The following is a 111,814-nucleotide window of genomic DNA, read 5'->3' as shown; positions in this document are numbered from 1 at the left end:
AACCAGGTCCTCAAGAGTGACCAGGCCCGCGGCCTCCTGGTTCGCCGGTCTGGTCTCCAGACGGACGACGTGCGGATGGTCGGGTCGCAGTTCCGCCGAGTCCTCGGCCAGCACGATGCGCTCGTCCGGTCCGACGAGCCCGAGCAGGGCGCTGAGCAGCGTCGTCTTCCCGAACCTGGGACAATGACGCCTCTACTGAGGCACACTCAGCCCATGAAGAGCACCCAGACGGGGGACACCCGGACGCGCGCGGTCATCTACTGCCGCATCAGCCAGGACCGCACCGGCGCCGGCCTCGGCGTCGACCGCCAGCGCGAGGACTGCGAGGCCCTCGCCGAACGGAACGGCTGGGACGTCGTCGAGACCTACGTCGACAACGACGTGTCCGCGTACTCCGGGAAGCTCCGCAAGGACTACCGGCGGATGCTCGCCGACCTCGACGACGGCAACGCGACCGTCGTCATCGTCTGGCACACCGACCGGCTGCACCGCTCCCCCACCGAGCTGGAGGAGTACATCAACCTGTCCGAGCGCCGCGGCATCGCGACCCACACCGTGCAGGCCGGGACGATCGACCTCGCCACGCCGTCCGGCCGGATGACTGCGCGGATCCTCGGCGCCGTCGCCCGCCAGGAGTCCGAGCACAAGGGCCACCGCGTGGCCCGGGCCCGCCAGCAGAAGGCGATGGCCGGGGAGTGGGCTGGCGGCATCCGTCCGTTCGGCTGGGGCGTGCCCACGGGCGAGGTGAAGAAGCGTGTGGACCGGAAGACCGGCGAGGAGACCGAGGTGCCGGAGCTGGACATGACCAAGGTCGTGCCCGAGGAAGCCGAGGCGCTGCGGTACTGGACGGACGAGATCCTCGCCGGGGCGTCCGTGCGGTCGCTGGTGAAGTGGTGCGCCGACAAAGGCATCCTCACCACCCGCGGCAACCCGGTCACCCACCAGGACATGCGGGACATGCTCATCCGGCCGCGCAACGCCGGCATCGCCGTCTACAAGGGCGAGGAGGTCGGCAAGGGCCAGTGGGAGCCGATCGTCGACGAGGCGAAGTACCGCGCGGTCGTAGCGATCCTCAAGGACCCCGCCCGCCGGACGACGCCCGGGGCGACGCCGAAATGGCTGGGATCGATGCTGTACCGGTGCGGCCGCGGCGACTGCCCGCACTTCGTGTACGTCACCCAGTCCGGTGGCCGCCGGTTCCCGTCGTACCGGTGCCAGACCGGGCATGGCGGCGGCCGGCGCGCCGAGGTCGTCGACCAGTACGTCGAGGACACGATCGTGGAGCGGCTGTCCCGGCCGGACGCGCACGAGCTGCTGGAGCCCGCCCCGGAGGGCGTGAACGTGGCCGCGCTCCAGGCGGAGGGCGAGCAGATCCGCGCGCGGATGCGGGACCTCGGCGGCCTGTTCGGTGCGGGCCAGCTCGAGCTGGGGGCGTTCACCGAGGGCATGGACACCGCGCGCGGGCAGTTGGAGGGCGTCACGCGGCAGCTGGCGCGCGCTGCGACTGCGGATCCGCTGGCCGGCCTGGTGGGGGCGCCGGACGTGCGGGAGGCGTGGAAGGCGTTGGGGCTGGACCGGCAGCGGGCGGTACTGAGGGCCCTGGTGGAGGTGACGCTGAAGACGCCACGGCCCGGCCGGATGCCGGACGGCGGGTACTTCGACTACGACGCCGTGGCGTTCGATTGGAAACGCGGCGGCGTTAAATGATGCGAAGCAATGATGCATTGGCGCGCCTCATTCGGTGTCGCTATCACGCGGCTCTACCAATCGCACCACGGCGCGAACAAACATGTCCTGCGCCGTTGCACCCCAAACCGCCGTCCCCCTAAGCGCGGTGAGGAAGTAGTTCGAGACCTCGCCCCCCTCGACTACCTTCTTCGCCAACTTTACAACTTCGCGCGCTTCCAACGTCTCCGACCGGTATCGCCGTCGCCCGTCGACTTCGGGTCCCACCTGCACTGGTCGATAGAAATGGACACCCTTCATCTCTCCGTTCGCCTCCAGCAGTGCCTGCGCTGCCGATACGCACGCGGACCTGTCGATTTCGTCGACGATCCGTCGCGGGATCTTTGCGGCATCCAGAACCCGACCGCTGGCACGCAAAGCCGAATAGAAGGACAGCTGAATCGTCTCAAGGGATTTTCGTAGCTCCTCGACATCTTGGTCATACGTATAGGCCGTGATCGCCAGAGCGAGGAGCTGAGCCCTCGCGATGTCCGAGCCTCGCGCTTCCAGCGTCATCAGCTGCTGCCGCGCCACTTCGACTTCCCTATCGTTTTGTGCGCGCTCCGCTGCAATTTCGTCTTTGAGTCGGTCCAGGTCTGTCCTTCCCGACAGGAAGAACCCGATGTCGCGACCAAGCACATCCGCTAGCGCTACGACCTCGACGAACTGAGCAGGGCGGTCGGCACCCTCGGTCTTGGCGACTGTCGTCTGCACCCAGTTGAAGCCGTATGCCTTCATGGCATCGGCCACACCCTGCTGCGAGAGTCCCCGCGCGACCCTCGCCAGCCTGAGCCGACGCCCTAGTTTCCGCCGTAGCCGGGCCGCCTGGGACACCTCAGCGTCACCGTTGGCTTGCGTTGACTCGCGCTTATCCGTCATGAGGATGAAGAGTACCGGGAAGTTGAGCCCTGACAAGGTTGACAGCCGCTGGGTGGCGGTGCATGCTCCATGAGCATCACCGATCACCGGTGTCGCATCCTTGAGAAGGTTGACCATGGAGCACTACCTCACCACCGCTGAGGTCGCAGCCCGCTACCGCACAGTGCCCGGCACGGTCCGGTACTGGCGGCACGTGGGCTACGGCCCCAAGGGCACCAAGGTCGGACGCCGCTTCCTGTACCCGGCGTCTGCCATCCAGAAGTTCGACGAAGAGCTGCTCGCCAAGACGGCGAGCCACGGCGCCGCTCCGGAGGTCCAGTCCGGAGCGTCCGCCACTGGAAACGACGAAGCGGCCGGGGTCCAGCCGGCCGCCTCTGTCGAGCACTCCGCACCTACCGCTAAGTAAGAAACGAGACGCTCATGCAGCACATCGTACCGACGTCAACGGAGACGTCGACCCGACCTGACCAGCGCGACGGCGCCCGCCTTGACCTGGCGCGCGTCATCGAGGCCCTCCCGGACGCGGTCGCCACCGCCATGCAGGCGGTGCTCCCCGACCAGTACACGCCCGAGCTGGCCGCGCAGATCGCCGAAGACGCGGCGGCCCAGCTGGCCCACAAGCAGCCCTCACCCGGCCACTTCCCCTGGTGCCGACCGGGAGCATGCATCGCCCACACCGCCGACGACGGCGACTCCTGGACCGAGCACATCGGTGCCGAGCATCACGTCGTGTTCCCCAGCAGTGCTGAGCGTCCGCTGCACCTCGTCGCACAGCTCGGCTACGACCCGAACTGCGACGACGCGCCCACCGTGCACCTGTCCGAGGACAGCGGGAACGTTTCATTCCTCGACACCGCCAGCACCGCGCTGGCCGCCGATCGAGCCGGACAGCTCGCGGCCACGCTGCGGGAGTTGCACGGCCAGATGAGCAGGACAAGCTCCGTCTTCCGCGACGACGGCCCCCTCACCGCCCAGTTGCGCGGGGCCGAGTGGATGGCCCGGTGGAGCTGCCCGCCCTGGTGCATCTCGGAACACGGCGACCGGTTCGGGATGGACTGGCACTCCACCGCTCCCGTCGAGACCACGCTGCGGGACATCGACGCCAGCACGCCGGAGTCCGAGAACGCGCGCATCCCGTTCCTGGCCGCGCGCATCGTTCTCTCGAACGACAAGGCGCAGGCCTACGGCCGCGAGACCCGCGTCTGGCTCGACTACGGCACCACCACCGGCGAGCTCACGGCGGCCAAGGCCCGCGAGGTGCTCACCGCGATGCGCGGCTTCGTCATCGAGCTGGAGGCCGTCGTCGACCAGGCCGAGGAGATCGCCATGGACGACTTCGACGGCGACTCGGAGATCGCCCGCTTGGACCGGGAGGCCGGGGACCGGGACATCGCCCGTCGCACGGCCGAGCTGGAGGCCAAGGCGGACGCCATCCTCGCGGTGGCCCGCGCATGAGCACCGCGACCAACGCGCTGGCGGCCGGGGGGAGCGCCTCCGGCCGCCAGGCCCGCGCCGACCGTCCGGTCCGCTTCGAGGACCCCGAGCGGAACGCCGCCTACTGGCGGCGCATCGACCGCATCGTGGCCGCCGCCCCGCCCCTCAGCGATGAGCAGCGCGCCATCATCCGCACCGCCTTCACCCAGCCCGAGGCACGGAGGGCAGCATGAACGACCGCCGACCCGGCGAATGGCCCGCCGGCCTCAGCCCCACGCCCGTCGCGACCGCCCCGGACGACACCCCGCCGCCCCCGCAGGGACCGCCCGTCGAGGTGCCGGTACCCGAGGTCCGCCTCGTCGTCACCGTCGACCTCACCGGCCGGTACGACACCCACGCCCAGGTCAGCCACGACCTCTACGAGCAGACCCGGTACTCCACCGACTGCCACACCGCGGTCGTCCGCCTCGGCGAAGACGCCCTCCGCGTCGGCATGAGCCTCGGCAGCGCGATCGCCTCCCGGTTCTTCCTCGCCGCCCGCGAGGTCGAGATTCACGTCCCGGCCGGGACCCGGTGGGCCTACATCGCCACCGAGGCACAGCAGCACATGCGGCGCTACGCCGCCGACCACGCGCGGACGCTCAACCGGACACGAACCCCCGGCTGACCGGGGAGCGCACCGCGGCCCCGGACCACTCCCCCTGGCCCGGGGCCGCGCGCGCACTCACGAACCCCACAGGCCCCGCTCGTAGAAGAGAGCACGTTCGTGAACAGCACCACCACCCTCCCGCTGTTCAGGGAGGACACCGAGAAGGACGAGGCGCCGATCCAGCGGCAGCCCGCCCGCCTCGGCATGGCCGCCGCCGCGGCCCGCGTCGTCGCCTACCGCGACACGCAGTTCGAGGACGGCGAGCCGCGCGCGCTCCTCGTCGTCGACTGCCCGTTCTGCGACCACCAGCATGTCCACGCCGCCGGGCTCGCCGCCGCGCCGCGCACCTGCCCCCGCAGGTCCCGCTGCGTCGGCCGCCCGACCGGCACGTACTACTTCCCGGCGGTGCAGCGTGACCGATGAGACGGAGCCGACCGCCCACCTGACCACCCCGGTGGCAGGCGGCGCGTGGCTCGCGGAGCACCAGTTCGCGGTGTTCCCTGTCGACCACCCCGAGCTGAACCGGTGCTCGGGCATCGGCAAGGGCCACGACCCGACGACCTGCAGCCAGCGGGGCAAGCACCCCTCCGTCCCGTTCACGCGCGAGCACACCACGGACCCCGCGGCCATCCGCCGGCTGCTCGACGCGCGCCCGCAGAACGTCGGCGTCTTCGTCGGCGCGTGCACGGGCCCCGACGGCGAGCAGCTGCTCGTCATCGACAGCGACCGGCTCGGCGCCATCGAGGACGTCGCGAAGGCCCGGGGCGAGACGTGGCCGACCACGATGCGGGTGCGCACCGCCAAGGGCTACCACGACTACCTCTGGGCGCCCGCCGACCTGAAGCTGGGCAACAAGCTCGGCGCCCTGGACGGCCAGTTCGACGGCGACGTCCGCGCCGGGAACGCCTACGTGATCGGCCCCGGCTCCCTGCACCAGTCCGGCGTCATCTACACCCTGGAGGACCCGGGGCAGCCGCCGGAGCAGGCGCCCGCCTGGCTCCTCGACGCCCTCACCGCGCGGCCAGCGCCCGCGGCCGCGCCGGTCGGCACGGTCACCATCGCTGCGGATCGCCTCGACGCCTACACCCGCAAGGTGGTGCAGCAGGAGTGCGACGCGATCGCTCGCGCGCTGGACGGCGACCAGAACAACACGATCAACACGGCCGCGTTCAACCTCGGCACCCTCGTGGGCGCCGGGGCGCTGACCGAGAGCGAAGCCCGCGAGCACCTGCTCGCCGCGGCCCGGGCGGGCAACCACCCGGAGGGGCGGGCGCTGCCGACGATCGCGTCCGGGCTCGGCGCCGGCATGGCGCAGCCCCGGCACCCCTGGCCCCCGGCGGGCCGTGACGACGTCTCCCGCCTGCTTCCGCACCAGCCCGCGGGGACGACTTCTGTCATTTCTGTCAGGCAGTCTCTAGGGGCTGAGGATGGGTGGGAGGAGCCGCTCTCCATCGACCGGCCCACCCTCGCCCCGTTCCCTGTCGACCTGCTCGGGCCGAACCTGGCGGCCATCGTGAAGGCGGTCACGGCGCAGGTGCAGGTGGCCCCGGACATCCCCGCGATGATCGCCCTGGCGGCCGTCTCCGTGGCCGTCGGCGGGCGCGCGCAGGTCCGGGTCCGGCCGGGCTGGTCCGAGGCCCCTGCCCTGTGGACGGCCACCGTCGCCGGTGCAGGCGAGCGCAAGAGCGCCGCCGAGGCGCCGTTCAGCGACACGCTGCGCGGCCTGGAACGGGAACTCCAGGCGAAGGCCGTCCCGGAGATCGAGGACGCCGAGCAGATGCTGAAGATCGCCCAGGCGCGCCTCGACGACGCTGAGAAGGCCGCCATCAAGGCGAAGCCCGACATGCGGGCGCTCCGCATGGACGAGGCCAAGCTGGCCAAGCAGGAGCTGCGGGAAATGGGTCCCGTGCCCGCGCTGCCCCGACTGCTGTTCGGCGACATCACCCCGGCCGCGATGCCCGTGAAGGCCGCGCAGCAGGGCGGCCGCATGGGCGTCATCCACTCCGAGGGCACCCTGATCAAGCAGATGGGCGGCCTGTACAACAGCGGCACCTCGGACACCGGGTTCGCCCTGGACGCCTACGACGGCAAGGCCATGCCGGTGGACCGCATCGGCCGGGACTCCATCGAGATGGAGAGCGCACACCTGACGATCGGCCTGCTCGTCCAGCCGATCATCCTCGAACAGCTCGGCCGCAAGAAGGACGACGAGATGCTGCACAACGGCTTCGTGCAGCGATTCTTGTACGGCTTCCCGGCGTCCCGTCTCGGCTACCAGGACCCCCGCGGCTCCGTCCCGATCCCCGCCGAGGTCATGGACGACCTTCGGTACCGGCTCGGGCGACTCGTCCACGGCCTGTGGAAAACCGCCATGGTCCGCGCGGTGACCTTCACCGACGAGGCCAGCGAGGAGATGTACGTCTTCCAGGAGCAGATGCAGGAGCGGCTCCGGCGCGGCGGCGACCTCCACCCGATGGCCTCCTGGGCGAGCAAGCTGCCTGGCAAGCTCGCCCGGATCGCCGCGCTCATCACCCTCTACGAGGACCCGGACGCCACCCAGGTGCAGGCGGCACAACTCCGTGCCGCCCTGGCGATGGCCCCGTACTTCGTCACCCACGCGCGGCTCTGCCTCGACCTGATGGGCACCAACCGGGACGCCAAGCTCATGCCGGCCCGGGACGTCCTGGAGTGGCTGCGCCGCCGCAAGGAGGACAAGCGGCGCGAGCCCTTCACCGTCCGCGACGCGCAACGCGGCGTAGACGGCAACTCGTGGGGCCCGGACGGCGTGACCTCCGAGACGGTCCAGGACGCCATCCACGTGCTGGTCGACAAGGGCTGGGTCGTCCCCCTGCCGCCTCCCGAAAGGCCGGAGGGACAGCGCGGCCGGGCCCCCAGCCCCCGCTTCGCTCCCCACCCCCTCGTCTGGGATTCCTCCTGGAAGAAGAAAGAAGTAGAAGAAACACGCCTTAGGAGTGCCTGACAGAAATGACAGAAACCCTGCGGCACCCCGCGGCCGCCACTGGCACGCTCTTCGACCCGCGCAGCGATGAACACGCGCGCGCACTGACCGACCTCTACCGGGCCTACCTCCTCGAGGAGGCCGAACGCACCCGCGAGCACGCGCCCGGCATCCCCGTCGCGGTCTGGCTGCAGACCGCGCTCCTGTCGGTCGACGGCGTCTTCGTCGCGTTCTGCTCGGTCGACCTGAAGCGCCGCTCCGTGGAACTGGTCTACGTCGCCCCGGAGCACCGCGGCCGCGGCCTGGCGAGCGTCCTACTCGCCGACCTGGCCCGGACGTGCCCCACCCAGCTCACTGTGAAGGCGCCGCTCTCCCCCGACGGCGAGGCCCTCGCCGCCAGCGTCGGGCTGCCCGTCGTCCACCCGGACGCGGAGCAGGTAGAGCAGGGCCTGACCGCCCAGCGGGAGATGAAGCGGGCGCTCGACCGGCAGTGCCGGCACCGCCGGGGCAACCCGGCCGCCGTCTGCCGTCGGTGTCTGCGCGCGCTGCTCACCCGTTCCGCCGAGGCCCACGTCAGGGGCTACGTCGCGCTGGTCAACAACTACTGGAGGTCCCCTCGATGACCACGAACGAGATCCTGATGCTGGCCGTCGGGCTGTCGCTCGGCGCCCAGTCCATGCACCTGCTGCACGCCTACTGGGACAACCAGGCCGCCCGCCGCAGCGCTGCCCAGGCCGAGGCCACGCTGAAGCGACTGGCCGGCGACCGCTACCTGAGCAGCTTCCGCCTGTACCGCCTCGGCGTGCCGCCCTCCGTCCCGGCGCCGGGCGACCCGCACCCGGCCGAGCTGCTCGAAGCGTCCGTGCGGGACTTCGAGCTGAAGCTGTGGGACGCCGCCGACCGCGTCGAGGACGCCGCCCGCCGGGACGGCCTGCTGTGACCGAGTGCGAGGTGTGCGGGACGGAAACGAGCGGTCGGTACCTGTGCGGCCGTCATGCCGAGCGGCTCGCCGAGCGGCTGGCCGAACTGCCCAAGGTGTACGACGAGGTCGCCGAGTGCCTGGTGCCCCGCCGGTCCGGGCCCGCCGAGTTCGTCACGGCGACCCCGGCCGGCCCGCGCTCCCCGCTCGACGAGGACGTCCTCGACACGGTGAACACCGCGCGGGCCGCCGAGGTGACCCACCTGTGGCGGGTGGACGTGCAGCGCGTCCGCTGGCCGCACCACGGGGCGCCCGCCCCGGCCGGCCTCGCCGCGGACTGCCGGTGGCTCGCGATGGAACTGGAGTGGATCGTCGAGCACTACCCGGCGGCCGGTGAGCTGGCGCGGGAGGTGCGGGAGCTGGAGTTGGCCGCGCGGTCGATCGTCGGCGATCCGGCGCCCCGCCCGCAGCGTCTGGGGACCTGCGTGGCGGTCGACGGCGAGGGCGTGGTGTGCGGGGCCGTGATCTCCCGGCTTCCCGGGCAGTCCCGGGTGGCGTGCCGGTGGTGTGGCTACCGGTACGAGTCGGAGCAGGACTGGCTGACGCTGCTGCACTTCCAGCCCACGGCGGCCGCATGACTATCACGGGGGGCCGTGATAGTCTCCTGTCTGTGACCGAAGAACCCTGGCGGGTTCGGTTCAGGCGCGAGGAAGAGCTGGTGGAACAGCTCCAGTCGCAGCTGACCGAAGCGCTCAAACGGCGCGGCAAGGCACTCGCCGACGGCAAAGCCGAACTCGGCAGCGCCTACAAGGTCGCGAAGGACGTCGGACGGAGCTACACCTCCATCAACGACGCGATCAAGAAGTACCGCACAACCGAATAGAAGCGGGGCCGGCCGTCAGCTCCCGGGTGGTGGAACACCCGAGGCGCGCGCGACGACCGACCCCTACCGCACCGGAGCGCTGACACGCACCGGCACTTGATCACGAACGAGATCGGACCTCGTTATGACCCAGCAGAACCCTAGCCTGCACTCGCGCAGGCTGATCGCCGCGGGCATCATCCGCCGCAGCCCGGGCCGCACCCTCACCGTGCGCGTCACCGCGGCCGGCGTCACCGGCGCCATCGCCAAGAACGGCGGTGCCCGATGAGCAACATCCGCGAGCCGCTCTACGGCGCCGCCGCGGCCGCCGTCCGCAACCAGCTCCGCGAACCGACCGACCTCGAGGTCGCCGTGGGCGTCGCGCAGCGACTCCTCGACAGCGACCAGGTACTGTCGCTCCGCGAAGGTCTGCGCCTGCTGCTCCGCGCCCTCGGCGCCGAGCCGGACACCACCGCGGCCGCCGACGAGCCGCCCGCGGTCACGGCCAAGCCCACCGGCCCCGGCTGCGGCGCCCCGGCGAGCGTCTGCGTCGAGGGCTACAGCCCGCGCGACGGCCGCGCTCACGGGAGCCTCGACCACGCCGTCTACGCCTGCACGGTGCACGCCACCGATGCTCGCACCGACTGGCTGCACGGCTTCACCACCTACACCTGCGCGGGCACGCCCGTGGACCGCCGGTGCGGCGAGCGCTTCGACCACACAACGCTCGGCGGTGGCCAGTGAGCACCGAGCCCCGCACCGTCACCCTCACCACGCTGGACCACGGCAACGTGACCATCCCCGAGCCCTCCTGGTGCCGCGGCCACGACGACCACCATCCCCGCACCTACCGCACCGACCTCACCCACAACACCCCCGACGTCCCCCTGACCGCCCGCGGCCGCAGCATCGGAGACGCCGGCATCTCGCAGGCGCCCTGCGCCGAGCGCAGCACCCGCGACGTCCAGGCGCACGTCGTCCTCTCCTTCGAAAGTGTCGGCGGCTTCGACCCGGCCGGCCTGTACGACTTCGCCGCCGAGCTCGACACGCACGCCGACCGGCTGCGCGACCTCGCCGACGAACTCACCCGGCTGCGAGGCGAAGGGCAGTGAGCAACGACTACCTGAAGTGGGGTGCCCTGGCCGCCGCGCTCGTCGCGACGGCCTCGGCCGAGTACGACCTCGCCCGCGCGGTCGGCTTCAACCAGTGGGTGGCGGCGGCCGTGCCCGGCGCCCTGGACATCTACACCGTCCGGGCCCTGCACGCGCACCGTGACGTGTTCGCCGCCGTCGCCGCGCTCATCGCCGTGAACGCGGCGAGCCATCTCGTCACCACCGGGCTGCTGCCGGTCGACGTGTGGCTGGTCGTCGCCGTCGCCGCGATCGCCCCGCTCGTTTTGTGGAGGGTTCACCGCCTCGCCGACACCCCCGAACCCGAGGCCGCCGAGGTACGCGACGAGTACGCCCTCGAACCGGAAGCGGAACCCGTACCCGCCGTACCCGCACCCGCGCGTCCGGCCCCCGCAGCTGTACCCGCCGGAGTCCGGCTGCTGCCGATCGTCGCCCGGCCGGCGCCCACCGGGACGGCCCTCGTACCCGCAGCCGAGTACGCCCGGGTACGCCCCCAGGTACACGCCGAGTACGTACCCGAGACCCGCGTGGGCGCTGTACCCGACTGGACCGTCGACGGCGACTACGCGGCGCCCACCGAGGAGCCGCTGCCGCTCACCGAGTACGGCCTCGGCTTGGCCGCCGAGGCGTTCAAGGAGCAGTTGCTGGCCGGGGATCTGCCGTCGATCCGGGCCATCAAGGACCGGCTGTCCGTCGGCCAGCCCAAGGCCAAGGAGATCCAGGACGCGTTCCGCACCGCCCTCCAGGCGCGCGCTGCGGGGGTGACGGCATGAGCGACGCCCTGGCGAAAGCAGAAGCCGCAGCCCGCGAGGCCGCCCAGAACACGGTGAACGTCGAACAGATCGTCGCCGCCGTCCTCGCAGCTCAGCAGGCACGGCAGCAGCCCGCCCCGCAGCACCAGTGCGAGCACCAGCACAAGCCGCGGCGGTCGGCCGGCGAGTGGCTGGGCATCTCCTGCGCCGTGTGCGTTGGCGGCGTCGGCATCGCCTTCGCGTCGCTGGCGCTGGCCATCCTCGGCGGCACCGCCGCGATCGTCGTCCTGGTCCTCCGGTCCATGTGGATCGACTTCCAGAAGCGCCGCTGACGGCTGCCCGATCCGCCCGAGTGTGACGGGCGGTGAGGGGAGCCGGACAGCCCGGCCCGCCACGAGGAGGAACCAGTGGACCGCACTGAGCAGCTGGAACAGGCCCGCGAGGCCGTAGAAGAGGCCCAGCGCCTCGCCCGCGAAGCGCACCGGCACGTCGCATCCAACCCGATGGCATCCACCACCCTCGCCGCCGCGTCGGCCGCGTGGGCGGACGTCGCCCGCACCCACGCCGCCATCGCCGCCCTGCTCCCCGACACCACCACGGAGGCCTGACGATGCCCGCCACCAACCACGACGACCTGACCTGGAGCGAGATCGCCCAAGTCGTCCGCATCGGCGCCAAGGTCCAGCGCCGCAAGGCCCGCGGCAAGGGCGGCATCGCCCGCCTGGAGAAGCAGGCCGACGAGATCGTCGCCAAGGCGCAGGCCCGCGAGAACGCCCGCCGCAAGAAGTAGGTACGCCCCGGGGCGGCCGTACCCGGCCAGGTACACCGGCCGCCCCGGGCCCCCGATCACCCACCTGAGCAACCGGAGAGACCAGCATGACCGACCTTCACGCCCCCGCCCACCCCGGCGCCTCGGGTACGCCTGTACCTGCTGTACCTGAGCAGCCGGGTACGGCGGGTACGCCGGGTACGCCCGCCCGCGACGCCGTACCCGCCGAGAAGACCGGCGAGCCGAAGCGGAACCGCCGCCGGGTACGCATCGACCACCTTCGCCACGTCGTCGTCGAGGTCCGCGAGCACGCCGGGTACAGGACCGTCGTCCGGCACGCCGCCTACACCGCCGGCGGCGCCCGCCTCCTCACCCGCCGCGCCTGGGACTCCCGCACCACCGCCCGCCACGAGCGGATGATGCGCGCCGCCGAAGCCGCCGGAAACGAAGAGCTGGTCCGCCAGTGGGAACAGCGGGCCTACGCCTACCGGTTCGCCCGCCACCGCCGCCGCGTCGAACTCCTCCAGATGGCCATCAACGCGCCCAAGGCCATCGGCTACGCCACAGCGACCGGCGTCGGCACTCTGCTGATCCTCGGCTTCCTGATCACCCTGGGCACCGGGGACACCAGCGACCTCCTCACCCCCATCGAGGCCGTCGTCGACTTCGTCGGGTGGGTATCCTTCCTCGCCTCGGTCATCTGGGAACCGGCCCTGTACTCCCTGCCGCTCATCGCCCTCGGCGCCGCCTGGACCGTCGGCCGGCGCCAGCACACCGCCCCTGCCTGGGCCCTGCCCGCCGACGCCGAAGACCGCGACGTCGTCCCCGACGAGGGCGCCATCATCAAGGCCCTCAGCAACCTGGGCATCGCCCCGCTGAACAAGGCCATCAAGGACGGCTGGCAGCCCCGCTGGGTGTCCCCCACCACCCGGTCCGGGCCCGGCTGGCACACCCAGCTGCAGCTCCCCATGGGCGTCACCGTCGAGATGGTCAACGGGAAGAAGAAGGTGCTCGCGCACAACCTGCTGCGCAAGCCCGTGGAGGTGTGGCCGACCGAGCCGCCGAAGCTGCCCGGCACCCTCGACCTGTGGGTGGCCGACCAGGGCTCCCTGTCCGGGCCGACCCCGCCGTGGCCGCTGCTCACCGAAGGCACCGTCGACTACTTCAAGGGCGTACCGGTCGCCGTGTCCCAGCGCGGCGAACCCATCATGGGCAAGCTCATGGCCGCCAACTGGATGGTCGGCGGCATCATGGGCTCCGGGAAGTCGTCCCTGGTCATCGCGCTGCTGCTCGGCGCGATCCTCGACCCGCTCGTGGACGTCGAGGCCTACGTCATGGCCTACAACGTCGACTACGACCCCCTGAAGCCCCGGCTGCGGGCCCTGGTCAAGGGCGACGAGGACGAGCAGATCGAGGCCGCCGTGCACGCGCTGCGCCGCCTGCGCGACGAGGTCACCGAGCGGGGCAAACTCCTCGAAGAGCTGGGCGGCGACAACACCAAGCTGACCAGGGAGCTGGCCCAGAAGGACCCGCGGATGCGGCCCAAGGTCGTCGTCTTCGACGAGTGCCACGAGCTGTTCATGCACAAGGAGCACGGCAAGGAGGCCGCCGAGCTGGCCGTGAAGGTGATGAAGAAGGCCCGGAAGACGGGCATCACCCTCGTGTGGGTCACCGTGTCGCCCACGGCCGACAGCATCCCGCGAGACGTCACCCGCAACACCAGCCACCGTGTGGCGTTCGCCGTCGGCGACCACGTCGCCAACGACGGCCTGCTCGGCTCCGGCAAGCACAAGGCCGGCGTCACCGCCACCACCCTCATCCCCGGCGAGGACGTCGGCACCGCCGTCACCGTCGGCTTCACCAACAAGCCGTTCGAGGTCATCCGCTCCCACTACGTCGCCCGGGAGGCGGAGAAGGGCGTGGACGAGGTCACGCCGGTCGTCAAGCGTGCGCTGAAGGCCTACAAGGTCGGCGACGTCTGGGAGGTGCCCGAGACGGCGGCCGCCGACGTGCTCACCGACGTGGCCGCTGTCCTCGGTGACGAGCCGCGCATGCTCACCCAGGAGGTCCTGCACCGGCTCGCCGAGCGGAACCCGTCGGCCTACCTGGAGTGGGGACCGACCGACCTGAAGGCGGCCCTGGAGCCCTACGGCGCCGAGCAGTACAAGAGCGGCGGGAAGTCCATGGTGTCCCGCACCCGCATCCAGGAGGCCATCCTCGACCGCCTCGCCGAGGCCGACGAAGACGAGGGAGACCCCGAGATCTGAGGGAGTTCTCCCCACCCGCCTCCCTCCCCTGCCTCCCTCGGCGCGACCTGCGGAAACGCCCGTTGAGGGAGGCGGGGGAGGCCGCCCGAGGCAGCGCTGGAAAACGGGAAACAGGCCCGTTTGGCTCCCCTCCGCTGCCTCCCTCCCTGGCGGCATCATGGAGGGCATGGAGTCGCAGATGATCCGCCCCGGCCACCTCACCGCCCACCAGACCGCGCGGCTCCTCGGTGTGAGCCTGGCCGGCGTCCGCCAGCTCGTCCGCCGCGGCCAGCTCGCCCGCTCCGGCGGCACCGATCGGCAGCCCTGGTACGCCGCCGCCGACGTCGCTGCCCTGGCCGCCGTCCGCCGCACACGGGCCGCCGCTTGACCGCAGGTCAGCGACCTGTCACGATCTCGGTGAACAGCTGTGCCTCGAAACAGGCACCCACAGACGCACGACGAAGCCCCGACCGCATGGGTTCCCGGTCGGGGCTTCGTCGTGTCACAGCACCATCACCCTGGCTTCACAGCGCCCCCACATGACCGATGATGGCCCCGCCAGCATCAGCCATCCCTGGGGGGACCATGCACGCCCGCACCACGACCGCCGCCGCTCTCGCCGTCCTCGCCCTCACGCTCACCGCGTGCAGCAGCGACGACGACAGCGATCAGGCGGCCGCGCCGAGCAGTCCGGCTGCCGCCGCGCCCGCCAGCGCCGCACCCGCAGGCGCACGGCATTACGAGACAGCGCAGGACATCGCCGACGCGCTGAAGGCCGCCGGCCTCACCGTCTCGCAGCCCAAGGAACAGAAGGACGCCTCGTACATCACCGAGGTCGGCGGCACGCCGTACAGCCTCACGATCACCGACGGGGACGGCCCTGCGTCTGGCGAGGCCGGCATCAATCTCTTCCCCAACCCCGAGGCCCTCGCCGCGTGGATCCCGTTGTCGAAGCAGTTCGGCGGCATCGCGGTCACCGACGACAAGTGGGCGGTCAGCCTGCCCACCCGCGACGAGGCCGCCCGCACTGACAGCGAGCGCCTCGCGCCGAAGATCGCCAAGGCCCTGGACGGCACCGTGCAGCAGTAGCCGCCATGGACACCCGAGGCCCTGCCCGCCGGCGGGGCCTCCGTCATGCCGGGAGGACCGCGTGGCCACCGACCGCAGCGAGCTGGTCTCCTACGAGTTCCGCCAGATCCGCGCGCGCATCCTCGCCGAGTCCGACGTGTGCATCGTCTGCGGCCACGGCCACGCCACCGCCGTCGACCACATCCAGCCCGTCAGCAAGGGCGGCGCCCGCCTGGACCCCGACAACCTGGCGCCCATCCACGGCAACCGCGGCTGTCCCGTCTGCCTCCGCAAGTGCAACAACGAGAAGGGCGACAAGCCCCTGGCCGCCGTCGTCCAGCTCCACACCAGCGTCGACTGGTTCGCCGGACCGTAGCCGCCTGCCACTACCCACGGTGAAGGCGCGGCGAGCCGCGGCGCCACCGGCAGCGGCACCGCGTCCAGGCCCCGCCGCGGCTCGGCGCCGTCGGCCGGCGGACGCACGCCTGCCACGCTGGCGACAGAGCACTGCCCCCTCCGGCCGCACGCGAGCACACACAGTGCCGAGCATCGTCGCAGGTCAGAGCGGTGATCGTCCCGGCTCGGCGGCGGCCGGCCGTCCGTTCTTTGGACAGGGGTCGATCCCAACCCCGCGCCCCCCTGCCATTTTTCTCCCCCCGGCGTGATCACGGCCGGACGATCATGGAAGGGGGTGCCGTGGCGAGGCAGCCGAAGCGCCAGGCCGGCCCGGTCGAGACCACGGTGCGTGACGACGTGGAGCAGCTCGGGGACCTGGTCGGCGTGGAGCCGTCCCTGTCCGAGATGGCCTACGCCCTGGCCCGGGAGATCGACGCCGGCGGCGGGGAGGACGGCAAGCAGCTCCCCTCGTTGAACCGCGAGCTCCGGCAGACGCTCGCCCAGCTGCTGGAGGGGCGGGCTGCTGACGATGACGACGACCTCGGAGACCTGGGCTCCCCCGACTGAGTTCGCGGAGGATCTGCGGGAGCGGTACGGGTTGGAGTGCCCGCCGCGTTGGGGGACGCCGCGGCACCCGGACCGGCCGTCGCTGGGGCCGAAGCTGTGGAAGGTCATGGCCAAGCTCGGCGCGCCGCCGATGCCGTGGCAGCGGTACGTCTCCGACGTCGCCCTGGAGATCGATCCGGCTACGGGCCGGTTCGCGCACCGCGAGGTGGGCCTGTCGGTGTCCCGGCAGCAGGGCAAGACGGAGCTGTGTCTGGGGGCGCAGGTTCACCGCGGCCTGGCGTGGCCGCGGCAGAACATCGTGTACGCGGCGCAGACCCGGGGCATGGCGCGGCAGCGCTGGGAGGACGAGTTCTGGGAGAAGATCGCGGGCTCGGAGCTGGCGCGCATGGCGCGCATCCGGAAGTCGAACGGCAACGAGGCCATCCTGTGGGGCAAGACCCGCTCGAAGATGGGCATCACGGCGAACACGGAGAAGGCCGGCCACGGGCCGCCGCTGGACCTCGGGTTCATCGACGAGGCGTTCGCTCACGAGGACGACCGGCTGGAGCAGGCGTTCTCTCCGGCGATGCTGACGCGGGCCATGGCACAGCTGTGGTGGGCGTCGGCGGGCGGCACGACCAAGAGCGTGTGGCTGAACAAGAAGCGGGAGAACGGGCGCGCGCTGATCGAAGCGCTATGGGAGGCGCTCGCCGAGGACCCGGCGGCCGTGCGTCCGCGCGCTGCCTACTTCGAGTGGTACGCGCCGGAGGACATGCCGCGCGACGACCCGGCGACGTGGCGGGCGACGCTGCCCGCGCTCGGGCACACGGTGACTGAGGAGATCATCCAGGCGGAGCTGGAGAAGATGGACCCGGCCGAGTTCGACCGGGCCTACCTGAACCGCACCCGCAAGCCCACCCCGCCGACCGATCCGAACGTGCCCAAGGACAAGTGGGCGGGCCTGGCCGACGCCGGCAGCAAGCCGGTGGCGGACAGCGTGGCGCTCGCTGTCGACGTGTCGCAGGACCGGGCGCACGCCTCCATCGCCGCGGCCTCGCTGCGCGCGGACGGCAAGGTGCACGTGGAGGTCGTGGCCCGCCGACCAGGCACGGCCTGGGTGGTGCCCGCCGTGGCCAAGCTGCACAAGCTGTGGAAGCCCGTCGCGGTGGCGGTCGCCTCGTCGGGTGCGCCGGCCGGGTCGCTCATCGACGACCTGGCGGCCGCGGGCATCGAGTCACCGAAGGACCGGGCCCACCCGCAGCGCGGCGACCTCGCGGTGATGCGCGCGGGGGACATCACGGAGGCGTGCGGGCAGCTGGCCGACGCCATGAACCAGGGCACGGTCCGGCACATCGACCAGGTGCCGCTCACGGCCGCCGTGAACGGGGCGCGGACGCGGCGCAACGGGGACGCCTGGCAGCTGGACCGCACGGCGTCGCTGGTCGACATCAGCCCGCTGTGCGCGACGACGTTCGCCCGCTGGGCGCTGCTCATTCGGGGGCCTCAGGTCCTTGAGGACTACGACGCGCTGGATTCGGTGCTGTGAGGAGGGAGCTGTGGTGAGTCCGACTCTCGGCCCCGACGGGGTGTTTTACCCGGGCGGCCCGCCGCCGTCGGTGGGTGGCTGGCGGCGGATGGGCCGGGCGCTGGTGTCCGGCTTCCGGCGGCTGGGTGCGGTGTCGAAGCGGGCCATCACCTCGCTGCCGTGGATCTCCGGGGGCCCTCGCCCGGGCGCCGTGTCGTCGGCGCAGGCGATCCGACTGATCCCGCTGTTCGCGTGCGTGCGGATCCTCGCCGACTCGATCGCGTCGCTGCCGGTGCAGACGTACCGGAAGAACGGCGCGTCGCGGGAGCTGCTGACGTTCGTACCCTCACTGCTGTTCGCGCCGGCCGCGCGGGACAACCTGTTCGAGTGGCTCCACAAGGCGGTCGTGTCCCTCGCGCTGCGAGGCAACGCCTACGGGCTGATCACCCAGCGGGACGACTTCGGGTTCCCCACGATGATCGAGTGGCTCAACCCGGACGAGGTGTGGGTGGACGAGCTGCGCCCGACGCTGCCGGTCTTCTACTGGCAGGGTCAGGAGGTACCGCGCGAGCAGATCGTCCACATCCCGTGGGTGGTGCTGCCCGGCTGCGTGACTGGGCTGTCGCCGGTGCAGGCGTTCGCCCGCACGATCGGCGTCGGTCTCAGCGCGACGGAGTACGGGCTGTCCTGGTTCGACAACGGCGGCACCCCGCCGGCCACGATGAAGAACTCGGCGAAGGCGATCAACCCGGACGAGGCTGAGGAGATCAGCGACCGTCTGGCCGCCAGGGTGCGCGCGCGTAAGCCGCTGGTGTTCGGCTCGGACTGGGACTTCACCGCGCTACAGGTGAACCCGGAGGAGTCCCAGTTCATCGAGACGATGCGGCTCAACGCCTCCCAGATCGCGGCGATCTACGGGGTGCCGCCGGAGATGGTCGGCGGGGACTCCGGCGGGTCGATGACCTACGCGAACGTGGAGCAGAACGCGATCAACTTCGTCGGGTTCACGTTGCGGCCGTGGCTGTCCCGGCTGGAGGCGAAGCTGTCCGCGCTCATGCCGGGCAAGGAGTTCGTCCGCTTCAATGCCGACGCGATGATCCGCGTCGACCTCCTGAGCCGCTATCAGGCGCACCAGCTGGCGCTGAACGACGGCTGGCGCAACCGCGACGAGATCCGCGCCCTCGAGGACCTGCCTCCGCTGCCGGACGGCCAGGGCCAGGTGTACCTGCCCGTGTCGATGCTCGGCGGCCCCACCAACGACCCGGCCCCCGCGCCGGGCGATCCCAACCCCATTCAGTGAGGAGGCCGACCGTGGCCGACCTGGAGAGGCGCTACACGCCGGTGCCCGTCGAGCTGCGGGCGCCCAAGGAGCAGCAGCGCAAGACCATCAGCGGCTACGCCGCCGTGTTCAACCGCGAGTCGTCCAACCTCGGCGGCTTCGTCGAGGTCGTCGACCCGCGGGCGTTCAACAAGTCCCGCGGCGACGGCTGGCCGGACGTCATCGCCCGCTACAACCACGACGACAACATGCTGCTGGGCACGGTCGCGGGTGGCACGCTGCGCCTGTCGATCGACGACCAGGGCCTGCTGTACGACGTCGACCCGCCGCAGGCCCGCGCCGACATCCTCGAGCTGGTGGCCCGCGGCGACGTCCGCAAGTCGTCGTTCGCGTTCCGCACCGTGGAGGACGACTGGGGGATGACCGACCAGGGGTTTCCGATGCGGACGCTGCTGCGTGCGCAGCTGGTCGACGTCGCTCCGGTCAACATCCCCGCCTACCCGGACTCGTCGGCCGGCCTGCGCTCGCTGGCGCAGCACGTGGGCGCCGACCTCGAAGAGGTCCGGTCGCTGGCCAGTCAGGACGAGCTGCGGAAGCTGTTCCGCCGCAGCGACGGGCCGGGCCCGGCCAAGCCGCAGACGCTGGGTGCCGCCGCGCGGATGGCGCTGCTGGCCCGGCGCGAGTCCCCGCACCTCTGAACCCCTTGGGGCAGGCCGACAGCCACCCCACCTAGCAGCACGACGGCCTGCCTGGTGCGGGCCTTTCGCATGTCGAGGCAGGCCGACAGCCACCTCGGACCACATCCCTGATTCACAGTGAGGAGATCGGACCATGTCCGAGGTAGTGAAGTCCCTGCAGGAGCGTCGGCTGCGCGTCTGGGAGCAGGCCAAGGCGCTGGCCGACGCGGCCGCCGAGGAGAACCGCACGTTCTCCGGCGAGGAAGAGTCCTCGTGGCAGTCCCTGAACGCGGAGCTGGACGCGCTGGACAAGCGCATCAAGGCCGTCATCGACGGCGAGCAGCGCGCGAAGGACGCCGAGGACGCCATGTCCAAGCTGCGCGGCGAGCCCCGCGGCAAGGGCGGTCCGGACACCCAGCCGAACAGCGAGGAGCTGCGGAAGTTCCTGCGCGGTGAGGGCGGTCGCACGTTCGACGTCGTCCCGGCCGGGCCGGTGTCCTTCCGTGACCTGTCCAAGCTGTCCTCGGGTGCGGGCGGCGCGACCGTCCCCACGGACTTCTACGGGCAGCTGGTGGCGCACCTGATCGAGACCAGCGCCATCATGCAGGCCGGTGCCACCGTCCTGAACACGGCCAGCGGCGAGACACTCCAGGTGCCGAAGACCACCGCGCACTCCTCGGCGGCGATCGTCACTGAGGCCTCCGCGATCGGCGAGTCCGACCCGGCGTTCGGCCAGGTCTCCCTCGGCGCCTACAAGTACGGGACCGTCATCCAGGTCTCCCGCGAGCTCCTCACGGACGCGGGCGTCGACCTGGAGGGCTACCTGTCCATGCAGGCGGGCCGCGCGCTGGGCAACGCCTTCGGTGCGCACGCCATCACCGGCGACGGATCCGGGAAGCCGCGCGGCATCGTCACCGACGCGACCGCCGGTGCCACCGGCCCGACCGGCGAGTCCGGCGGGTTCGGATCGCAGTCCGCCGCGGGTGAGGGCGCGGACCTGCTGATCGAGCTGTTCCACTCGGTCATCTCCCCGTACCGCATGTCCAGTTCCTGCCGCTGGATCATGAACGACGGCACGGCGGGCACGATCCGGAAGATCAAGACCACTGAGGGTCAGTACATCTGGCAGCCGTCGGTCGTCGCCGGGACCCCGGACACGATCCTCGGCAAGCCGGTGCTCACGGACCCGAACGTCGCGGACATCGGGCTGTCCGCCGAGTCCGTGATCTTCGGTGACATCTCGCAGTACTTCATCCGCATGGCGGGCGGGATCCGCTTCGAGCGGTCGGACGAGTTCGCGTTCAACGCGGACCTCGTCACCTTCCGGGCGCTGATGCGCGCGGACGCGGCGCTGGTCGACCTGACCGGCGCCGTGAAGACCTACACCGGCGGGGCTTCCTGACCGGACCACCAGCGAGCGGCAGGCCCGTGACAACCAGGGCCTGCCGCTCGCGACCGATGGGAGGATCCCGTGTCCCTGTACGACCAGACCCTCGTCAAGGTGTCGCTCGCGCCGGCTGCGCTGACCGACGGCACCGTCAACGGCACCGCTGTGGACCGCGCCGTGAACGGCGGCATGCAGGAGGCCATGCTCGTCGTCACCACAGGCGTGGTCACCGACGGCTCCCACGCGGTGGCCATCCAGGACTCCGCCGACGGCAGCACCGGCTGGGCCGCGGTTGACGCTGGCCAGCTGACCGGCGCCGCACCGACCGTGGACAGCGCCGACGACGGAGCCGTGTTCGAGATCGGTGTCCGCTCCACCCGCCGCTACCTGCGCGCCGTCGTCGTCACCACCGGGTCGACCACCGGCGGCATCGTCGGCGCCTACCTCGTCCTCAACTCGCCCCGCTACGCGCCGGTATCCCGCGCCTGAGGAGGACCCTGTGCAGATCCGCATGCTCGTCACCATGTCCGGCACCCGCAACGGCAGCAGGTGGCCGGCCCGCGGCGAAACCACCGTCCTTCCCGACGGCGAGGCCTCCCGCCTCGTCGCCGCCGGCCTCGCCGAGGAGGTCGCCGAACCCGCCCCGCCGGTGGAGACGGCAACACCTCCGCCCGCCGAAGTGACCGCCCCGCCCGCGGCCAAGCCGCCGTCCCGGCGCCGCGGCCGCCCCGGTAAGGGCGAGAGCCCCAAGGAGTAGGGCTGTGGCCAACGAGTACGCCGAGCTGTCCGTCCTCAAGGCGATGTTCGAGGTCGAGACGGACGACACCACCCGGGACGCGCTGCTGTCCAAGGCCCTCACCGCCGCGTCGCGCAGCATCGACCGCGCCTGCGGCCGCCGCTTCTACCTGGACGAGACGGCCACGGCCCGCACCTACAACCCGGCGGGCAAGGTGGTGTTCGACGTGTTCGGGGCCCGGCTCCTCATCGACGACGCGGGCGCCGCCCCGATGCTGGTGGAGACCGGGTCGGGCGGCTCGTTCACCCCGTTCACCGGCTACGAGACGGGACCGGACAACGCTCTCGCGCGCGGCCGGGCCATCACGTCCCTGCTGTCTACGTCCTCGAGCTGGGGGCACGGCACCGGACGGGTGCGGGTCACCGCGCAGTGGGGCTGGCCCGCAGTGCCCGAGGAGATCGAGCAGGCCACCCTCATCCAGGCGTCCCGCCTGTACAAGCGCAAGGACTCCCCCGAGGGCGTCATGGGCTCCTCGGAGTGGGGCGTCGTCCGCCTGTCCCGCCGGGACCCGGACGTGTGGGCGCTGATCGAGCACTTCATCCTCCCCGGCTTCGGATAGGAGACGCCATGCAGATCTCCGCTGTCCGTGACGCGATCGCGGACGCCGCCCGCACGGTGGTCCTCCCGGCCGGGATCGGAAAGCTGGTGTGCACCGGCTACGTCCCCGACGCGGTGACCACGCCGTGCTTCTTCGTCGGCGAGGTGGAGGTGTCCTTCGACAAGGCGATGGGCCGCCGCCTGGACGAACTGCTCTTCACGTGCCGAGTGCTGGCCGGCCGCCAGGACGACCGCGCGTCACAGCGCATCGTCGATGCCCTGCTGTCCGGGTCCGGCCCGGCCTCGCTGAAGCAGGCGATCGAGCAGGCGCGCGGCGCCCCGGGCGAGATGGCCCTCGGCGGCCTGGCCGACGACCTCCACCTCCAGCGCGTCCAGGGCTACAGGTGGTTCGAGCACGGCACTTCCACCTACGTCGGCGCCGAACTGGTGATCAAGGTCATCGGAGACGGGAGCACCTGATGAAGATCCGGATCCTGGTGAGCCAGCCGCCCGGCGCCGTGCTGCACGGCCGGCCGTGGCCCACCGAGGGCACCGTGGTCGACGACCTGCCTACCACGGTGGCCGCACATCTGGTCGCCTCGGGCGTCGCCGAGGAAGTCCCCGACGCCCCGCCCGCACGGCGGCGCAAGAGCAGGAAGGAGCACGACGATGGCTAAGAGTGTCCTGCTCAACGTGCGCGCGTTCGCGGTCGGCTTGGATCTGACCAGCGCCTCCAACAAGATCGAGCTGACCACCTCGGTGGAGGAGAAGCCCACCACGAACTACGGCAGCGACGGATACACCGAGGTCGTCGGCGGGCTGGCCTCAGCCGAGATCGCGGGCGAGGGCCAGTGGGAGGCGGGCGACGAGACCCTGGTGGACGACGCCATCTGGGCCCAGCTCGGCGGGGCCGGCCCCTGGTCGGTGAGCGGCAACAACAGTGCCGCGGTCGGCGCGCTGGCGTACTTCACCCGGGCGATGCGGGCGGACTACACGCTGCTGGGCGAGGTCGGCGAGGTCGCGCCGTGGACGTCCACCGCGAAGAGCAGCTGGCCGCTGGTGCGCGGTCAGTTCGCCCACCCGCCCGGCACCGCCCGCACCGCCGACGGCAACGGCACCGGCCTCGAGCTCGGTGCCGTCGCAGCCGGGAAGCGGCTGTACGCGGCGCTGCACGTGCTGTCGGTGGCGGGCACCACGCCGTCCCTGACCGTCCGCGTGGAGTCCAGCGCGGACGACACGTTCGCCGCCCCGACCACCCGCGCGACCTTCGACGCGGCAGCCGAACCGGGCGGGCAGATCGTGCGCACCGACGGCACCGCCATCACCGACACCTGGTGGCGCCTCGCCTGGGACATCACCGGCACCACACCGTCGGTCCTGTTCGCCGCTGCCCTCGGCATCGGCTGACCACCCCATCCCTCAGCCCGGTCCCCGCCTGCGGGCCCGGGCATCTCGTTACGCCTGAAAGGGAGGCCGGCCATGCCGAAGATGGTGCTGACCGCCGAGTACCTGTCCATCAACTCCAACGACCTGTCCGAGTACACCCGGAAGGCCGAGGTGACGGTCGAGGTCGAGGAGAAGGACGTCACGAACTACAAGAGCCTGGGCTGGAAGGAAGTCATCGGCGGGCTCAAGTCCGGGACGCTGGCCTGCGAGTTCCTCCAGGACTTCGCCGCCACGAAGCTGGACGCGATCATGTGGCCGCTGCTGGGCACGGTCGTACCCTTCGAGGTGCGCGCCGACCAGGCCGCCGTGGGCCCGTCCAACCCCTCGTACTCCGGCAACGTCCTGATCGCGGGCTGGTCCCCCGTCACCGGCTCCGTCGGCGACGAGGCGACCGTCTCGCAGGACTTCACGACGTCGGGGGCCGTGACCCGGGCGACGGCCTGATGCCCCGCGCGTCTACGGCGTCGCTCCACCTGGAGCTGACCTCGTCGAACCTGCGCAATGTCAGCAACGCGCTCAAGGCCGAGGAGGACGGCAAGGAGCTGCGTAAGGAGCTGACGAAGAACATGCGCGAGGCCCTCAAGCCGGGGGCCGCGCGCGCCAAGTCCTCGATCATGTCGATGGCGTCCACGACGCCCCATGCCGGCCCCGCGCTGAAGACCGCGATCGCCCGGAAGATACGGCCGGAGGTCCGCATCACCGGCAAGTTCCCCGGCGCCAAGATCAAGGCATTCAAGACGAAGAACCTACGCGGCTTCCCCAACGCCCCGAAGCGCACCAACCGCTCCTCTGGCTGGCGGCACCCGGTCTACGGCAACCGCGAGGTGTGGGTGCAGCAGACCGGCAAGGTCAAGTGGTTCGACCGTGCCTTCGAGGGCGAGCAGGCGCACTACAAGCGGCAGGTCCAGTTCGCCCTGGCGGACATGGTCAACCGCATCGCATCCCGATCCGACTGACCCTGAAAGGCGGGCCTCGTGAAGGTCACGTACAGCCCCGAAGACGGCGACGAGCAGGTCTTCGACTACAACCCCAACCGGCTGATGTCCGCCGAGCGGGAGGCCCTGGAGAAGCGCACCGGCAAGTCCTTCCAGGAGTTCTCTCTGGGCGTCATCCGGGGCAACGCCCTGTGCCGGCGGGCGCTGCTGCACGTCCTGCTCAAGCGGCAGCACCCCACCATCGCGTTCGACGACGTCGACTTCTGCTGGGACGAACTCACAGTCGAGATGACCAAGGGCGAGACCACGCTCATGGTGGAGCGGCTGCGGGAGAAGAAGGGCAACGACGACATGATCGAGGCCCTCCTCGACCAGTACGACAGCGCGCCGGAGGACGAGGGAAAAGCCCGGCTGCCGATCGCCGTCTGAAACACCTCGGCAACGCGGCCCACCTCCTCGGTATCGGCCCGCGCGACTGGGACGAGATGACGGTCGAAGAGGCCGATCACTACCTGGCCTGGCTGGACAAGTACCTCGCGCAGATAGAGAAGGCCGCCAAGAAGCGGCGATGACGCCCGCGCTGAAGGGGGATCGCCGTGTCAGACACCAGTCTCGTCTTCGCTCTGTCGGCCCGGGACGACACCGGCCGGGGTATGCGGTCGGCCCGTCAGACGGTCGACAGCGAGACCGAGGGCATGGCAGACGACGTCGCCGCCAACGGCTCCAAGATGGGCACCGCGCTGGCGGCGGCCGGTGCCGCGGCAGGCGCCCTGGCCGGGGCCGCGATCATGTCCACGCTGTCACAGGCGATGGACGTGTCCGAGGCGACCACCCGCCTCGAGGCCCAGCTGGCGAACACCACCGCCGACGTCGGCGCGGCCACGGACGCCATGACGGACGTGTTCACCGGCGGGTGGGGGGAGTCCGCCACCGAGGTCGGCGACGCGATCAAGTCCGTGACGCTGAACATGGACGAGTTCACCGGCCAGCAAGACCGGCTGGAGGACATGACCAAGAAGACCATGGCCCTGGCCAAGGCCTTCGACCAGGATCTGGAGAAGGCCACCGCGGCGGCCGGCCAGATGGTCAAGACCGGCATGGCCGACAGCTTCGAAGAGGCCATGGACCTCATCGCTGCCGGCCTCAGCAGCGTCGCCAACAAGAGCGACGACCTGCTGGACACCTTCAACGAGTACGGCACCCTATTCCGCCGCATGGGCCTGGACGGCCAGACGGCCCTAGGACTCATCAGCCAGGGCCTCAAGGCGGGCGCCAAGGACTCCGACGCCATCGCCGACGCCATCGGCATCTTCAGCGAGATGGCCCTGGCAGGCGGCGACCAGGTCAACGACGCCTTCAAGTCCATCGGGCTGAGCGGCGCGGACATCGGCCGGCGCATGCGGGCGGGCGGCGAAGAAGCCACCTCCGCGCTGCAGGACACCATGGACGCCCTGCGCGGCACCGACGACGCCACCACCCGCCTGACCGCTGCTCAGACCCTCTTCGGTGACCTCGCCAACACCCAGGCGGACGCCCTGTACGCCCTGGACCCGGCGAGCGCGGCCGCCGCCGGGGGCTTCGACGACGTCGCCGGAGCCGCCGACAAGGTGGTGAAGAAACTCGAGGACTCCCCAGCGATGAAGCTGGAGGCCTTCAAGCGCACGGTGCAGCAGAACGTCATCGACTTCCTGGGCAGCAAGGTCCTCCCGGCCGTCGTCGACTTCAAAGACAAGTTCGGCGCGGCCGCCCGCGAGGCCTGGGCCGCGGCCGGAGACGGCGGCGCCGCCGGCGTGGACCGCGTCCTCAACTTCGTGGTCCTCCTCGGGCAGCGCATCGGCGAGAAGATCGTCACCGACCTGGTGCCCAAGGCCGCGGAAGGCCTGGCCCACTTCGGGCAGAGGCTCGCCGAGTACGCCATGCAGGACCCGGCGAGCCTGTTCAAGGTCGTACTGATCGCGGGCGCGCTCATCCTCGCGCTCACCCAGCTCCCGATCCTCCTGATCGCGACCCTGGGAACGGTCGCGGGTCTGATCATCGGCGGCTTCGTCGCCGAGCTGATCAAGAAGGGGATGGAGAAGTGGCCCGAGTGGTGGGCGTCCTTCAAAGGCTGGGTCGGGGCCCTACCCGGGGACATCGCCGGGATCTTCAGCGTGGTCGGTCTCGCCATCGGCGCGTGGTTCCTCGGGCTGTGGTCCGAGTACGTCGCCGACCCGGTCGGCCGCCAATGGTCCGCGTTCATCGGCACTGTGCAGGCCCTGCCCGGCAGGGCAGGTGATGCCCTGTCCGGCCTGGCTGTCACCATCACCGCCAAGGCCTGGGGAGCCTTCCAGTCCATGCGGGACGCTGCGGTCGAGCGGTCCCTGTCGCTGATCGCGTGGGTGCGGGGTGTGCCCGGTGACCTGGCGGGCGCCATCACCAGCGGAACCTGGCGCATGTACAACGCCGGCCTGGACTTCGTGTACGGCATCTGGGACGGCATCAGCGCCGCGGGCGGCTGGCTGTGGTCCAAGGTCGCGAACTTCACCTCGGACTACATCGTCGACCCGGTGAAGGACTTCCTGCACATCGGCTCCCCGTCCAAGCTGGCCGCCGACGAGATCGGCCACTGGATCCCCGCCGGTATCGCCATGGGCGCCGAGGACAACGCGGGCGTCGTCGACGACGCGATGCGCGGCCTGGTCGACCCCGCCGCCTACCGGCCCGCCCCCGGCTCCATGCCGGGTCCGTCATCGGCGGCCACGCTCGGCGCCAACCAGGCGCAGGTCCGCATCGTGATGGAGCTGGTCGGCGGGTCCCGGGCGTTCCGCGAGTTCTTCCAGGAGTCCGTCCGCCTCACCGCGGGCGGAGACGTCGTCAAGTTCGCGGAAGGGTGATCATGCCTCAGCTGCCCCCGCCCGTCTGGGCTGAGCTGTACTACGACGGGGCCTGGAACGACGTCACCGAGGACGTGCGCGTGACGACGGCCCCGGTGACTGTCACCCGGGGCCTGTCCTCGGAGTCGTCGTCCGAGGCCGACCCGACGTCGTGCACCTGCGTCCTGGACTCGCGGGATGACCTCTACGCGCCCCGGAATCCCATGAGCCGGCTGTGGGGGAAGATCGGCCGCAACACCCCCTTCCGGTGGGGGTACGAGGTGGGATCGCCGTGGGTGGATCTGCCGGGCGCGGCCGAGAACGGGCTGACCACGCCCGGCCTCACGGCCTTCGCGGTGGGTGACCTGGACGTGCGCCTGGACCTCGCACTCGACGCGTGGGCAGGCGCCAGCCAGGACCTTGCCGGGCGCTACCTGCCCACCGGCGAGAACCGGGCGTGGGCCGTGGCCGTGGCCTCGACCGGGCAGCTCGGCCTGTACTGGACCCCGATCGGCATCCTGGAGAGCAGGCTCGCCGTGTACTCGACCGTGCCGGTCGGCGCGTACCACGGGCAGCGCCTCGCGATTCGGATCACGCTCGACGTGGACAACGGGTCGGGCGGCTACGAGGTGCGGTTCTACACGGGTCGGACCGTGGACGACACCGAGTGGGAGCTGCTGGGCGATCCGATCGTGGGCGAGGAGACCACGGCCGTGTTCGATGGGATCGCCGACATCGAGCTGGGCCGGATCCTGTCCATCGACGGCGCCGCCATGACCGGGCGTCTGTACGCGTTCCGCCTCCTGGACGGCATCGGCGGCACGCTGGTGGCGTCCATGGACACGTCCGACGCCGCCCCCGGCGACAGCGCGTTCACGTCCGGCGGCCTCGTCTGGACGGCTGTCAACGGCGCCAGCCTGTCGAACCGGCACGTGCGCATGGCGGGGGAGATCCCGTCCTGGCCGCCCACCCGGGACCTGTCCGGCAACGACAACATCGTGTCGATCGCGCCGACGGGGGTCACGCGGCGGATGGACGCCGGGAACAAGCCCCAGGACAGCGCCTTGCGTCGGTTCATCCAGGCGGGCGGTGCGCTGGAGTGCTGGCCGCTCACGGACGGTGTGGACTCGAAGGCGCCCCGCAGCATGCTCGGCGGCCGGGACATGAAGGTCCTGGCCAGGGAGGGCATCGACTTCCCTCCCTCGTGGGAGGCCGGGACGCTCGCCGACTGGATCGAACCCGTCATCGCGATGAAGCCGACCGCATCGGTCAGCCTCATCGGGACCACACCCCGGGTGGCGAACACCGGCGACAGCTGGAGTGTGGACCTTTTTGTGACCGGCGGCGGGGCCTCCGGGTCGTGGGCCGTCAACATCTACGACACGGGCGCGGGTACGGACGCCGACAACCAGAACATCCTCAACCTCCTCTTCACGAGCGAGGAAGAGCGGCTCTTCCTCACCCGCACCTCGCACAGCACCGAGGACTCGTCCGCCGCGTTCTACGGCAACTACTACAACATCAACGTCTACGACGATCGGCCGCACTACCTGCGGCTGACCGTGGACACAGGCGTCGCCTCCCCCTGGTGGTACCTGTACGTCGACGGGGCGTACTCGGCGTCTGGCGCGTTGGACGTCGCCATGAGACCCGTGAGCAAGATCGAATTTAGCGGGTCGGCAAGCACCGACGGCACCGACCAGGCGGCCGGCTACATCACCTACTGGGACGACCGGGCGCCGACACCGGCCGCCATGTGGAACGCCTACCTCGGCTTTCAGGGCGAGGCCGCCGGCGCCCGCATCGAGCGGCTGGCCAGCGAGGCCGGATACACGGCAACGGTGTCAGGGCAGGCTGCCCTCCAGCAGCCGATGGGCATTCAGGACCGGGCGAAGCTGCTGGCCCTGCTCAACGAGTGCAACCGCACGGACTTCGGGTATCTGCTGGACGCCCGGGACCGGCTGGAGGTGATCCAGTGGGGCGGCTCCACCCTGTGGAACCAGCCGCCCGCGCTGGTGCTGGACTACAGCAGTGGGGTGATCGCGGCCCCGTTCCGGCCGGTCGACGACGACAAGCTGACCGAGAACGACGTCCAGGTGAAACGCTCCTACGGGGCGGTGCCGGCACGGCAGATCCTCGAGGATGGGGCCCTGTCGGTGCAGGACCCGCCGGACGGGGTGGGCCGCTACGACAACGAGTACACGTACTCGCTGGCCACGGACGCGCAGGCCGACCAGGTCGCGGCGATGCGCCTGCACCTGGGCACCTACGACGGCGTCCGCTACACGCGGCTGACCTTGAACCTGGCCAACTCGAGGGTGTTCGCAATGATCGACGACATCCTCCGTATCGACGTCGGCGACAAGATCCGGCTCACGAACCTGCCCGCCGATCACGGGCCGGACGCGGTGGACGTCCTCGTCCACGGCTACGAGGAGGAAGCCGGACCGGACGCCTGGACACTCACCTTCAACTGCAGGCCCGCCGAACCGTGGACCGCGGGGGTGACGGACAGTGTGGGCAGCCGCGCGGACACCGGCGGCAGCGAGCTGGCGTCCGCCGTCGACGCCGACGACACCACCCTGTCGGTCACGGCCGCCGACGGCCCGCTGTGGACGACGTCCCCGGCCGACTTCCCGTTCGACGTGCGGGTGAGCGGTGAGGTGATGACCGTGACCGGCATCAGCGGAACGACCAGCCCGCAGACGTTCACCGTCGGCCGGGCCGTCAACGGCGTCGCCAAGGCCCATCCGGCGGGCACCGACGTCCGGCTGACCACCCCGAACTACGTGGCCCTGTAGGAGGCGACGATGACCGAATGGCTCGCCGGGATGCGCATCACCGCGGACCGCCTCGCCGACGACCTGCCCGGAGACTGGCAGGACGTCACCTTCAACCAGTGGACGCAGGGCGACCAGTCCTACGCGCCACTGCGTGCCCAGCGGCACGGCCGCCGCGCCCGCCTCGACGGCCACGCCCGGCCCAGCGCCAGCTTCACCGGCAGCCAGATCGCCTTCACCGTCCCGGCAGAGCTGACACCCACCTACCAGATCTACGTCGACGTGCCCCGCATCACGGCCGGCAGCCCCAGCCTGATCGGTGCGTTCGTCGCCCCCAACGGGGAGGTCACGGTGTACACCAGCACCTCGATCGGCACGTCCGACCGGTACTGGTTCGGCGCCGTCGAATGGGCCCTCGACTGACCTGGCCCGCCGCCCCACCACTCGCCCCGCACCGTTCTGGTCCGGGGCTTTCCTCATGTCTGGAGGCCTCATGGCCAAGTCGGGTCCTCAGAAGTACCCGGGCGCGTCCACCGCCTACTGGTACCAGTCCCGGTACGGCGGCGACTCGATGGAGTCGAACGTGATCGTCTGGCACACCACCGAGGGCACCAGCCTCCCGTCCTACGGTGGCGGAGCGAGCGCCCCGAACTTCACCGCGAAGCCGGACTTCGCGAAGAAGAAGCTGGTCTGGTACCAGCACTTCGACTTCGACACCTCGGCTCGCGCCCTCGTCAACAAGGCCGGCGGCGTGGAGACGAACACCTTGAACGTCTGCCAGGTGGAGATCGTCGGCACCTGTGACCCGTCCACCCACAAGAAGTGGGGCAGCACCCCGCACCTGTACACGCCGGACCTGCCGGACTGGGCCATCCGTGACCTGGGCGAGTTCGCGAAGTGGGCGCACGACCACCACGGCGTCCCACTCACCTCGGGCGTGACCTTCAAGGCGTACCCGTCCAGCTACGGCGCGAGCAGCGTCCGCATGTCCGCCTCGAAGTGGAACAGCTTCCGCGGGCACTGCGGACACCAGCACGTACCCGAGAACGACCACGGCGACCCGGGAGCCTTCCCGATGGCCGCGATCCTCGCCCACGCCAAGGGCGACACCACCACCACTCAGGAGGACGACATGCCCACAGCAGCCGACGTCTGGAAGGCCGACGTCATCCCCGCCTCTGCCCCGCCCTACGCCAACAGCGACTACGACAAGAACAAGGTCTGGACGGCGCAGTACGCCCTCGGCTCCGCCGTGCTCACCGGCCGGAAGACGGAGGCGAAGGTCGACGCGCTCACCAAGCAGGTCGCCGCACAGACGGCCGCCATCAGCAAGCTGGCACAGCTCGTCGGCTCCGGCGTCGACACCGAGCAGGTCGTGGCCGCGGTGGAGAAGGCCATCGCCGACGCCGTCGTCCAGGTCGACGTCGACATCACCGGACAGGAGAACTGACCCATGCCCGAGCTGCACTTCGACGGCGAGACCGTCGTGAAGACCGCGTCGACCTTCGGCCGCGACCTCCTCGAGCGCGTCCTCGCCACGTTCCTCCAGGCGTTCATCGGCGGCATCGTCATCACCCAGCCCCTGGACGGATCCATGTGGTACGCCGCCGGAGCGGGCGGGGTCGGCGCCGTCCTCGCCCTCGCCAAGGGCCTCGTCGCCCGCTGGCGCGACATCACCAACTCGGCATCCCTGGCCAAGGGGGTCTAGTGACCACGCCCGACCAGGGCGTGTACATCAGCACCGCCCAGATGTACCAGGAGGTGAGGGACCTGGCTCAGACGGTCGGCCGGATCGAGTCCAAGGTGGACAGCTTCCTCGACGAGGCCAAGGACATCCGTTCCGACGTCCAGGACCACGAGCTCAGGATCCGCACCCTCGAACGGGCCCGCTGGCCCATGCCCACGATCGGCGTCCTCGCCGGCGTCGCTGGTGCAGCCACCGGCGCCCTCGCCCTCTTCGCCCGATGACCACGGCCCCGCTCTCCGTCACCGCGACGGAGAGCGGGGCCGCTTTCGTGCGTCCAGGGGTCAGCCGATCGCGGGCATCGCGCCAGACCGCCAGTCGTTCACCCGCTTGCGGACCCCGCTCACCATCGGCAGGTCGTCGACCTCGTCGGGGGCGAACCAGCGGACCTCGGTGGACTCGTCGGACACGGCCAGCTGCCCGCCGACCGGACGGGCCAGGAAGCAGATGGAGAACTCCTGCCGGACCTCCCCGTCGTCGTAGGCGAAGACGTGCCTGGGGTTCGAGTACGTGCCGACGATCCCGACCACCTCGACGTCCAGGCCCGTCTCCTCACGGGTCTCCCGGACCGCGCACCCGGGCAGCGTCTCGCCGATCTCCATCCGGCCGCCGGGCAGCGCCCACATGCCGTTGTCCACCCGGCGCTGCAGCAAGATGCGGCCAGCATCGTCGGTCACGATCGTCGAGGCTGCGGGCACCAGGCTGTTGGCCGCCGGGGCGTGCGGATCGTCCTCGTAGTCACGCCTGCCCATCGGAGCCCTCCCACACTGGTGTGCCGCGCGTCCACAGCTCTTCGACGTGGGCGGCGAACCGGTCGAACATGCCGTCGTCCTGGTGCCGCCGCAAGTGCAGCGTCGGCGCGTCGTGGCCAACGCTGTGCGTCAGCAGCGGCGTCACGATCATGTCGTCGTCGAACCGGAAGACGCTCAGGTAGGCGTGGCCGCTGGAGAAGCGGGCGTCAACGTCGTGACCCCGCAGCTTGTCCAGCTCGGCGAGCGTGACCCGGATGCGCGTGGAGAGGGACAGTGCCACGTCCTCCTCGCGCTCCCGTGCCCTCGTCAGGTCGCTGTCCGGGTCGCCGACGAGGAACCGGACCCGGCAGCCGGCAGACGCCTTGCGTCGCAGCGCCGTCCCGAATCGGGCCTGTTCGAGCCACAGGAAGTAGTTGGTGTACCCGGCGAACGTCAGCTCTCGCTGAGCCTTCGTGATCAGTGACCGCCACAGGGATGCCGGGCACGCCGACCGGTACGGGAAGACCTCGGCGACCTCGCGGTCCGGTCCCGCCTTGACGAGTTTCTTTGTAGCCGCTGGCCACAGCACCGCTTCGTCCTCCCCGAGCGCCTCGCTGGCGGCCCACCGGTGTTTGGCGTGCGGCACGCGTCCCGTCTGCGAGATCCACCGGTCGACCGTCTTGGTGTCGACACCACACCGCTCGGCTAACTTGCTGTTGCTCATCTGGGCTTGAGCCATGGCCCGGCGAAGTGGCTCGTTCATCGGTACCCCCTGGGACGTTCGGCACGCTTTACACGCTATTCCCAATCGGTCCCGAACGGCCCCTGAACGCAGTAGGAATGACCCCAGCGAGCGATCAGCGTGAGGGCAGTAAGGACCCCGGCGACCGCGCGAACGGCCCCGGGGCGTGGACGACACCCAAGGAGTGCCGACGTGCCACACGCTACCGCCCCGGTGGACCTCCAGACGATGCGCGAGACAGCCACTCTGCTGCTCGCCCCTGACGCCGAACCGCCGTCCCCGGAAGAGCTGAAGAAGCTACACCAAATGCTCGAGGGCATGGCCCACGTGGCCATCCCCGAGATCGAGGTGGCCAGTGGCCGCCTCCCCAAGGACGACATCCCCCGTGCCTGCGCTCTAGCCTGCGTCGGAGAGGCCCGCATGCGCCTCCGGCTCCCGCCCGGCGAGACGTTCGAGCGCCAGTTGTCCCTCACGACGAAGCTCGCCCGCTCGGTTCGCGCACTGGCCGACCACTGCCAGACCCTGGGCTGCGCCTCGTGAGCCTCAACGACTGGCCCGTGCCGCCGCCCTTCATGTGGGCGTGCGAGCAGTGCTCGGAGCTGCTGTGGCTGTTCGCGCCGGCGTACACCGCCGACGGGAGCGACCCAGGCCGGGACCACGCGGCGCGCCTCCAGGTGACCCTGAGCCGTCACGTGGCGGACGAACACCAGGCGGAAGTGCCCAAGCCTCACACCGACGACTGCCCGCTGTGCGAGAGCTACTCCCGTCGCGCTGATGTCCGTGACGAGAAGCTGTGGGCCGAACACCGCGCGCGGGGCCTGTTCCTTCCGCCCGTCGCCGCACGGCTGCTGTAGGCCCCCCAGATTCCCCGCCCCCGTCCGGAGGGCGGGGCCACGCCTCCAACCGGAGGCGACGTCCGCAACAGGAGGAAGACGTGACCATCGCGTTAGAGAACCCCGTGGGCACCACCGACCCCGCCGCCCTCGTCGACCCCAAGGTGACCGACCGGCTCGCCCGCCGCATCACCACCGACCACCCGGAGATCAGCGAGGCGACCGCGCGCCGCATCGTCGGCCAGGCCGCCGCGTTCATCGCCGCCTCCGGCCGCTTCCCGGGCCAGTCCCTCTCGCCGAGCCAGCTCGTCGACTACGGCTGGCACGCGTTCATCCTGCACACCGTCGACTACGCCCGGTTCTGCGAGCGGACCGTCGGCGGCTTCGTCCACCACATCCCCACCGACGACGGCGGGGAGACGCCGGGTGCGGCGCGCGCCACCCGCGAGCGAACTCTCGCCGCCATCACGGCCGCCGGGTACGCGGTCGATGAGGAGCTGTGGCCGGACATGGCCGACTGCACCCAGTGCCATGCCGGGTGCAGCGACAGCCCGAACAGCGGCAAGGGGAAGTAGCACACCGCACCACGCCCCTCGTGCAAGACTCCAGCCGTCCGGCGTCACAGCCGGGCGGCTGGCCCTATGAGCGGAGCACCACGTGACAGACACGGCGATCGCCTGGGACACCTACTCACGGCAGCGCCCCGAGCGCCGGCCGACAAACGCTCGCGGCGAGACGACCTGGTTCAACTGGACCCAGTACGCCGACCACGGTCCGGGCGCCGAACTCCTCGAGGCCCCAGCGGGCGGCCGCATCCTGGACCTCGGATGCGGGAAGGGCGGCAATGCCGCGCACCTGGCGGCGCTCGGCCACTGCGCGGTCGGCGTTGACGTCTCCCCCAAGCAGCTGGCAGCGGCCCGCGAGCGCTGGGGGCAGACGGCCGGCCTGGAGCTGCACCAGGCGGACGCCGTCAGCTTCTTGCGGGAGGACCAGGAAGGGTTCGCCGCGGTGTACTCGGTGTACGGCGCCGTCTGGTTCACCGACCCCGCGCTGCTGCTGCCCGCGATCCGTGAGCGGCTGCGCCCGGGCGGCTGGTTGGCGTTCTCACAGCGGCCTCCAGTGGAGGGCTGCTACGGCTGCCAGGCCTCGTACATCCCTCGCGGCGCCGACGAGGACCCGCTCGTCGTGAAGCGGTGGGACTACGAGCCGGACGGGTGGGAGCGGCTGCTGAAGGAGCACGGCTTCACCGACGTGACCGCCGAGGTGCTGGCCGCGCCCCCGGGGAAGCGGACGACGGGCACCCTCATCGTCCAGGCGCGGGCCTGAGCGGCCTCCCCACGCGGCCCCGGACTGCGACCTGAACCGCTGTCCGGGGCCGCTTTCTGTGCTCACCTTGGATTCGAAGGCGATCACGCGCGGCGCCGAATCGGGCCACATAACCGCAGGTCAGAGGCGTGGGTGCGCGACAGCTCGCACCCCTCGGAACATGATCACCTTAGAGGCGTTACAGCCACCTATTGGGGTTGCCGCTGCCCGTGCCGCCGCTGACGAGGAAGGACAGCCGGGCGCGCACCAGAGCGCGCAGCACGCGGTCGCCGCCGGGCGGCACGGTGCCCGCCGCCGTCAGCTCGTCGAGCGTGAAGGCGCGCGGCCGTACCACCCGCAGCGACAGGCAGGTGCAGTCGACGGCGACCGGTGGCAGCACCGCGTGCAGCCGGGTGCCGTCGGGCAGCCTGGCGTCCACCCAGGGCCGGGCGTCGTCGAGTCTGCGCCCGGCGACGGTGGCGAGGCGCTGCGCGAGCCGCCGTACCGCCCCCGCGTCCGGGAAGGCGACCGGCGCCAACTCCAGGCCACCGCCCCGGTCCACCCACACCCGGTCGGGGGCGGAAACCAGTACGTCCGTCACCGACGGGTCGGCGAGCAGCGGCTCGAGGGGTCCACTGCCGACGAGTTCCGACCTGAGCTGTTCGGCGGCACCGAGGATCTCGGCGTCCCCGAGCACCCGCCCCTGCTCCCGCAGGGCCTGCGCCACACGCGCGGGCGTCGGCTCCGCTCCGCTCTCGGCCAACCGGCGCCGCACGCCGTCGAGCATCCCGGGCGCGGCGAGCGTATCTGGCACGGCGAGCGTCCCCGGCGCGGCGCCCGGGCCTCTCTGCGAAGCCGTCGCCGAGGACCGCACGGAACCTCTCCCCTGCGCCTGCACCTGCGCCCGTCCGGAAGCGGCCTCCGGAAATCCAGCAGATGCCGACCCCACCGATGGCCCAGGGATGCGACGCGCAGGGCCTCCCGCAGGCGATCGTCCGGACTGCCGGAAGGCCCAGCCCGGCGCCACCCGCGCCGTCAGTCCCTCGCGCACCACCGGCGCCGTCAGCCCCTCGGGCGTCACGGGACCGCTGCCACCCGCCGCCTTCCCCGGAGCCGGTCCCGCGGGCATCCCCGACGTCCCGCCCGGCTCCCCCGCGACCATCATGTCCACCTCGACCCGCCTTCCACCGCTCGCGACCGCTCCAGCCATGTCCCTCACGGGGCGCTCCCGCCCCGCACCTCCGACTCCGCCAGCGCCCGTTCCCAGAACCCCCGGCAGAAGCGCGCCAGCGGGCCGCGGGAGGGCGTGCCCGGTGGCCGTCTGCTCTCCGTGGCGCGCAACAGCCCGGGCTCGACCGGCACTTCACCGGCCAGGGGCAGGCCGAGCAGCCGGGCCACCTCGCGGTCGTCGAGTCCGGAGGCGTACGGCCCGCGTACCGCCACCCGGAGGTCGCGCAGGACCATGCCGACCGCGGCCGCCACCCGGCCCGCCGCCGCGACGGCCCGCAGTTCGGCGGGAACGACGAGGATCCCGACGTCGAGCTGCGCGAGGACCTCGGCGACGCCGTCGTCGATCCGGCGTGGCAGGTCCACGACGACCGTGCCGCCCCTTCGCCGGGCCGCCGCGAGCACCGCACGTACGGCCTGCGGCGGTACCGCGACGCAGTCCCCCCGGTCCCAGCTGAGCACCCGCAGCGCATGCAGCTCGGGCAGCGACTCCTCCAGGGCGCCGCCGCCGACCCGCCCGCGCGAGGCCGCGAACGCCGGCCATCTCAGCCCATCGGCCGTCTCGCCGCCGAGGAGGACGTCGAGGCCGCCGCCCATCGGATCGGCGTCCACCAGCAGACTGCGCAGCCCTTCCCGCGCGGAGGTGACGGCGAGCGCGCAGGACAGCGTGGACGCTCCGGCCCCGCCCCGGCCACCGATGACTCCGACGGTGAGGGCGGGACGGCCGACCCCCTCGGCGACGTCGGCGATGCGGTCGACCAGCCACTGCTCACCGTCGGGCAGCATCAGGACATGGTCGGCGCCGATCTCGACCGCCCTCTGCCAGACCCCCGAGTCGTCCTGGTCGCGGCCCACGAGGACCACTCCGCGTCTGCGCACGGCTCCGCGGACGCGCCGCGCCGCGTCGTCCCCGACCAGGACCAGTGGCGCGGCCTCCCAGCCGGTCGGCCGTGCGGACGCCGAGGGTGTCATGGTCGTTGAGGACGTCGTCGCCGTAGTAAGCCCCGGAGGCGTCGGAGGGGGCATCACGGGTACCGAGTGGTGCACCTCCGGCGTGGCGCCCGCGGCCGCGCACAGGCGCAGCAGGTCGTCGAGGAGGTCCGGGTCCTCGGTGACGATCAAGGGTCCGCCCTGCCGCCCTCCGGCGGCGGGCGGCGGGTCGTGCGTGATGGTTCCGGTCATGGCTCGTTTCCCCCTTCGGCGCGACTCCCGCGGTCGCGCCGGTGGTCTCGTGGTCTCGTGGTGTCTCGTCGTCTCTCGCGCAGCCCCGCGGCCCCGCGATTCGCGGCCGTGTGAGCAACCGGAAACCGGTCCCGCACGAGCGGCCGACATCACGCGTCCGGCAAACAGATCCGGCCGGAGAACTCGGCGCGGTCCGAACGCATGGGAATCACGGTGCAGCGTTCCGGGAAATCGTGTGGATCTTGGTCAAAAACTGTGGACAACTCGATGGTTGTGAATATCGACTCACTCGAACCGGTGAGCCGCGTTCGACCCCGCTCCGTCCCGCGTACGACTTCCGCAGAGCAGCCCGGCAACTACACTGCGTAGCCGATCATATTCATGACAAGACACGGGCCCCGCGCCGTCACGGCACAGGGCCCAGATCATGGGAAGAGTGAAGAAACCCACCCGGACATGCGACGACCCCCGCCGGGGGGGAGAGCGGGGGTCGTCTCCACGGCCGACTCGGGGGGGGAGGAGTCGGACCGGGTTAGCACGGTCGCGAACGATCCGTGACTTCCATGGTGTACCCGAGAGCCTTCTCAGGCAAACCCACGCGCCCCAGCTTACGCCGAATGGGCTGCGCCTATGCTCAGGCTTGTGGAAAACCACTCCTTGCCCCGCTCCGCGCCCCACTCCATGCCCCGCACGGCGGCCTTCTTTGACCTGGACAAGACGGTCATTGCGAAGTCGAGCACGCTGACGTTCAGCAAGTCGTTCTACCAAGGCGGGCTGATCAACCGCAGGGCCGTGTTGCGTACCGCATATGCCCAGTTCGTCTTCCTCGCCGGCGGGGCCGACCACGACCAGATGGAGCGGATGCGCGAGTACCTCTCCGCACTGTGCCGCGGGTGGAACGTCCAGTTGGTCAAGGAGCTGGTCGCCGAGACCCTGCACGACCTGATCGACCCGATCATCTACGACGAGGCGGCCTCCCTGATCGAGGAGCACCACACCGCCGGCCGCGACGTCGTGATCGTGTCCACGTCGGGCGCCGAGGTCGTCGAGCCGATCGGTGAGCTGCTCGGCGCGGACCGGGTGGTGGCGACCCGCATGATCGTGGGTGACGACGGCTGCTTCACCGGAGAGGTGGAGTACTACGCGTACGGCCCGACCAAGGCGGAGGCGATCCGGGAGCTGGCCGGGTCCGAGGGGTACGACCTGTCCCGCTGCTACGCCTACAGCGACTCGGCGACCGACCTGCCGATGCTCGAGGCCGTCGGCCATCCGCACGCGGTCAATCCGGATCGGGCGCTGCGCCGGGAGGCTCTCGCGCGCGAGTGGCCGATTCTCGATTTCCATCGTCCGGTGCGGCTCAAGCAGCGGCTCGGGGGCTTCTCCGTGCCACCGCGGCCCGCGCTCGTCGCCGCCGCCGCGATAGGCGCCGCGGCAGCCACCGCGGGTCTCGTCTGGTACGCGAGCCGACGCCGGTCCACGGCGGCCTGACCGGCCCGACGGTCGGACCGGCCGACCGGCCCAGACAGACCAGGCAGGCCGGGCAGGTTGGGCGACCCGGTCAGCCCTTTCACCCGTGTATGAGCGCAAAAGTAAAGAAGTGCGGCGAGCACTTCCGCTTGCTCGGGCCCGGTAGTACAAAGGACTCAACGGCCCGCGAGACCAAGGACATCCGAAAGGATCCCCTTAAACACGCATTCGGCCCCACGGACCGAGCATGGACACCGGGCACCCACGCGACGTCGACCCGTCGATTACGGGCCAGCCGCACCAGGTGACGGGCGAAGTTCCCGACCTGATGGGCACAAACCGAGGACGCTTGGTAACCCGGTGGTCATGCCAGCGGCGGTACGAGCACTCGTACCGCCGCATTTCTGTTCCGTCCGCCGGAACAGCACACCGTTCGCCTTTCGCCTTGTGCCGCCCCGTTCGCCTTACGCCGCCCCGCGCTGGAGTGCCTCGCACACCGCCGTCGACTCGCGGGCGCCCAGCGCGACCGCCTTGCCGCAGTGGGCGATCCAGGCGGCCATGCCCTCCGGGGTTCCGGAGACGTAGCCGTCGAGCGCCGCCAGGTAGGCCGCGCGGCCCAGTTCGGCGTGGCCGACCTCGGCCGGACAGACCGACTTGGGGTCCAGGCCGCTGCCGACCAGGACGATGCGCTCGGCCGCGCGCGCGACCAGTCCGTTGTGGGAGGTGAACGGGCGCAGCGCCAGGAGTTCCCCGTGCACCACGGCGGCCGTCACCAACGCCGGCGCGGAACCGCCGGCCGTGACCAGCTCGGCCAGGCCGTCCAGACGGCCGTGCGCCTCCTCGGCGTCGGGCAGCGGCAGCTCGACAAGCGGTTCGTCCACCGGCTCGCCCTGCCGGCGGGGCCGCCCCACCTCGTCGGCCTTGGTGGCCGCCGCCACCAGGTGCAGCCGGGCCAGCACCCGCAGCGGCGACTGGCGCCAGATGGACAGCAGCTGTCCCGCCTCGGCGGTGAGGCGGAGCGCGGCGCCCACCGCGCGTGCCTCGTCGTCGCCGCTGAAGTCGCTGCGCCGGCGCACCTCCTCCAGGGCCCAGTCCGCCCCGGACAGCGCCGCCGAGCCCCGGGCGCCGCGCAGTGCCGCCTCGGAGGTGATCTCGTTGCTGCGACGCCGCATGATCCGGTGGCCGTAGACGCGGTCCACGGCCTTGCGTACGGACTCCACGGACTCGGCCACGCCGGGCAGGGCGCCCAGGGCCGCGAGCGGATCGGCGTTCGCGCCTGTCGTACTCATGGGTAAGACCCTACGCAACCCGGCGCCGCGCCCCACGAATGAGTGGTCTTCTTCACCCGTCGCCGGCCTCGTGTGCCACTTACAGCTATCGAGCCGCTACCGTTGGTGAACATGAAAATTGCTTTCGTCGGGAAGGGCGGCAGCGGCAAGACGACCCTGTCCTCCCTGTTCGTCCGCCATCTCGCCGCCACCGGCGCACCCGTCGTCGCGATCGACGCCGACATCAACCAGCACCTGGGGGCCGCGCTGGGCCTCGACGACGCGGAGGCGGCCGGGCTGCCCGCGCTCGGCGAGCACCTTCCGCTGATCAAGGAGCATCTGCGCGGCACCAACCCGCGTATCGCCTCCGCCGAGAAGATGATCAAAACGACGCCGCCCGGCGAGGGCTCGCGCCTGCTGCGGGTGCGCGGGGACAACCCGGTCTACGACGCCTGCGCCCGGCCGGTGGAACTCGACGGCGGGGCCGTCCGTTTGATGGTCACCGGGCCCTTCACGGACGCCGACCTGGGGGTCGCCTGCTACCACTCCAAGACGGGAGCGGTGGAGCTGTGCCTGAACCACCTGGTGGACGGCCGTGACGAGTACGTCGTGGTGGACATGACCGCCGGCTCGGACTCGTTCGCCTCCGGCATGTTCACCCGCTTCGACATCACGTTCCTCGTCGCCGAGCCGACCCGGAAGGGGGTCTCCGTCTACCGCCAGTACAAGGAGTACGCCCGCGACTTCGGCGTCACCCTGAAAGTCGTCGGCAACAAGGTGCAGGGCCAGGACGACCTCGACTTCCTGCGCGACCAGGTCGGGGAGGACCTGCTGGTCACCGTCGGGCACTCGGACTGGGTGCGCGCCATGGAGAAGGGCCGCCCGCCCCGGTTCGAGCTCCTGGAGGAGGCCAACGGCCGGGCGCTGCGCGCGCTGCACACGGCCGTCGACGCGACGTACGAGCTGCGGGACTGGGCGCGTTACACACAGCAGATGGTCCACTTCCACCTGAAGAACGCCCAGAGCTGGGGCAACGAGCGCACCGGTGTCGACCTGGCGGCGCAGGTCGACCCCGGTTTCGTGCTCGGCGAGGAGGTCGCCGCCCCCGCGTGACCGTCCTCCTGCCCCCTTGGAGGGCGGGCGCCCGCTACTGCTTGGCGGCCGGCGCCCCGGGCACTCCCTTCGGCGCCGGTGCGGGTGCGGCCGACAGGAAGGACGCCCAGCTCTTCTTGGGGGCCTCCCCGACGCCGAGGGTGCGCAGCTTCTTCAGGACCTTCGGGTCCTGGGCGTCCAGCCAGTCCGCGAGCTGCCGGAAGGAGACACAGCGCACCTCCTCCTTGGTGCACACCGTCTCGACGACCTCCTCGACGGCGCGCATGTAGGTGCCGCCGTTCCAGGACTCGAAGTGGTTGCCGATGATCAGGGGCGCCCGGTTGCCGTCGTAGGCCCGCTCGAAGCCCTTGAGTAGGCTGTCGCGCATCTGGTCACCCCAGAGTTCGCGCTTGGCGGGGTCGCCCTGGGTGGCGGAGCCCGACTGGTTCACCATGTAGTTGTAGTCCATGGTGAGCTGCTCGTAGGAGTGGCCGGGGAACGGCACGAGCTGCATCGACAGGTCCCACAGGCCCTCCTTCTTCGACGGCCAGACCTGGTTGTTCACCCCGCTGCTGTCGTAGCGGAAGCCCATCTGGCTCGCGGCCTTCATGAAGTTCTTCTGGCCCTCCAGGCACGGGGTGCGGGCGCCGATCAGCTCCTTTTCGTAGTCGAAGGGCAAAGGCGCCGCGTTCTTCATCCCGGTGTTGGTCTTCCAGGTCTTCACGAACTGCTTGGCCTGGCTGATCTCCTCCTTCCACTCCTCGACGGACCACTCGCCGACCCCGCCGCCGGCGCCGCAGAAGTGCCCGTTGAAGTGGGTGCCGATCTCGTTGCCCTCCTGCCATGCCAGCCGCAGCTGTTTGACGGTGTCGGTGATGCCCTGCTCGTCGTTGAAGCCGATGTCGGAGCGGCCCGGGGAGTGCTGGGGCGGGTTGTACAGGTCCCGTTTCTCGTCCGGCAGCATGTACACGCCGCTCAGGAAGTACGTCATCGTGGCGTTGTTCTCCTTGGCCACTTCGCGGAAGTGGGAGAACAACTTCTGACTGTCCTCGCCCGCGCCGTCCCACGAGAACACCACGAACTGCGGGGGCTTCTGGCCGGGCTTGAGGCGTTCGGGCCGGGGCAGGTGCGGCTGGGCCCCGGTGTACGCGGTGGAACCGTCACCGATCAGCCGGACCGCGTTCTTCGGCGCCGGTGCCGCTTTCCCTTTTTCCTTCTCCGAGCCTTGCGTGCCTTCCCCGGAACCGGTGCCGTTGTCGATCGCGCAACCGGCGAGCGACGCGGCGCAGACCGCGGCGACCACGGCGCGCGCGGCCATCCTGTGGGAGGCCATCCTGCGGGTGGCGGCCATGTCCGCCCACCTTCTTCCTTCTCTCGGGCCAACGCCGACGAGGCGATGTCGGGTGCTGAGCCGGGCCGTGCCGTCAGCGCCGTCAAGGTGACACGGAAATGAGAAGGAATTAGTACGACAAGCCGATGAAATAACTGATTCACTCGAATACGCGGGGCGTTACTCCATTCGCGCTAAAAACCTATGCCTCTTCTTTACTCTGAATTACTCTCTATTTACTCGCTGTAATCGAACGACCCTCAGGAGTCGGGACCATGTCAGCCTGCGTCCCCGCCCGCGCCGATTCGGCCCGGACCAAGCACGTCCACCCACCCCACAGCCCACCGCCCAGCGGCCCCCGGCGCCTCCGCGTCGCGGGCGCCGACGTCTCGGCCGCGATCGCGGTCTTCCTGATCGCCCTGCCCCTCTCCCTGGGCATCGCCCTCGCCACCGGCGCCCCCCTCCAGGCCGGCCTGGTCGCCGCCGCGGTGGGCGGGATCGTCGCCGGACGGATCGGCGGCTGCCCGCTCCAGGTCAGCGGCCCCGCCGCCGGGCTCACCGTGGTCACCGCCGACCTCATCCAGCACTACGGATGGCGTACGACCTGCGCCATCACCGTTCTCGCCGGGCTCGCCCAACTGGGCCTCGGCTGCCTGCGCGTGGCGCGCTCCGCGCTCGCCGTGAGCCCCGCCATCGTGCACGGCATGCTCGCCGGCATCGGTGTCACCATCGCCGTCGCACAGCTCCACATCGTCCTCGGCGGCACTCCCCAGAGCTCCGTGCCGGACAACCTGGTCGCGCTGCCCGCCCAGTTGGCGAACCTCCACCCCGCCGACCTGGCCGTGAGCGTGCTGACCCTGACCCTGCTGCTGCTCTGGCCCCGCATCCCCGGCCGCGCCGGGGAACTGCTGGGCAAGCTGCCCGCCGCCCTGATCGCCGTCTCCGGTGCCACGGCGGTCGCCTCCCTCACCGGGCTTCGCCTGCCCAAGGTCGACCTGCCGTCCTGGAACAGCCACGCCCTGGCCACACTGCCCGACGGTCCGGTGCTCGGCCTCGTCGCCGCCGTCCTCACCACCACGCTGGTGTGCAGCGTGCAGTCCCTGCTCGGCGCGGTCGCCGTGGACAAACTGGTCGCCGCCCGGCCTGCTCCGACCGGTCACGTCAAGCGCTCCAACCTCGACCGCGAACTGCTCGGTCAGGGTGCCGCCAACATCGTCTCCGGGTCGCTCGGCGGGCTGCCCATCGCCGGTGTGGCCGTGCGCAGTTCCGCGAATGTGGCGGCGGGCGCCGTCAGCCGGAACTCCACGATGCTGCACGGCGTTCTCGTAGTGATCGCCGCACTGCTGATGGTCCCGACCCTGGAGCTCATCCCACTCGCCTCGCTCGCCGCCCTGGTCATGGCCGTCGGCCTCAAGATGGTCTCGCTGAACCACATTCGCACGGTGACCCGCCACCGTGAGGTGCTGGTCTACGCGGTCACCACCTGCGGTGTGGTCTTCCTCGGCGTCCTGGAGGGCGTCGCGCTCGGCATCGCCGTCGCCGTCGGCGTCGCCCTGCACCGCCTCACCCGCACCCGGATCACCCACGACGACGCGGAAGGAGTCCACCACGTACAGGTGCGCGGCCAGTTGACGTTCCTCGCCGTGCCGCGGCTCAGCCGGGTCCTGCACCAGGTGCCCCACGGAGCGGACGCCGTCGTGGAGTTGGACGGATCGTTCATGGACCACGCGGCGTACGAGACCCTGCAGGACTGGCAGAAGACGCACACCGCTCAGGGCGGCGCCGTCGACATCACCGGGCGCCGACCCGGCACCCGCATCTCCGAACCGGCCGAGGTCGACGGCTGCCGCTGCCGCCCCTGGACACCGTGGCGCAACCACCAGTGCGAACGTCCCCCGGCGGCACCTCCACCCGGCACGGCCCGGCAGGCCACCACCGGCGGACCCCACAGCGGGGCCCCCGGCAAGACGACCGTCCCGGCCACCGGCCCGAGCGCACCCGGCGCCCCCGACGGATCCGCTGGACCCACCGGATCGACCAGGCCCACCAGACCCACCGGATCCGCCGGATCCGCCGGATCCACCGGTCTCACCGAGCCCGCCCGCGTCACGAGACCCACCGGGCACGAACTCGCCCGCGGCATCAGCGCGTTCCACCGCAACACCGCCCCGCTGATGCGCCGTGAGCTGGCCCGGCTGGCGCGGGAGGGACAGCAGCCCTCCCAGCTGTTCCTGACCTGCGCCGACTCCCGGGTGGTCACGTCGATGATCACCTCCAGTGGTCCCGGCGACCTCTTCGTGGTGCGCAACGTCGGCAACTTCGTGCCGCTGCCCGGCGAGGAGAGCGGCGACGACTCGGTGGCCGCCGCGATCGAGTACGCGGTGGACGTGCTGAAGGTGCGGTCCATCACCGTGTGCGGGCACTCCGGGTGCGGGGCCATGCAGGCCCTGCTCGGGGCGGGGCCGGGGGATATGCGGACTCCCCTCCAGCGGTGGCTGCGGCACGGGCTGCCGAGCCTGGAACGCGTACCCGCGAACGCGAACGCGGGCGAGGACCTGGAGGCGGACGACGTGGTCCGCGCCCGTCCCCGGCCCCGGCTGGCCGGACGCGGGCCCGCAGACGCGGCCGAGCGGCTGTGTCTGGCCAACGTGGTCCAGCAGCTGGAGCACCTGCGCGCCCACGAGTCGGTGGCCCGGGCGCTGGACGCCGGCGACCTGGAACTGCACGGCATGTACTTCCACGTCGGCGAGGCCCAGTCGTACCTGCTGTCCGAGGACGCGGACGGCGGCGTGTTCGAACTGGTGCGGGAGACGAACCTGACCGGCTAGCCGTCCGACCTCCTGACCTTCCGGGTCGGTCCCGGGGAGCCGAGGCGCGGGCCGGTGTGAGCGGCGTTACACACGCTGAACCCCGCGCCGTCGGCGTCCGTGGGTACAGGTGACCACGGACCACGAAGGAGAGGCAGCAGGCAGGCGGCGACCAGAACAGGTCTAAACCATTTGCCCGTCGACCCTTGTCATCGGCCCCCCGGGTCTGATGAGCTGTGGCCTGGGACACAACGGACAACCCTGAGAAAGGGAGATGTCGTGAGCAACGAATCCTTGGCCAACCTGCTCAAGGAAGAACGCAGGTTCGCACCCCCCGCCGACCTGGCGGCGAACGCCAACGTCACGGCGGAGGCGTACGAACAGGCCAAGGCTGACAGGCTCGGCTTCTGGGCCGAGCAGGCCCGTCGGCTGACCTGGGCGAAGGAGCCGACCGAGACCCTCGACTGGTCGAACCCGCCGTTCGCCAAGTGGTTCAAGGACGGCACGCTGAACGTCGCCTACAACTGCGTGGACCGGCACGTGGAGGCCGGCAACGGCGACCGCGTCGCCATCCACTTCGAGGGCGAGTCCGGCGACAGCCGCGCCATCACCTACGCGCAGCTCAAGGACGAGGTCTCCAAGGCCGCCAACGCCCTGCTGGAGCTCGGCGTGCAGAAGGGCGACCGGGTCGCGATCTACATGCCGATGATCCCCGAGACGGCGATCGCGATGCTGGCCTGCGCCCGCATCGGCGCCGCGCACTCGGTCGTCTTCGGCGGCTTCTCCTCGGACGCCCTCGCCACCCGCATCCAGGACGCCGACGCCCGCGTCGTCATCACCGCCGACGGCGGATACCGGCGCGGCAAGCCGTCCGCCCTCAAGCCGGCCGTCGACGAGGCCGTCGAGCGCGCCGGGATCGTCGAGCACGTGCTCGTCGTCCGCCGCACCGGCCAGGACGTCGCCTGGGACGACTCCCGCGACAAGTGGTGGCACGAGACCGTCGACCGGCAGTCCGCCGAGCACACGCCCGAGGCGTTCGACGCCGAGCACCCGCTGTTCATCCTGTACACGTCCGGCACGACGGGTAAGCCCAAGGGCATCCTGCACACCTCCGGCGGTTACCTCACACAGACGGCGTACACGCACTGGGCCGTCTTCGACCTCAAGCCGGAGACCGACGTCTTCTGGTGCACGGCCGACGTCGGCTGGGTCACCGGGCACTCGTACATCGTCTACGGCCCGCTCGCCAACGGCGCCACGCAGGTCATGTACGAGGGCACCCCGGACACCCCGCACCAGGGCCGGTTCTGGGAGATCGTGCAGAAGTACGGCGTGACGATCCTCTACACGGCGCCCACCGCGATCCGGACGTTCATGAAGTGGGGCGACGACATCCCCGCGAAGTTCGACCTGTCGTCCCTGCGTGTCCTCGGCTCGGTCGGCGAGCCGATCAACCCCGAGGCGTGGATCTGGTACCGCAAGAACATCGGCGCGGACGCCACCCCGGTCGTCGACACCTGGTGGCAGACCGAGACCGGCGCGATGATGATCACGCCGCTGCCGGGCGTCACGGAGGCCAAGCCGGGCTCCGCCCAGCGCCCGCTGCCCGGCATCTCCGCCACCGTCGTCGACGACGAGGCCAACGAGGTGCCGAACGGCGGGGGCGGTTACCTGGTGCTCACCGAGCCGTGGCCGTCGATGCTGCGCACCATCTGGGGCGACGACCAGCGGTTCATCGACACGTACTGGTCGCGCTTCGAGGGCAAGTACTTCGCGGGCGACGGCGCCAAGAGGGACGACGACGGCGACATCTGGCTCCTCGGCCGGGTCGACGACGTGATGCTCGTCTCCGGCCACAACATCTCCACCACCGAGGTCGAATCGGCCCTCGTCTCCCACCCGTCGGTCGCCGAGGCGGCCGTGGTCGGCGCGGCGGACGAGACCACCGGGCAGGCCATCGTCGCCTTCGTGATCCTGCGCGGTGCGGCGGCGGAGAGCGACGACCTGGTCGCCGAGCTGCGCAACCACGTCGGTGCCACGCTCGGCCCGATCGCCAAGCCCAAGCGGATCCTGCCGGTGGCGGAGCTGCCGAAGACCCGCTCCGGCAAGATCATGCGGCGCCTGCTGCGCGACGTCGCGGAGAACCGGCAGCTCGGGGACGTCACGACCCTGACGGACTCGACGGTCATGGACCTCATCCAGTCCAAGCTCCCGGCGGCGCCGAGCGAGGACTGAGTCACGGACACCGAGGGCACCCGGCGTCGCGCACGTGCCGGGTGCCCTCGCCCTGTGGGAGAGCCGGGGCCCGGGTAAGCTGGGGAGAAAGCAAGAGACTCATCAAGATCCTCATGGTGCGCCGGGAAGTCTGGTCGGCACGTGTTCCGTGCTGCCCACCGACCGGAGGTTCTCCTCGTGACCGCGCCCCGCACCCCCCGCAAAGCCTTCGGACGGCTGTCCCTCCCGGAGCGCACCTACCTCGCGGACGCGCTGCGCACCGAAACCGTCGGCGGCGTCCTGCTGCTGGTCGCCGCGATCGCCGCCCTGGTGTGGGCGAACATACCGGCGCTGCGCGACAGCTACGAGAGCGTCAGCCACTTCCACTTCGGCCCCGAGACCCTCGGCCTGAACCTGTCGGTGGCGCACTGGGCCGCCGACGGACTCCTCGCGATCTTCTTCTTCGTCGCCGGCATCGAACTCAAACGCGAACTCGTCGCCGGTGACCTGAAGGACCCCAAGGCCGCCGCGCTCCCGGTGGTGGCGGCACTGTGCGGCATGGCCGTACCGGCGGTCGTCTACACCGTCACCGCCGCCGTCGGCGGCGGCTCACTGGCCGGCTGGGCCGTGCCGACCGCCACGGACATCGCCTTCGCGCTCGCCGTGCTCGCCGTCATCGGCACGTCGCTGCCGAGCGCCCTGCGCGCCTTCCTGCTGACACTCGCCGTCGTCGACGACCTGTTCGCCATCCTGATCATCGCGGTCTTCTTCACCGATTCCCTGAACTTCGCCGCGCTGGGCGGCGCGGTCGTCGGCTTGGTCGTGTTCTGGCTGCTGCTGCGCAAGGGCGTACGCGGCTGGTACGTGTACGTCCCGCTCGGTTTGGTGATCTGGGGCCTGATGTACAACAGCGGTATCCACGCCACCATCGCCGGTGTCGCGATGGGCCTGATGCTGCGCTGCCACACGCGCGAGGGCGAGGACCACTCCCCCGGCGAGCACGTCGAGCACCTCGTACGCCCGCTGTCGGCGGGCCTGGCCGTGCCGCTGTTCGCGCTGTTCAGCGCGGGGGTGGCCGTCTCGGGCGGGGCGCTGGCCGACGTGTTCACCAAGCCGGAGACGCTCGGTGTCGTGCTCGGGCTCGTCGTCGGCAAGACGCTGGGCATCTTCGGCGGCACCTGGCTGACCTCGCGCTTCACCAGGGCGTCGCTCAGCGACGACCTCGCATGGGCCGACGTGTTCGCGGTGGCGACCCTGGCAGGCATCGGGTTCACCGTCTCGCTGCTCATCGACGAGCTGGCCTTCGAGGGCGACACGCTGCTGACCGACGAGGTCAAGGCCGCCGTCCTGACCGGCTCGCTCATCGCTGCGGCCCTGGCGACGGTGCTGCTGAAGATACGGAACGCGAAGTACCGGGGGATGGTCGCGGAGGAGGAGCGCGACGACGACCTCAGCGGTGTCCCGGACATCTACGAGGAGGACGACCCCGCGTACCACCTGCGCGTGGCCGCCGTCTACGAGAAGAAGGCCGCCGAGCACCGCCGGATCGCCGAGGAGATGGAGTCGGCACGGCTTGCCGAGGTGGCGGGCGGGGCAGGCGATGAGGACGACCGTCCGGCATGATCTGACGAGACGGTACAAAAGACGGAACCGTACTCAGACGAGCCAGCAGAAGAGGGAGACCGCGATGAGCGCACCCGACGGCAGCCCGGTCGGCACCGAACGCAGCATCGGCCAGCTGTTCGCCTCGGCGACCACCGAAATGTCGGCGCTCGTGCACGACGAGATCGCGCTGGCGAAGGCCCAGCTGAAGCAGGACGTCAAGCGCGGGGCGACGAGCGGCGGCGCGTTCTCCGCCGCGGGCCTGCTCCTGCTCTTCTCACTGCCGATGCTGAGCTTCGCGCTGGCCTACGGCATCCGGACCTGGAGCCACTGGAACCTCGCGGTCTGCTTCCTGCTCTCCTTCGCGGCCAACGTCCTGATCGCGGGCCTTCTCGCGCTGATCGGCATCGTCTTCGCGAAGAAGGCCAAGAAGGGCCGCGGTCCGCAGAAGGTCGCCGCCTCGGTGAAGCAGTCGGCGGGCGTGCTCCAGAACGCCAAGCCGCACCCGCGCCCGGAACTGCCCGCGGACCGGTCCCCCGAAGCGATCGAGGCTGTGGCACGCTCGTCCTCATGACGGGCTCCACCACCCCTTCGGGGCAATCCTCCTCGGCGCAGCACCCCACGTCGGTCGTACGCCTCGGTATCCCGGGCGGACCCGAGGTGACCCACCGGGACGTCGCGGCCAACGGCGCCCGCTTCCACATCGCCGAGCTGGGCGACGGGCCGCTGGTACTGCTGCTGCACGGCTTCCCGCAGTTCTGGTGGACCTGGCGGCACCAGCTGGTGGCGCTCGCCGACGCCGGTTTCCGCGCGGTCGCCATGGACCTGCGCGGCGTCGGCGGCAGCGACCGCACCCCGCGCGGCTACGACCCGGCGGGCCTCGCCCTCGACATCACCGGCGTGGTCCGCTCCCTCGGCGAGCCGGATGCCGCGCTGGTCGGTCACGACCTCGGCGGCTACCTGGCCTGGACGGCCGCCGCGATGCGGCCCAAGCTCGTACGACGGCTCGCGGTGTCGTCCATGCCGCACCCCCGGCGCTGGCGCTCGGCCATGCTCGGGGACGTCCGCCAGAGCCGGGCGGGCTCCTACATCTGGGGCTTCCAGCGCCCCTGGGTGCCGGAGCGTCAACTCACCGCGGACGACGGCGCGCTGGTCGGCCGGCTGCTCCACGACTGGTCCGGGCCGCGGCTCCTTGACGACGAGGCGGTGGCGGCGTACCGCCGCGCCATGTGCATCCCCTCCACGGCGCACTGCTCGGTCGAGCCGTACCGCTGGCTGGTGCGCTCCCTGGCCCGTCCGGACGGCATCCAGTTCTACCGCCGCATGAAGCGGCCGGTGCGCGTACCGACCCTGCATCTGCACGGGTCCCTGGACCCCGTGATGCGGACGCGGAGCGCCGCCGGATCGGGGCAGTACGTCGAAGCGCCGTACCGCTGGCGGCTGTTCGACGGACTCGGGCACTTCCCGCACGAAGAGGATCCGGTCGCCTTCTCGACCGAACTGATCAACTGGCTGAAGGATCCCGAACCCGATCGGTGACCGTTTGATGAGCGATCGGTCACCGAACGGACGCGCCCGGTATCCGAACCGGAATGCTTGTCCTATGAACGGCCACTTGCCCGGCGCATAGGCCAATTGGGGGCCTCAGAAGCGGTTATCGACCTTGGGGCGGGGGCACACGTCCGGGTATGGGCTGGACGCACGACTACAGTGACGTAGCACGCGACGGCCGCTCCACGAGCGGCGTGAGCAGCACCCACCGACGCGGCGGCACCCCGCAACTCGCGGGTGCGGACCTACGGGTGGGCATTCCGCGCATTCTGCGCCGCCGGGCCCGCTGGGTATCCGTACGCCTGCGCCATCCACGGACCTGAGAGACCGCGCCGCCGCCCCGACGCCTCCCGTACGCGGGCCTAGAGCGCGCAGCTGTCGCTGTCCACCTGCTGGCCGGCGGTGCGGCCCTTGCTGATGTCGTCGCGGATCTCGTCCGCGGTGAGCGCGTAGCCGGTGTCGGGGTCGTCCAGGGACTTGGCGAAGACCACGCCGTACACCTCGCCCTCCGGCGTCAGCAGCGGGCCGCCGGAGTTGCCCTGACGGACGGTCGCGTACAGGGAGTAGACGTCACGGCGGACGGTGTCGCGGTGGTAGATGTCCGGCCCGTTGGCCGTGATGCGCCCGCGCACCCGGGCGGCACGGACGTCGTACGCCCCGTTCTCCGGGAAGCCCGCGACGATCGCGCCGTCGTTGCGCTGTGCGTCCTCGTCCTCGTCCGTGAACCGCAGCGCGGGCGCGCCCAGTTCCGGCACGTCCAGTACGGCGATGTCGCGCCGCCAGTCGTAGAGGACGACCGTCGCGTCGTACTTCCGGCCCTCGCCGCCTATCTGCACCGTGGGCTCGTCGACGCCGCCCACGACATGGGCGTTGGTCATGACGCGGCGGTCGGCGAAGACGAAACCGGTGCCCTCGAGGACCTTGCCGCAGTCGGGGGCGGTGCCCATGACCTTGACGATGGAGCGCTTGGCGCTGACGGCGACCGGGCTGTTCACCAGCGCCGGGTCGGGTGGCGGCGTGTCGGGGATCGTCTCGTTGGAGAACGGGCTGAAGACCTGCGGGAAACCGTTCTTGTCGAGGACCGAGGTGAAGTTGTCGAACCAGTTGTCGGCCCCCGCGGGCAGTACCTCCTGCACTCCCGCCAGCACCGTGGACTGCCGCACCTCCTTGCCGACCGTCGGCATCGTGGTCCGCGCGAGGGCGGAGCCGAGCAGCCAGGCGACGAGGAGCATGGCGACGACGTTGACCAGGGCACCGCCGGTGGCGTCCAGGGCGCGGGCCGGGGACCACGTGATGTAGCGGCGCAGCTTGTTGCCCAGATGGGTCGTCAGGGCCTGGCCGACGGAGGCGCACACGATGACGACGACGACCGCGACGACCGCGGCGGTCGTGCTCACCTCCGCGTCGTCCGTCAGCGCGTCCCAGATCACCGGCAGCAGGTAGACGGCGACGAGTCCGCCGCCGAGGAAGCCGATCACCGACAGGATGCCGACGACGAAGCCCTGGCGGAAACCGACGATCGCGAACCAGACGGCGGCCAGCAGCAACAAGATGTCCAGCACGTTCACTGATTCAGGCCTCGCCTTGTCGTCTGCGGTACGCAGGCCACCCTGTCATGCGCGCCAGTCCAGCGGGACCTGCTTCTCCCGGTCCCAGGGCCGCTCCCAGCCCGCGAAGTGCAGCAACCGGTCGATGATGCCGGCGGTGAAGCCCCACACGAGCGCCGATTCGACCAGGAATGCCGGGCCTCGGTGACCGCTGGGATGAACGGTGGTCACCCTGTTGGCGGGGTCCGTGAGATCCGCCACGGGGACCTTGAAGACGCGCGCGGTCTCGGCCGGATCGACGACACCGACCGGGGTGGGCTCGCGCCACCAGGCCAGCACCGGCGTGACGACGAAGCCGCTCACCGGGATGTAGAGCTTGGGCAGGACCCCGAAGAGCTGGACGCCGGCCGGGTCGAGCCCGGTCTCCTCCTCGGCCTCGCGCAGGGCGGCCCGCAGCGGCCCGTCACCGCGCGGATCACCGTCCTCGGGGTCGAGGGCGCCGCCCGGGAAGGCGGGCTGGCCCGGGTGCGAACGCAGGGAGCCGGCCCGCTCCATGAGCAGCAGCTCGGGGCCGCGTCCGGCCTCCGCCCCGCCCGGTCCGTCTTCGCGCGTGCCGTCGCCGAAGAGGATCAGGACGGCGGACTGGCGGCCGGCGCCGTCCGCCGGCGGCAGGAAGCGGCTCAGCTGGGTGGGCCGGACCGTCTCGACCGCCCGCACCACCGGGTCCAGCCAGCCGGGCAGACCCTCCTTGCTGAGCATCGCGTCCCGAGCGTGGTCCCGCGTGGGGCCCTGCGTGTCGCTCGCCCGTGTCATCTCCACCCCCGTCCTGCAGACTCCAACGCCCGACGCCCCCGAGATCGTTCCGTCACCCGGCCCCCAGCGGCGGCGCCGGCTTCCCGCCCGCGTCCAGGTACGCCTGCGGGGGCTTCAGCCGCTGCCCCGGGAAGCCGCCCTTCTCGTACTTGAGCAGCTTCTTCGCCTTCTCCGGGTCCGTCTCGCCCTCGCCGTACGCCGGGCACAGCGGGGCGATGGGGCAGGCGCCGCAGGCGGGCTTACGGGCGTGGCAGATGCGGCGGCCGTGCCAGATCACGTGGTGGGAGAGGTCGGTCCAGTCGCTCTTCGGGAAGAGCGCGCCGACGGCGGCCTCGATCTTGTCCGGGTCGGTCTCCTCGGTCCACCGCCAGCGGCGCACCAGGCGCTGGAAGTGCGTGTCCACGGTGATGCCGGGGCGGCCGAAGGCGTTGCCGAGCACGACGAAAGCGGTCTTGCGGCCCACGCCGGGCAGCTTGACCAGGTCTTCGAGGCGCCCGGGTACCTCGCCGCCGAAGTCCTCCGTGAGCGCCTTGGACAGCCCTATGACCGACTTGGTCTTGGCCCGGAAGAAGCCGGTCGGGCGCAGGATCTCCTCGACCTCCTCGGGGACGGCGGCGGCCAGGTCCTCGGGGGTGGGGTACTTGGCGAAGAGGGCGGGCGTCGTCTGGTTGACCCGCAGGTCGGTGGTCTGGGCGGACAGCACCGTGGCCACGACCAGCTGGAACGGGTTCTCGAAGTCCAGCTCCGGGTGGGCGTACGGATAGACCTCGGCGAGCTCGCGGTTGATACGGCGGGCGCGGCGGACCAGCGCGGTGCGCGACTCGCCGCTCGGCGACGCCGGGGCGACGGTCTTCGCCGGGGCGACGCCCTTGACGGCGGCGGCGGCCTTCTTCGGAGCGACGGCGGGCTTCTTGGCGGGCGCCTGCCGCTTCAGGGGCGCGGCCTTCCTGGCGGCGGACTTCTTGCTCGCGGCGGACTTCTTCACGGCACCCTTCTCCGCAGTCACCCTCTTGGCAGGCACTGCCTTCCTTGTCGCTTTCGCCGTTTTCCTACCGCCATCGGGGCCCTGTTCGCCCACAGCGGAATCGCGACGTACACTCACCCGCGCAGCCCCCTAGGCCTGTGCTCTCACCGGCGATTTGGACACCCGGCCAGCCTACGGCCCGACACCGACATCCGCCCCGGACCTCGAAGATCGGCGTCCAATTGGACCCCTGCCGCGTACCCCGGGACATCGGTGCGGCATCCTTGTGACAGATCACACTGTTTGGACTGTCCGGCAAAATGGGCACCACGGACCCCTGGTACACCGGGGGAACAAGATCCTCTGAGCCGGTCGACAAGGAGAGAACTCGTGGACGACGTTCTGCGGCGCAACCCGCTCTTCGCGGCGCTCGACGACGAGCAATCCGCGGAGCTCCGCGCCTCCATGAGTGAGGTGACCCTCGCCCGCGGCGACACCCTGTTCCACGAGGGGGACCCCGGAGACCGCCTGTACGTGGTCACGGAAGGCAAGGTCAAGCTCCACCGCACGTCCCCCGACGGGCGCGAGAACATGCTGGCCGTCGTCGGCCCCAGCGAGCTGATCGGCGAGCTGTCGCTCTTCGACCCGGGCCCGCGCACGGCGACCGGCACCGCGCTGACCGAGGTCAAGCTGCTCGCCCTCGGCCACGGCGACCTCCAGCCCTGGCTGAACGTCCGCCCCGAGGTGGCCACCGCACTGCTGCGCGCCGTCGCACGCCGCCTGCGCAAGACCAACGACGCCATGTCCGACCTGGTCTTCTCGGACGTCCCCGGCCGCGTCGCCCGCGCCCTGCTGGACCTCTCCCGGCGCTTCGGCGTGCAGTCCGAGGAGGGCATCCACGTGGTGCACGACCTCACGCAGGAGGAGCTGGCCCAGCTGGTCGGCGCGTCCCGCGAGACGGTCAACAAGGCGCTGGCGGACTTCGCCCAGCGCGGCTGGCTCCGCCTGGAGGCCCGCGCGGTGATCCTGCTGGACGTGGAGCGGCTGGCCAAGCGCTCCCGCTGACGGACCCTCGGCAGATCTCCGGTCCGCCGGACCACCGGGATCACCGGACCGTCAGTCGGGCAGCTGGATGAGCCCGTGCTCGCCCAGGTACTCCAGCTGCGCCCGCACCGACAGCTCCGCCGCCGGCCACAGGGAGCGGTCGACGTCCGCGTACACGTGGGCGACGACCTCGCCCGGCGTGCGGTGGCCGTCCTCCACCGCCGTCTCGACCTGGGCGAGGCGGTGGGCGCGATGGGCCAGGTAGTACTCCACGACGCCCTGGGCGTCCTCCAGGACGGGCCCGTGCCCCGGAAGCACCGTGTGCACCCCGTCGTCGGCCGTGAGCGACCTGAGCCTGCGCAGCGAGTCCAGGTAGTCGCCGAGACGGCCGTCGGGATGGGCCACCACCGTCGTACCGCGGCCCAGGACGGTGTCGCCCGTCAGGACCGCCCGGTCGGCCGGAAGATGGAAGCACAGCGAGTCGGCCGTGTGCCCCGGGGTCGGTACGACCCTCAGCTCCAGGCCGCCCACCCCGATCACGTCCCCGGCGGCCAGCCCCTCGTCGCCCAGCCGCAGCGCCGGGTCCAGTGCCCGTACGTTCGTGCGCGTCAGCTCGGCGAAGCGCGCGGCGCCCTCCGCGTGGTCCGGGTGACCGTGCGTCAGGAGCGTCAGCGCGACCCGCTTGCCGGCCCGCTCGGCCGTGTCGACGACGCGCCGCAGGTGGGTGTCGTCCAGCGGCCCCGGATCGACGACGACGGCCAGGTCGGAGTCGGGTTCGGCGAGGATCCAGGTGTTCGTGCCGTCCAAGGTCATCGCGGAGGCGTTGGGCGCGAGGACGTTCACCGCGCGCGCGGTGGCCGGGCCCGACAGGACACCGCCCCGCGGCTGTCCGGGCAGTGCTGCTGCGTCCGTCATGCGGGGGCTCCCCCGGTCGGGTCGGAAGGTGTCGCCGGCGCCGTGACCGAATCCGTATGCGTAGTCGTAGCCGTATCCGTGGCCGTGTCCGTAGCCGTATCCGTAGGCGTATTCGTGGCCGGGACGTGCTTCGTGAACTCGTCGTGCCCCGGCCAGGAGAGGACGACCTCGTCGCCGGAGAGCCGGGCGCGGGCCAGCACGGGCGTCATGTCGCGGCCGGGAGCCGATGCCAGCGCCTCGGCCGCCGTACCGCACGCCGCGAGGCCGCGCAGGGTGGCGACGGTGGGCGGCATCATCAGCAGCTCGCCCTTGTCGTACCCGGCGGTCGCGTCCGCCGGCGTGATCCACACCGTGCGGTCGGCCTCCGTGGAGGCGTTGCGGGTGCGCTGCCCCTCCGGGAGCGCGGCCACGAAGAACCACGTGTCGTAGCGCCGGGACTCGAACTCCGGGGTGATCCAGCGCGCCCAGGCGCCCAGCAGGTCGGAGCGCAGGACGAGGCCCCTGCGGTCCAGGAACTCCGCGAAGGACAGCTCGCGGTCGACCAGCGCGGCCCGGTCGGCCTCCCAGTCGGCGCCCGTCGTGTCGCGGACCACCGAGTCGCCGGTCGGTCCTGCGAGCAGGACGCCGGCCTCCTCGTACGTCTCCCGTACGGCCGCGCAGACGATCGCCTGTGCGCCCGCCTCGTCGACGCCCAGCCGGTCCGCCCACCACGCGCGCGTGGGGCCCGCCCAGCCGATGTCGCGGTCGTCGTCGCGCGGGTCGACCCCGCCGCCCGGATAGGCGTACGCGCCGCCGGCGAACGCCATGGAGGTGCGGCGGCGCAGCATGTGGACGACGGGACCGGACCCGGTGGTGCCGGTGTCCCTGAGGAGCATGACGGTGGCCGCGCGCTTCGGGATGACCGGGGTGAGAGTGCCGGCCGCCAGCGCGCGGATGCGGTCCGGCCACTCCGGTGGGTACCACTGACCATTCGCCATGGCCGGAGGCTATCCGGTGACGGGCGGATGTTCGAGTGGCCCCCGGGACCCGATGGGCGTCAGGCGGGCAGGCCGGTCAGCCACTCGGTGAGCAGCCGGTTCGTCTCCTCGGGGCGCTCCTGCTGGAGCCAGTGGCCGCAGCCGTCGAGGACGTGCGAGGCGCTCAGCCCGGGCAGGGTGACCGGATACGCCTCGATCGCGCCGGACAGCCAGGTCGTGGAGGCGTCCAGGCCGCCGCCGAGGAACAGGGACGGCTGGGTGATCGGGGCCCCCGCGTGGGCGGCCAGGTCGGCCCAGTCGCGGTCCATGTTGCGGTAGCGGTTGAGGGCGCCGGTCAGGCCGGTGCGCTCGAACTCCCCGGCGTAGACGTCCAGCTCCTCCTCGGTCAGCCAGGAGGGCAGCCGCCCGGCGGCCGGGAACCGGTCGCGCATCCTGCCGCCGGGGGCGACGAAGTGCGGGTCGGGCTCCTCGGGGCCGGGCATGGTGTCGGCGGACAGGGCGGCGTAGAGGCCGGCGAGCCAGCCGCGTACGTCCGGCTCGATCTCCGCCTCGGCGCGGCCGGGCTCCTGGAAGTAGGAGACGTAGAACTCCTGCCCCGCGAAGGGCCCGGCCGGATCGCTCATGCCGGCGAAGACCTCGCTGGGCCTCGGGCCGCCCGGCGGCGTGTACGGCACGCTGAGCAGGCCCACCGCGCGGAACACGTCCGGCCGCAGCAGCGCGGAGTGGGCGGCGATGTTCGCGCCCCAGTCGTGGCCGACGACCACGGCGGAGCTTTCCCCCAGGGCCTCCACCACGGCGACGTTGTCCGCCACCAGGTCGAGCATCCGGTACGCCTCGACGGCGTCCGGCCGCGAGGAGCGCCCGTAGCCGCGTACGTCGACGGCGGCGGCGCGGAACCCGGCGGCGGCCAGCGCGGGCAGCTGGTGGCGCCAGGAGTACCAGGACTCGGGGAAACCGTGCACGAGCAGGACCAGCGGCCCGCTGCCCTGCTCCACCAGGTGGATGCGGCCGGCGGGTGAGGGCACCAGCCGGTGCACGGGCCGGTCGGCCGGCGTGTGCACGGCCTCGCGGTCGGGCCGGTCGGCCTGCTGGTCGGTCACGGGCGGCTGCGGCATGGCTCCTCCTGGCGCTTGCGGTCGGTACGGCCCCGCAGCGGACCGGGGCCGCCGGCCGGCCGGGGCCGGGCCGGCTCCCGCGCCGTACGGGGCACCGGCACCGATCCTGCGGGGCCGGGGCCACCAGGGGCGAGGTTTGTTGCCGGCCCGGCAACGCGCCCGGCCCCGCTACGGCTGGACGAGCTCCACCTGGATCTCGACCTCCACCGGCGCGTCCAGCGGGAGGACCGCGACGCCGACCGCGCTGCGGGCGTGCACGCCCTTGTCGCCGAGGACCTCGCCGAGGAGTTCGCTGGCGCCGTTGACCACGCCGGGCTGGCCGGTGAAGTCGGTCGCGGACGCGACGAAGCCGACGACCTTGACGACCCGCGCGACGCGGTCCAGGTCACCGGCGACGGACTTCACGGCGGCCAGGGCGTTCAGCGCGCAGGTGCGGGCCAGCTCCTTGGCCTCGTCGGCCGTGACCTCGGCGCCCACCTTGCCGGTGACCGGAAGCTTGCCGTCCAGCATCGGCAGCTGGCCGGAGGTGTAGACGTACGGGCCGGACTGCACGGCCGGCTGGTACGCGGCCAGCGGCGGGACGACCTCGGGCAGCGTCAGACCGAGCTCGGCGAGCTTCGCCTCGACGGCGCTCATGCCTGCTTCTCCCGCTTCAGGTAGGCGACGAGCTGCTCGGGGTTGTTCGGCCCGGGGACGACCTGGACGAGCTCCCAGCCGTCCTCGCCCCAGGTGTCCAGAATCTGCTTCGTGGCATGGACGAGCAGCGGCACGGTTGCGTATTCCCACTTGGTCATGCGGCCGACTCTAGCCGCTGGCCGGGGTACCTCCGCAGCCGCTGTCCGGGGGCCGTCCGCAGCCGCTGTCCGGGCCTCTCCGCGGGCCGGCCGCGGCGACGTTGTCCACAGCCTCCGGCGTACTCGGTGCGCGGACTGGTTACGCTCGAATACGTGAGCAGGCTCCAGGTCGTCAGCGGCAAGGGCGGTACCGGCAAGACCACGGTGGCCGCGGCCCTAGCGCTGGCCCTGGCCACCGAGGGGAAGCGCGCGCTTCTCGTCGAGGTCGAGGGCCGCCAGGGCATCGCGCAGCTCTTCGAAACGGAGACGCTGCCTTATGAGGAGCGGAAGATCGCCGTCGCTCCCGGGGGCGGGGAGGTGTACGCCCTCGCCATCGACGCCGAACTGGCCCTTCTGGACTACCTCCAGATGTTCTACAAGCTGGGCAGCGCCGGACGGGCACTCAAGAAGCTCGGCGCGATCGACTTCGCTACGACCATCGCGCCGGGGGTCAGGGACGTCCTGCTGACCGGCAAGGCGTGCGAGGCGGTCCGGCGCAAGGACAAGCAGGGGCGGTTCGTGTACGACTACGTCGTCATGGACGCCCCGCCGACCGGCCGCATCACGCGCTTCCTCAACGTCAACGACGAGGTGGCCGGCCTCGCGAAGGTCGGCCCCATACACAATCAGGCGCAGGCCGTGATGCGGGTGCTGAAGTCGCGGGAGACCGCCGTGCACCTGGTGACGCTGCTGGAGGAGATGCCGGTCCAGGAGACCGTGGACGGCATCGCCGAGCTGCGGACGGCGCGGCTCCCGGTGGGCCGGGTCGTCGTCAACATGGTCCGGCCCCAGGTCCTGGACGCCACCGACCTGGAACTCGTACGGGAGACACCGCGTACGGCGCTGGCCCGGTCGCTGGCCGGTGCCGGGCTCGGCGGGGCGCGGCGGGGCGGGCACGCCGAGCGGCTGGTGGACCCGCTCCTCGCGCAGGCCGGGGAGTACGCCGAGCGGTACACGCTGGAGCAGGAGCAGCGGGCGGTCCTCGGCGAGGTGGGCCTGCCGACGCACGAACTGCCGCTGCTCGCCGAGGGCATGGACCTGGCGGGTCTGTACGAACTGGCCACCGAGCTGCGGAAGCAGGGGATCGCATGAGTCCGGACGACCCGGCCCGCCACCAGGAGGGCACGCGCCGCCTGACCCCCGCGCGCGTGCTCGACGTCGACCTCCTGCTGGAGGACCCGGGGACCCGCATCGTAGTGTGCTGCGGTTCGGGCGGGGTCGGCAAGACGACCACGGCGGCGGCCCTGGGCCTGCGCGCGGCCGAGCGCGGCCGCAAGGTGGTCGTCCTCACCATCGACCCGGCCCGGCGGCTCGCGCAGTCCATGGGCATCGACTCGCTCGACAACACCCCGCGCCGGGTGAAGGGCGTGGACGACGCGGCGGGCGGTGAGCTGCACGCCATGATGCTCGACATGAAGCGGACCTTCGACGAGATCGTCGAGTCCCACGCGGACCCCGAACGGGCCGCGGCGATCCTGGGCAACCCCTTCTACCAGTCGCTCTCGGCGGGCTTCGCGGGCACGCAGGAGTACATGGCGATGGAGAAGCTGGGGCAGCTGCGGGCGAAGGACGAGTGGGACCTCATCGTCGTCGACACGCCGCCGTCCCGCTCGGCGCTGGACTTCCTCGACGCGCCCAAGCGCCTCGGTTCCTTCCTGGACGGCAAGCTGATCCGCGTCCTGCTGGCCCCGGCGAAGGTCGGCGGCCGGGCGGGCATGAAGTTCCTGAACGTCGGCATGTCGATGATGACCGGCGTCCTGGGGAAGGTGCTGGGCGGGCAGTTCCTCAAGGACGTGCAGACCTTCGTGGCCGCGATGGACTCGATGTTCGGCGGGTTCCGTACCCGCGCGGACGCGACGTACAAGCTGCTCCAGGCGCCCGGGACCGCGTTTCTGGTGGTCGCGGCCCCGGAGCGGGACGCCCTGCGCGAGGCCGCGTACTTCGTGCAGCGGCTGGCGGCCGAGGACATGCCGCTCGCCGGTCTGGTGCTCAACCGGGTCCACGGCAGTGGCGCCGACCGGTTGTCGGCCGAGCGGGCCCTCGCCGCCGCGGAAAATCTTGAGGATCCCCGCATTGTGGATCAGGACGACGGGAAAGCTGGAGTTCGTACCGACCCCGGCAACTCTCCCGATACACACGGCAGTTCAGGACCGGCTGACTCCGCCCCCGGCGACTCGGCCCCCGACACCTCTCCCGAGGCTCCCGAACCGGCGGCTCCCGACACAGCGGAGCGGTCCGTCGACGCGCTCGCCGCCGGACTGCTGCGGCTGCACGCGGAACGCATGCACCTGCTCGCCCGGGAGCAGCGCACGCGTGACCGCTTCACCGCACGCCATCCCGAGGTGGCGGTCACCGAGGTGGCCGCGCTGCCCGGCGACGTGCACGACCTCGCGGGGCTGCGGGACATCGGGGAACGCCTGGCGACCGGCCGGCCCGAGCTGCCCGAGCCGGACGCCTGACAGGGCCTGACCCGGCCTCACGGGGCCTGGTCCCGCCCTCGGGGAGCCCTTGCCCTCGGGAGCCCTTGCGGGGCTCAGCCCACGGCCGCGTAGTTCTCGTACACCTCGTCGTCCTCGAGGGGCACGATGCCGGCCCCCCGTTCGTACTCCGTCCGCGCCGTCTCCAGCAGTCGGCGCCAGGAGGTCACGGTGGGCCGCCTGCGCAGCAGTGCGCGGCGTTCCCGTTCCGTCATGCCTCCCCACACGCCGAACTCGACGCGGTTGTCGAGCGCGTCGGCCAGGCACTCGGTCCGCACCGGACATCCGGTGCACACCGCCTTGGCCCTGTTCTGCGCTGCTCCCTGAACGAACAGTTCGTCCGGATCGGTAGTGCGGCAGGCGGCCTGCGCACTCCAGTCGGTTACCCAGCCCATACCGGCGCCGTCCTCTCCCGAATCGAGGCTCCCCCACGGCGGCAGCGGCATATTCACCGCCGCCAGTTGAGGACGTTACGGAAGGTGGGCACAGCGCAACACCCCCTTCGGGCCCAATCTTGAATGGCCCGAACGGACTATGGGTAAGCGGCAGATCACCCGGGGGAGTGAGCTGGCGACATGCGCGACTATCCCGACATTCGGGTCATCTCTACTGCGCCACAACGGACACCGATTTACACACAAGGCGGATTCGGACACGCACCCCACACGCCGTGGCACGCGCCGGTACACACCAACGCGCCCCCCAGCGGGGCCCCTCGGAAGAAAATCGAGCGGATCCGGAACGATTCGGGGTCGCCGGACGTATTGATACGTGGCCTCACTGCTGTGACAGTTGAGTGCAGCTTAGGCCAAGGCATATACGCGTGTCCGGCGAATGAGAACGTAGGCTGCCTCCATGCCAAAGAAGCGCTCGGGCGGTGGTCTGTCGCCAACGCAGCAGGCCGCCAAGTTCCTCGGTGTCAGTGTGCTCGCGGGAGCAGTGCTGGCCGGCATCGCGTTGCCCGCCGTGGGCGCGCTGGGGCTGGCCGCCAAGGGGTCGGTGGAGGGCTTCGACGCCCTCCCGACCAACCTGAAGACTCCCCCGCTGAGCCAGCGCACCACCATCCTCGACGCCGAGGGCGGCACCATCGCCACGGTCTACTCGCGCGACCGGACGGTGGTCGACCTCAAGGACATCTCGCCGTACATGCAGAAGGCGATCGTCGCCATCGAGGACTCGCGCTTCTACGAGCACGGCGCGATCGACCTCAAGGGCGTCCTGCGCGCCCTCAACAAGAACGCGCGCAGCGGCGAGGTCTCCGAGGGCGCCTCCACGCTCACGCAGCAGTACGTCAAGAACGTCTTCGTGGAGGAGGCGGGCGACGACGCGACGAAGGTCGCCCAGGCCACCCAGCAGACCATCGGCCGCAAGATCCAGGAGCTGAAGCTCGCGATCCAGGTCGAGGAGGAGCTGGGCAAGAAGAAGATCCTCGAGAACTACCTGAACATCACGTTCTTCGGCCAGCAGGCCTACGGCGTCGAGGCCGCCTCCCAGCGCTACTTCTCCAAGCACGCCAAGGACCTCAACGTCCAGGAGGCCGCCCTCCTGGCCGGCATCGTCCAGTCGCCCAGCCGCTACGACCCGGTCAACGACGAGGCGGAGGCCACCAAGCGGCGCAACATCGTCCTGAACCGCATGGCCCAGGTCGGTGACATCTCCCCGGCCCAGGCCGAGAAGGCGAAGAAGGCACCGCTCGGGCTGAAGGTCAGCAAGCCCAAGAACGGCTGCATCACGGCCGTGAACGACGCGAGCTTCTTCTGCGACTACGTGCACGAGGTCTTCCTGAGCGAACCGGTCTTCGGCAAGACCCGCAAGGACCGGGCCAAGGTCTGGAACCAGGGCGGCCTGACCATCCGCACGACGCTCGACCCGCAGGCCCAGGAGTCGGTGCACCAGTCGCTCGAGGACCACGTCAACAAGTCGGACTCGGTCGCCGCGGCGAGCACGCTGGTCGAACCCGGCACCGGCCGGATCGTCGCGATGGGCCAGTCGAAGCCGTACGGCTACGGCAAGAACGAGACCGAGATCAACTACTCGGTCGACCACGCCGTGGGCGGATCCAACTACGGCTTCCCGACGGGTTCGACGTTCAAGCCGTTCCTGGCGGCCGCGGCCCTGGAGGAGAACGTACCGGCGACGAAGGAGTACGCGTCGCCGTACGACATGGACTACCCGAGCCCCATCCAGACCTGTGACAAGCCCTGGATCAACGACAAGAGCTACCGCGTCGAGAACGAGAACGAGTCGGAGGTCGGCCCGTACCGGCTGAAGGAGGCGATGGCCAAGTCGGTCAACACCTACTTCGTGCAGATGCTCGCCGACATCGGACTGTGCCCGGTCTCCTCCATGGCGGACAAGCTCGACGTCCACCAGGGCAACGGCGACAAGCTGCCGCAGAACCCCTCCGCCCTCGCCCTCGGCTCGGTCGGTATGTCCCCGCTGACGATGGCGAGCGCGTACGCGACCTTCGCCTCGCGCGGCATGCACTGCACGCCGGTCGCGATCGAGTCGATCACCCAGAAGGTCGGCAACAAGCAGAAGTCGCTCGAGGTGCCGAAGTCGACCTGCTCGCGCGCGATGTCGGAGAAGACCGCGGACAGCGTGAACACCCTGCTGCAGGGCGTGGTCGACTCCGGTACCGGTAAGGCGGCCGGCCTGAGCGACCGCGACAACGCCGGCAAGACGGGTACGACCGACGAGCGCAAGAACGCCTGGTTCGTCGGCTACACGCCGAACATGTCGGGCGCCGTCTGGGTCGGCAGCGCCAGCCAGAAGGTCGAGATGAAGAACATCACGATCGGCGGGCAGTACCACGACCTGGTCTTCGGTGGCGCGGTCCCGGGCCCCATCTGGAAGGACGCCATGACCGGCGCCCTGTCGGGCAAGGACTCCCCCTCGTTCAACCTCGTCGACATCCCGGACGAGGACAAGAACAAGGAAAAGGACAAGGACAAGGGCCGCGACAAGGACAAGCCCGACGACGGGAACAACGGCGACGACGAGGGCTTCATCGCCGGCCTGACCGACGGCGGCACCGGCAACGGCGGACCGGGCGGCTTCCCCGGCGGCAACCTGATCCAGGGCGCGGGCAACGGTCCGGGTGGACGACGCTGACCGTCCCGTTCACGGGGTGAGGGCCCTCTCCGCGGTCGCGGAAAGGGCCCTCACTGGTATTACCGGCGTTACGGCGTCCCTGGCGCCACCGGCGTCACGGCCCCCGTCCCGGGCACCACCGGCGACACGGCAGTCCCTGGCGCCACCGGCGTTACGGCGTCCCTGGCGCCACCGGCGTTACGGCGGTCCCTGGCGCCACCGGCGTTACGGCGGTCACTGGTACTACCGGCGTCGCAGGGGCACCGCGGCGACTCAGCCGGCCAGGAGCTTCCTGACCGCGGCGGCGACCCGGCCGCCCTCGGCCTGCCCGGCCACCTTCGGGTTCACGATCTTCATCACGGCGCCCATGGCCCGCGGCCCCTCGGCGCCGGCCGCCTTCGCCTCCTCCACGGCCTGCGCGACGATCGCGTTCAGCTCGTCGTCGGACAGCTGCTTCGGCAGGTAGGCGGCAAGCACCTCGCCCTCCGCCTTCTCCCGCTCGGCCTGCTCGGCGCGGCCGCCCTGGGCGAAGGCCTCGGCGGCCTCACGGCGCTTCTTCGCCTCACGGGTGATCACCTTCTGCACCTCGTCGTCGGAGAGCTCCCGCTTCTCCTTCCCCGCGACCTCCTCCTTGGTGATCGCGGCGAGCGTCAGCCGGAGCGTCGAGGAGCGGAGCTCGTCGCGCTCCTTGATCGCCGAGTTGAGGTCGTCGTGCAGCTTCGACTTGAGCGTGGTCATGGACCTGATTGTCGCAGGTAAGCGAGGACCGGCGCCCGCTGATTTGCGCGCCCCCGGTGAACGCGGCCGCGGCGGACCTCCCACCACCGCTTCTCCACCGCTTCTGACACGATGGACGTATGCGCGCGCGATACGGAGTACCCCTGGGAATCACGGCGGTTGGCGCCGCCGGTCTGATCTACGCGACGGGGATCGAGCCCCGCTCCTTCCGCCTCCGACGAGTGACGGTCCCTGTCCTCCCGTCCGGAATGCGTCCCCTGCGCGTGCTCCAGGTCTCCGACATCCACATGGTCGGCGGTCAGCGCAAGAAACAGCGGTGGCTGCGTTCGCTGGCCGGGCTGCGCCCCGACTTCGTGCTCAACACCGGCGACAACCTGTCCGACCCGGAGGGCGTCCCCGAGGTCCTGGACGCCCTGGGCCCCCTGATGGAGTTCCCGGGCGCCTACGTCTTCGGCTCCAACGACTACTACGGCCCCAGGCCCCGCAACCCCGCCCGGTACCTGCTCGAGAAGGTCCAGGGCCGCCACGGCCTCAACGGCAACCCGCCCGTCGTGGGCGCCGTCCACAACCCGTGGGAGGACCTGCGCGACGGTTTCGACGCCGCGGGCTGGCAGAACCTCACGAACACCCGCGGCATGCTCAAGATCGAGGGCGTGTCGGTCGAGCTGACGGGACTGGACGACCCGCACATCAAGCGTGACCGGTACACGGAGGTGGCCGGCGGCCCCTCCGACACGGCCGACTTCTCGATGGGCGTGGTCCACGCGCCGTACCTGCGCGTCCTGGACGCCTACGCGGCGGACGGCTACCCCCTGATCGTGGCCGGCCACACCCACGGCGGGCAGCTGTGCATCCCCTTCTACGGCGCCCTGGTCACCAACTGCGACCTGGACACGGACCGCGTGAAGGGCCTGTCCATGCACACGTCCCTGGGTCACACGTCCTACCTCCATGTCTCGGCCGGCTGCGGCGCGAACCGCTACACCCCGTTCCGCTTCGCCTGCCCGCCGGAGGCGACGCTGCTGACGCTGGTGGGCCGGGAGAGCTGACGGGTCGCGGGGAGGGGAGGAAACCAGGGAGCCGGGGCCGCCTGACATAGCGCGTAACCCACACGGCCCACCCGCATAGCCCGCTATGCCCGGTCTGTCTAGCTTGGGGCCATGACAGCCCCGATACCCAGGGACATCCCGGACCTCCCCCCGATCCCGGGCCACGTCGTCCTGCAACCCACCGTCGTACCGGCCCGTGCCGTGCTGATCCCGACCCGCCGTCGCGTGGTCGCCGTCTTCCGCGGCCTGATCGCTCTGCTGGCCCTGACCGGCGTGACGATCGAGCTGCTCGCCGGCGGCCCGCCCACGGCGGCCCTGAGCCACTTCACGATCCAGAGCGGCATCCTGCTGGCGCTGGTCATGCTCGCCTCCGCCAAGTGCGCCTGGTCCGCCCACCACCCCCTGCCGGGCGCCCTCACGGGAGCGGCCCTGTTCTACGTCGCCGCCGCGGGCCTGGTCCACCACCTGCTCCCGGCAGGCGAGTCGTCCCTGTTCGCGGTGCCGGACGCCGCCGGCCCGACCTGGCAAACCGCCGCGACCCAGATCCTCCACACGGTGGTGCCGGCGGCCGCGGCCCTGGACTGGCTCCTCTTCACCACCCCCGGCCATCTGCACCTGCGCCAGGCCCCCGCATGGCTCCTGTACCCCCTGGCCTACCTGGCCTTCTCCCTCGCCCGCGGCGAGCTGCTCCTCCCCGGCTCCCAGGACCGCTACCTCTACCCCTTCCTCGACGTCGACCAGCACGGCTACAAGGGCGTCCTCGGCAACGCCCTCCTCGTGGGCCTCGCCCTGTACGCCCTGGCCGTGCTCCTGGTGGCCCTGGACCACACCCGCCCGAACCCGTTCCGCCGCCCCCGGTAAACCGGATTTCGTCTCCGGCCACCGGTGGGCTAAAGTAAACGACGTCGCCGCGACGAGCAGCGACGATCGGGGTGTGGCGCAGCTTGGTAGCGCGCTTCGTTCGGGACGAAGAGGTCGTGGGTTCAAATCCCGCCACCCCGACAGTGAAGTACCAGGCCAGGGGCCCTGACCCGCTTAGCGGGTCAGGGCCCCTGACTCGTTTCCTGCGGCTCTTGGGAGCCATTCGGGAGCCGACTTCAGATTCCGGCTCCCAGCATCGGGCTTCCGTCGTTGTCAGTGTCTGCCGCTACCGTCGCCGATGGCAGCTCTCCCTCGACCGTGAGTGGTGAGCAAGACAAGGCAGACCGGGCGGCCGAGGGCGGCGCCACGACAGCCCAACGCCCTGACCAGGCAAAATCCGTCCGCTCTGACCAGATCGGCAGCCGAATCTCCTGGTCCGCTGTGCGGGTCGGCTCCCTGAGTGATACCGGGCCAATCTGGGAGCCAAGTTCGGTTGGATGTCTGAGGAGGCAGCCGCATGAGCCGACCCGCACAGGGCACGCTGCACCACGTCGAGCTGTGGGTGCCGGATTTCCACCGCGCGCTCGCCTCGCTCGGCTGGCTGCTTCAGGCGCTGGGTTACGCCGTCCACCAGGACTGGGTCTGCGGTCGCAGCTGGCGGCTCGGCCCGACCTACCTGGTCATCGAGCAGTCCCCAGCCCTAGCCGCTGAACAGCACGACCGCTGCCGCCCGGGGCTGAATCATCTGGCCTTCCACGTCGAAAACGCCGCCACGGCCGAGAGACTGGCTGCCGACGCCGCCCAGCACGGCTGGAAGCTGATGTTCCCCGAGCGGCATCCATACGCCGGCGGCCAACAGCACTACGCCGCCTATCTGGAGAACGACGACGGCTTCGAAGTCGAACTCGTCGCGATCGACCCACCGGAACGAGGGAAGCGGCTCAGGTGACGCACCGCCAGGTGTTCTCGGGCAGCAAGGAGTGCGTGCGGAAGGGGAGTGTGAGCCACTCCCCGGGCTTGACGACGGTCTTGCGACCTCCGTAGTCGGTTTCAGACCACAGGCACCAGTCCTGCGTGGTCCGGTTGCGAGCCGAAGCGCCACCGTTGGGAAGGCCAACCCGACCCGTATCGTCGGTTCCAGTGACGAACGATCCCATGGCTCCCTGAGGAGAAGTGCTTTCCCACAGGCAGAAGTGGTCGGGAGAGCATGTGGCGGCAGCGCTGTCCGTGGCGGACAGGGGAACCAGGGCGAGGGCGGCTACTGCGGCAAGGGCTGTCCGGCAGAGCTTCGCGGTAGGCATGATGGCGCGCTCCTTCATTGCACGAGGCTGGTACACCGATCATCACGATCTTGGACATCCCCTGACAATCACTCAAGAGAGGGAAAAACCGGAGGCTCAAGGCTCAGCTCCGCCCATACGGTCTTGCCGACCGGACGACGAGGCGCAGAGCCCCACCGCGTGGCCAGGACGTCCACCATGAGCAGACCTCGACCGGACTCCCCTTCGGGGCAGGAGGAGGGGAGGGTTGCGGGCAGCCGTTTCGTGGATGCGGCGTCGTCGACCTCGACACGCACGAGCACCGCAGCCCGGTCGACGGTGAGTCGGAGACCGAACTCACGGCCGGGAACCCTGCCGTGCTGCACGGCGTTCGCCGCGAGCTCGCCTACGACGAGGGCGACCGTACAAGAGACGTCCGAGGCCGGCGGGTGGCCCAACCCCTCCATCCACCGGACGGCGTGGCGCCGGGCCAGCTGCGCGCCTCGCGCGGTGGAGGGGAACTGAGTGGTGAGGTCGTCTCCCTGGGTGGAGGTTTCTGTGAGCACGGTGGGTCCGTTCCGTCAGGGAGTACGCGGCGCATCTGGTGCCCGGTCTGTTGCAGACGGAGGAGTACGCCCGGGCCGTGCTGAGTCTCGGCATGACGCTGGACAGCGCCGAGCAGTTGGAGGAACGGGTCGCCGCCCGCATGGGGCGGCAGGGGCGGCTTACGTCGCCCGAACGGCCGGAGCTGTGGGTGGTGCTCGACGAGGCGGTGCTCAGGCGGCCGATCGGCGGGAACGACGTCATGCGGGCGCAGTTGGAGCGGTTGGTGGAGGCGGCGACGGAGGCGCACATCACGGTGCAGGTGCTGCCGTTCGAGCAAGGTGGGCACGATGCGCTGGGCGGTTCGCTGACGGTTCTGACGCTGCCGGACAGCTCGGAGGTGGCCTACACGGAAGGTGCGCACTACGGCCAACTCGTCGAGGAACCAGTCGAGGTCAGGCACTTCTCGGGGATTTACGATCGGGTCCGGGCGGATGCCCTGCCCACAGTCATGTCGCTCGACATGATCCGGTCCGCGATGGAGGGCTACTACCGTGAAGCGAACGTTCCTTCCCGATCCGAACGGCGTCGCCTGGCGCAGGAGCGGCTACAGCAATCAGGAGGGCGGCAACTGCGTGGAGGTCGCCGACGGATTCACGGGCGTCGTGCCCGTTCGTGACAGCAAGGTTCCGGGCGGGCCAGTGGTGTCCTTCGGGGACGGCTCCTGGGCCGCGTTCATAAGCGAGGTCAAGGGCGGTCGCCGCCTCTGAGTCAACCGGGTGCTGGTCGACAGCGGTTCCCCGGGTCCGCCGGTGCCTCGTTCACGAGGTGCCGGTGGGCCGCTGACCTCCCCAAAGAACCGGGGAAAGAACTTCCCGCCCACCCACCCTCCCCGCGCCGGTGCGTGCGTGTCACCCGTGCGAGTGACTGGCTTGCGGGTGCGGGATTCGGGCCGTTACGTTCGCCGCAAGAGCACACCACCACCCACAACAGAGCAGCCCCCGCCCAGGATTCGCCGTCCCGGACGAGGGCCTAACCGATCAAGGAAGAGAAGAGCTTCCCGATGGCTGACTCGCAGTCTAACGCGCGCCTGCGCGTCGACGCCGGAGCACCGACCTCCGGCGTGATCCACGTACGCACCCGGCTCACCGCCGACTTCACGGTGATCTCCAACGCCCTCGCCCAGCGGCGCGGCAGCGCGGTCACGGTCGGCGTGGCCGTGTACATCCTCTCCCTGCCCACCGGCGCCCCCGTGACCATCATCGCCCTGTGCGAGCACTTCAGCGAGGGCGAGATCCTGATCTCGCGCGCACTTCGGGAGCTTGAAGCCGCCGGGTATCTGGAACGGCGCCGCGAGCGGCTGGCCTCCGGGCAGATCCGTACCCGGACGTACTTCTACGACGTACCCGGTGGTGAGGGGCCGCCGGGCAGCCCACCCGGGCCGCCGAAGCCGCCGGTGCCGCCGAAGTCGGCTCGGCCGCAGCGGCGGCCCGCTGTTCCCGAGACCGCGCCAACCCCGCAGGCGACGGCGCCCGCGCTCACCGACGCCGATCCGCAGGCGATCGCCGTACTGGCCGCCCTGCGGCGGGTCGACGCCCGTCTCGTTCTGTCCACGCGGGAGGCCGCTTGCCTGGCACCTGCCGTGGGCGAGTGGCTAGCGGCCGGGGTCGCGCCGCAGGAGATCACCGAGCTGCTGACCACCGGGCTTCCCGACCATTTCCAGGCTCGCCCGGCCAGAGTCCTCGCCTTCCGGCTCCGGGAAACTCCTCTGCCGGCGCCGCCCCCGCCCGTCGTCGTGCCCCGACCGGCAGTACTGCCCTTCCAGACCTGCGACGGCTGTGAGCGTGCCTTCCGCGCCCAGGAGCCCGGACACTGCCGGAGCTGCCGGGACCACCTCGTCGGGGAGCGCCTGCGTGCGGCCGGCTGAGCCGGGGGGCGGGTGTGCTGTCCGCCGCCGAGTGGCAGGCTTCATGTGCGACGATGCGAGACCCGGTACCGGGCATGGCAGGAGGAGGCGGGTCATGGTCGACAGGTTCACGGACGGACTCCTTACTCCCACGGAAACAGCCTCCTACCTGGAGATCCCGCAGTCGACGCTCCACTCGTGGTTGAAGGGCAGGGCTGCCGGAGCGCCATTGGTCCACCAGGTAGATCCGCCTCGCAAGGGGCAGCCCTCCGTGCCGTTCATCGCGGTGGCCGAGGCGCACGTCCTGCGTTCACTGCGATCCCTGGGGCTTCGGATGAGCGAGATCAGGGAAGCCGCCGCCGCCGTACGGGACGCCTTCGCCACCCCGTACGGTCTGGTGTCGAAGCGGATCGCGACGGACGGCGTGGACATCTTCGTCGAGCACGGCCTCGGCGATCTCCGCAGGGCCCGCGACGGGCAGGCACCCATCCACGAGGTGGTCTCCGGCTATCTCCGCTACCTGAACTGGGAACCCGACGACGACTTCCCCTCCAGTCTGCGGCTCAGGCAGTATCCGAAATCCGTGCCGGTCGTGATCGACCCGAGGTTCGGTCATGGGAGGCCCGTCGTGGCCGCCAACCGTGTCGCGGTCAAGGCGATCACCGATCTGTGGGAGGCCGGGGAGAGCGTCGAGGACATCGCGTACGACTTCGACATGACGCCCGAGCAGGTCGACGAGCTGTGCAGGGCAGTGGTGCGCCTTGCCGCCTGAGTTCTTTCTCGACCGCAATCTCGGACGTCGGGTCGCGGAGGGGCTGAAGGCGTGCGGCTGGACCGTTCACCGCATCGGGGACGTCTTCCCCGACGACGGACAGGACATCGCCGACGAGGACTGGATCGCGCACGGTCTCGACCAGTCCTGGGTGCCGCTGTCCAAGGACGGCCGGATCAAGAGCCGGGACCTAGAGATCCAACCGGTACTTGAGCGGAAAGCTGTGCTCTTCTACCTGGACAACCAGCAGTTGCGCAGTGCCGAGATGGTCGAACGGCTCGACGCCCACCGAGAGGCGATCCATCGGGCCGTGGGCAGGGGCGGCCCGGCGGCCTACGCGGTACGACGCGAGCGTATCGAGCGCACCTGGCCACCCTGAGCTTGTCGTACGTCCTCGTCGCTTCCCATGCTCACCTGCCGGTGTACGAGGAGGTCGCCGGCAGTTCCACCGTGATGCGGAGGCCGCCGGTGGGGCGGGGGGTGAGGGTGAGGGTGCCGTCGTGGGCCTGGGTGATGGTGTTGACGATGGCCAGGCCGAGGCCGACGCCCGGGTGGTCGGTGTGGACGCGTTCGGTGCCGCGCTGGAACGGTTCGGTGAGGGTCGAGGCCTGGTGGGGGCTGATCAGGTCGCCGGTGTTCTCGACGGTGAGCAGCGTGGTGCGGGGGCCGGGGGTGGTGCGGATCCAGACCCTGCCCCGGCCGGGGAGGTTGTGGACGATCGCGTTGTGGACGAGGTTCGTGGTCAGTTGCAGGAGGAGGGCCGGTGAGCCGAGGGTGGGAGTCACGTCGCCGACGGTTTCGAGGGTGACGCCGTGCTTCTCCGCGAGGGGGAGGAGGGTTTCGGTGGCTTCTTCGGCCAGGAGGGACAGGTCGACGTGTTCCCGGGTGAAGGAGCGCTGGCCGGCGCGGCTGAGCAGGAGCAGGGCCTCGGTGAGGTCGATCGCCCGGGTGTTCACGACGTGCAGTCGGTCGATGATCTCGTCGGTGTCCTGGTGCGGGTCGGTGCGGGCCACGTCGAGGAGGGCCTTCGAGACGGCCAGCGGGGTGCGCAGCTCGTGAGAGGCGTTGGCCGCGAAGCGCTGCTGTTCGGTCACGTGGGCTTCGAGGCGGGCGAGCATCGTGTCGAAGGCGTCGGCGAGTTCGCGGAACTCGTCCTTGCGGCCCGGCAACCGGATCCGGTGGGACAGCGATCCGGCCTCGGCCGTGCGGGTGGCGCGGGTGATGCGGTCCAGGGGGGCCAGCATGCGTCCGGCGAGGAGCCATCCCCCCAGGAGGCCGAAGACCAGGAGGAACACCATGACCGCGGCTGCCGTGGGGGCGAAACTGCGTAGGAAGATCGTGCCCGGAGTCGCTCTCACCGCCCCTCGTTCGTTGGTGAGCAACCACCCCTGTTCCAGGAGGAACACGCCCACGGCGGCGAGCAGCAGGACACCCGCGAGCATGAGGAATCCGGCGTAGCTGAGGGTGAGTTTGAGACGGACGCTCAGGCCGGGCTGTCTATCCACGGTCATCACCACCCCCCTGCTCGGTGACGGGGGCCGTGTCGATGCGGTAGCCGACGCCCGGCACGGTGGCGATGATCCAGGGTTCGCCGAGGCGCTTGCGCAGGGCCGAGACGGTGATGCGGACGGCGTTGGTGAACGGGTCGGCGTTCTCGTCCCACGCGCGTTCCAGCAGTTCCTCTGCGCTGACGACACCGCCCTCGGCGGCGACCAGGACTTCGAGCACGGCGAACTGCTTCCTGGTCAGCGCGACGTAGCGGCCGTCCCGGTAGACCTCCCTGCGGAACGGGTCGAGGCGCAGACCGGCGATCTCCCGCACGGGGGGCCTGCTGTGGGCGCGCCTGCGGTCGAGTGCCCTGAGCCTGAGCGCGAGCTCCTGGAGTTCGAACGGCTTGGTGAGGTAGTCGTCGGCGCCGAGTCCGAAGCCGGAGGCCTTGTCGTCGAGGCGGTCGGCCGCGGTGAGCATGAGGATCGGCATGCCGCTGCCGGAGGCCACGATGCGTCGGGCGATCTCGTCGCCGGACGGGCCCGGGATGTCGCGGTCGAGGACGGCGATGTCGTAGGCGTTGACGCTGAGCAGTTCCAGCGCGGTGTCGCCGTCACCCGCGATGTCGGCCGCGATCGCCTCCAGGCGCAGGCCGTCACGGATCGCCTCCGCCAGGTAGGGCTCGTCCTCGACAATCAGCACACGCATGGTGCCGAGGTTACGAGTCGGCACATATCGTCGGCATATCGAAAACCGCATACGTGCCGGCAACACCGCGCCGCCTTCACTGGCCGTATGCGTCACACCCTCCTGCCGTCAGCGTCGCCTCATCGATCTCCGACACCTCCAGCACCTACAACGTCTCCGGCACCTCCAGCCCCGCCAGCACGGAGGCGGCTGTCACTAGCCGCGCTTCGCAGCGCTGTCCGGCCGGAGCTCTGGAGGCGTGCCCCGGTGCTCACGGTGTCGGCGTTGCTGCTGGGCCTCGTGATGATGCTGCACGCGGAGATTCCGAACGGGTTCGGGTCCATCGGCAGTCTGGTCGAGACCTTCCTGCCGTGGTTCGGCCTGTTCGTCCCCGTGCTGGCCGCCGGGGCGCTGTGGCGCCGCTCCCCCGCCGCGGTGACCGCGCTGGTGCTGCCGGTCACGGTGTGGCTGAGCCTCTTCGGCGGGCTGCTCGGCGACAAGTCCGGCCCGGGCGGCGACCTCACCGTGGCCACCCACAACGTCGGGGCCGAGAACCCGGACCCGGCCGGCACCGCCCGCGACCTGGCCGCCTCCGGAGTGGACGTACTGGCGCTGGAGGAGATCACCGCGCAGGACCGAGGTGTGTACGAGAAGGGGCTGGCGGGGGCGTACCCGTACCACGCGGTCCTGGGCACGGTCGGGGTGTGGAGCAAGCTGCCGCTGTCGGGCACGCGGCCGGTCGACATCGCCACGGACTACGGGCCGCTGGCGGACACCAAACCGGCGGACGCCGGGATGGCCGGCAACCGGGCGCTGCGCACCACAGTGGCCACGGACCGGGGCCCACTGGTGGTGTACGTCGCCCACCTGGGCTCCGTACGGCTCAATCCCCGGGCGGGCTTCTGGACGGACTCGCGCGACCGGAACGTCCAGGCGCTCGGCGAGGCCCTCGCCGCCGACCGGAGTGAGCGGGTGGTGCTGCTCGGCGACCTGAACGGCACCCTGGACGACCGCGCGTTCGGCGGTATCACCTCGCAGCTGCACTCGGTCCAGGACGCGGCCGGGGACGGCTTCGGCTTCAGCTGGCCGGCGAAGTTCCCGGTCGCGCGGATCGACCAGATCCTGGTGCGTGGCGTGGAGCCGACCGACTCGTGGGTGCTGCCCGCCACCGGCAGCGATCATCTGCCGGTGGCGGCCGGGGTCAGCTGGTGAGCGGCGTCGTCCGACGGGGGGTGCGGGACCGGTCCGGCCCTGCCCGGCCCTGCCCGGCCCTGCCCGGCCCGGCCCGGCCCGGCCCGGCCCCGAGGGAACATATCGTCGGCGTATCGAAAACCGCATACGTGACGGCAACACCGCGCCCCCTTGACTGGCCGCATGTCCTACAGCGAACCAGTACGAACAGTGGCCCCGATGCGGCCGACCGTCCGGCCGATCAGTGCTGCCGAGCACTTGGCGTTCGTGCGGGCACAGCGCTCGGTCAGCTTTCTGCAGACCCCTGCCTGGGGACGCGTCAAGACCGAGTGGCGCAGCGAGTCCCTGGGCTGGTTCGACGGCGGGCGGCTGGTCGGTGCCGGGCTCGTCCTGCACCGCCCGGTGCCGCGGCTCGAGCGCTTCACGCTGGCCTATCTGCCCGAAGGCCCGGTCATCGACTGGACCGGCGACATCGGCGTGTGGCTCGATCCGCTGGCCGCCTACCTCAAGGCGCGCGGCGCGTTCGCGATCCGGCTCGGTCCGCCGGTGTGCACGGACGTCTGGAGTGCCGACGACGTCAAGGAGGGCATCGCCGATCCGGGCACCAGGCGGCTCACCGAGGTGCCCGCCCGGTGGAGCGATCCGGTCGGCGCCCGGGTCGCCGACCGGCTCAGGTACGCCGGCTGGCTGCCACAGAGCCCGGAGGACGGCTTCGGGGTCGGGCATCCGCAGTTCAAGTACGAGATCCCGCTGGCCGGCCGAACCGAGGACGAGCTGCTCAGGGGCATGAACCAGCTCTGGCGGCGCAACATCAGGAAGGCGGCCAAGGAAGGGGTCGAGGTCACGGTCGGAAAGGTCACGGTCGGAAAGGTCCTGGCCGGAGGGGACACTGCCGGAGAGGTGACGCTCGGAGACGATCTGAAGGCGTTCCACGACCTCTACGTCCACACCGCCGAACGCGACCGCTTCACGCCGCGGCCGCTGCGCTATTTCGAGACCATGTTCGCGGCGCTGGGCTCCGAGGATCCCGAGCGGATCACGCTCTACCTGGCCCGCCACCGGGGTGACCTGGTCGCCGCCACCATCATGGTCCGCGTCGGCCGCCACGCGGTGTACGCCTACGGGGCCTCGTCGACCCGGAAGCGCGAGGTGCGCGGCTCCAACGCCTGCCAGTGGGCGATGATCCGCGACTCGCTGGCCGCCGACTGCGACGTCTACGACCTGCGCGGCATCACCCCGACCCTCGACGCCGACGACCCGCACGTCGGGCTGATCAAGTTCAAGGTCGGCACCGGCGGTCAGGCGGTGCGGTACGTGGGCGAATGGGACCTGCCCCTGCGCCCACTGGTCTACCGGACCTTCGACCTCTACATGAGGCGACGCGGGCGATGAGCCGCCCCCACTCGCCATTACCGGTCGGTAATATATCGTCAGGATATCGAAAAGCGCATACGCGACGGCAACACCGGGTCGCCTTGACTTGGGGCATGACCTTCTCCTCGACCTCCTCCATCCCCTCCCCCTCCTCGGTCGTTCCGGCAACGGGAATCACTGTTTATGGCTGTGGGCGGGACGAGGCCGCCCTGTTCCGCCGGACGGCACTCCGTCTCGGCGTCAGGGTGACCCTTACGGAGGCCGCGGTATCCGAAGGAAATGTCGGGCTGTCGTCCGGAAACCAATGCATCAGCATCGGACACAAGACCCCGGTCACGCGTGCCACTCTCCTCGCACTCCGCCAGGCCGGCGTGACGTACATCTCGACACGGAGCATCGGCTACAACCACATCGATGTGGAATACGCGGCCGGCATCGGTATCTCCGTCGAGAACGTCGTCTACTCCCCCGACAGTGTGGCCGACTACACCCTGATGCTCATGCTGATGGCGGTGCGCGGCGCTAAATCCACCGTCCTCCGCGCGGTCCAGCACGATTACCGGTTGAACGAGGTGCGCGGCCAAGAGCTGCGCGATCTGACCGTCGGGGTGGTCGGAACAGGGCGCATCGGCGCGGCGGTCGTGGACAGACTGCGGGGTTTCGGGTCTCGCGTACTGGCCCACGGGAATCGGCCCACGACCACAGCCGATTACGTCTCTCTCGACGAGTTGCTGCGATTGAGCGACATCGTGACGCTGCATGTCCCGCTGAACGCGGATACGCATCACCTCCTCGACCGACAACGTGTCCGGCAGATGAAACGGGGTGCGTTCGTCATCAATACCGGCCGTGGCCCGCTCATCGACACCGAGGCCCTGGTGCAGGCGTTGGAAAACGGCCACCTGAGCGGCGCGGCCCTGGACGTCCTCGAGGGCGAGCAAGGAATCTTCTACGCCGACTTCCGGGACAGGCCCATCGAAAGCACGCTGCTGCCGCGGCTGCAGAAAATGCCGAACGTGCTCATCAGCCCGCACACCGCCTATTACACGGACCACGCCCTGAGGGACACGGTCGAAAACTCCATCATCAACTGTCTGAATTTCGAAAGCAGGAATCACCATGGCTAAGCTGAAGGTCGGCATCATTTTCGGAGGCTGCTCCGAAGAACACGCCGTCTCCGTCAAGTCGGCCCAGGAGGTCGCACGCAACCTCGACACCGACAAGTACCAGCCCTTCTTCGTGGGCGTGACGGAGGACGGTGCCTGGAAGCTCTGTGACGGCCCCGGCCCGGACTGGGAGAAGGGCGACTGCCGCTCGGTCGTGCTGTCACCGGACCGCGGTGTCCACGGACTGCTCGTCCTGGAGCAGGGGCGGTACGGGACGATCCGCCTGGACGTCGTCCTGCCGGTGCTGCACGGCACCCTCGGCGAGGACGGGGCGACGCAGGGGCTGCTGGAGCTGTCCGGCATTCCGTACGTGGGCTGCGACGTCCAGAGCTCGGCCGTGTGCATGGACAAATCCCTCGCGTACGTCGTCGCCAGGAGCGCGGGGATCGCCACGCCGGATTTCTGGACCGTGACGGGGGACGAGACTGTCGAACCCGAGAAGCTCACGTATCCCGTCTTCGTGAAGCCGGCCCGTTCGGGGTCGTCCTTCGGCGTCAGCAAGGTGTCCCGGCCACAGGAGTTGCCGACCGCGGTGGAAAACGCCAGGCGGTACGACACGAAGGTGCTGATCGAAGAGGCGGTCGTCGGCAGCGAGATCGGCTGCGCCATTCTGGGGAACGACCTGGATCTGGTCGCGGGTGAGGTGGATCGCATCGCGCTCTCCCACGGGTTCTTCAGAATCCATCAGGAGGAACAGCCCGAAACCGGCTCGGAGAACTCGACGGCGATCGTTCCCGCCGACATCCCGGCACAGGCGCGGACGCTCGTTCAGGAGACCGCGAAGGCCGTGTACCGCGCCTTGGGATGCCGTGGGCTGTCGCGGGTGGACATGTTCCTCAAGGACGACGGAGAAGTCGTCCTCAACGAGGTCAACACCCTGCCCGGTATGACCTCGTACAGCCGTTACCCGAGGATGATGGCGGCCGCGGGTCTGCCGCTCTCCGAGGTGATCGACCGGACGGTGTCCCTGGCGCTGACGGGGAAGATCCGATGACCGGGGATTTCGCCTTCGTGGACGAGCTGGTGTCCGGGATCCGGTGGGACGCCAAGTACGCCACCTGGGACAACTTCACCGGCAAACCGGTGGACGGCTACCTGACGAACCGGATCGTCGGCACGAGGGCCCTGTGCGCGGCGCTGGGAAGGGCTCGAGCGAGGGCCGAATCCCTCGGCTTCGGGCTGCTCCTCTGGGACGGCTACCGCCCGCAACGCGCCGTGGACTGCTTCCTCCGCTGGTCCCGACAGCCGGAGGACGGCCGGACGAAGGCGCGGCACTATCCGAACATCGACAGGGCCGAGATGTTCGACCAGGGGTACGTGGCCGCCAGGTCGGGCCACAGTCGGGGCAGCACCGTCGACCTGACGCTGTACCACCTGACCACCGGTGAACTCGCGCCCATGGGCGGCGACCACGACCTCATGGACGCGATCTCACATCATGACGCGCAAGGAATCACGGGAGTCGAGGCAGCGAACCGTCGACGGCTGCGCTCGGTCATGGAGGCCTGCGGATTCGACTCCTACGACTGTGAATGGTGGCACTACACGCTGAAGGACGAACCTCATCCGGACACCTACTTCGACTTTCCCGTCGCACGACCGAGCCGGGTCACTCGCCCCACCCCGAAGGTGCGGCCGGGCGCCGCGTACTCCACCGGGCCGGTGTAGTGCGTCGCCGCGCGGCGGACCGCTTCCGGCGGTTCCAGGAACGGGCCGAGGTGGGTGACGACCAGGCGTTTCGCGTCGGCGTCGGCAGCGGTGGTGCCCGCCTCCTCCGGGGTGTGGTGCACCGCCTCGGTGCCGGCCGGCGGCGGCTGCGCGGAGTCGGCCTCGCACAGCAGCACCGTGCAGCCGTCGGCGAGTTCCGTGAGGGCGTCGCAGGGGGCGCTGTCGCCGGAGTAGGCGAGACACGCGCCGTCCTCGGTCTCGATACGGACCCCGAAGGCGGGCATCCCGTGCGACACGGCACGGCTGGTGAGCGTGAGGCCGCCGACGCGGGCGCGGTGGTGGTCGTGCAGTTCGACGATCCGGAAGGCGTCCTCGACGGGGCTTCGCCGCGGGCCGTTGGTGAGGAACCCGGCGAGCCGGTCCGCGATGCCCGGCGGCGCCAGCAGGGGGACGGGGGCGGTGAGTTCGACGTCCGCGTACAGCAGGCCGTAGTACGCCGTCAGCAGGTCGGCGCAGTGGTCCGCGTGCAGGTGGGAGATCCAGATGCCGTCGAGCTGGTCCAGGCGGACGTGCTCGCGCAGTGCGCCGAGCGTGCCGCTCCCGGCGTCCGTCCACAGCCGGGTGCCGCCGCCCTCGACGAGGTAGCCCGAACAGGGGTTCCCCGCCCGGGGGTACGGGCTCGCGCTGCCGAGGACCGTGAAGCGGAGATCGTCCGTCATGATCGCGGAGTTTACGGGTGCCCCGTCCCGTGCGGTGGGTGAGGAGGAGGGCGGTACGGAGCGACGGGGGAACGGGGGAACGGGGGAACGGGGGAACGGGGGAACGGGGGAACGGGGGAACGGGGGAACGGGTGGCGTAGCCCGGCCCGGCAGGGCCTAAGGTGGCCCGGGTTGCCGGAAGGACTGGCCTGGGCAGACAGGGAGGCGGCCGTGGGTGCTGCGCGTACGAGCAGGACGCCGTTGCCGGGGACAGGGGTGCGCTACGACCTGGTCACCCGCGAGCGGCGGCGGCTGTCGGTGCTGGCGGAGCGGGACGGGGCGCGGACGCTGAGCGCGACCCGCAAGAACGATCCGGAGGACGACCCCGCGCTGTCGGTACGGCTGGACGCGCAGGAGGCGGCCCTGGTCGTCGACGCGCTCAGGCCCGCCCATCACAGTCCGAGCCTGCTGTCGACGACCGAGCTGGGGCTGGTCGCGGAGCGCATCGGGCTGTCGGCGTGGTCGCACTGGAACGGGCGCCTGCTGGGCGACACCCGCACCCGTACCGAGACCGGCGTGTCCATCGTCGCGGTGCTGCGGCGGGCCGAGGCGCTCCCGTCGCCGGGGCCGGACTTCCGGCTGGCCGGTGGTGACACGCTGATCGTGATCGGCACGCGGGAGGGCGTCGACGCGGCCGCGGAGATCCTCGGGCGGGAGTGAGCCCCGGGGACCTTCGGACGGGAGTGAGCCCCGGGGACCCCCGGGCGTCGGTGCGGCGGGCGGCCGCACACCGCCTCACGCGTTGGCGTGGGTCGACTCCGTGGCGGTGGTCTCGGGAGCGGTCGCGGCCTCGGCCGCCTTGCCGGGGCCGCGGGCGAGGCGGCGGGTGAGGCGGCGGGCGAGGGGCTCGGTGAAGCGGGCCGTGAGCGGGCCGAGTACGACGAGGATGAGCACGTACGCCGTCGCCAGCGGGCCGATGCGGGGCTCGACGCCCACCGCGAGTCCGGCGATGACGATCGAGAACTCGCCCCGGGCCACCAGCGTGCCGCCCGCCCGCCAGCGGCCCGCGCCCCGCAGGCCGGCGCGGTGCGCGGCGTACCAGCCGGTGGCGACCTTGGTGAGGGCGGTGAGGACGGCGAGGATCAGGGCCGGGACGAGGACCGGCGGGATGTCGGCGGGGTTGGTGGACAGGCCGAAGAAGACGAAGAAGACGGCGGCGAACAGGTCGCGCAGCGGGGTGAGGAGGCTGCTGGCGCCCTCGGCGACCTCGCCGGACAGGGCGATGCCGACGAGGAACGCGCCGACCGCCGCGGAGACCTGGAGTTCCTGGGCGAGGCCCGCCACGACGAGGGTGAGGCCGAGCACCACCAGCAGGAGCGTCTCCGCGCTGTCGGAGGAGACCGCGCGGCTGATCAGCCGCCCGTGGCGCAGGGCGAGGTAGAGGACGGCGCCGACGGTGCCCAGGGAGATCAGCAGGGTGACGGCGCCGCCGGCCAGGCTGACGCCGGCGAGCAGGGCCGTGAGGATCGGCAGGTAGACGGCCATCGCGAGGTCCTCGATGACGAGGACGCCGAGGACGACGGGGGTCTCGCGGTTGCCGAGCCGGCCCAGGTCGCCGAGGACCTTGGCGATCACCCCGGAGGAGGAGATCCAGGTGACGCCCGCGAGTGCGACGGCGGCCACCGGACCCCAGCCCAGGATCAGTGCCGCCACGGCGCCGGGTACGGCGTTCAGTACGAAGTCGACCGCGCCGGACGGGTACTGGGTCTTGAGGTTGGTGACCAGTTCGGAGGCGCTGTACTCCAGGCCGAGCAGGAGCAGCAGCAGGATGACGCCGATCTCCGCGCCCGTGGCGGTGAACTCCTCGCTGGCCTGCAGGGGCAGGATGCCGCCGTGACCGAAGGCGAGCCCGGCCAGCAGGTAGAGGGGGATGGGCGAGAAGCCCACGCGGCCGGCGATGCGGCCGAGGAGTCCGAGAGCGAGGATGATCGCTCCCAGTTCGATGAGCACGGCGGTCGTGTTGTGCACGGGCGTCTGTCCCTCCGGGGTGGGTCGGTGGCGGGGGGCGTGCGGGGGCTGTGGCGCGGGGTGCGGGTGCGTGGTGGTGCGGGGCAAGTGCGTGGTGGTGCGGAGCGGGTGCGCTGCCCGGCGGTGCGGGGTGCCGCTCTCAGTGGGACGGGTGCCGCTCCTGCGGCACGACTGCCCGCAGCTGGGGGCGGCCTGCGACTGTCCGCAGCTGGGGCTGCCTGCGGCTGTCCGCGGCCATGACGACCGAAGCGTCAGAATTCGGGGACGCTGTCGCGGGCCGTGTTGTCGATGCGTGCGGTGCGGAGGGCACTGACGGTCGGGGTCGCTCGGTGCGTCTGGTGCATCTGGCGGACCCCCCGTCTTCTCGAACTGCCGCACGGTCACGGCTCGGTAAAGAAGTTTACCGCATCACATATTACGCATTGTGATGCTTTTCGGGGTGCACGGGGAGCAATGGCTCCGACTCCGGAGCGCCGTACTCGCCCATCCAGCGGGCCAGTTTGCCGCGGCGGCCGACGGCGCGCAGGCGGCGTTCGGCGGCCTCGCGGACCTGGGGTGTGGTGATGAGCAGCAGTTCGTCACCGGCGCGCAGCACGGTGTCGCGGTCGGGTACGAGGCTGGTGCCGTCGCGGACGACCAGGGTGACGACCGTCGGTTGCGGCAGCCGCAGTTCGGAGACGGTGACGCCGTGCAGCCGCGAGCCCCGCGGGACGGACACGGTGAGCAGGTCGGCGTCCAGCAGGTCGAGCGGCGCGGTCTCGACCTGGATCTCGCGCAGCGCGTCCGGACGGGTCACCCCCGTCCACCGGGCGACGGCGGGCAGCGTGGGCCCCTGGAGCAGGGTGAACAGGACGACGAGGACGAACACGATGTTCAGGGCGTCGCGCGCGCCGGTCACCCCGGCCACGACCGGGAAGGTCGTGAGCACGATGGGGACCGCGCCGCGCAGACCGGCCCAGGAGATGAAGACCTGCTCGCGCCAGGGCACGCGGAAGGGCAGCAGACACAGCAGGACCGACACGGGGCGGGCGACCAGCAGCAGGACCAGGCCGACGACCAGGGCCGGGAGGATCGCGGAGGGCAGTTCGGTCAGGTCGACGAGCAGGCCGAGCATGACGAACAGGCCGATCTGGGCCAGCCAGCCGACGCCCTCGGAGAAGGAGCGGGTGGCCGCGCGGTGGGGCAGCTTGGCGTTGCCGAGGACGAGGCCGGAGAGGTAGGCGGCGATGATGCCGCTGGCGCCCAGCGCTCCGGCGGCGGCGAAGGCGACGACGCCGAAGCCGACCGTGGCCAGCGGGTACAGGCCGGTCGCGGGCAGGGCGATGTGCCGCAGCGCCGCGACGCCCAGGCGGCCGGTCACCACGCCCAGGACGCCGCCGACCACGAGCTGGAAGAGCAGGTTGCCCACGACGGGGAGCGGGCCGGGCAGGCCGGCGGTGGTGGAGAAGAGCAGGACCAGGATGATGGTCGGCGCGTCGTTGAAGCCGGACTCGGCCTCCACCAGCACGCTCACCTTCCGCGGCAGCGGCAGGGCGCGCAGTACGGAGAAGACGGCGGCGGCGTCGGTGGAGGAGACGATCGCGCCGATCAGCAGGGCCAGCCGCCACTCGATCCCGAGCAGCCAGTGCGCGCCCGCCGCGGTCACCACGACGGAGATCGCCACGCCCACCGTGGCCAGTACGCCGGCGGGGGCGAGCAGGCGCCGCACGTCGCTCCACCGGGTGGTCAGGCCGCCCTCGACCAGGATGAGCGCGAGGGCGGCGGCGCCCAGCGCCTGGGCCAGCTGGGCGTCGTCGAACCGCAGGCCGAGACCGTCCTCGCCCGCGACGAGGCCGACGCACAGGAACAGCAGCAGGCTGGGCAGGCCGATGCGGTGGGCGGCGCGGGCGGCGGCGATGCTCGCCAGCAGCACCGTGCCGCCGATCAGCAGCATCACGTACAGCTCGGACAGGGTCATCGAGCGGACTCCGGGCCGCAGGCGCCCACGCCCGGGGTCATGCCCGGGTCCGCCGCCCCGCGCCCGCCGGGGTCAGGACCCGGACGGAGGGCACCGGGCCCCGCGCTCGCGCCGGTGCGGGTCGAAGAGTTCACCGGCGACGCCGGCGAAGACCAGCCCGGCGGCGATGAGCAGCCCGTGGGCCAGGAACATGCCGGTGGCCAGCGCGCCCAGCGCGACGGCGAGCAGCAGCCAGGCCCGGCGGTACCGGTACTCGCGCGGGCGGCAGGGGCGGCCGTCGGCGAAGGCCCGGGCGAAGCGGGGGTCCTCGCGGCGCAGCCGGGACTCGATCTCGCCGAGCCTGCGGTCGTCGGGTACGGGCATGGGGTCCTCCTCCCGCCGCGGGACCCCGGGAGGGCGACGCGGTCAGTGGGGCGGGCCATGTGCTCTCCTGGCGGGGTGGGTCGTCCCGATCGCACCGGGACGAAGCCGCCGGGTGGGTCCGGGTAAGGGGAGTGGGTTCCAGACTCGCCCGTACAGGGCCGTCCGGGCCATCCGGGACGGCACCCAAATGCCGGGTGGTGCGACCTGTAGGAGGCGAGGCACCCCGCGGGTGGCCGCCGGGACCCGCTCCGGCGCAACCTGGGAGAGGATCTGCGTGTCCCGCGCGCTCGCGGGGGGCCGACCGGGAAGGACCCAACTCATGATCATCTTTGGCACCAGGGGATACCTCTACCAGCTCGCGATACTGACGCTGGTGTGCGGCCGGTGCGGCAATCCCTCCGCGCACACGCTCAGGAAGCGCGTCACGAAGTTCACGCTGTTCTTCGTGCCGCTGTTCCCCTTCTCCACGAAGTACGCGACGCAGTGCACCTTCTGCGGTGCCGAGCAGCAGGTGACCAAGGAACAGGCGGAGCAGCTCCAGGCGCAGGAGACCGGCGGCCAGGGCGGCTTCTCAGGGCCCGGCGGTCAGGCGTACGGGCCGTCGGGGCAGCAGCCGTACCAGCGCCCGTGAGGGCGTGACACCGGAAGGGCCGGCAGGCCGTCGGCGTACCGCCCCCGCCGGGGCCGGCGGAGGTTAGCGGCTGTTCCCTCCCTGCGCGTTGCCGGTTTCCGGCAGTGTTGACTACCCTCACGTTGCCGGACACCGCGCACGGGGCGTGAACGGCAGGGGAGGCACGGGGTGACGGACCTGCGGACGGACCAGCGGGAGACGTACCTGACCGGGTACGCCGAGATCCTGGCGGGGGCCGCCGACACGGGGCGCCGGCCGACCCGCGACGAACTGGAGGAGCGGCGGCTCGTCGGTGAGCGGGCCGCGGAGGCGGGACACAGTCTGCGCAGCCTCGTACGGCTGCATCTGGACGCCACGCGCACGTCCTGGCCCGGCGGCGGTTCGACGGGGGCCGGTTCCGACGTCACCGGCAGCGTGCTCGCCGCTGTCGCGCAGGCCGTGGACGCCTTCGCCGAGGGGTACGAACGCGCCCAGCGGCTCGCCGTGCGCCAAGAAGAGGCCGCGCGGCGGGAGTTCATCGACGACCTGCTCTACGGGCGCAGCGATCTCGGCCGCCTCGCCGAACGGGCCGAGCGGTTCGGACTCGTCCTCTCCCGCGCCCACGCCGTCGCGGTGGCCGAGGGCCCCGAAAGGTACGACGACACCGCCCCGGTCACCCGGGTCGTGGAGACCGCGCTCATCTCCCGCTTCGGCGACCGGCGCGTCCTGATCACCACCAAGAACGGGCAGCTGATCTGCATCGCCCCCGGCGACCAGGACGACGTCCTGTCCTTCTTCGCCAAGCAGGCCTACGCCGCCACGGACGGCAACCGGGTCGCCATCGGGCGCCCCCAGAGCGGCGCGGGCGGTGTGGTGCACAGCTACGAGGAGGCGCTCAGCACCCTCGCACTCGCCGACCGGCTGAGGCTGACCGAGCCCGTGGTGCGCGCCGCCGACATGCTCGTCTACCCGGTCCTCGCCCGGGACCGGCAGGCAATGGCCGACCTGGTGCTCAGTGTGCTGGGTCCGCTGCGCGAGGCCCGCGGCGGTGCCGAGCCGCTGCTGCGCACCCTGGAGGTGTACTTCGACGCCGGCTGCACCGCGGCCGAGGCCGCCCGGCGGCTCTCGCTCAGCGTGCGGGCGCTCACCTACCGGCTGGACCGCATCCACCAGCTGACCGGGGCGGACGCCTCCGAGCCGGTGCACCGCTACACGCTGCAGACCGCGGTCATCGGCGCCCGGCTGCTGGGGTGGCCCGCACAGGAGATATAGCCCCGACACCCGCGGGGACCCGCCCGGCACTCCGCCGAACGCGCCTTCCAGAAGTCCGCCGAAGACCAGCGACAGGGCGAGCAGCACGCCCCCCGTGACACCCCCCGTGACACCCGGCCCGGGAAACCGGACCGTGCGTGCTGTCCCCCGTCCCGCCCGTCGCTGAGCTTCGGTGAGATGAATCGTCACACGTGGCGCGGCGGCACGTCATTGCCGGGCTTCGGCAAACTTCACGCGTCTTCGATGCCGCCCTCGGTCTCTTCCGGCGCCCCTGGAACCGCACCCGGGGCCTGTACTGTCCTTCCCGAAATGGGGACTCATACGGGGAGCGTTCCGAACCAGGTTCCGCAGGGCGACGGGTACGCGCACATGGTGGTGTGCGGCGACGACGGGCTGGCGCACCGGCTGGCCGCCGAGCTGCGCGGCGTCTACCGCGAACAGGTCACACTCGTCGTCCCGCCCTCCGGCCGCCGGGTGCGTCAGCCGGTGGTCGGACGGGCCCGCGCGGCCTCGGCGGCGCTGCTCGACATGGTCAACGCGGCCGTCAACCGGACGGGCAACGGCGATCCAGGCGCCGCCGAACGCGAACTGGAGGCCACCGAGCCGACCGAGGACGTGCTCGCGGACGCCGGTGTCGAACGGGCCACCGCGCTCGCCCTCGTGTACGACGACGACGAGACCAACATCCGCGCCGCCCTGACCGCGCGCCGGCTCAACCCCCGTCTGCGGCTGGTCCTGCGCCTGTACAACCGGCGCCTGGGCCAGCACATCGAGGAACTCCTCGACCAGAGCGCCGCGCTGGCGACCGGCGGTGGTCCCGGCTCCGGTTCCGGGTCCACGACCGTGCTGTCCGACGCCGACACCGCCGCGCCCGCGCTGGCGGCCACCGCCCTCGTCGGCACCAGCAAGATCGTCGAGACGGACGGCATCCTGCTGCGCGCCGTCGAACGGAATCCGCCCCGCCCCGGCGAGGTGGCCGACCCGGGACTGTGCACCCTCGCGCTGCTCTCCGCGACGAGCAACGACCCGGCCGGGGCGGACGGTTCGGAGGACAGCGGCGAGCACGGGCCGCAACTGCTGCCCGACTCGGCGGCGGTGGAGGCGGCCACCGGACGCGGGACCGTGGCCCTGGAGCAGGTGTCGTACTCCGGGCCGCCGCTGCCCGCCGGGCGCGCCGGTGTACCCGCCTTCAGCGAGCTGTTCTCGCGCCGGCTGCGGTGGTCGCTGGCCGGTCTGGCGGCGTGCGTGGTCGCACTCGCCGTGGCGCTGATGGTGGTCACCGGCGACCATCCGCTGCACGCCACGTACGTGACGCTGCTCGACCTGTTCTCCATCAACGAGCCCGCGCACAACGACGACGTCGGGCGTCAGATCCTCCAGCTCCTCTCCGGCTTCGTCGGACTGCTGCTGCTGCCGGTCCTGCTGGCTGCCGTGCTGGAGGCCCTCGGCACCTTCCGCACCGCGTCGGCCCTGCGGAAGCCGCCGCGCGGGCTCGGCGGGCACGTCGTCCTGCTGGGTCTCGGCAAGATCGGCACGCGCGTCCTGACCCGGCTGCGGGAGATGGACATCCCCGTGGTGTGCGTCGAGGCCGACCCCGAGGCGCGCGGCATGGCGACCGCGCGACGGCTGCGGGTGCCGGTGGTGCTCGGGGACGTCACCCAGGAGGGCGTCCTGGAGGCCGCCAAGATCCACCGCGCGCACTCGCTGCTCGCGCTGACCAGCGTGGACACGACCAACCTGGAGGCGGTGCTGTACGCCCGCTCCGTGCGGTCGCGGCTGCGGGTGGTGCTGCGGCTGTACGACGACGACTTCGCGACCGCCGTGTACCGCACCCTGCGCGCCGCGCACCCGCGCGCGCTCACCCGCAGCCGCAGCGTGACGCACCTGGCGGCGCCGTCCTTCGCCGGGGCGATGATGGGCCGCCAGATCCTGGGGGCGATCCCCGTCGAGCGGCGGGTGCTGCTGTTCGCGGCGGTGGGGGTGGCGGGGCATCCGCAGCTGGAGGGGAAGACGGTCGGGGAGGCGTTCCGGGCGGGGGCGTGGCGGGTGCTGGCGCTCGAAGTCTCCGACGGTGTCTCCGACGGTGAGCGGGCGGGGGGTGCCGGATCCGAGGGGGCGCGGGAGTCGCGGTTGGTGTGGGAGCTGCCCTCCACGTACGTCCTGCGGGGCTCGGATCGGGTGGTGCTGGCGGCGACGCGGCGGGGGTTGGCGGAGTTGCTGGGGCGGCGGGCGCGGCAGGGGACGGACGCGTAGGGGCCTCCGCCCCTGCGACCCCGCCAGGGGGCTCCGCCCCCTGGTCCCCCGGCCCATGCCCACCCACCACCCGACTCGGTGGGCCAAGAAGCCACTATCCCTTCGGCAAGTGCCTCCTCGCGAAGTCGAGTTCCAGGGCGACCTGCTTGATGCGTTCGTCGACGACCAGCGAGCCGTGGCCCGCGTCGTAGCGGTAGACCTCGTGGACGGCGCCCCTGGCCTCCAGGCGCTCGACGTAGTTCTCGACCTGGCGGATCGGGCAGCGCGGGTCGTTGACGCCGGCGGAGATGTACACCGGGGCCTTGACCTCGTCGACGTAGGTCAGCGGGGAGGAGGCCTCGAAGCGCTCGGGGACCTCCTCGGGGGTGCCGCCCAGCAGGGTGCGGTCGAGGGCTTTGAGGCCCTCCATCTCGTCGTGGTACGCGGTGACGTAGTCGGCGACCGGCACGGCCGCGATGCCCAGCGTCCACGCCTCGGGCTGGGTGCCGATGCCGAGGAGGGTGAGGTAGCCGCCCCAGGAGCCGCCGGTGAGGATCAGGCGCTCCGGATCCGCGAGGCCCGATGTCACCGCCCATTCCCGCACCGCCGCGATGTCCTCCAGCTCGATGAGGCCCACCCGGTGCTTGAGGGCGTCGGTCCACGCGCGGCCGTACCCGGTGGAGCCCCGGTAGTTGACGCGGACCACCGCGTACCCGTGGTCGACCCAGGCGGCCGGGCCCGCGGCGAAGGAGTCGCTGTCGTGCCAGGTCGGCCCGCCGTGGATGTCGAAGACCGTCGGGAGCGGACCGGCCGCGCCGGCCGGCTTCTGGACCAGGGCGTGGATGCGGCCTCCGGGCCCCTCCACCCACACGTCCTCCACCGGGACCGAGCGGGGCGACTTCGGTCCGGGCGGGTCCAGGACGACGCGCCCGGTGGTGGAGCGGACGGCCGACGGCTCGGCGGCCGAGGACCACAGGTACTCCACGCTGCCGTCGGGCCGGGCCGTGGCCCCGGAGACGGTGCCCGCGGGGGTGTCGATCTCCACCAGCCCACGCTCGGCGAAGTCGTAGCGGAACAGCTCGCTGCGGGCCTCGAAGCCGTGCACGATCAGCAGCCCGCTGCCGTCCGGGTACCACTCGGCGCTGACGTCGCCGGGCAGCTCCAGAGCGAGGTCGGTCTGCTCCCCCGTCGCCACGTCCCACACCAGGGGCTCCCAGCGGCCCCGGCGCTGGTGGCCGATGAGCAGGCGGGTGTCGCCGTCGACCGGCGCGAAGCCCAGGACCTCCAGGCCCAGCTCCTTCTCGCCGCCCTCCGTGTCGTCCAGCTCGGCGACCGTGCTGCCGTCGGGGCGCAGGACGCGCAGCGCCGAGTGCATGGCGTCGCCGTGCTCGGTGTGCTCGATCGCGATGAGGGAGCCGTCGTGGGAGAGGTCGCCGACGCCCGCGGACTCGCGGTGCCGGTAGATCTCCGCCGGGGCGCCGCCGTCCCCGCGCGCGAGGTGGATCGTCGTACCGTCCTCGTCCGTCGAGCGGCCGATCACCGCCGTACGGCCGTCCCGGCCGAGGGCGAGGCCCGCCGGGTAGGAGGGGGCGAGGCCCGGCACGGCCTCCTCGTCCTCACCGCCGGTGAAGGGCTGGCGGCGCCAGACGCCGAACTCGTCGCCGTCCTTGTCGTCGAACCACCAGATCCAGTCGCCGTCGGGCGCGAGCACGCCGTCCGTCGTGCCGTTGGGCCGGTCCGTGACCTGGCGCTGCTCGCCGCTGGACCGGTCCCAGGCGTACAGCTCGTACGTCCCCGTCGCGTTCGACACGAACAGGGAGCGGTCCGGCGCGTCCTCGGCCCAGTCGGGCAGCGACACCCTCGGTGCCCGGAACCGCTTCTCCCAGTCGGGCACCTGCTCGCCCTGCGTCCGCCGCCCGTCCACGGCCCGCTCGTCCCTGTCCCTGTCCACGCCCGGCGGAACGGACCCGTTGCTCTCAGTCATGGCCCCATACTGCCCCGACCGGGCGACAACGCGCAGAACAGATCCCCAGCCTGTGGACAACCTCCCCCACCCACGCCCGCTCCCCCACGTTTTCCACAGCCCCGCGGCAGGGTCGTCCGGGCGCGCACCGTACCGTGGAAGGCGTGTACCGGTTTCTGCTGACGCCCCGATGGTGGGGGATCAACGTCTTCGTCGTCCTGGCCATCCCCTTCTGCATCTTCATGGGTTCCTGGCAGCTCGGCCGGTTCGAGGACCGGGTGCAGGACCACGAGACCGCCTCCACGCAGCACGAGTCGGCCCGCCGGGAAGCGGCGCGCCCGCTGACCGAGCTGCTGCCCGTGGACAAGGCGACGGTCGGCAAGCAGACCACCGTCACCGGCCGGTACGACGATCAGCTGCTGGTCCCGGAGCGGAAGCTGGACGACCGGCAGGGCTTCTACGTCCTCACCCTCCTGCGCACCGACGGCGGCGAGGCCCTGCCCGTCGTGCGCGGCTGGCTGCCCGGCGAGCCCGACCCGGCGAAGGCCCCGGCCCCGCCCACCGGCGAGGTCACCGTCACCGGAGCGCTCCAGGCCGCCGAGTCCCCCGGCGCCAACGGCGTCAGCGGCCGCTCCGGGTGGCCCGAGGGACAGACCGGCGCGATCAGCGCGGCGACGCTGCTCAACCTCGTGCCGTACGACGTGTACGACGCGTGGGTCACGCTGAACGAGGGCGACTCCGGGATGCGGGCCGTGCCCGTGAGCGCGCCGCAGAACACGGGGCTCGACCTGAAGGCCTTCCAGAACCTCGGCTACACCGCCGAGTGGTTCGCCTTCGTCGGCTTCGTGATCTTCATGTGGTTCCGGCTGCTGCGCCGCGAGGCCGAACTCGCCCGGGACGCGGAACTGGGCCTGATCACGGAGGACGACGAGAGCAGCGGGAGCAGCGAGACCGGGGAGGCAGGGGAAGCCGGGGAGGCAGGGGAAGCCGGGGACAAGGCCGGCGAGCCCAAGGCGGGGCTGACCTCCTGATCCCGGGCGGGCTACGCCCCCGGGTCCGCCAGCAGACCGGTCCAGTACACGGTCCCCACACACGCGTTGGACACCGTTGCCGTCGCCGAGCCGGAGCCGCCCTCGGGGGTGTACGTCACCGACACGCTTCCCTCGGCCGGGCCGTCCGCGGTGACCAGCTGGGTCGTGGGCCCCGCCTCACCGCCGCCACCCGCGGAGCCGCCGCCCGAGGCGGTCGTGTCTCCGGTGGGCGAGGGATCGGGCGAGGGCCCGCCCGTGCCGCCCCCCGTGGGGCCGCCGGTGGTGGGACAGGTCTCCGAGGGCACCCAGGCGAACTGCACCTCGTACGCGGCCCCCGGTGCCAGCGTCAGCGAGGCGGCCTCCAGCGACGGGTCGGGCAGTCCGGCCGCGGCGTCCCCGGCGGCGTGCCGTGCGGTGCCGATCCTGGTGGCCTCCGCGGCGCCCAGCGAGGCGGTGACCACGCTGCCGGGACCGGTGACGGTACAGCCGTCCGAGGAGACGTTGGTGACCCGGAAGGAGCCGTAGACCACGCCCGTGGAATCGGGCTCGGCGCTGCTCGCGACGGACGGGCCGAGCGCCCCCGGCGCACACGCGGGGACGTCGGCGGGGCTGCTGGCGCTGGGGACGCCCGAGGGGGACGAGCCCGTTGCGGCGCCGCTCTCCTTGCCGCCGGGCGTCTCCTTGGGGCCGGCCTTGTCCTTGCCCTCGGCGGTGTCCCCGGAACCGGCGATGCCGCTCTGGCCGCCGGCCGGGTCCTTGCCCTGGGAGGCGCCGCCCTGGGCCTGTGAGGCGTTGCCCGCGACGGACGGGTCGGCACCCGCGCCGGGGGAGTTGGAGACGTGCACGAGGGCCGGGACCGCCGTGCCGAGGAAGAGGACGGCGGCCGCCGCGCCGACGAAGGCCTGACGCTTGCGGGCCCGCCGGGCGGGCACGGCGCGCCGCAGGTGCTCCAGGGTGCCGTCGCTCGGCTCCATCTCGCCGACCGCCCGGTGCATCATCGCGCGCAGCACGGCCTCGTCGGTGGCCGGCCCGTCGGGCCCCGGAGCGTCGGGGCCCTGCTCGGCGGGGCCGTGGTTCACAGTTCCGTTCCCAGGGTGCGTGTGCTTCTGCTGCTCTCGCCCGTCCGACCCGGCGGGCGCGTCGTGCCCCTCGCGGGCGTCCGGTCGCGCGTCGTTGCCGTCGCTCATGCCGGAGCCTCCATGGCCACCCTGAGCGCCGCGATCCCGCGTGAACCGTACGCCTTGACCGAGCCCAGGGATATGCCGAGGGTCTCGGCGACCTGGGACTCCGTCATGTCGGCGAAGTAGCGCAGGACCAGCACCTCGCGCTGCCGGCGCTGCAGCCCCTTCATCGCCTTGATCAGGGAGTCCCGCTCCAGCTGGTCGTAGGCGCCCTCCTCCGCGCTCGCCATGTCGGGCATGGGCTTGGAGAGGAGCTTGAGGCCGAGGATGCGGCGGCGCAGCGCCGAGCGCGAGAGGTTGACGACGGTCTGACGCAGGTACGCCAGGGTCTTCTCCGGGTCACGGACGCGTTTGCGCGCCGAGTGGACGCGGATGAAGGCCTCCTGGACCACGTCCTCGCAGGAGGCCGTGTCGTCGAGGAGGAGGGCGGCGAGGCCGAGCAGCGAGCGGTAGTGCGCCCGGTAGGTCTCGGTGAGGTGGTCGACGGTGGTCCCCGCCGCCACCTCCTCGGCGCCGTCGCGCTGGTTCGATATGCGGGCCGGCCGCGCTGCGGGCATCGGCGCGATCACCGGCATGCCACCGGCCGGACCGGCCACACGGGGACGGACGGACCGGGCGGGCGGGACGGCCGGGATCGGCGGTCGCAGCGCCGCGCCCCGTGCCCCTGCGGTGAATTCGAGAACCTCTGCCACGCCAGTTGGACACGCCCACCCCCGTGAGGGTTGTACGTGCCGGGCGTCACGTTCCCGTGTCCGGCGGGCGGCCGCCCGGGCAGCCACCCGCCTGACGGTGCGTCATAGGCCCTCATCGTCCGCTCTTCCCCTATGTCCCGTGTGAACGAGCGTCCCCACGCCCGTCCTCGGCGTCCCCACGCCGACCCACGCGTCCCCGCGCCCCGAATGGGTGACCGCAAAGACGCTCCCCGCCGCTCGCACGGTTGCGGAGGGCGGGGAGGAAATCCTCCGACGGCACGGGTGCCCGGTACAAGTAGTCCGGACCAAGTTCCGGATCACATCTCGTCCATGGATCCTACAAACGAAACCCACGGCTGCCGGGGCTTTTTGCCTCACTGATCCCGGTTCAGCCGAACTCGGCCGCCACCAGTTCCGCGATCTGCGCGGTGTTCAGCGCGGCGCCCTTGCGCAGGTTGTCGCCGCAGACGAAGAGTTCGAGCGCGGTCGGGTCGTCCAGGGCCCGGCGCACCCGGCCGACCCAGGTCGGGTCGGTGCCGACCGCGTCGGCGGGCGTGGGGAACTCCCCCGCGGCCGGGTTGTCGAACAGGACGACGCCGGGCGCGGTGGCCAGGATCTCCCGGGCCCCCTCGACGCTGACCTCGCCCTCGAAGCGGGCGTGCACGGTCAGGGAATGCGTGGTCACCACCGGAACGCGTACGCACGTCACGGCGACCGGCAGCTGCGGCAGTCCGAGGATCTTGCGGGACTCGTCCCGCACCTTCATCTCCTCCGACGACCAGCCGTCCTCCCGCAGCGATCCGGCCCACGGTACGACGTTCAGCGCGACCGGCTCCGGGAACGGCCCGGTGTCGTCGCCGACGACCCGCCGCACGTCACCGGGGTGGGTCCCCAGCTCGGTGCCGGCCACCAGCGACAGCTGCCGGCGCAGCGTGTCCACGCCGTCCCGCCCGGCCCCGCTGACCGCCTGGTACGAGGAGACGACCAGCTCGCGCAGCCCGAACTCGGCGTGCAGCGCGCCCAGCGCCACGATCATGGACAGCGTCGTGCAGTTCGGGTTGGCGACGATCCCGCGCGGCCGCATCCGCACCGCGTGCGGATTGACCTCGGGCACGACCAGCGGCACGTCCGGGTCCATCCGGAACGCGCCGGAGTTGTCGACCACCACCGCGCCCTTGGCGGCGGCGACCGGCGCCCACTGCGCGGAGACCTCGTCGGGCACGTCGAACATGGCGACGTCGACCCCGTCGAAAGCCTCTTCGCTCAGCGCGACGACCTCGACCTCCTCCCCGCGCACGGCCAGCTTGCGGCCGGCCGAGCGCGGGGAGGCGATCAGGCGGATGTCGCCCCAGACGTCCGCGTGCTGGGACAGGATCTGGAGCATGACCGAGCCGACGGCGCCGGTCGCGCCCACGACGGCGAGCGTGGGCCTGCCGGTACGGCCGCCGTCCCGGCCGCTGTCTTGCATGGCGGACATCAGCGTCCGGTGCCCCCGTAGACGACGGCCTCGTCACGGTCGGAGTCGAGCCCGAAGGCGGTGTGCACGGCGCGCACGGCCTCGTTCACGTCGTCCTTGCGGGTGACGACCGAGATGCGGATCTCGGAGGTCGAGATCAGCTCGATGTTCACACCGGCGTCGGACAGCGCGGTGAAGAAGTCGGCGGTGACGCCCGGGTTGCTCTTCATACCGGCGCCGACCAGCGAGATCTTGCCGATCTGGTCGTCGTAGCGCAGCGAGTCGAAGCCGATGCCCGGGCGGTTCTTCTCCAGCGCGTCGATGGCCTTGCGGCCCTCGCTCTTGGGCAGCGTGAAGGAGATGTCCGTCAGGCCCGTGGAGGCGGCGGACACGTTCTGCACGACCATGTCGATGTTGACCTGGGCGTCGGCGATGGCGCGGAAGATCGCGGCCGCCTCGCCCGGCTTGTCGGGCACGCCGACAACCGTGACCTTGGCCTCGGAGGTGTCGTGCGCGACTCCGGAGATGAGGGCCTGCTCCACGTGCTTTTCCCCTTGCTTGATCGGCTCGCTGCTGACCCACGTGCCCTGCAGTCCGCTGAAGCTGGACCGCACGTGGATCGGGATGTTGTACCGGCGGGCGTACTCCACGCAACGGTGGAGCAGCACCTTGGAGCCGGAGGCAGCGAGCTCCAGCATGTCCTCGAAGGAGATCCAGTCGATCTTCTTCGCCTTCGGCACCACGCGCGGGTCGGCGGTGAACACGCCGTCGACGTCCGTGTAGATCTCGCAGACGTCCGCGTCGAGCGCGGCGGCGAGGGCGACGGCCGTGGTGTCGGAACCGCCGCGGCCCAGCGTGGTGATGTCCTTGCTGTCCTGGCTGACGCCCTGGAAGCCGGCCACGATGGCGACGTTGCCCTCGTCCACCGAGGTGCGGATGCGACCCGGTGTGACGTCGATGATCCGGGCCTTGTTGTGGACCGAGTCGGTGATGACTCCGGCCTGGCTGCCGGTGAACGACTGGGCCTCGTGCCCCAGGTTTTTGATCGCCATGGCCAGCAGCGCCATGGAGATACGCTCCCCGGCGGTCAGCAGCATGTCGAGTTCACGCCCGGCAGGGATCGGGGAAACCTGCTCGGCGAGATCGATCAGCTCGTCCGTCGTGTCGCCCATCGCGGAAACGACGGCGACCACCTGGTTGCCGTTCTTCTTCGCTTCCACGATCCGCTTGGCGACGCGCTTGATGCCTTCGGCATCGGCTACGGAGGAGCCTCCGTACTTCTGCACGACAAGGCCCACGTGCGCTCCTCGCTCAATCCGTCTCTTTCCGCACGTACGTATATGTACTGCGGTCGGCTCATTTTACCGAGCGTCCGGATTTCCCCCCTGCGGTATCGCATGGTGAGACCCGGGTACTCGCTCAGGCTGGCTCATGCCCATCGCGGCGCGGGTCACTCGGGAAAGTGCCGTGTGTCACACGTTCACAAGTGAGAGGGCTCAGTCCGCCAGCCCTTCGAGGCGCTCGGTGTCCAGGGCGATGTCGACGTGCCGGAGTCGTACGACGTGGTCTCAACGAATGTGATCCAGGCGCTCTACGGCTTCCAGCGCCGTGGTGGCAGGCCGTTCGCGATGCGGTCGCGGTTGTCGCGGTAGTGGTAGAAGACGCGGTCCTCGATGGGCACGGGACGGAACGTGTCGGGCACGGGGCCGCCCGTGGCTCGCTCCAGCTTCTTCCTGAGGAAATACGCCGAGGACGTGCCCAGGTGGGCGATCTCCTCGAAGCCCTTGATGATGTCCTCGTCGGACATCGGGTTCGCCTCGTTCTCCCTGCGGCAGTCCTCGCAGATGCCCCGGTCGATCTTCACCGTACGTTCGTCCTGGTCACAGGTGGCGCAGGCCATGATCACGCGGGTCACCTTGGCGCGCGGTTCGCGCTGCTGCGGAGGCATCTTCGACTCCAGTCGTCGGCGGGCGAGTCCGCCCGGGTTGCTGACAGTTGGCGGGAGCCCTTCGGCCAGGGCTCGGGTGATGTCCTTCGGTGCCGCGCCTCGCCTCAGCCACTCCTCGGCCAGCGGTTCGAGCGAGCGGCAATCGCCCTCGGTGAGCGCCATACGCGGCTCGGTGGTGCGCAGTGCGGTGAGCGCGCGGTACGCGGCACTGTCCGGCTCGGGGTCGGCTTCCGGCTCGCGCTCAGGTTCGGTGACAGCGGGTACGGCGGCGGCGAGCGCCTCTTCGATCCGGGCGAGGCCGGGCTGGTGGTCCCGGGTCACGTCCTTGCCGTGCCGCTCCCGCGCGAACTCCGCCCACCACGCCGCCGACCTGCGGGTACGCGACCAGTACGTCCGCGTGACCCACCGCATGGTGTTGTCCTCGACGGTGATGTGTTCCTTGATCCAGCGCAGATGGCCGGCTTCGGTGATGCGGGTCAGTGACGAACGCGTCGCCTGCTGGCCGTAGCGCGGGTGTTCCGCCGCGATCACCTTGTGGCCCATCGCGTGGCCGTCGTCGAGGTGGTCGATGAAGACGGCGACCTCTGCGTCACGCGGGAGAAGATGTGCGAAGTCCGGGTCCGCGTGCGGGTCTTCGTCACCTGCGTGGCGTTTTCCGTAGCCCGGATTGGCCATGGGGTGGGACGGGGACGGCAGGGCGGGACTAGGGTTGGCGCAAGCCACGGTCGAGGCTCCTCGGTTTCTAGGGTATCGAGGTCCCTCGATACGTCGGTCAGGCCCCGGAGTTGGTGTTGCCAGCACCGCCGGGGCCGACTCATTTGCTGGTCGTTTGCCGCGAACCTAGGGCGGCACAACACAGCGACGCAAGCCGATCACGGAACGTCACTCTTACGAGGTACGACGGCTCAACTCACGTTCAAGCTTGGTTGGTTGGGTATTTCAACCAGACCAGAAAACCAAGGGAAGAGCTCGGGTCCCGGGGCTCAAGCTCCGGGCTGAACTGCGGCGATGAACGCCGACCAGGCGGGGGCCGAGACCTGGAACTCGGGACCCGTCGGGGCGGACTTGGAGTCGCGGACGTGTATCGCGCCGCAGCGCGCCACCTCGACGCAGGCGCCGCCTTCGTTGTCGCTGTAGCTCGACTTGACCCACTTCAACTGGTCGCTCACGGCTGATTCACCATCCGCTCGATGAAACGGGCTGTCTCGTCGGGGCCGAGAGCCCGCGTACGGATCATGCTTAGCCGCTCGGTCACCCGACTGACAACACCCGCATCGGCCGAAAGTTCGCTGGCGAACGCGCCCTCCATGAAGGCAAGTCGCTCGTGGTCCCTCCCCTCCAGCAGCACCATGGGGCCCATCAGCGCATCACTGAATGCCTGCCCGAAGGGGAGCACTTGCAGCGCGACATTGCGCAGTCGGGAGACTTCCAGCAAGCGCTCCAGCTGCTCCTCGTCCACCAACGGGCTCCGCAGTACCGCCTCGTACAGAACGAAGCTCAGGCCCACCGGCGGCTTCCGTCCGGTGAGGATCTCCTGTCGCTCCATCCGGGCGGCAACCCGCTCCTCCACCGTCTCCTCGTCCAGGGGAGGGATGCGGTTGTCGATGAGCCCCTGCGCGTAGGCCTGGGTCTGCAACAGGCCCGGGACCAGAGCAACTTCGTACCACCACAGACTCGTCGCCTCACGCTCCCGCTCGATGAAGTCCACCGCCCGCGCGGAGTACCGCTCCCTGCGTACGTACTCCTTCGCCGCGCTCAGCATTCCCTGTGCGCCGCACAGTTCGTCCGCGATGTCGAGCAGCCTCGGCGACGGCATCCGTACGCCGCGCTCCATGGACGCGATGGTCTCGGGGGCGTAGTTGGCCGCGGCTGCCAGGGCCTCGCGGCTGACGTTGGCCACGGAGCGCCAGCGTTTGATCTGGTTGCCGCTGTAGCACCAGGCCGCGGGCGGCTGGGAGTTGTTGTTCGGGTTCGGCACAGCGCCCACCTCCGGCTGCTCGTTGGCTACCGAGCGTAGGCGATGGGGGCGCTTTCTGTGACCTACTTCACCGGGCGCAGGCCCAGCGGACCCGCGATCTCCTGGACCATGACCCGGCCGGCCTCCGACTCCAGAGTCTCGTCGCCCAGCTCCTGGTCGGTGTCGAGGCCGTCCAGTTCCTCCAGGGGCTGGTTCAGGCGGACGTGGGCGACGACCGACTGGAGGGCGCGCAGGGTCGCGGAGGCGGTGGAACCCCAGTTGGAGAAGTAGGAGAACTGCCACCACCACAGCGCCTCCGTGGTGCGGCCGGCCTTGTAGTGGACCATGCCGTGGCGGAGGTCGGTGATGACGTCGGTGAGGTCGTCGGAGATACGGGCCGGGACCGGGGCCTTGCGCGGCTCGTAGGGGTCGAAGACCTCGGAGTAGACGTCGATCGGGTCGAGGATGCGGGCCAGGTTCTCCCGGACCTCGTCCACGTCCAGCTCCGGACCCGGGTCGGGCTCGTAGCGCTCGTCCGGGACGATGTCCTCGTGGGCGCCCAGGCGGCCCCCGGCCAGCATCAGCTGGGAGACCTCCAGGAGGAGGAAGGGGACGGCCGAGTCCGGCTCGTCCCCCTTCGCCACCTCGGTGACGGCCACCAGGAAGCTCTCGATCTGGTCGGCGATCTGGACCGCGAAGTCGTCCGGGTTCTGGTTGGTCGCGTGCAGCGTGGCGTCAGACATCTAGGAGTCGTCTCCCCTCGAAGGCGCGGCCGAGGGTCACCTCGTCCGCGTACTCCAGGTCGCCGCCCACCGGGAGGCCGCTGGCCAGGCGGGTGACCTTGAGGCCCATGGGCTTGATCATGCGGGCGAGGTACGTGGCCGTGGCCTCGCCCTCCAGATTCGGGTCCGTGGCCAGGATCAGTTCCGTGACCGTGCCGTCCGCCAGGCGGGCCAGCAGCTCACGGATGCGGAGGTCGTCGGGGCCGACCCCGTCGATCGGGCTGATCGCGCCGCCGAGCACGTGGTAGCGCCCGCGGAACTCGCGGGTGCGCTCGATGGCGACGACGTCCTTCGGTTCCTCCACCACGCAGATGACGGAAGGATCACGCCGGGTGTCGCGGCAGATGTTGCACTGCTCCTCCTGCGCGACGTTTCCGCAGGTCGCGCAGAAGCGGACCTTGGCCTTCACTTCCATGAGGGCCTGGGCGAGCCGCCGTACGTCGGTCGGCTCGGCCTGCAGGATGTGGAAGGCGATCCGCTGCGCGCTCTTGGGACCGACGCCGGGCAGCCGCCCGAGTTCGTCGATGAGGTCCTGGACCACGCCTTCGTACAACGGACTGCCGTCCTTCCTGAGGTTCGTGCACTACGTACGGTAGATGGCTTCGGCCGGTCTGAGAAAGGCGAACGGTGAAGCCGGAACGCCGATCTCAGAACGGCAGGCCGGGAATTCCGCTGCCGCCGCCCAGACCCTGGGCGAGCGGGCCGAGCTTCTGCTGCTGGAGGTTCTGCGCGTTCTCGTTGGCCGCCTGGACGGCGGCGACGACCAGGTCGGCCAGGGTCTCGGTGTCCTCCGGGTCCACCGCCTTCGGGTCGATCTTGAGACCGCGCAGCTCGCCGGAGCCGGTGACCGTGGCCTTCACCAGGCCGCCGCCCGCCTGGCCGTCGACCTCGGTCTGCGCCAGTTCCTCCTGGGCCTTCGCCAGGTCCTGCTGCATCTTCTGGGCCTGCTGGAGCAGCTGCTGCATGTTGGGCTGGCCACCACCGGGGATCACGTTCAGCTCCCATCAAGTCCGGTCACGACGGTTTTGCCGTTCGGCACGAGCCTACGTGGTCCGGGCGGCCCTCGCCCCAGCACTCTTTCGAGTGATGCCGTCGGAGCCCTATACCTGATCAACGCCCTCTTCCGGGCGGAAAAACGACGGAACCCGGCTCTTCGCCACCCGTTGGGCGGTAGGAAGGGTTCCGGCGCAGGGTTCCGGCGTATGAGTCCTCGCGGACGGCGAGCGGTACGGCGAGCAGTGGCGAGCAGTAGGGAGTGCCGGGTGGGTCAGCCGGAGATGCAGCCCGAGGGGCCGCCGCAGGACGGGCGGGACGGCGAGGGGGCGGCCGGACCGCGGCCGGGCGACCTGACCGGGCGGGCGTTTCCCCTCGGGGACTGGGCACTGCCCGCCGAGCGGCTGGACGAGCTGTACCGGTGGGTGGAGCGGGGCGCGCTGGACACGGCGGCCTGGTATCTCGCGGACCGGGTGTGGAAGCGGCGCGGCGCGGTGCTGCTGCGGGTCGGGGCCGCGGTGGGCGCGGCCGCCGGGGCGGCGCTGCCCCTGCTCGATCTGTCCGGGGCGGTGGGCGGGATCGCGCCCTGGGGGTATCTGGCGCTGCTGTGGGCGGTGGCGTGTGTGGCGGGTGACCGGTACTTCGGGGTCACGGCCGGGTGGATGCGGGACGTGGCCACGGCGCAGGCGGTGCAGCGGCGACTCCAGGCACTCCAGTTCGACTGGGCGTCGGAGAGCGTGCGGGAGGTGCTGGGACCGGCGGAGGGGACGGCGAGCGAGGCCGCGGAGCGGTGCCTGCTGGTACTGCGGCGGTTCTCGGAGGACGTGACGGAGCTGGTGCGGGCGGAGACGGCGGACTGGATGGTGAGCTTCCGCCCGGGACCGGCGCCCCTGGGACCGCACTCCGCGGCGGCGGCCGACGGGGCCCGCCCGGACAGCGGGGGCACGGGCGCCACCGGCCGGTTCCCGGTCCCCCCGCAGAACGGCACCCGCCCGAACATGCCCCGCCAGCGCCCGCCGGAGCCCCGGTGACCACCTCCCCCGGCGGCAGGAGCACGTCCGCTCACCGGCGGGTGTAGACCAGGGACTCGCCCGTGTCGTCGGTGGTGCGTTCCAGGCTGCCGTCCGGCAGCAGGGTGACCGTGGTGGGCCCGCCCGGGGCGCAGCTGGTGGACGGACCGGTCCTGACCTGGGACGGGCCGAGCCGCAGTGGCCCGCCGGCGCCCGGCTCGGCGGTGAGGGCGGCGTCGAAGACGCAGTGGTAGGTGCCGGTGTCCGTCGGGCCGTCCGCCACGAGGGTCATCACCGTGTCGCCGACCTCGCCCTGCGCGATGGTCAGCCTCCGGGGGTGGGTGCCGGAGGCGTTGTCGATGCTGGTCGTCCAGTCACCCACGTACCCGGCCGGGACCGTGCCCTCGTCGGCGGCCGGGGCGGTCGAACCGGTCGACGGCGACTGGCCCGCCGCCGGATCGGACGAGCCGGGCGAACCCGTACCCGGGTCCTGCGGCGCGCCGGTGGACTGCGCGGGTGTGGGGTCGCCGCCCGCCCGGTCGTCGCCGTCGCCGCGCATCAGGGCGTAGACCGTGCCGCCCGCGCCCAGCGCGACCACCAGGGCGACGACGACCAGCAGCGCGGTGGAGCGTCCGCTCCGGGCCGGCTCGTGCGGGGGTCCGTAGGGCGGGGGCCCTTGGGGCGGGGTCGGGCCGAGGCCGCCCCCGCCGTACGGGTGCTGGTACCCCGGGTGCTGGTAGCCGGGCTGCTGGTAGCCGGGCTGCGACGCGTGCCATGCCGCGTCGGGGGCCGGGGCGTGACCCGGCGCGGGCGGCTGGGGGTGGCCGTTGGCGGCGGGCGGCGGCGTGGGCGGGGTCTGGCCCGCGACCAGGGTCGGGAGGTGGTTCAGCGGGACGCCGCCGCTGCCCGGCTCGCGCGGGGGCGGCGGACCCACCGGCGCCGGCGGACCGTCCGGCGCCGGCTCCGCGCCCGCGCCGTTGTGCACCGCACCGTCCGGCGCCTGGCCACCGGGCCCCGCCGCCGCACCCCCGGGCGCGACCGGCGCCCCGGGGCTCCCGGCGTGCCCGGCGTGTGCGGCGTCCGCGGGGTTCTCCGTGTCCAGGAGCCGTACCGCGTGCCGGCCGAGCTGGGCCACCAGCGCGCTGGGCAGCCACGGGTCGCGGGAGCGGCCGTCGGTGACCGTGTCCTGCGCGCCCGTGCGCTCCAGCACCTCGGCGAGGCTCGGCCGCGCGGCGGGGTCCTTCTTCAGGCAGTCGCGTACGAGGTCGGCGATGCCCTCGGGCACGCCCTCCAGGTCGGGCTCCTCCTGCGCGATGCGGAACATCAGGGCGTGCACACCGCTGTTCGCGGTGCCGAAGGGCAGGTCGCCCGTGGCGGCGTAGGCGAGGACCGAGCCGAGGCAGAAGACGTCGCACGCGGGCGTGACGCGGTCGCCGCGCACCTGCTCGGGCGCCATGAAACCGGGCGAGCCGACGAGCGCGCCGGTGCGGGTGAGGCCGCCGTCGGTCACCGTCTCCAGGGCGCGCGCGATACCGAAGTCGATGACGCGGGGGCCGTCGATGGTGACCAGGACGTTGGACGGCTTGAGATCGCGGTGGATGATCCCGGCGGCGTGGATGTCCTGGAGCGCGTGGGCGAGACCGGCCGCCAGCGTGCGCACCGAACGTTCCGGCAGGGCCCCGTGGTCGTGCCCGACGACCTGCTGGAGGCTGGGCCCCGCGACGTACCCGGTGGCGACCCACGGCACCGCGGCCTCCGTGTCCGCGTCCAGTACGGGCGCCGTCCAGTACCCGCCGACCCGGCGCGCGGACTCGACCTCCTGCCGGAACCGCTCGCGGAACTCCTCCAGCGCGGCCAGCTCCTCGCGCACCAGCTTGACCGCGACGGTGCGCCCGCGGTCCGAGCGGGCCAGGTAGACGTGCCCCATGCCGCCCGCGCCCAGCCGCCCCAGCAGCCGATAGGCCCCGATGTGCTGTGGGTCCCCGTCCCCCAGTTTCCGCATGCCGCGCCGCCTTCCCCCCCGAACGTGAGCAACAGAGCGAGGATAATGCGGGGGAGGTCGCGCGGAGCGCGGGCGTTGTCCACGGTTCCGTAACGGAGCGGCTCCCGCGCGTCGACAGTCTGTCGTGGAAAGCTCCCGACCGCAGACAGGACGCCGATTCCGTTTCCGCATCGCGGACATCTACCCTCGGCCGCATGACCCCTCAGCCCAATCCCCAGGCCGGCGCCGCCGTGAAGGCCGCGGACCGCGCGCACGTCTTCCACTCCTGGTCAGCGCAGGAGCTCATCGACCCGCTCGCCGTCGCCGGCGCCGAGGGGTCGTACTTCTGGGACTACGAAGGCAAGCGCTACCTCGACTTCTCCAGCGGGCTCGTCTACACGAACATCGGCTACCAGCACCCCGAGGTCGTCGCCGCCATCCAGGAGCAGGCGGCGAGGATGACGACGTTCGCGCCCGCGTTCGCCGTCGAGGCCCGCTCGGAGGCGGCCCGGCTGATCGCCGAGCGGACGCCCGGCGACCTGGACAAGATCTTCTTCACCAACGGCGGCGCCGACGCCGTCGAGCACGCCCTGCGCATGGCCCGGCTGCACACCGGCCGCCCCAAGGTGCTCTCCGCCTACCGCTCGTACCACGGCGGCACCCAGCAGGCGGTCAACGTCACCGGTGACCCGCGCCGCTGGGCCTCCGACAGCGGCACGGCCGGAGTCGTGCACTTCTGGGCGCCCTTCCTGTACCGCTCGCGCTTCTACGCCGAGACCGAGGAGCAGGAGTGCGCGCGGGCGCTGGAGCACCTGGAGACGACGATCGCCTTCGAGGGCCCGGGGACGATCGCCGCGATCATCCTGGAGACGATCCCGGGGACCGCGGGGATCATGATGCCGCCGGCCGGTTACCTGGCCGGGGTGCGCGAGATCTGCGACAAGTACGGCATCGTGTTCGTGCTCGACGAGGTCATGGCCGGGTTCGGCCGGACCGGTACGTGGTTCGCCGCCGACCTGTACGACGTCGTGCCCGACCTGATGACCTTCGCCAAGGGCGTGAACTCGGGCTACGTGCCCCTCGGCGGCGTCGCGATCTCCGGCGAGATCGCCGCGACCTTCGCCGAGCGGCCCTACCCCGGCGGACTGACCTACTCCGGGCACCCGCTGGCCTGCGCCGCCGCCGTCGCCACGATCAACGTCATGGCCCGGGAGGGCGTCGTCGAGCACGCCGCGCGGCTCGGCACCGAGGTCGTCGAACCGGCGCTGCGGGAGCTGGCCGAGCGCCACCCGAGCGTGGGCGAGGTGCGCGGGACCGGCATGTTCTGGGCGCTGGAGCTGGTGCGGAACCGGGAGACCCGCCAGCCGCTGGTGCCCTACAACGCGACCGGACAGGCGGCCGCGCCCATGTCCGCGTTCGCCGCCTCCGCCAAGGCCCACGGCCTGTGGCCGTTCGTGAACATGAACCGCACCCACGTGGTGCCGCCGTGCAACATCACCGAGGCGGAGCTGAAGGAGGGCCTCGCGGCCCTGGACACGGCACTGTCGGTGGCGGACGAGTACACACAGTAGGCGGGGCCGGGAGCCGGGCCCGAGCGGGACCGGGTGAAGGACCCGAGCGGGACCGGGTGAAGGACCCGGGCGCGTAGGGTTGCGTGCTCGTACGCGGTAGACGTATGTACGAGCACGCCCCGAACGACGCCCCCGAACGGCGCCCCGGACCCGACGAGGAGACGCCCGACCATGCCCGGCCCCAGCGGTACCGGTGCCGTCACGCGCAGCACCCTGCGGCAGCAGATCGCCGACGCGCTCCGCGACGAGGTGCTGGCCGGGCGGCTCCAGCCGGGGCAGGAGTTCACGGTCAAGGAGATCGCCGAGCAGTACGGGGTGTCGGCGACGCCGGTGCGCGAGGCCCTGGTCGACCTGTCCGCGCAGGGGCTCCTCGACGCCGACCACCACCGCGGCTTCCGCGTCCACGAGTACTCGGTCGACGACTTCCGCGGCATGATCGAGGCCCGCAGTCTGGTGACCGACGGGATGTTCCTCGCCCTCGCCGCGGACCTGCCGGACCCGGCCGACCCGCGCATCGCCGCCGCCCTCGCCGGGGTCCGCCGGCGCGGCGAGGAGGCCCAGCGCGCCGCCGCGGCCGGGGACCTGACCGTCCTGATCGGCTACGACCTGCGCTACTGGCGGGAGCTGGCCGCCCTCTTCGGCAACCCCTACCTCTCCGACTTCCTGCACCGGCTGCGCGTGCAGAGCTGGGTGTGCACGGTGCAGCACCTGCGCCGGCTCAGCGAGCTGCGCGGCGCGCTGTGGTCCGGGCACACCGAACTGGTCGACGCCCTCGCCCACCGCGACGTTCCGGGCGCCCGCGCCCTCGTCGACGCGTACAACACCCACTCGCTCGCCCTCATCGAGGGGCTCACCGGGGGACTCGCCGAGGGGCTCACCGGGGGATGACCAACGCCGGACGTGTCGTGGTCCGGCCCCAGATGGGTATGGGACCTGCACGCGACGCGCACCGACGCACACCGACTACGCTTCCCTGACCACCGTGCTGTGTGAGGAGCCCTCTTTTGGCCTGTGACCTGTGGCTGGTACCCCTCGTCGACGTCTTGTGCCACACGCCGGACAACCCGTTCGCCGAGGAACTCGCGCAATACGACAAGGTGCTGGCCGAGGCCGGGCTGCCGCCGGTGCCGGTGTACCAGTACATGCCGGGGCTCTCCGGCGAGGTCGCCCCGGTGGCCGGTTTCGACTACGACGCGCTGCACTTCCTGCGCCGGGCGCACCTCCTCCAGGTGTGCGGTCTCCCGGTGACCCCGGTGGACGAACTCGGCGGGGACTACGAGCAGTTGCTGGAGATGTTCGAGTCGACGGCCCAGCAGTCGCATCTCGTCTGGCACTACGACCACGCGGGCGCCTACGTCCCGGTCGACTTCCCGCACCCGCTCGCCAGCGACGAACTCCTGGCGGGCGGCGGCCCGTTGGGTTCCTCGCACGCCCTGCTGCGGGAACTGGAGGCCGTCGCCCCGGCCCTCGGCATCGACCCGGCCAACCCCCCGGCCCCGCCGCAGCCGCCGCTCGCCCCGACGGAGCTGGAGGAACCGGCCGTGCCCGCGCCGTACGACTCCAGCCCGTTCGCCCGGGAGCGCCACGTGTGGCTGGGGCTGCACGCGGCAGCGACGCGGAGCCTGGCACAGGGATCGATGATCGTCTTCAGCTGACCAGGTCAGTCCGCGCCCGTGATGTCCAGTTCGTTCAGGCGGGCCGGGTCCGCGATCACGTCGATGCCGGTGATGCGGCCGTCGGCGGCGAAGTCGAAGCGGAGCACGACGCGCAGCCTGCCGTGCTCGGCCATCGCCATGCCCGCCCGGCCGTCGACGAGGACGACGGCGGCGGCCCTGGCCCGGCCCGTCGAGGCCATCGCACCCCTGGCCACCCGCTCCGTGCCGCTGACGGTGAAGGGTTCGGGCGTCGGGACGACCGCCGCGTCGGCGCGCAGGACGACGTCCGGGTGGAGCAGGGCCACCAGCGCGTCGAAGTCGCCGCCGCGGGTGGCCGCCAGGTAGGCGTGGACCGCGCGGCGCCGGCGCGGCAGGTCGGCGTCGGGCGCGGGGACGCCCCGCACCCGGCGGCGGGCGCGGGCGGCCAGCTGGCGGGTGGCGGCGGGGGTCTTGTCGAGCATCGCGGCGATGTCGTCGAAGGGCACGTCGAACATGTCGTGCAGGACGAACGCGAGCCGTTCGGCGGGCCCGAGGGTGTCCAGGACGATCAGCAGCGCGATCCCGACCTCGTCGGCGAGCTGCGCCTCCTCGGCCGGATCGGCACCGGTGCCGGCAGCGGCCGTCCGTCCGCGTGACGCGTCGTCCAGCGGCTCCTCGCGGCGGGTGTCCCGGGTACGGAGCAGGTTGAGGCAGACCCGGGCGACGACCGTGGTGAGCCAGCCGGACGGATTGGCCACCTCGGAGGTGTCCGCCCGGTCGGCCCGCAGCCAGGCCTCCTGAAGGGCGTCGTCCGCCTCGCTGAGCGAACCGAGGATCCGGTACGCGACCGCCCGCAGCCGGGGCCGGTCCAGCTCGAACCGCCGGGCCATGTCATCGGGTCGTCCGGGCACCGTACGGCTTCCTTCCGCGTCCACAGGCCCTCGGGGGCGGGCTCCCAAGTGAACCACCCGGCGTACGCGCACCCGCAAGGGCCTCTCACCGCACCAGGATGATCCCCGGCGGCCACAGCACCCCGTCGGCCAGCAGCAGCGACGGTCCCAGATGGACCGGGCACACCCGCAGCGGCGCCCGCAGGTGCCGGGCGACCTCGAAGCGGGCCGGGTCGCCGCAGTCGCCGGGCCCGGTCTCGCCGCCGTACGGGCCCTGGCAGCAAGCGGCGCGGTCACGGTCGGTCATGCCCCCGATCCGACACCACGCCACGCGCCGGCGCCCGGGGAAGGGGGCCGAACGAAGGGCTACAGGGCGGTGTCGGCGTCCTCGAGGCCGATGCACTTGCGCTCCTGCGGGATCCACTTCACGGCCGGGTCCAGGGTGGCGAGGATGCCGCCCACCTCCTCGCGCGGACCGGAGTACGAGAACTCCACGGCCGGTGAGCGGCCGTACGTCCGCAGGACGCTCACGCCGTCCCGCTTGAGCCGTGCCTCGTCCAGGACCCAGTCGACGCCGTCCGCGGTGACGCACAGGTTGACGTTCGGCTGCAGTTCCTCGGCGCCGCAGCGGAACACGGCCTTCTGGCCGCCCCAGGACGCCACCCCGTCCCCGAGGGCCCAGTCGCGCGAGGCGCCGGGTATGTCGTCCGGGAGACGGGAGACGACCTTGTCGCACTTGGGGTCGTCGGCGTGCGGGGCCGCGGAGACACGGTGGCCGTCGACGTAGAAGAGACCGCCGGTCACGGCGACGACCGCCACGGTCAGCCAGATCCACGTCCGGGTGGTGGGCTTCCGCATGTTCCGCTCACTCCGTGCTGTCCGTGCTGACCGTGCTGACCGTGCTGACCGTCGCTGTCCGTCGCTGTCCGTCGCTGTCCGTCGCGGTTGTCCGCTGAAAGGCTCCGGCCAGCGTATCCGCCGTCCCCACGCCGGACGGCCGGGGCCCCGTGCGGGGTCCCGGCCGTCCGGCGTGCGTCCGCGGTGCGCGGGCGGTTCCTACAGGAACGAGTTGATCTCGATCGTCTCGTCCCGGCCCGGGCCGACGCCGATCGCGGAGATCGGGGCGCCGGACATCTCCTCGAGCGCCTTGACGTACGCCTGGGCGTTCTTCGGCAGGTCGGAGAAAGACTTCGCCTTGGTGATGTCCTCGCTCCAGCCGGGCAGCGTCTCGTAGACCGGCTTCGCGTGGTGGAAGTCGGACTGCGAGTACGGCAGCTCCTCGACGCGCTTGCCGTCGATCTCGTACGCCACGCAGACCGGGATCTGCTCCCAGCCGGTGAGGACGTCGAGCTTGGTGAGGAAGAAGTCGGTGAGGCCGTTGACGCGGGTGGCGTAGCGGGCGATCACCGCGTCGAACCAGCCGCAGCGCCGGTCGCGGCCGGTCGTCACGCCGCGCTCGCCGCCGATGCGGCGCAGGGCCTCGCCGTCCTCGTCGAACAGCTCGGTCGGGAAGGGGCCGGCGCCGACGCGGGTCGTGTACGCCTTGAGGATGCCGATGACCCGGCTGATCTTCGTCGGGCCCACGCCGGCACCGGTGCAGGCGCCGCCCGCGGTCGGGTTCGACGAGGTGACGAAGGGGTACGTGCCGTGGTCGATGTCCAGGAGCGTGCCCTGGCCGCCCTCGAAGAGGACCACCTTGTCGTCGTCGAGGGCCTGGTTGAGGACCAGGACGGTGTCGGCGACGTACGGCGCGAGCTTGTCGGCGTAGCCCAGCAGCTCCTCGACGACCTGGCCGGTGGCGATCGCGCGGCGGTTGTAGAGCTTGGTGAGCATCTGGTTCTTGACGTCGAGCGCCGCCTCGACCTTCTGGGTGAGGATCGACTCGTCGTAGAGGTCCTGGACCCGGATGCCGACGCGGTTGATCTTGTCGGCGTAGGTCGGGCCGATACCGCGGCCGGTGGTGCCGATCTTGCGCTTGCCGAGGAAGCGTTCCGTCACCTTGTCGACGGTGACGTTGTACGGCGTGATGATGTGAGCGTTGCCGCTGATCAGGAGCTTGGACGTGTCGACGCCGCGCTCGTTCAGCCCGCTCAGCTCGGAGAACAGGACCGACGGGTCGACGACGACACCGTTTCCGATGACCGGCGTGCAGCCGGGGGAGAGAATCCCGGAAGGGAGCAGGTGGAGGGCGTACTTCTGGTCGCCCACGACTACCGTGTGGCCGGCGTTGTTGCCGCCCTGGTAGCGCACCACATAGTCGACGGAACCACCGAGCAGGTCCGTCGCCTTTCCCTTGCCTTCGTCACCCCACTGAGCACCGAGCAGCACAAGTGCGGGCACGCGCGTACACCCCTTCCGGGCGGGGCATGTCCATGGTCGAGGGCGTATGCGACGGGTTTCCGCCACGTACACCGCGACCGTCGTTGGCCGCCAACCGTCGGACCGGGTGCCCCGGAATAGACGAAGCCCCTGGCGCAACAGCGCAAGGGGCTCTTGCACAAAGATGCTACCCGAGGAAGCGAGGCATGGCCGAGGTGGCGACTTCCGCGAGCTCTTCCGCGAACTCTTCCGCGAGGTCCGATCAGCTTCTGGTGGTCGTCGATCCGGCCGCCCGGCGGATGGACGGGGAGTCCGTCCGGATCGCGAAAGACGTGCTCAGCGCGGGTGCGTCGCACACGAAGGTGTGTCTGCCGGACGGTCCGGAGGAGTTCGCGCGGGCGCTCGGGCGGCGCGGTTCGCGGCGCCCGGTGGTGGTCGGCGACGACGGTGCGCTGCTGCGGGCCGTGGCCCTGCTGCACCGGCAGCGGGAGCTGGCGGACTGCGCGCTGTCGGTGGTGCCGGTGGGGCCCGCGCTCCGCCTCGCCCGGTCCCTGGGGCTGCCGACCGGGGCCGTGGCGGCGGCGCGGGCCGTCCTCGACGGGGCGGAACGGCGCCTCGACCTGCTCGTCGACGACAGCGACGGGGTGGTGCTGGGGGCGGTGGGGATTCCGCCGACCCCCGTGCCGGCAGCGGTGCGGGAGGACGGGGACCCCGGTCCGGACGGGCCGTCGTCGGTCCGTCCCTGGCTGCGGACCTGCCAGTCGCTCGTACGGACGCTGGCGTCCTCGCGTCCGGCCCGGACCGCCGTGGCGCCGGGGGTGGCCGGTCCGGCCCGGCTGCGGGTGGAGGTCGACGGGGTGACGCTGGTGGACCTGGACCAGCCGGTGGAGGCGGTGACGGTGATACCGGGCGGCGGAGGGGTGGCCGTGGTGGAGGTGCGGCCGCTGTCGGTGGGCGCGCAAGCGTCTCCGCTGACAGCGAGCGGGCGGACGGTGACCGTGTCGGGGGCGCATTTCCGGTACCGGGCCGACGCGGTGGTGTGCGGGCCGGTGGGGACCCGGACGTGGGTGGCGCGGGAGGGGGCGTGGGGGCTGACGCTGCCTGCGGGGTAGGGCCGGTCAGG

121 protein-coding genes, 1 tRNA gene and 3 pseudogenes (2 of these 125 cut by a window edge) are annotated in these 111,814 nt (G+C 71.3%); 82 read left to right on the top strand and 43 right to left on the bottom strand.

Annotation, left to right across the window (positions count from 1 at the left end; genetic code table 11):
- A pseudogene (locus ABS735_RS00885) lies at positions 1-171 on the bottom strand (ATPase, T2SS/T4P/T4SS family); its annotated part reaches 438 nt to the left of the window's first position; the annotation flags it as partial.
- Positions 172-213: 42 nt separating this feature from the next.
- Between ABS735_RS00885 and ABS735_RS00880 the strand changes: the two are divergent.
- On the top strand, positions 214-1,707 hold the full coding sequence (locus ABS735_RS00880) for a recombinase family protein (RefSeq protein ID WP_373905009.1): 1,494 nt from the start codon (positions 214-216) through the stop codon (positions 1,705-1,707).
- A 27-nt stretch (positions 1,708-1,734) separates the two neighbouring features.
- On the opposite strand, the gene ABS735_RS00875 is transcribed toward ABS735_RS00880, so the two are convergent.
- Positions 1,735-2,721 (bottom strand): helix-turn-helix domain-containing protein, encoded by a 987-nt coding sequence (locus ABS735_RS00875; protein WP_373905008.1) that lies wholly within the window; start codon positions 2,719-2,721, stop codon positions 1,735-1,737.
- Between ABS735_RS00875 and ABS735_RS00870 the strand changes: the two genes are divergently transcribed.
- The 41 genes from ABS735_RS00870 (at position 2,720) to ABS735_RS00670 (ending at position 32,516) form a co-directional block, all read left to right on the top strand.
- Positions 2,720-3,010 carry a helix-turn-helix domain-containing protein gene (locus ABS735_RS00870; RefSeq protein WP_373905007.1) on the top strand — a complete coding sequence of 97 codons (291 nt, stop codon included), beginning with the start codon at positions 2,720-2,722 and terminating at the stop codon, positions 3,008-3,010. The genes ABS735_RS00875 and ABS735_RS00870 overlap by 2 nt on opposite strands.
- A 14-nt stretch (positions 3,011-3,024) precedes the next feature.
- A complete protein-coding gene (locus tag ABS735_RS00865) occupies positions 3,025-4,059 on the top strand; it encodes a DUF6907 domain-containing protein (RefSeq protein WP_373905006.1) in 1,035 nt (344 codons plus the stop codon).
- Positions 4,056-4,271: a hypothetical protein gene (locus ABS735_RS00860; RefSeq protein WP_373905005.1), complete on the top strand. Its 216-nt coding sequence runs from the start codon at positions 4,056-4,058 to the stop codon at positions 4,269-4,271. The genes ABS735_RS00865 and ABS735_RS00860 overlap by 4 nt, the downstream gene beginning before the upstream one ends.
- Positions 4,268-4,705, top strand: a complete 438-nt coding sequence (locus ABS735_RS00855; RefSeq protein ID WP_373905004.1) for a hypothetical protein — start codon at positions 4,268-4,270, stop codon at positions 4,703-4,705. The genes ABS735_RS00860 and ABS735_RS00855 overlap by 4 nt, the downstream gene beginning before the upstream one ends.
- 99 nt (positions 4,706-4,804) lie before the next feature.
- Complete coding sequence (locus tag ABS735_RS00850) at positions 4,805-5,110, top strand: hypothetical protein (RefSeq protein WP_373905003.1); 306 nt, start codon at positions 4,805-4,807, stop codon at positions 5,108-5,110.
- Positions 5,100-7,667: a DUF3987 domain-containing protein gene (locus ABS735_RS00845; RefSeq protein ID WP_373905002.1), complete on the top strand. Its 2,568-nt coding sequence runs from the start codon at positions 5,100-5,102 to the stop codon at positions 7,665-7,667. Before ABS735_RS00850 ends, ABS735_RS00845 begins: the two co-directional genes overlap by 11 nt.
- Positions 7,668-7,672: 5 nt before the next feature.
- Positions 7,673-8,269, top strand: a complete 597-nt coding sequence (locus ABS735_RS00840) for a GNAT family N-acetyltransferase (protein WP_373905001.1) — start codon at positions 7,673-7,675, stop codon at positions 8,267-8,269.
- Entirely contained in the window at positions 8,266-8,586 is a 321-nt protein-coding gene (locus ABS735_RS00835; RefSeq protein WP_373905000.1) for a hypothetical protein, read from the top strand. The genes ABS735_RS00840 and ABS735_RS00835 overlap by 4 nt, the downstream gene beginning before the upstream one ends.
- A complete protein-coding gene (locus tag ABS735_RS00830) occupies positions 8,583-9,203 on the top strand; it encodes a hypothetical protein (protein WP_373904999.1) in 621 nt (206 codons plus the stop codon). The genes ABS735_RS00835 and ABS735_RS00830 overlap by 4 nt, the downstream gene beginning before the upstream one ends.
- A 32-nt stretch (positions 9,204-9,235) precedes the next feature.
- Positions 9,236-9,448, top strand: coding sequence for a hypothetical protein (locus ABS735_RS00825; protein WP_373904998.1), 213 nt, complete (start codon positions 9,236-9,238; stop codon positions 9,446-9,448).
- A gap of 124 nt (positions 9,449-9,572) precedes the next feature.
- The gene (locus tag ABS735_RS00820) at positions 9,573-9,716 is read left to right on the top strand and encodes a hypothetical protein (protein ID WP_373904997.1); all 144 of its coding nucleotides are present in this window, start codon (positions 9,573-9,575) and stop codon (positions 9,714-9,716) included.
- A complete protein-coding gene (locus tag ABS735_RS00815; protein ID WP_373904996.1) occupies positions 9,713-10,171 on the top strand; it encodes a hypothetical protein in 459 nt (152 codons plus the stop codon). Before ABS735_RS00820 ends, ABS735_RS00815 begins: the two co-directional genes overlap by 4 nt.
- The gene (locus ABS735_RS00810; protein WP_373904995.1) at positions 10,168-10,539 is read left to right on the top strand and encodes a DUF6907 domain-containing protein; all 372 of its coding nucleotides are present in this window, start codon (positions 10,168-10,170) and stop codon (positions 10,537-10,539) included. The genes ABS735_RS00815 and ABS735_RS00810 overlap by 4 nt, the downstream gene beginning before the upstream one ends.
- Positions 10,536-11,330: a hypothetical protein gene (locus tag ABS735_RS00805; RefSeq protein WP_373904994.1), complete on the top strand. Its 795-nt coding sequence runs from the start codon at positions 10,536-10,538 to the stop codon at positions 11,328-11,330. Before ABS735_RS00810 ends, ABS735_RS00805 begins: the two co-directional genes overlap by 4 nt.
- A complete protein-coding gene (locus ABS735_RS00800) occupies positions 11,327-11,641 on the top strand; it encodes a hypothetical protein (RefSeq protein ID WP_373904993.1) in 315 nt (104 codons plus the stop codon). The genes ABS735_RS00805 and ABS735_RS00800 overlap by 4 nt, the downstream gene beginning before the upstream one ends.
- A gap of 75 nt (positions 11,642-11,716) precedes the next feature.
- Entirely contained in the window at positions 11,717-11,917 is a 201-nt protein-coding gene (locus tag ABS735_RS00795) for a hypothetical protein (RefSeq protein WP_373904992.1), read from the top strand.
- Positions 11,918-11,919: 2 nt separating this feature from the next.
- Entirely contained in the window at positions 11,920-12,099 is a 180-nt protein-coding gene (locus ABS735_RS00790) for a hypothetical protein (RefSeq protein ID WP_373904991.1), read from the top strand.
- A gap of 86 nt (positions 12,100-12,185) precedes the next feature.
- Positions 12,186-14,345: an FtsK/SpoIIIE domain-containing protein gene (locus tag ABS735_RS00785; protein WP_373904990.1), complete on the top strand. Its 2,160-nt coding sequence runs from the start codon at positions 12,186-12,188 to the stop codon at positions 14,343-14,345.
- A gap of 166 nt (positions 14,346-14,511) precedes the next feature.
- Positions 14,512-14,712: a hypothetical protein gene (locus ABS735_RS00780; RefSeq protein ID WP_373904989.1), complete on the top strand. Its 201-nt coding sequence runs from the start codon at positions 14,512-14,514 to the stop codon at positions 14,710-14,712.
- Positions 14,713-14,909: 197 nt separating this feature from the next.
- Positions 14,910-15,413, top strand: a complete 504-nt coding sequence (locus ABS735_RS00775; protein ID WP_373904988.1) for a hypothetical protein — start codon at positions 14,910-14,912, stop codon at positions 15,411-15,413.
- 61 nt (positions 15,414-15,474) lie between these two features.
- Complete coding sequence (locus tag ABS735_RS00770) at positions 15,475-15,768, top strand: HNH endonuclease (protein ID WP_373904987.1); 294 nt, start codon at positions 15,475-15,477, stop codon at positions 15,766-15,768.
- 320 nt (positions 15,769-16,088) lie between these two features.
- Positions 16,089-16,355 (top strand): hypothetical protein, encoded by a 267-nt coding sequence (locus ABS735_RS00765; RefSeq protein WP_308407045.1) that lies wholly within the window; start codon positions 16,089-16,091, stop codon positions 16,353-16,355.
- Positions 16,318-17,880, top strand: coding sequence for a terminase (locus ABS735_RS00760; protein ID WP_373904986.1), 1,563 nt, complete (start codon positions 16,318-16,320; stop codon positions 17,878-17,880). The genes ABS735_RS00765 and ABS735_RS00760 overlap by 38 nt, the downstream gene beginning before the upstream one ends.
- Before the next feature lie 13 nt (positions 17,881-17,893).
- Complete coding sequence (locus tag ABS735_RS00755) at positions 17,894-19,159, top strand: phage portal protein (RefSeq protein WP_373904985.1); 1,266 nt, start codon at positions 17,894-17,896, stop codon at positions 19,157-19,159.
- 11 nt (positions 19,160-19,170) lie between these two features.
- Positions 19,171-19,836, top strand: a complete 666-nt coding sequence (locus tag ABS735_RS00750) for an HK97 family phage prohead protease (RefSeq protein WP_373904984.1) — start codon at positions 19,171-19,173, stop codon at positions 19,834-19,836.
- A gap of 133 nt (positions 19,837-19,969) precedes the next feature.
- Positions 19,970-21,217, top strand: a complete 1,248-nt coding sequence (locus ABS735_RS00745) for a phage major capsid protein (RefSeq protein ID WP_373904983.1) — start codon at positions 19,970-19,972, stop codon at positions 21,215-21,217.
- A 69-nt stretch (positions 21,218-21,286) separates the two neighbouring features.
- The gene (locus ABS735_RS00740; protein WP_373904982.1) at positions 21,287-21,691 is read left to right on the top strand and encodes a hypothetical protein; all 405 of its coding nucleotides are present in this window, start codon (positions 21,287-21,289) and stop codon (positions 21,689-21,691) included.
- 10 nt (positions 21,692-21,701) lie between these two features.
- Positions 21,702-21,959: a hypothetical protein gene (locus ABS735_RS00735; protein ID WP_373904981.1), complete on the top strand. Its 258-nt coding sequence runs from the start codon at positions 21,702-21,704 to the stop codon at positions 21,957-21,959.
- 4 nt (positions 21,960-21,963) lie between these two features.
- Entirely contained in the window at positions 21,964-22,557 is a 594-nt protein-coding gene (locus ABS735_RS00730) for a phage gp6-like head-tail connector protein (RefSeq protein WP_373904980.1), read from the top strand.
- Positions 22,558-22,565: 8 nt separating this feature from the next.
- Positions 22,566-23,015 carry a hypothetical protein gene (locus ABS735_RS00725; protein WP_373904979.1) on the top strand — a complete coding sequence of 150 codons (450 nt, stop codon included), beginning with the start codon at positions 22,566-22,568 and terminating at the stop codon, positions 23,013-23,015.
- Positions 23,015-23,212 (top strand): hypothetical protein, encoded by a 198-nt coding sequence (locus ABS735_RS00720; RefSeq protein WP_373904978.1) that lies wholly within the window; start codon positions 23,015-23,017, stop codon positions 23,210-23,212. Before ABS735_RS00725 ends, ABS735_RS00720 begins: the two co-directional genes overlap by 1 nt.
- A complete protein-coding gene (locus tag ABS735_RS00715; RefSeq protein WP_373904977.1) occupies positions 23,205-23,942 on the top strand; it encodes a hypothetical protein in 738 nt (245 codons plus the stop codon). Before ABS735_RS00720 ends, ABS735_RS00715 begins: the two co-directional genes overlap by 8 nt.
- Positions 23,943-24,014: 72 nt before the next feature.
- Positions 24,015-24,425 carry a phage tail protein gene (locus tag ABS735_RS00710; protein WP_373904976.1) on the top strand — a complete coding sequence of 137 codons (411 nt, stop codon included), beginning with the start codon at positions 24,015-24,017 and terminating at the stop codon, positions 24,423-24,425.
- The gene (locus tag ABS735_RS00705; RefSeq protein WP_373904975.1) at positions 24,425-24,937 is read left to right on the top strand and encodes a hypothetical protein; all 513 of its coding nucleotides are present in this window, start codon (positions 24,425-24,427) and stop codon (positions 24,935-24,937) included. Before ABS735_RS00710 ends, ABS735_RS00705 begins: the two co-directional genes overlap by 1 nt.
- Positions 24,938-24,955: 18 nt before the next feature.
- Positions 24,956-25,345: a hypothetical protein gene (locus ABS735_RS00700; RefSeq protein ID WP_373904974.1), complete on the top strand. Its 390-nt coding sequence runs from the start codon at positions 24,956-24,958 to the stop codon at positions 25,343-25,345.
- Positions 25,346-25,512: 167 nt separating this feature from the next.
- The gene (locus ABS735_RS00695) at positions 25,513-27,789 is read left to right on the top strand and encodes a phage tail tape measure protein (protein ID WP_373904973.1); all 2,277 of its coding nucleotides are present in this window, start codon (positions 25,513-25,515) and stop codon (positions 27,787-27,789) included.
- 2 nt (positions 27,790-27,791) lie between these two features.
- Positions 27,792-30,569 (top strand): hypothetical protein, encoded by a 2,778-nt coding sequence (locus ABS735_RS00690; protein ID WP_373904971.1) that lies wholly within the window; start codon positions 27,792-27,794, stop codon positions 30,567-30,569.
- A 9-nt stretch (positions 30,570-30,578) separates the two neighbouring features.
- Positions 30,579-30,971: a hypothetical protein gene (locus ABS735_RS00685; RefSeq protein ID WP_373904970.1), complete on the top strand. Its 393-nt coding sequence runs from the start codon at positions 30,579-30,581 to the stop codon at positions 30,969-30,971.
- Between the two features lie 70 nt (positions 30,972-31,041).
- Positions 31,042-31,998, top strand: a complete 957-nt coding sequence (locus ABS735_RS00680; RefSeq protein ID WP_373904969.1) for a hypothetical protein — start codon at positions 31,042-31,044, stop codon at positions 31,996-31,998.
- 3 nt (positions 31,999-32,001) lie between these two features.
- Positions 32,002-32,256, top strand: coding sequence for a hypothetical protein (locus tag ABS735_RS00675; RefSeq protein WP_373904968.1), 255 nt, complete (start codon positions 32,002-32,004; stop codon positions 32,254-32,256).
- Complete coding sequence (locus tag ABS735_RS00670) at positions 32,256-32,516, top strand: hypothetical protein (RefSeq protein ID WP_373904967.1); 261 nt, start codon at positions 32,256-32,258, stop codon at positions 32,514-32,516. Before ABS735_RS00675 ends, ABS735_RS00670 begins: the two co-directional genes overlap by 1 nt.
- Positions 32,517-32,576: 60 nt before the next feature.
- On the opposite strand, the gene ABS735_RS00665 is transcribed toward ABS735_RS00670, so the two are convergent.
- A complete protein-coding gene (locus ABS735_RS00665; protein ID WP_373904966.1) occupies positions 32,577-33,044 on the bottom strand; it encodes an NUDIX domain-containing protein in 468 nt (155 codons plus the stop codon).
- Positions 33,031-33,786 (bottom strand): DUF5919 domain-containing protein, encoded by a 756-nt coding sequence (locus ABS735_RS00660; protein ID WP_373904965.1) that lies wholly within the window; start codon positions 33,784-33,786, stop codon positions 33,031-33,033. Before ABS735_RS00660 ends, ABS735_RS00665 begins: the two co-directional genes overlap by 14 nt.
- A 171-nt stretch (positions 33,787-33,957) precedes the next feature.
- Here ABS735_RS00660 and ABS735_RS00655 point away from each other — a divergent pair, with 171 nt between their 5' ends.
- From ABS735_RS00655 to ABS735_RS00640, 4 genes are all read left to right on the top strand, one after another.
- Positions 33,958-34,305 (top strand): DUF6415 family natural product biosynthesis protein, encoded by a 348-nt coding sequence (locus ABS735_RS00655; protein ID WP_373904964.1) that lies wholly within the window; start codon positions 33,958-33,960, stop codon positions 34,303-34,305.
- Positions 34,302-34,619, top strand: a complete 318-nt coding sequence (locus ABS735_RS00650) for a hypothetical protein (protein WP_373904963.1) — start codon at positions 34,302-34,304, stop codon at positions 34,617-34,619. The genes ABS735_RS00655 and ABS735_RS00650 overlap by 4 nt, the downstream gene beginning before the upstream one ends.
- An 80-nt stretch (positions 34,620-34,699) precedes the next feature.
- Positions 34,700-35,173 (top strand): glycine-rich domain-containing protein, encoded by a 474-nt coding sequence (locus ABS735_RS00645; RefSeq protein ID WP_373904962.1) that lies wholly within the window; start codon positions 34,700-34,702, stop codon positions 35,171-35,173.
- A gap of 82 nt (positions 35,174-35,255) precedes the next feature.
- Positions 35,256-35,924, top strand: coding sequence for a class I SAM-dependent methyltransferase (locus ABS735_RS00640; protein ID WP_373904961.1), 669 nt, complete (start codon positions 35,256-35,258; stop codon positions 35,922-35,924).
- Between the two features lie 199 nt (positions 35,925-36,123).
- On the opposite strand, the pseudogene ABS735_RS00635 reads toward ABS735_RS00640, so the two are convergent.
- Together ABS735_RS00635 and ssd are read right to left on the bottom strand one after the other, a co-directional pair.
- Positions 36,124-37,113, bottom strand: a pseudogene (locus tag ABS735_RS00635) (ATPase, T2SS/T4P/T4SS family); the annotation flags it as partial.
- Between the two features lie 5 nt (positions 37,114-37,118).
- On the bottom strand, positions 37,119-38,312 hold the full coding sequence (gene ssd / locus ABS735_RS00630) for a septum site-determining protein Ssd (protein WP_373904960.1): 1,194 nt from the start codon (positions 38,310-38,312) through the stop codon (positions 37,119-37,121).
- Positions 38,313-38,942: 630 nt separating this feature from the next.
- Between ssd and ABS735_RS00625 the strand changes: the two genes are divergently transcribed.
- A complete protein-coding gene (locus tag ABS735_RS00625; protein ID WP_373904959.1) occupies positions 38,943-39,800 on the top strand; it encodes an HAD family hydrolase in 858 nt (285 codons plus the stop codon).
- 443 nt (positions 39,801-40,243) lie between these two features.
- On the opposite strand, the gene ABS735_RS00620 is transcribed toward ABS735_RS00625, so the two are convergent.
- Positions 40,244-41,068, bottom strand: coding sequence for a Fic family protein (locus ABS735_RS00620; RefSeq protein WP_373904958.1), 825 nt, complete (start codon positions 41,066-41,068; stop codon positions 40,244-40,246).
- A gap of 111 nt (positions 41,069-41,179) precedes the next feature.
- Here ABS735_RS00620 and ABS735_RS00615 point away from each other — a divergent pair, with 111 nt between their 5' ends.
- Positions 41,180-42,160 (top strand): ATP-binding protein, encoded by a 981-nt coding sequence (locus tag ABS735_RS00615; RefSeq protein ID WP_373904957.1) that lies wholly within the window; start codon positions 41,180-41,182, stop codon positions 42,158-42,160.
- A 34-nt stretch (positions 42,161-42,194) separates the two neighbouring features.
- Here the strand turns inward: ABS735_RS00615 and ABS735_RS00610 are convergent, their stop codons facing one another.
- Entirely contained in the window at positions 42,195-43,490 is a 1,296-nt protein-coding gene (locus tag ABS735_RS00610; protein WP_373904956.1) for a polysaccharide deacetylase family protein, read from the bottom strand.
- Positions 43,491-43,744: 254 nt separating this feature from the next.
- Between ABS735_RS00610 and ABS735_RS00605 the strand changes: the two genes are divergently transcribed.
- The 6 genes from ABS735_RS00605 to ABS735_RS00580 all read left to right on the top strand — a co-directional run bounded on the left by ABS735_RS00605 (position 43,745) and on the right by ABS735_RS00580 (position 51,966).
- Entirely contained in the window at positions 43,745-46,297 is a 2,553-nt protein-coding gene (locus tag ABS735_RS00605) for a SulP family inorganic anion transporter (protein WP_373904955.1), read from the top strand.
- Positions 46,298-46,555: 258 nt separating this feature from the next.
- Complete coding sequence (acs, locus tag ABS735_RS00600) at positions 46,556-48,511, top strand: acetate--CoA ligase (RefSeq protein ID WP_373904954.1); 1,956 nt, start codon at positions 46,556-46,558, stop codon at positions 48,509-48,511.
- A gap of 177 nt (positions 48,512-48,688) precedes the next feature.
- A complete protein-coding gene (nhaA, locus tag ABS735_RS00595; protein ID WP_373904953.1) occupies positions 48,689-50,113 on the top strand; it encodes a Na+/H+ antiporter NhaA in 1,425 nt (474 codons plus the stop codon).
- Between the two features lie 64 nt (positions 50,114-50,177).
- A complete protein-coding gene (locus ABS735_RS00590) occupies positions 50,178-50,666 on the top strand; it encodes a phage holin family protein (RefSeq protein ID WP_059301776.1) in 489 nt (162 codons plus the stop codon).
- Complete coding sequence (locus ABS735_RS00585) at positions 50,663-51,631, top strand: alpha/beta fold hydrolase (protein WP_373904952.1); 969 nt, start codon at positions 50,663-50,665, stop codon at positions 51,629-51,631. The genes ABS735_RS00590 and ABS735_RS00585 overlap by 4 nt, the downstream gene beginning before the upstream one ends.
- Positions 51,632-51,780: 149 nt before the next feature.
- Positions 51,781-51,966, top strand: coding sequence for a hypothetical protein (locus tag ABS735_RS00580; protein ID WP_078582024.1), 186 nt, complete (start codon positions 51,781-51,783; stop codon positions 51,964-51,966).
- A gap of 39 nt (positions 51,967-52,005) precedes the next feature.
- Here the strand turns inward: ABS735_RS00580 and ABS735_RS00575 are convergent, their stop codons facing one another.
- From ABS735_RS00575 to nth, 3 genes are read right to left on the bottom strand one after another with little or no spacing between them, the layout of a single operon-like run.
- Positions 52,006-53,211: a MarP family serine protease gene (locus ABS735_RS00575; protein WP_373904951.1), complete on the bottom strand. Its 1,206-nt coding sequence runs from the start codon at positions 53,209-53,211 to the stop codon at positions 52,006-52,008.
- A gap of 45 nt (positions 53,212-53,256) precedes the next feature.
- The gene (locus ABS735_RS00570; RefSeq protein ID WP_373904950.1) at positions 53,257-54,003 is read right to left on the bottom strand and encodes an NUDIX hydrolase; all 747 of its coding nucleotides are present in this window, start codon (positions 54,001-54,003) and stop codon (positions 53,257-53,259) included.
- A 52-nt stretch (positions 54,004-54,055) separates the two neighbouring features.
- The gene (nth, locus tag ABS735_RS00565; RefSeq protein ID WP_373904949.1) at positions 54,056-55,024 is read right to left on the bottom strand and encodes an endonuclease III; all 969 of its coding nucleotides are present in this window, start codon (positions 55,022-55,024) and stop codon (positions 54,056-54,058) included.
- 333 nt (positions 55,025-55,357) lie between these two features.
- Between nth and ABS735_RS00560 the strand changes: the two genes are divergently transcribed.
- The gene (locus tag ABS735_RS00560; RefSeq protein ID WP_003975365.1) at positions 55,358-56,032 is read left to right on the top strand and encodes a Crp/Fnr family transcriptional regulator; all 675 of its coding nucleotides are present in this window, start codon (positions 55,358-55,360) and stop codon (positions 56,030-56,032) included.
- Positions 56,033-56,083: 51 nt separating this feature from the next.
- On the opposite strand, the gene ABS735_RS00555 is transcribed toward ABS735_RS00560, so the two are convergent.
- From ABS735_RS00555 to ABS735_RS00535, 5 genes are all read right to left on the bottom strand, one after another.
- On the bottom strand, positions 56,084-56,926 hold the full coding sequence (locus ABS735_RS00555; protein WP_373904948.1) for an MBL fold metallo-hydrolase: 843 nt from the start codon (positions 56,924-56,926) through the stop codon (positions 56,084-56,086).
- Entirely contained in the window at positions 56,923-57,903 is a 981-nt protein-coding gene (locus ABS735_RS00550; RefSeq protein ID WP_373904947.1) for an NUDIX hydrolase, read from the bottom strand. The genes ABS735_RS00555 and ABS735_RS00550 overlap by 4 nt, the downstream gene beginning before the upstream one ends.
- Before the next feature lie 59 nt (positions 57,904-57,962).
- A complete protein-coding gene (locus tag ABS735_RS00545; RefSeq protein WP_373904946.1) occupies positions 57,963-59,018 on the bottom strand; it encodes an alpha/beta fold hydrolase in 1,056 nt (351 codons plus the stop codon).
- Positions 59,019-59,186: 168 nt separating this feature from the next.
- Positions 59,187-59,654, bottom strand: coding sequence for a RidA family protein (locus ABS735_RS00540; RefSeq protein ID WP_373904945.1), 468 nt, complete (start codon positions 59,652-59,654; stop codon positions 59,187-59,189).
- Positions 59,651-59,812, bottom strand: coding sequence for a DUF4177 domain-containing protein (locus tag ABS735_RS00535; RefSeq protein ID WP_003975360.1), 162 nt, complete (start codon positions 59,810-59,812; stop codon positions 59,651-59,653). The genes ABS735_RS00540 and ABS735_RS00535 overlap by 4 nt, the downstream gene beginning before the upstream one ends.
- Positions 59,813-59,965: 153 nt before the next feature.
- On the opposite strand from ABS735_RS00535, the gene bagA reads away from it, so the two are divergent.
- Both bagA and bagB read left to right on the top strand, forming a co-directional pair.
- Positions 59,966-60,943, top strand: a complete 978-nt coding sequence (gene bagA / locus ABS735_RS00530; RefSeq protein WP_373904944.1) for an ATPase BagA — start codon at positions 59,966-59,968, stop codon at positions 60,941-60,943.
- Positions 60,940-62,310, top strand: a complete 1,371-nt coding sequence (gene bagB / locus ABS735_RS00525; RefSeq protein ID WP_373904943.1) for an ATPase BagB — start codon at positions 60,940-60,942, stop codon at positions 62,308-62,310. Before bagA ends, bagB begins: the two co-directional genes overlap by 4 nt.
- Positions 62,311-62,384: 74 nt before the next feature.
- On the opposite strand, the gene wblA is transcribed toward bagB, so the two are convergent.
- Positions 62,385-62,723, bottom strand: a complete 339-nt coding sequence (gene wblA / locus ABS735_RS00520) for a transcriptional regulator WblA (RefSeq protein WP_176154443.1) — start codon at positions 62,721-62,723, stop codon at positions 62,385-62,387.
- Positions 62,724-63,183: 460 nt separating this feature from the next.
- On the opposite strand from wblA, the gene ABS735_RS00515 reads away from it, so the two are divergent.
- Positions 63,184-65,442, top strand: coding sequence for a transglycosylase domain-containing protein (locus ABS735_RS00515; protein ID WP_373904942.1), 2,259 nt, complete (start codon positions 63,184-63,186; stop codon positions 65,440-65,442).
- Positions 65,443-65,694: 252 nt separating this feature from the next.
- On the opposite strand, the gene ABS735_RS00510 is transcribed toward ABS735_RS00515, so the two are convergent.
- Entirely contained in the window at positions 65,695-66,159 is a 465-nt protein-coding gene (locus ABS735_RS00510; RefSeq protein WP_373904941.1) for a GatB/YqeY domain-containing protein, read from the bottom strand.
- Between the two features lie 119 nt (positions 66,160-66,278).
- Here ABS735_RS00510 and ABS735_RS00505 point away from each other — a divergent pair, with 119 nt between their 5' ends.
- The 4 genes from ABS735_RS00505 (at position 66,279) to ABS735_RS00490 (ending at position 69,018) form a co-directional block, all read left to right on the top strand.
- The gene (locus ABS735_RS00505; protein ID WP_373904940.1) at positions 66,279-67,208 is read left to right on the top strand and encodes a metallophosphoesterase; all 930 of its coding nucleotides are present in this window, start codon (positions 66,279-66,281) and stop codon (positions 67,206-67,208) included.
- Between the two features lie 111 nt (positions 67,209-67,319).
- On the top strand, positions 67,320-68,069 hold the full coding sequence (locus ABS735_RS00500) for a Pr6Pr family membrane protein (protein ID WP_373904939.1): 750 nt from the start codon (positions 67,320-67,322) through the stop codon (positions 68,067-68,069).
- A 67-nt stretch (positions 68,070-68,136) separates the two neighbouring features.
- A tRNA-Pro gene (locus ABS735_RS00495) sits at positions 68,137-68,210 on the top strand.
- 376 nt (positions 68,211-68,586) lie between these two features.
- The gene (locus ABS735_RS00490; RefSeq protein WP_373904938.1) at positions 68,587-69,018 is read left to right on the top strand and encodes a VOC family protein; all 432 of its coding nucleotides are present in this window, start codon (positions 68,587-68,589) and stop codon (positions 69,016-69,018) included.
- On the opposite strand, the gene ABS735_RS00485 is transcribed toward ABS735_RS00490, so the two are convergent.
- On the bottom strand, positions 69,011-69,370 hold the full coding sequence (locus ABS735_RS00485; RefSeq protein WP_373905157.1) for a peptidase inhibitor family I36 protein: 360 nt from the start codon (positions 69,368-69,370) through the stop codon (positions 69,011-69,013). The genes ABS735_RS00490 and ABS735_RS00485 overlap by 8 nt on opposite strands.
- A gap of 68 nt (positions 69,371-69,438) precedes the next feature.
- The gene (locus ABS735_RS00480; protein ID WP_373904937.1) at positions 69,439-69,894 is read right to left on the bottom strand and encodes an ATP-binding protein; all 456 of its coding nucleotides are present in this window, start codon (positions 69,892-69,894) and stop codon (positions 69,439-69,441) included.
- An 11-nt stretch (positions 69,895-69,905) separates the two neighbouring features.
- On the opposite strand from ABS735_RS00480, the pseudogene ABS735_RS00475 reads away from it, so the two are divergent.
- From ABS735_RS00475 to ABS735_RS00455, 5 genes and pseudogenes are all read left to right on the top strand, one after another.
- A pseudogene (locus ABS735_RS00475) lies at positions 69,906-70,550 on the top strand (DUF5753 domain-containing protein); the annotation flags it as partial.
- The gene (locus tag ABS735_RS00470) at positions 70,507-70,641 is read left to right on the top strand and encodes a DUF397 domain-containing protein (RefSeq protein WP_373904936.1); all 135 of its coding nucleotides are present in this window, start codon (positions 70,507-70,509) and stop codon (positions 70,639-70,641) included. The pseudogene ABS735_RS00475 and the gene ABS735_RS00470, both read left to right, overlap by 44 nt.
- Before the next feature lie 293 nt (positions 70,642-70,934).
- A complete protein-coding gene (locus tag ABS735_RS00465; protein WP_373904935.1) occupies positions 70,935-71,798 on the top strand; it encodes a hypothetical protein in 864 nt (287 codons plus the stop codon).
- 94 nt (positions 71,799-71,892) lie between these two features.
- A complete protein-coding gene (locus ABS735_RS00460; RefSeq protein ID WP_373904934.1) occupies positions 71,893-72,549 on the top strand; it encodes a DUF433 domain-containing protein in 657 nt (218 codons plus the stop codon).
- Positions 72,539-72,928, top strand: a complete 390-nt coding sequence (locus ABS735_RS00455) for a PIN-like domain-containing protein (protein ID WP_373904933.1) — start codon at positions 72,539-72,541, stop codon at positions 72,926-72,928. The genes ABS735_RS00460 and ABS735_RS00455 overlap by 11 nt, the downstream gene beginning before the upstream one ends.
- 31 nt (positions 72,929-72,959) lie before the next feature.
- Here the strand turns inward: ABS735_RS00455 and ABS735_RS00450 are convergent, their stop codons facing one another.
- Together ABS735_RS00450 and vanR-Sc are read right to left on the bottom strand one after the other, a co-directional pair.
- Positions 72,960-74,054 (bottom strand): sensor histidine kinase, encoded by a 1,095-nt coding sequence (locus tag ABS735_RS00450; RefSeq protein ID WP_373905156.1) that lies wholly within the window; start codon positions 74,052-74,054, stop codon positions 72,960-72,962.
- Entirely contained in the window at positions 74,047-74,745 is a 699-nt protein-coding gene (gene vanR-Sc / locus ABS735_RS00445) for a VanSc-type vancomycin resistance response regulator transcription factor VanR (RefSeq protein ID WP_373904932.1), read from the bottom strand. Before vanR-Sc ends, ABS735_RS00450 begins: the two co-directional genes overlap by 8 nt.
- 87 nt (positions 74,746-74,832) lie before the next feature.
- Between vanR-Sc and ABS735_RS00440 the strand changes: the two genes are divergently transcribed.
- The 5 genes from ABS735_RS00440 to vanX all read left to right on the top strand — a co-directional run bounded on the left by ABS735_RS00440 (position 74,833) and on the right by vanX (position 80,123).
- A complete protein-coding gene (locus ABS735_RS00440) occupies positions 74,833-75,936 on the top strand; it encodes an endonuclease/exonuclease/phosphatase family protein (RefSeq protein ID WP_373904931.1) in 1,104 nt (367 codons plus the stop codon).
- Between the two features lie 162 nt (positions 75,937-76,098).
- Entirely contained in the window at positions 76,099-77,307 is a 1,209-nt protein-coding gene (locus ABS735_RS00435) for a lipid II:glycine glycyltransferase FemX (RefSeq protein WP_373904930.1), read from the top strand.
- Positions 77,308-77,402: 95 nt separating this feature from the next.
- Positions 77,403-78,416, top strand: coding sequence for a D-lactate dehydrogenase VanH (gene vanH, locus ABS735_RS00430; RefSeq protein ID WP_373904929.1), 1,014 nt, complete (start codon positions 77,403-77,405; stop codon positions 78,414-78,416).
- Complete coding sequence (vanA-Sc, locus tag ABS735_RS00425) at positions 78,409-79,449, top strand: D-alanine--(R)-lactate ligase VanA-Sc (RefSeq protein ID WP_373904928.1); 1,041 nt, start codon at positions 78,409-78,411, stop codon at positions 79,447-79,449. Before vanH ends, vanA-Sc begins: the two co-directional genes overlap by 8 nt.
- A complete protein-coding gene (vanX, locus tag ABS735_RS00420) occupies positions 79,446-80,123 on the top strand; it encodes a D-Ala-D-Ala dipeptidase VanX (protein ID WP_373904927.1) in 678 nt (225 codons plus the stop codon). The genes vanA-Sc and vanX overlap by 4 nt, the downstream gene beginning before the upstream one ends.
- Here vanX and ABS735_RS00415 read toward each other — a convergent pair.
- A complete protein-coding gene (locus ABS735_RS00415) occupies positions 80,030-80,842 on the bottom strand; it encodes an MBL fold metallo-hydrolase (RefSeq protein ID WP_373904926.1) in 813 nt (270 codons plus the stop codon). The two genes, vanX and ABS735_RS00415, sit on opposite strands and share 94 nt — an antisense overlap.
- Before the next feature lie 210 nt (positions 80,843-81,052).
- Here ABS735_RS00415 and ABS735_RS00410 point away from each other — a divergent pair, with 210 nt between their 5' ends.
- Entirely contained in the window at positions 81,053-81,541 is a 489-nt protein-coding gene (locus ABS735_RS00410; RefSeq protein ID WP_373904925.1) for a cation:proton antiporter regulatory subunit, read from the top strand.
- Between the two features lie 75 nt (positions 81,542-81,616).
- Here ABS735_RS00410 and ABS735_RS00405 read toward each other — a convergent pair whose 3' ends face one another.
- The 3 genes from ABS735_RS00405 to ABS735_RS00395 all read right to left on the bottom strand — a co-directional run bounded on the left by ABS735_RS00405 (position 81,617) and on the right by ABS735_RS00395 (position 85,169).
- Positions 81,617-82,849 carry a cation:proton antiporter gene (locus tag ABS735_RS00405; RefSeq protein WP_373904924.1) on the bottom strand — a complete coding sequence of 411 codons (1,233 nt, stop codon included), beginning with the start codon at positions 82,847-82,849 and terminating at the stop codon, positions 81,617-81,619.
- Between the two features lie 415 nt (positions 82,850-83,264).
- Entirely contained in the window at positions 83,265-84,806 is a 1,542-nt protein-coding gene (locus tag ABS735_RS00400; protein WP_373904923.1) for a potassium/proton antiporter, read from the bottom strand.
- Between the two features lie 72 nt (positions 84,807-84,878).
- Complete coding sequence (locus ABS735_RS00395; protein WP_373904922.1) at positions 84,879-85,169, bottom strand: DUF3040 domain-containing protein; 291 nt, start codon at positions 85,167-85,169, stop codon at positions 84,879-84,881.
- Between the two features lie 319 nt (positions 85,170-85,488).
- Here ABS735_RS00395 and ABS735_RS00390 point away from each other — a divergent pair, with 319 nt between their 5' ends.
- The 3 genes from ABS735_RS00390 to ABS735_RS00380 all read left to right on the top strand — a co-directional run bounded on the left by ABS735_RS00390 (position 85,489) and on the right by ABS735_RS00380 (position 89,304).
- A complete protein-coding gene (locus ABS735_RS00390) occupies positions 85,489-85,800 on the top strand; it encodes a zinc-ribbon domain-containing protein (protein ID WP_373904921.1) in 312 nt (103 codons plus the stop codon).
- 168 nt (positions 85,801-85,968) lie between these two features.
- On the top strand, positions 85,969-87,051 hold the full coding sequence (locus ABS735_RS00385) for a PucR family transcriptional regulator (protein WP_373904920.1): 1,083 nt from the start codon (positions 85,969-85,971) through the stop codon (positions 87,049-87,051).
- A gap of 369 nt (positions 87,052-87,420) precedes the next feature.
- Entirely contained in the window at positions 87,421-89,304 is a 1,884-nt protein-coding gene (locus tag ABS735_RS00380; RefSeq protein ID WP_373905154.1) for an NAD-binding protein, read from the top strand.
- Between the two features lie 94 nt (positions 89,305-89,398).
- Here ABS735_RS00380 and ABS735_RS00375 read toward each other — a convergent pair whose 3' ends face one another.
- Positions 89,399-91,267, bottom strand: a complete 1,869-nt coding sequence (locus ABS735_RS00375) for a S9 family peptidase (protein ID WP_373904919.1) — start codon at positions 91,265-91,267, stop codon at positions 89,399-89,401.
- A gap of 143 nt (positions 91,268-91,410) precedes the next feature.
- Between ABS735_RS00375 and ABS735_RS00370 the strand changes: the two genes are divergently transcribed.
- Positions 91,411-92,277, top strand: a complete 867-nt coding sequence (locus ABS735_RS00370) for an SURF1 family protein (protein ID WP_373904918.1) — start codon at positions 91,411-91,413, stop codon at positions 92,275-92,277.
- An 11-nt stretch (positions 92,278-92,288) separates the two neighbouring features.
- Here ABS735_RS00370 and ABS735_RS00365 read toward each other — a convergent pair whose 3' ends face one another.
- The 10 genes from ABS735_RS00365 to ABS735_RS00320 form a co-directional block, all read right to left on the bottom strand.
- The gene (locus tag ABS735_RS00365; RefSeq protein WP_373904917.1) at positions 92,289-93,464 is read right to left on the bottom strand and encodes a hypothetical protein; all 1,176 of its coding nucleotides are present in this window, start codon (positions 93,462-93,464) and stop codon (positions 92,289-92,291) included.
- Positions 93,461-94,033 (bottom strand): SigE family RNA polymerase sigma factor, encoded by a 573-nt coding sequence (locus ABS735_RS00360; protein ID WP_007451881.1) that lies wholly within the window; start codon positions 94,031-94,033, stop codon positions 93,461-93,463. Before ABS735_RS00360 ends, ABS735_RS00365 begins: the two co-directional genes overlap by 4 nt.
- Positions 94,034-94,538: 505 nt before the next feature.
- A complete protein-coding gene (locus ABS735_RS00355; protein WP_373904916.1) occupies positions 94,539-95,627 on the bottom strand; it encodes an aspartate-semialdehyde dehydrogenase in 1,089 nt (362 codons plus the stop codon).
- The gene (locus ABS735_RS00350; RefSeq protein WP_031042983.1) at positions 95,627-96,904 is read right to left on the bottom strand and encodes an aspartate kinase; all 1,278 of its coding nucleotides are present in this window, start codon (positions 96,902-96,904) and stop codon (positions 95,627-95,629) included. Before ABS735_RS00350 ends, ABS735_RS00355 begins: the two co-directional genes overlap by 1 nt.
- A gap of 293 nt (positions 96,905-97,197) precedes the next feature.
- A complete protein-coding gene (locus ABS735_RS00345; protein WP_373904915.1) occupies positions 97,198-98,277 on the bottom strand; it encodes a hypothetical protein in 1,080 nt (359 codons plus the stop codon).
- A gap of 260 nt (positions 98,278-98,537) precedes the next feature.
- Positions 98,538-98,723, bottom strand: coding sequence for a DUF397 domain-containing protein (locus tag ABS735_RS00340; protein WP_373904914.1), 186 nt, complete (start codon positions 98,721-98,723; stop codon positions 98,538-98,540).
- Entirely contained in the window at positions 98,720-99,532 is an 813-nt protein-coding gene (locus ABS735_RS00335) for a DUF5753 domain-containing protein (RefSeq protein ID WP_373904913.1), read from the bottom strand. Before ABS735_RS00335 ends, ABS735_RS00340 begins: the two co-directional genes overlap by 4 nt.
- Before the next feature lie 62 nt (positions 99,533-99,594).
- Positions 99,595-100,254: a DUF5063 domain-containing protein gene (locus tag ABS735_RS00330; protein WP_373904912.1), complete on the bottom strand. Its 660-nt coding sequence runs from the start codon at positions 100,252-100,254 to the stop codon at positions 99,595-99,597.
- Positions 100,247-100,846: a recombination mediator RecR gene (gene recR / locus ABS735_RS00325; protein ID WP_007451877.1), complete on the bottom strand. Its 600-nt coding sequence runs from the start codon at positions 100,844-100,846 to the stop codon at positions 100,247-100,249. The genes ABS735_RS00330 and recR overlap by 8 nt, the downstream gene beginning before the upstream one ends.
- Positions 100,847-100,940: 94 nt before the next feature.
- Complete coding sequence (locus ABS735_RS00320; RefSeq protein ID WP_373904911.1) at positions 100,941-101,285, bottom strand: YbaB/EbfC family nucleoid-associated protein; 345 nt, start codon at positions 101,283-101,285, stop codon at positions 100,941-100,943.
- 270 nt (positions 101,286-101,555) lie between these two features.
- Between ABS735_RS00320 and ABS735_RS00315 the strand changes: the two genes are divergently transcribed.
- Positions 101,556-102,317: an SLATT domain-containing protein gene (locus ABS735_RS00315; RefSeq protein WP_373904910.1), complete on the top strand. Its 762-nt coding sequence runs from the start codon at positions 101,556-101,558 to the stop codon at positions 102,315-102,317.
- A 31-nt stretch (positions 102,318-102,348) separates the two neighbouring features.
- On the opposite strand, the gene ABS735_RS00310 is transcribed toward ABS735_RS00315, so the two are convergent.
- Positions 102,349-104,298, bottom strand: a complete 1,950-nt coding sequence (locus ABS735_RS00310; RefSeq protein WP_373904909.1) for a serine/threonine-protein kinase — start codon at positions 104,296-104,298, stop codon at positions 102,349-102,351.
- A 194-nt stretch (positions 104,299-104,492) separates the two neighbouring features.
- Here ABS735_RS00310 and ABS735_RS00305 point away from each other — a divergent pair, with 194 nt between their 5' ends.
- From ABS735_RS00305 to ABS735_RS00295, 3 genes are all read left to right on the top strand, one after another.
- Positions 104,493-105,848, top strand: a complete 1,356-nt coding sequence (locus ABS735_RS00305; RefSeq protein WP_373904908.1) for an aspartate aminotransferase family protein — start codon at positions 104,493-104,495, stop codon at positions 105,846-105,848.
- A 171-nt stretch (positions 105,849-106,019) separates the two neighbouring features.
- On the top strand, positions 106,020-106,736 hold the full coding sequence (locus ABS735_RS00300; RefSeq protein WP_373904907.1) for a GntR family transcriptional regulator: 717 nt from the start codon (positions 106,020-106,022) through the stop codon (positions 106,734-106,736).
- Positions 106,737-106,852: 116 nt separating this feature from the next.
- Complete coding sequence (locus ABS735_RS00295) at positions 106,853-107,503, top strand: hypothetical protein (protein WP_373904906.1); 651 nt, start codon at positions 106,853-106,855, stop codon at positions 107,501-107,503.
- A 5-nt stretch (positions 107,504-107,508) separates the two neighbouring features.
- Here the strand turns inward: ABS735_RS00295 and ABS735_RS00290 are convergent, their stop codons facing one another.
- The 4 genes from ABS735_RS00290 to ABS735_RS00275 all read right to left on the bottom strand — a co-directional run bounded on the left by ABS735_RS00290 (position 107,509) and on the right by ABS735_RS00275 (position 110,712).
- Positions 107,509-108,393, bottom strand: coding sequence for a sigma-70 family RNA polymerase sigma factor (locus ABS735_RS00290; protein WP_373904905.1), 885 nt, complete (start codon positions 108,391-108,393; stop codon positions 107,509-107,511).
- Positions 108,394-108,478: 85 nt separating this feature from the next.
- The gene (locus ABS735_RS00285; protein ID WP_373904904.1) at positions 108,479-108,679 is read right to left on the bottom strand and encodes a hypothetical protein; all 201 of its coding nucleotides are present in this window, start codon (positions 108,677-108,679) and stop codon (positions 108,479-108,481) included.
- 59 nt (positions 108,680-108,738) lie between these two features.
- Positions 108,739-109,230 (bottom strand): DUF3515 family protein, encoded by a 492-nt coding sequence (locus tag ABS735_RS00280; RefSeq protein WP_373904903.1) that lies wholly within the window; start codon positions 109,228-109,230, stop codon positions 108,739-108,741.
- 198 nt (positions 109,231-109,428) lie between these two features.
- A complete protein-coding gene (locus tag ABS735_RS00275) occupies positions 109,429-110,712 on the bottom strand; it encodes an adenylosuccinate synthase (RefSeq protein WP_003975310.1) in 1,284 nt (427 codons plus the stop codon).
- 185 nt (positions 110,713-110,897) lie between these two features.
- Here ABS735_RS00275 and ABS735_RS00270 point away from each other — a divergent pair, with 185 nt between their 5' ends.
- The gene (locus ABS735_RS00270; RefSeq protein ID WP_373904902.1) at positions 110,898-111,803 is read left to right on the top strand and encodes a diacylglycerol kinase family protein; all 906 of its coding nucleotides are present in this window, start codon (positions 110,898-110,900) and stop codon (positions 111,801-111,803) included.
- Between the two features lie 6 nt (positions 111,804-111,809).
- Here ABS735_RS00270 and ABS735_RS00265 read toward each other — a convergent pair whose 3' ends face one another.
- Positions 111,810-111,814, bottom strand: the end of a protein-coding gene (locus ABS735_RS00265) for a Uma2 family endonuclease (protein ID WP_373904901.1). It continues 559 nt past the right edge of the window; the window shows 5 of its 564 coding nt (coding positions 560-564); the start codon falls outside the window, past its right edge; it ends in the stop codon at positions 111,810-111,812.

It is taken from the genome of Streptomyces sp. MMCC 100 (assembly GCF_041538145.2).
Taxonomy (GTDB): Bacteria; Actinomycetota; Actinomycetes; order Streptomycetales; family Streptomycetaceae; genus Streptomyces.
Note: the sequence above shows the minus strand (reverse complement) of the source record. Positions and strands in the feature narration are given on the sequence as shown.

Coding starts and splice junctions, on each gene's coding strand:
- ABS735_RS00775 (WP_373904988.1), top strand. CDS start 14,910: ATGCACGCCCGCACCACGACCGCCGCCGCTCTCGCCGTCCTCGCCCTC.
- ABS735_RS00355 (WP_373904916.1), bottom strand. CDS start 95,627: ATGTCCGCCATGCAAGACAGCGGCCGGGACGGCGGCCGTACCGGCAGG.
- ABS735_RS00375 (WP_373904919.1), bottom strand. CDS start 91,267: ATGACTGAGAGCAACGGGTCCGTTCCGCCGGGCGTGGACAGGGACAGG.
- ABS735_RS00390 (WP_373904921.1), top strand. CDS start 85,489: ATGATCATCTTTGGCACCAGGGGATACCTCTACCAGCTCGCGATACTG.
- ABS735_RS00505 (WP_373904940.1), top strand. CDS start 66,279: ATGCGCGCGCGATACGGAGTACCCCTGGGAATCACGGCGGTTGGCGCC.
- ABS735_RS00550 (WP_373904947.1), bottom strand. CDS start 57,903: ATGGCGAATGGTCAGTGGTACCCACCGGAGTGGCCGGACCGCATCCGC.
- ABS735_RS00745 (WP_373904983.1), top strand. CDS start 19,970: ATGTCCGAGGTAGTGAAGTCCCTGCAGGAGCGTCGGCTGCGCGTCTGG.
- ABS735_RS00840 (WP_373905001.1), top strand. CDS start 7,673: ATGACAGAAACCCTGCGGCACCCCGCGGCCGCCACTGGCACGCTCTTC.
- ABS735_RS00875 (WP_373905008.1), bottom strand. CDS start 2,721: ATGGTCAACCTTCTCAAGGATGCGACACCGGTGATCGGTGATGCTCAT.
- ABS735_RS00465 (WP_373904935.1), top strand. CDS start 70,935: ATGGCTGACTCGCAGTCTAACGCGCGCCTGCGCGTCGACGCCGGAGCA.
- ABS735_RS00400 (WP_373904923.1), bottom strand. CDS start 84,806: ATGACCCTGTCCGAGCTGTACGTGATGCTGCTGATCGGCGGCACGGTG.
- ABS735_RS00460 (WP_373904934.1), top strand. CDS start 71,893: ATGGTCGACAGGTTCACGGACGGACTCCTTACTCCCACGGAAACAGCC.
- ABS735_RS00880 (WP_373905009.1), top strand. CDS start 214: ATGAAGAGCACCCAGACGGGGGACACCCGGACGCGCGCGGTCATCTAC.
- ABS735_RS00580 (WP_078582024.1), top strand. CDS start 51,781: ATGGGCTGGACGCACGACTACAGTGACGTAGCACGCGACGGCCGCTCC.
- ABS735_RS00270 (WP_373904902.1), top strand. CDS start 110,898: ATGGCCGAGGTGGCGACTTCCGCGAGCTCTTCCGCGAACTCTTCCGCG.
- ABS735_RS00760 (WP_373904986.1), top strand. CDS start 16,318: ATGACGACGACCTCGGAGACCTGGGCTCCCCCGACTGAGTTCGCGGAG.
- ABS735_RS00785 (WP_373904990.1), top strand. CDS start 12,186: ATGACCGACCTTCACGCCCCCGCCCACCCCGGCGCCTCGGGTACGCCT.
- ABS735_RS00285 (WP_373904904.1), bottom strand. CDS start 108,679: ATGACCGACCGTGACCGCGCCGCTTGCTGCCAGGGCCCGTACGGCGGC.
- ABS735_RS00300 (WP_373904907.1), top strand. CDS start 106,020: ATGCCCGGCCCCAGCGGTACCGGTGCCGTCACGCGCAGCACCCTGCGG.
- ABS735_RS00310 (WP_373904909.1), bottom strand. CDS start 104,298: ATGCGGAAACTGGGGGACGGGGACCCACAGCACATCGGGGCCTATCGG.
- ABS735_RS00490 (WP_373904938.1), top strand. CDS start 68,587: ATGAGCCGACCCGCACAGGGCACGCTGCACCACGTCGAGCTGTGGGTG.
- ABS735_RS00720 (WP_373904978.1), top strand. CDS start 23,015: ATGAAGATCCGGATCCTGGTGAGCCAGCCGCCCGGCGCCGTGCTGCAC.
- ABS735_RS00395 (WP_373904922.1), bottom strand. CDS start 85,169: ATGCCCGTACCCGACGACCGCAGGCTCGGCGAGATCGAGTCCCGGCTG.
- ABS735_RS00590 (WP_059301776.1), top strand. CDS start 50,178: ATGAGCGCACCCGACGGCAGCCCGGTCGGCACCGAACGCAGCATCGGC.
- ABS735_RS00620 (WP_373904958.1), bottom strand. CDS start 41,068: ATGAGTACGACAGGCGCGAACGCCGATCCGCTCGCGGCCCTGGGCGCC.
- ABS735_RS00435 (WP_373904930.1), top strand. CDS start 76,099: ATGTCCTACAGCGAACCAGTACGAACAGTGGCCCCGATGCGGCCGACC.
- vanH (WP_373904929.1), top strand. CDS start 77,403: ATGACCTTCTCCTCGACCTCCTCCATCCCCTCCCCCTCCTCGGTCGTT.
- bagB (WP_373904943.1), top strand. CDS start 60,940: ATGAGTCCGGACGACCCGGCCCGCCACCAGGAGGGCACGCGCCGCCTG.
- ABS735_RS00570 (WP_373904950.1), bottom strand. CDS start 54,003: ATGACACGGGCGAGCGACACGCAGGGCCCCACGCGGGACCACGCTCGG.
- ABS735_RS00860 (WP_373905005.1), top strand. CDS start 4,056: ATGAGCACCGCGACCAACGCGCTGGCGGCCGGGGGGAGCGCCTCCGGC.
- ABS735_RS00820 (WP_373904997.1), top strand. CDS start 9,573: ATGACCCAGCAGAACCCTAGCCTGCACTCGCGCAGGCTGATCGCCGCG.
- ABS735_RS00870 (WP_373905007.1), top strand. CDS start 2,720: ATGGAGCACTACCTCACCACCGCTGAGGTCGCAGCCCGCTACCGCACA.
- vanA-Sc (WP_373904928.1), top strand. CDS start 78,409: ATGGCTAAGCTGAAGGTCGGCATCATTTTCGGAGGCTGCTCCGAAGAA.
- ABS735_RS00710 (WP_373904976.1), top strand. CDS start 24,015: ATGCCGAAGATGGTGCTGACCGCCGAGTACCTGTCCATCAACTCCAAC.
- ABS735_RS00835 (WP_373905000.1), top strand. CDS start 8,266: ATGACCACGAACGAGATCCTGATGCTGGCCGTCGGGCTGTCGCTCGGC.
- ABS735_RS00485 (WP_373905157.1), bottom strand. CDS start 69,370: ATGCCTACCGCGAAGCTCTGCCGGACAGCCCTTGCCGCAGTAGCCGCC.
- ABS735_RS00605 (WP_373904955.1), top strand. CDS start 43,745: ATGTCAGCCTGCGTCCCCGCCCGCGCCGATTCGGCCCGGACCAAGCAC.
- ABS735_RS00545 (WP_373904946.1), bottom strand. CDS start 59,018: ATGCCGCAGCCGCCCGTGACCGACCAGCAGGCCGACCGGCCCGACCGC.
- ssd (WP_373904960.1), bottom strand. CDS start 38,312: ATGACCGGAACCATCACGCACGACCCGCCGCCCGCCGCCGGAGGGCGG.
- ABS735_RS00625 (WP_373904959.1), top strand. CDS start 38,943: ATGCTCAGGCTTGTGGAAAACCACTCCTTGCCCCGCTCCGCGCCCCAC.
- ABS735_RS00675 (WP_373904968.1), top strand. CDS start 32,002: ATGCCCGAGCTGCACTTCGACGGCGAGACCGTCGTGAAGACCGCGTCG.
- ABS735_RS00440 (WP_373904931.1), top strand. CDS start 74,833: ATGCGTCACACCCTCCTGCCGTCAGCGTCGCCTCATCGATCTCCGACA.
- ABS735_RS00305 (WP_373904908.1), top strand. CDS start 104,493: ATGACCCCTCAGCCCAATCCCCAGGCCGGCGCCGCCGTGAAGGCCGCG.
- ABS735_RS00690 (WP_373904971.1), top strand. CDS start 27,792: ATGCCTCAGCTGCCCCCGCCCGTCTGGGCTGAGCTGTACTACGACGGG.
- wblA (WP_176154443.1), bottom strand. CDS start 62,723: ATGGGCTGGGTAACCGACTGGAGTGCGCAGGCCGCCTGCCGCACTACC.
- ABS735_RS00555 (WP_373904948.1), bottom strand. CDS start 56,926: ATGACGGACGCAGCAGCACTGCCCGGACAGCCGCGGGGCGGTGTCCTG.
- ABS735_RS00360 (WP_007451881.1), bottom strand. CDS start 94,033: ATGCCGGTGATCGCGCCGATGCCCGCAGCGCGGCCGGCCCGCATATCG.
- ABS735_RS00615 (WP_373904957.1), top strand. CDS start 41,180: ATGAAAATTGCTTTCGTCGGGAAGGGCGGCAGCGGCAAGACGACCCTG.
- ABS735_RS00515 (WP_373904942.1), top strand. CDS start 63,184: ATGCCAAAGAAGCGCTCGGGCGGTGGTCTGTCGCCAACGCAGCAGGCC.
- ABS735_RS00415 (WP_373904926.1), bottom strand. CDS start 80,842: ATGACGGACGATCTCCGCTTCACGGTCCTCGGCAGCGCGAGCCCGTAC.
- ABS735_RS00800 (WP_373904993.1), top strand. CDS start 11,327: ATGAGCGACGCCCTGGCGAAAGCAGAAGCCGCAGCCCGCGAGGCCGCC.
- ABS735_RS00660 (WP_373904965.1), bottom strand. CDS start 33,786: ATGAACGAGCCACTTCGCCGGGCCATGGCTCAAGCCCAGATGAGCAAC.
- ABS735_RS00610 (WP_373904956.1), bottom strand. CDS start 43,490: ATGGCCGCCACCCGCAGGATGGCCTCCCACAGGATGGCCGCGCGCGCC.
- ABS735_RS00855 (WP_373905004.1), top strand. CDS start 4,268: ATGAACGACCGCCGACCCGGCGAATGGCCCGCCGGCCTCAGCCCCACG.
- ABS735_RS00725 (WP_373904979.1), top strand. CDS start 22,566: ATGCAGATCTCCGCTGTCCGTGACGCGATCGCGGACGCCGCCCGCACG.
- ABS735_RS00680 (WP_373904969.1), top strand. CDS start 31,042: ATGGCCAAGTCGGGTCCTCAGAAGTACCCGGGCGCGTCCACCGCCTAC.
- vanX (WP_373904927.1), top strand. CDS start 79,446: ATGACCGGGGATTTCGCCTTCGTGGACGAGCTGGTGTCCGGGATCCGG.
- ABS735_RS00280 (WP_373904903.1), bottom strand. CDS start 109,230: ATGCGGAAGCCCACCACCCGGACGTGGATCTGGCTGACCGTGGCGGTC.
- ABS735_RS00380 (WP_373905154.1), top strand. CDS start 87,421: ATGGTGGTGTGCGGCGACGACGGGCTGGCGCACCGGCTGGCCGCCGAG.
- ABS735_RS00540 (WP_373904945.1), bottom strand. CDS start 59,654: ATGAGCGCCGTCGAGGCGAAGCTCGCCGAGCTCGGTCTGACGCTGCCC.
- ABS735_RS00865 (WP_373905006.1), top strand. CDS start 3,025: ATGCAGCACATCGTACCGACGTCAACGGAGACGTCGACCCGACCTGAC.
- ABS735_RS00330 (WP_373904912.1), bottom strand. CDS start 100,254: ATGTCTGACGCCACGCTGCACGCGACCAACCAGAACCCGGACGACTTC.
- ABS735_RS00365 (WP_373904917.1), bottom strand. CDS start 93,464: ATGAGCGACGGCAACGACGCGCGACCGGACGCCCGCGAGGGGCACGAC.
- ABS735_RS00510 (WP_373904941.1), bottom strand. CDS start 66,159: ATGACCACGCTCAAGTCGAAGCTGCACGACGACCTCAACTCGGCGATC.
- ABS735_RS00815 (WP_373904996.1), top strand. CDS start 9,713: ATGAGCAACATCCGCGAGCCGCTCTACGGCGCCGCCGCGGCCGCCGTC.
- ABS735_RS00715 (WP_373904977.1), top strand. CDS start 23,205: ATGGCTAAGAGTGTCCTGCTCAACGTGCGCGCGTTCGCGGTCGGCTTG.
- ABS735_RS00665 (WP_373904966.1), bottom strand. CDS start 33,044: ATGGGCAGGCGTGACTACGAGGACGATCCGCACGCCCCGGCGGCCAAC.
- ABS735_RS00585 (WP_373904952.1), top strand. CDS start 50,663: ATGACGGGCTCCACCACCCCTTCGGGGCAATCCTCCTCGGCGCAGCAC.
- ABS735_RS00685 (WP_373904970.1), top strand. CDS start 30,579: ATGACCGAATGGCTCGCCGGGATGCGCATCACCGCGGACCGCCTCGCC.
- ABS735_RS00780 (WP_373904989.1), top strand. CDS start 14,512: ATGGAGTCGCAGATGATCCGCCCCGGCCACCTCACCGCCCACCAGACC.
- vanR-Sc (WP_373904932.1), bottom strand. CDS start 74,745: ATGCGTGTGCTGATTGTCGAGGACGAGCCCTACCTGGCGGAGGCGATC.
- ABS735_RS00535 (WP_003975360.1), bottom strand. CDS start 59,812: ATGACCAAGTGGGAATACGCAACCGTGCCGCTGCTCGTCCATGCCACG.
- ABS735_RS00790 (WP_373904991.1), top strand. CDS start 11,920: ATGCCCGCCACCAACCACGACGACCTGACCTGGAGCGAGATCGCCCAA.
- ABS735_RS00705 (WP_373904975.1), top strand. CDS start 24,425: ATGCCCCGCGCGTCTACGGCGTCGCTCCACCTGGAGCTGACCTCGTCG.
- ABS735_RS00500 (WP_373904939.1), top strand. CDS start 67,320: ATGACAGCCCCGATACCCAGGGACATCCCGGACCTCCCCCCGATCCCG.